At 64.1% G+C, this 108728-nt stretch carries 117 protein-coding genes, 2 tRNA genes and 2 pseudogenes (2 of these 121 cut by a window edge); 69 read left to right on the top strand and 52 right to left on the bottom strand.

Going from position 1 to position 108728, the window contains the following annotated elements; translation table 11 throughout:
• Both emhB and emhA read right to left on the bottom strand, forming a co-directional pair.
• Positions 1 to 1741, bottom strand: partial view of an efflux RND transporter permease subunit EmhB gene (gene emhB, locus CAG33_RS05590; RefSeq protein WP_085581717.1) — the 5' portion only. It extends 1424 nt beyond the left edge of the window; 1741 of the gene's 3165 nt are visible here — the first part of the coding sequence; it begins with the start codon at positions 1739 to 1741; the stop codon falls past the left edge of the window.
• A gap of 3 nt (positions 1742 to 1744) precedes the next feature.
• On the bottom strand, positions 1745 to 2902 hold the full coding sequence (emhA, locus tag CAG33_RS05585; protein ID WP_085581719.1) for an efflux RND transporter periplasmic adaptor subunit EmhA: 1158 nt from the start codon (positions 2900 to 2902) through the stop codon (positions 1745 to 1747).
• A gap of 267 nt (positions 2903 to 3169) precedes the next feature.
• Here emhA and CAG33_RS05580 point away from each other — a divergent pair, with 267 nt between their 5' ends.
• The gene (locus CAG33_RS05580; RefSeq protein ID WP_085581721.1) at positions 3170 to 3802 is read left to right on the top strand and encodes a TetR family transcriptional regulator; all 633 of its coding nucleotides are present in this window, start codon (positions 3170 to 3172) and stop codon (positions 3800 to 3802) included.
• 243 nt (positions 3803 to 4045) lie between these two features.
• On the opposite strand, the gene CAG33_RS05575 is transcribed toward CAG33_RS05580, so the two are convergent.
• The 3 genes from CAG33_RS05575 to CAG33_RS05565 are packed head-to-tail and all read right to left on the bottom strand — an operon-like array spanning position 4046 to position 6630.
• The gene (locus CAG33_RS05575) at positions 4046 to 5095 is read right to left on the bottom strand and encodes an alkene reductase (protein WP_085581723.1); all 1050 of its coding nucleotides are present in this window, start codon (positions 5093 to 5095) and stop codon (positions 4046 to 4048) included.
• A gap of 31 nt (positions 5096 to 5126) precedes the next feature.
• Complete coding sequence (locus CAG33_RS05570) at positions 5127 to 6293, bottom strand: MFS transporter (protein WP_085581725.1); 1167 nt, start codon at positions 6291 to 6293, stop codon at positions 5127 to 5129.
• Positions 6294 to 6327: 34 nt separating this feature from the next.
• Positions 6328 to 6630 carry a helix-turn-helix transcriptional regulator gene (locus CAG33_RS05565; RefSeq protein ID WP_085581727.1) on the bottom strand — a complete coding sequence of 101 codons (303 nt, stop codon included), beginning with the start codon at positions 6628 to 6630 and terminating at the stop codon, positions 6328 to 6330.
• Between the two features lie 169 nt (positions 6631 to 6799).
• Here CAG33_RS05565 and CAG33_RS05560 point away from each other — a divergent pair, with 169 nt between their 5' ends.
• A complete protein-coding gene (locus CAG33_RS05560; protein WP_085637286.1) occupies positions 6800 to 7378 on the top strand; it encodes an ACP phosphodiesterase in 579 nt (192 codons plus the stop codon).
• 108 nt (positions 7379 to 7486) lie between these two features.
• Here CAG33_RS05560 and CAG33_RS05555 read toward each other — a convergent pair whose 3' ends face one another.
• Together CAG33_RS05555 and olsB are read right to left on the bottom strand one after the other, a co-directional pair.
• Entirely contained in the window at positions 7487 to 8281 is a 795-nt protein-coding gene (locus CAG33_RS05555; protein ID WP_085637283.1) for a 1-acyl-sn-glycerol-3-phosphate acyltransferase, read from the bottom strand.
• Positions 8281 to 9036, bottom strand: a complete 756-nt coding sequence (gene olsB, locus CAG33_RS05550; RefSeq protein ID WP_085581733.1) for an L-ornithine N(alpha)-acyltransferase — start codon at positions 9034 to 9036, stop codon at positions 8281 to 8283. The genes CAG33_RS05555 and olsB overlap by 1 nt, the downstream gene beginning before the upstream one ends.
• Before the next feature lie 153 nt (positions 9037 to 9189).
• Here olsB and CAG33_RS05545 point away from each other — a divergent pair, with 153 nt between their 5' ends.
• The 5 genes from CAG33_RS05545 to CAG33_RS05525 all read left to right on the top strand — a co-directional run bounded on the left by CAG33_RS05545 (position 9190) and on the right by CAG33_RS05525 (position 13497).
• Entirely contained in the window at positions 9190 to 10068 is an 879-nt protein-coding gene (locus tag CAG33_RS05545) for an acyl-CoA dehydrogenase family protein (RefSeq protein WP_085637280.1), read from the top strand.
• A gap of 219 nt (positions 10069 to 10287) precedes the next feature.
• Positions 10288 to 11364 carry a serine hydrolase gene (locus tag CAG33_RS05540; RefSeq protein ID WP_085632196.1) on the top strand — a complete coding sequence of 359 codons (1077 nt, stop codon included), beginning with the start codon at positions 10288 to 10290 and terminating at the stop codon, positions 11362 to 11364.
• Positions 11361 to 11666, top strand: coding sequence for an amidase (locus tag CAG33_RS05535; protein WP_085637276.1), 306 nt, complete (start codon positions 11361 to 11363; stop codon positions 11664 to 11666). The genes CAG33_RS05540 and CAG33_RS05535 overlap by 4 nt, the downstream gene beginning before the upstream one ends.
• 84 nt (positions 11667 to 11750) lie before the next feature.
• Positions 11751 to 12338: a YceI family protein gene (locus tag CAG33_RS05530; protein ID WP_085581741.1), complete on the top strand. Its 588-nt coding sequence runs from the start codon at positions 11751 to 11753 to the stop codon at positions 12336 to 12338.
• Position 12339: 1 nt separating this feature from the next.
• A complete protein-coding gene (locus CAG33_RS05525) occupies positions 12340 to 13497 on the top strand; it encodes a phosphatidylserine/phosphatidylglycerophosphate/cardiolipin synthase family protein (protein WP_085581743.1) in 1158 nt (385 codons plus the stop codon).
• Between the two features lie 82 nt (positions 13498 to 13579).
• Here CAG33_RS05525 and bglX read toward each other — a convergent pair whose 3' ends face one another.
• Entirely contained in the window at positions 13580 to 15871 is a 2292-nt protein-coding gene (bglX, locus tag CAG33_RS05520; RefSeq protein ID WP_085581745.1) for a beta-glucosidase BglX, read from the bottom strand.
• Positions 15872 to 16132: 261 nt separating this feature from the next.
• Between bglX and CAG33_RS05515 the strand changes: the two genes are divergently transcribed.
• The 4 genes from CAG33_RS05515 to CAG33_RS05500 all read left to right on the top strand — a co-directional run bounded on the left by CAG33_RS05515 (position 16133) and on the right by CAG33_RS05500 (position 19465).
• A complete protein-coding gene (locus CAG33_RS05515) occupies positions 16133 to 16741 on the top strand; it encodes a LemA family protein (RefSeq protein ID WP_085581747.1) in 609 nt (202 codons plus the stop codon).
• A gap of 13 nt (positions 16742 to 16754) precedes the next feature.
• Complete coding sequence (locus tag CAG33_RS05510) at positions 16755 to 17507, top strand: YgcG family protein (RefSeq protein ID WP_085632202.1); 753 nt, start codon at positions 16755 to 16757, stop codon at positions 17505 to 17507.
• Positions 17508 to 17536: 29 nt separating this feature from the next.
• Positions 17537 to 18154, top strand: a complete 618-nt coding sequence (locus CAG33_RS05505) for a TPM domain-containing protein (protein WP_085585249.1) — start codon at positions 17537 to 17539, stop codon at positions 18152 to 18154.
• Positions 18155 to 18256: 102 nt separating this feature from the next.
• Positions 18257 to 19465 (top strand): SAM-dependent methyltransferase, encoded by a 1209-nt coding sequence (locus CAG33_RS05500; protein ID WP_085632204.1) that lies wholly within the window; start codon positions 18257 to 18259, stop codon positions 19463 to 19465.
• Positions 19466 to 19615: 150 nt separating this feature from the next.
• Here the strand turns inward: CAG33_RS05500 and CAG33_RS05495 are convergent, their stop codons facing one another.
• A complete protein-coding gene (locus CAG33_RS05495; RefSeq protein ID WP_085585245.1) occupies positions 19616 to 20506 on the bottom strand; it encodes a DMT family transporter in 891 nt (296 codons plus the stop codon).
• 183 nt (positions 20507 to 20689) lie between these two features.
• Here CAG33_RS05495 and CAG33_RS05490 point away from each other — a divergent pair, with 183 nt between their 5' ends.
• Positions 20690 to 21271 (top strand): DJ-1/PfpI family protein, encoded by a 582-nt coding sequence (locus tag CAG33_RS05490; protein ID WP_085632208.1) that lies wholly within the window; start codon positions 20690 to 20692, stop codon positions 21269 to 21271.
• A gap of 64 nt (positions 21272 to 21335) precedes the next feature.
• Here CAG33_RS05490 and CAG33_RS05485 read toward each other — a convergent pair whose 3' ends face one another.
• The 3 genes from CAG33_RS05485 to CAG33_RS05475 all read right to left on the bottom strand — a co-directional run bounded on the left by CAG33_RS05485 (position 21336) and on the right by CAG33_RS05475 (position 25509).
• Positions 21336 to 23894: a TonB-dependent receptor gene (locus CAG33_RS05485; protein WP_085637273.1), complete on the bottom strand. Its 2559-nt coding sequence runs from the start codon at positions 23892 to 23894 to the stop codon at positions 21336 to 21338.
• Positions 23895 to 24016: 122 nt separating this feature from the next.
• Positions 24017 to 24976, bottom strand: a complete 960-nt coding sequence (locus CAG33_RS05480; RefSeq protein ID WP_085637270.1) for a FecR domain-containing protein — start codon at positions 24974 to 24976, stop codon at positions 24017 to 24019.
• A complete protein-coding gene (locus CAG33_RS05475; protein WP_085585237.1) occupies positions 24973 to 25509 on the bottom strand; it encodes an RNA polymerase sigma factor in 537 nt (178 codons plus the stop codon). Before CAG33_RS05475 ends, CAG33_RS05480 begins: the two co-directional genes overlap by 4 nt.
• A 155-nt stretch (positions 25510 to 25664) precedes the next feature.
• Here CAG33_RS05475 and CAG33_RS05470 point away from each other — a divergent pair, with 155 nt between their 5' ends.
• Positions 25665 to 26009 carry a YegP family protein gene (locus CAG33_RS05470; protein WP_085585235.1) on the top strand — a complete coding sequence of 115 codons (345 nt, stop codon included), beginning with the start codon at positions 25665 to 25667 and terminating at the stop codon, positions 26007 to 26009.
• Positions 26010 to 26089: 80 nt separating this feature from the next.
• On the opposite strand, the gene CAG33_RS05465 is transcribed toward CAG33_RS05470, so the two are convergent.
• Together CAG33_RS05465 and CAG33_RS05460 are read right to left on the bottom strand one after the other, a co-directional pair.
• Complete coding sequence (locus CAG33_RS05465; protein WP_085585233.1) at positions 26090 to 26977, bottom strand: dihydrodipicolinate synthase family protein; 888 nt, start codon at positions 26975 to 26977, stop codon at positions 26090 to 26092.
• 25 nt (positions 26978 to 27002) lie between these two features.
• Entirely contained in the window at positions 27003 to 27785 is a 783-nt protein-coding gene (locus CAG33_RS05460; RefSeq protein WP_085585231.1) for an aldolase, read from the bottom strand.
• A 159-nt stretch (positions 27786 to 27944) separates the two neighbouring features.
• On the opposite strand from CAG33_RS05460, the gene CAG33_RS05455 reads away from it, so the two are divergent.
• Complete coding sequence (locus CAG33_RS05455) at positions 27945 to 28487, top strand: helix-turn-helix domain-containing protein (protein WP_085585229.1); 543 nt, start codon at positions 27945 to 27947, stop codon at positions 28485 to 28487.
• A 94-nt stretch (positions 28488 to 28581) separates the two neighbouring features.
• Here the strand turns inward: CAG33_RS05455 and CAG33_RS05450 are convergent, their stop codons facing one another.
• A complete protein-coding gene (locus CAG33_RS05450; RefSeq protein WP_085585227.1) occupies positions 28582 to 29601 on the bottom strand; it encodes a DUF4917 family protein in 1020 nt (339 codons plus the stop codon).
• Positions 29602 to 29756: 155 nt separating this feature from the next.
• Between CAG33_RS05450 and yiaY the strand changes: the two genes are divergently transcribed.
• The 5 genes from yiaY to CAG33_RS05425 all read left to right on the top strand — a co-directional run bounded on the left by yiaY (position 29757) and on the right by CAG33_RS05425 (position 35765).
• Complete coding sequence (gene yiaY / locus CAG33_RS05445) at positions 29757 to 30905, top strand: L-threonine dehydrogenase (protein WP_085632218.1); 1149 nt, start codon at positions 29757 to 29759, stop codon at positions 30903 to 30905.
• Positions 30906 to 30973: 68 nt separating this feature from the next.
• Complete coding sequence (locus CAG33_RS05440) at positions 30974 to 31882, top strand: LysR family transcriptional regulator (protein ID WP_085585223.1); 909 nt, start codon at positions 30974 to 30976, stop codon at positions 31880 to 31882.
• A gap of 202 nt (positions 31883 to 32084) precedes the next feature.
• Entirely contained in the window at positions 32085 to 33278 is a 1194-nt protein-coding gene (locus tag CAG33_RS05435; RefSeq protein ID WP_085585221.1) for a CaiB/BaiF CoA-transferase family protein, read from the top strand.
• On the top strand, positions 33275 to 34201 hold the full coding sequence (locus CAG33_RS05430) for a hydroxymethylglutaryl-CoA lyase (protein WP_085632222.1): 927 nt from the start codon (positions 33275 to 33277) through the stop codon (positions 34199 to 34201). Before CAG33_RS05435 ends, CAG33_RS05430 begins: the two co-directional genes overlap by 4 nt.
• Positions 34202 to 34433: 232 nt before the next feature.
• Positions 34434 to 35765, top strand: coding sequence for an MFS transporter (locus CAG33_RS05425; RefSeq protein WP_085585217.1), 1332 nt, complete (start codon positions 34434 to 34436; stop codon positions 35763 to 35765).
• Between the two features lie 91 nt (positions 35766 to 35856).
• Here CAG33_RS05425 and CAG33_RS05420 read toward each other — a convergent pair whose 3' ends face one another.
• Entirely contained in the window at positions 35857 to 36378 is a 522-nt protein-coding gene (locus tag CAG33_RS05420) for a DMT family transporter (protein WP_085637267.1), read from the bottom strand.
• A gap of 79 nt (positions 36379 to 36457) precedes the next feature.
• Between CAG33_RS05420 and CAG33_RS05415 the strand changes: the two genes are divergently transcribed.
• The 8 genes from CAG33_RS05415 (at position 36458) to CAG33_RS05380 (ending at position 42271) form a co-directional block, all read left to right on the top strand.
• The gene (locus tag CAG33_RS05415) at positions 36458 to 37369 is read left to right on the top strand and encodes a LysR family transcriptional regulator (protein ID WP_170929957.1); all 912 of its coding nucleotides are present in this window, start codon (positions 36458 to 36460) and stop codon (positions 37367 to 37369) included.
• A 20-nt stretch (positions 37370 to 37389) separates the two neighbouring features.
• Positions 37390 to 38124 carry a hypothetical protein gene (locus CAG33_RS05410; RefSeq protein ID WP_085585211.1) on the top strand — a complete coding sequence of 245 codons (735 nt, stop codon included), beginning with the start codon at positions 37390 to 37392 and terminating at the stop codon, positions 38122 to 38124.
• Between the two features lie 36 nt (positions 38125 to 38160).
• Positions 38161 to 38877, top strand: a complete 717-nt coding sequence (locus tag CAG33_RS05405) for a hypothetical protein (RefSeq protein ID WP_085637261.1) — start codon at positions 38161 to 38163, stop codon at positions 38875 to 38877.
• A gap of 4 nt (positions 38878 to 38881) precedes the next feature.
• Positions 38882 to 39298, top strand: a complete 417-nt coding sequence (gene fos / locus CAG33_RS05400; RefSeq protein WP_085585207.1) for a fosfomycin resistance glutathione transferase — start codon at positions 38882 to 38884, stop codon at positions 39296 to 39298.
• 61 nt (positions 39299 to 39359) lie between these two features.
• Positions 39360 to 39998 carry a LysE family translocator gene (locus CAG33_RS05395; protein WP_085585204.1) on the top strand — a complete coding sequence of 213 codons (639 nt, stop codon included), beginning with the start codon at positions 39360 to 39362 and terminating at the stop codon, positions 39996 to 39998.
• 79 nt (positions 39999 to 40077) lie between these two features.
• On the top strand, positions 40078 to 41427 hold the full coding sequence (locus CAG33_RS05390; protein WP_085585202.1) for a bifunctional diguanylate cyclase/phosphodiesterase: 1350 nt from the start codon (positions 40078 to 40080) through the stop codon (positions 41425 to 41427).
• 116 nt (positions 41428 to 41543) lie between these two features.
• Positions 41544 to 41702, top strand: coding sequence for a KGG domain-containing protein (locus tag CAG33_RS05385; RefSeq protein WP_085585200.1), 159 nt, complete (start codon positions 41544 to 41546; stop codon positions 41700 to 41702).
• A gap of 65 nt (positions 41703 to 41767) precedes the next feature.
• Entirely contained in the window at positions 41768 to 42271 is a 504-nt protein-coding gene (locus CAG33_RS05380) for a DUF4142 domain-containing protein (protein WP_085637258.1), read from the top strand.
• Positions 42272 to 42442: 171 nt separating this feature from the next.
• On the opposite strand, the gene CAG33_RS05375 is transcribed toward CAG33_RS05380, so the two are convergent.
• The gene (locus CAG33_RS05375; protein ID WP_085585196.1) at positions 42443 to 42853 is read right to left on the bottom strand and encodes a low affinity iron permease family protein; all 411 of its coding nucleotides are present in this window, start codon (positions 42851 to 42853) and stop codon (positions 42443 to 42445) included.
• Positions 42854 to 43073: 220 nt separating this feature from the next.
• Here CAG33_RS05375 and CAG33_RS05370 point away from each other — a divergent pair, with 220 nt between their 5' ends.
• The 3 genes from CAG33_RS05370 to CAG33_RS05360 all read left to right on the top strand — a co-directional run bounded on the left by CAG33_RS05370 (position 43074) and on the right by CAG33_RS05360 (position 45896).
• On the top strand, positions 43074 to 44159 hold the full coding sequence (locus CAG33_RS05370; RefSeq protein WP_085585194.1) for a type I restriction endonuclease: 1086 nt from the start codon (positions 43074 to 43076) through the stop codon (positions 44157 to 44159).
• 210 nt (positions 44160 to 44369) lie between these two features.
• Complete coding sequence (tam, locus tag CAG33_RS05365; protein ID WP_085637255.1) at positions 44370 to 45140, top strand: trans-aconitate 2-methyltransferase; 771 nt, start codon at positions 44370 to 44372, stop codon at positions 45138 to 45140.
• Between the two features lie 387 nt (positions 45141 to 45527).
• Positions 45528 to 45896, top strand: a complete 369-nt coding sequence (locus CAG33_RS05360; protein ID WP_085585190.1) for a DUF6124 family protein — start codon at positions 45528 to 45530, stop codon at positions 45894 to 45896.
• 53 nt (positions 45897 to 45949) lie between these two features.
• Here the strand turns inward: CAG33_RS05360 and CAG33_RS05355 are convergent, their stop codons facing one another.
• The 7 genes from CAG33_RS05355 to CAG33_RS05325 all read right to left on the bottom strand — a co-directional run bounded on the left by CAG33_RS05355 (position 45950) and on the right by CAG33_RS05325 (position 51327).
• Positions 45950 to 46363 (bottom strand): type II toxin-antitoxin system HicB family antitoxin, encoded by a 414-nt coding sequence (locus tag CAG33_RS05355; protein ID WP_085585188.1) that lies wholly within the window; start codon positions 46361 to 46363, stop codon positions 45950 to 45952.
• 34 nt (positions 46364 to 46397) lie between these two features.
• The gene (locus CAG33_RS05350; RefSeq protein ID WP_007957952.1) at positions 46398 to 46577 is read right to left on the bottom strand and encodes a type II toxin-antitoxin system HicA family toxin; all 180 of its coding nucleotides are present in this window, start codon (positions 46575 to 46577) and stop codon (positions 46398 to 46400) included.
• A gap of 262 nt (positions 46578 to 46839) precedes the next feature.
• Positions 46840 to 48099 carry a type II toxin-antitoxin system HipA family toxin gene (locus CAG33_RS05345; RefSeq protein WP_085637252.1) on the bottom strand — a complete coding sequence of 420 codons (1260 nt, stop codon included), beginning with the start codon at positions 48097 to 48099 and terminating at the stop codon, positions 46840 to 46842.
• Entirely contained in the window at positions 48092 to 48409 is a 318-nt protein-coding gene (locus tag CAG33_RS05340) for a helix-turn-helix domain-containing protein (protein WP_085585184.1), read from the bottom strand. The genes CAG33_RS05345 and CAG33_RS05340 overlap by 8 nt, the downstream gene beginning before the upstream one ends.
• Before the next feature lie 660 nt (positions 48410 to 49069).
• Entirely contained in the window at positions 49070 to 49744 is a 675-nt protein-coding gene (locus CAG33_RS05335; RefSeq protein WP_085637249.1) for an anti-sigma factor domain-containing protein, read from the bottom strand.
• Positions 49741 to 50376 (bottom strand): sigma-70 family RNA polymerase sigma factor, encoded by a 636-nt coding sequence (locus CAG33_RS05330; RefSeq protein ID WP_085637246.1) that lies wholly within the window; start codon positions 50374 to 50376, stop codon positions 49741 to 49743. Before CAG33_RS05330 ends, CAG33_RS05335 begins: the two co-directional genes overlap by 4 nt.
• A gap of 390 nt (positions 50377 to 50766) precedes the next feature.
• Positions 50767 to 51327 (bottom strand): fasciclin domain-containing protein, encoded by a 561-nt coding sequence (locus CAG33_RS05325; protein ID WP_085637243.1) that lies wholly within the window; start codon positions 51325 to 51327, stop codon positions 50767 to 50769.
• Positions 51328 to 51512: 185 nt separating this feature from the next.
• Here CAG33_RS05325 and CAG33_RS28990 point away from each other — a divergent pair.
• Positions 51513 to 51662 (top strand): annotated as a pseudogene (locus tag CAG33_RS28990) (IS5/IS1182 family transposase); the annotation flags it as partial.
• An 11-nt stretch (positions 51663 to 51673) separates the two neighbouring features.
• On the opposite strand, the gene CAG33_RS05320 reads toward CAG33_RS28990, so the two are convergent.
• Positions 51674 to 52318, bottom strand: a complete 645-nt coding sequence (locus tag CAG33_RS05320) for a TetR/AcrR family transcriptional regulator (protein ID WP_085637240.1) — start codon at positions 52316 to 52318, stop codon at positions 51674 to 51676.
• A 111-nt stretch (positions 52319 to 52429) separates the two neighbouring features.
• Here CAG33_RS05320 and CAG33_RS05315 point away from each other — a divergent pair, with 111 nt between their 5' ends.
• The 5 genes and pseudogenes from CAG33_RS05315 (at position 52430) to CAG33_RS05295 (ending at position 55823) form a co-directional block, all read left to right on the top strand.
• Entirely contained in the window at positions 52430 to 53323 is an 894-nt protein-coding gene (locus tag CAG33_RS05315; RefSeq protein ID WP_085637237.1) for an NAD(P)/FAD-dependent oxidoreductase, read from the top strand.
• A gap of 21 nt (positions 53324 to 53344) precedes the next feature.
• A pseudogene (locus tag CAG33_RS05310) lies at positions 53345 to 53801 on the top strand (isoprenylcysteine carboxylmethyltransferase family protein).
• A 333-nt stretch (positions 53802 to 54134) separates the two neighbouring features.
• The gene (locus CAG33_RS05305) at positions 54135 to 54680 is read left to right on the top strand and encodes a PAAR domain-containing protein (RefSeq protein WP_085637234.1); all 546 of its coding nucleotides are present in this window, start codon (positions 54135 to 54137) and stop codon (positions 54678 to 54680) included.
• A 10-nt stretch (positions 54681 to 54690) separates the two neighbouring features.
• Positions 54691 to 55473: a hypothetical protein gene (locus CAG33_RS05300; protein ID WP_085637231.1), complete on the top strand. Its 783-nt coding sequence runs from the start codon at positions 54691 to 54693 to the stop codon at positions 55471 to 55473.
• Positions 55458 to 55823 (top strand): hypothetical protein, encoded by a 366-nt coding sequence (locus CAG33_RS05295; protein WP_085585174.1) that lies wholly within the window; start codon positions 55458 to 55460, stop codon positions 55821 to 55823. The genes CAG33_RS05300 and CAG33_RS05295 overlap by 16 nt, the downstream gene beginning before the upstream one ends.
• Positions 55824 to 55935: 112 nt before the next feature.
• On the opposite strand, the gene CAG33_RS28150 is transcribed toward CAG33_RS05295, so the two are convergent.
• The 6 genes from CAG33_RS28150 to CAG33_RS05270 form a co-directional block, all read right to left on the bottom strand.
• Positions 55936 to 56046 (bottom strand): Arm DNA-binding domain-containing protein, encoded by a 111-nt coding sequence (locus CAG33_RS28150; protein ID WP_139832997.1) that lies wholly within the window; start codon positions 56044 to 56046, stop codon positions 55936 to 55938.
• Positions 56047 to 56284: 238 nt separating this feature from the next.
• Positions 56285 to 56358: transfer RNA gene (locus CAG33_RS05290), tRNA-Gly, on the bottom strand.
• A gap of 171 nt (positions 56359 to 56529) precedes the next feature.
• Positions 56530 to 57414: an alpha/beta fold hydrolase gene (locus tag CAG33_RS05285; RefSeq protein ID WP_085637229.1), complete on the bottom strand. Its 885-nt coding sequence runs from the start codon at positions 57412 to 57414 to the stop codon at positions 56530 to 56532.
• 308 nt (positions 57415 to 57722) lie between these two features.
• Entirely contained in the window at positions 57723 to 58415 is a 693-nt protein-coding gene (locus tag CAG33_RS05280; RefSeq protein ID WP_085637226.1) for a pseudouridine synthase, read from the bottom strand.
• Positions 58416 to 58448: 33 nt separating this feature from the next.
• A complete protein-coding gene (locus CAG33_RS05275) occupies positions 58449 to 58676 on the bottom strand; it encodes a cysteine-rich CWC family protein (RefSeq protein WP_085637222.1) in 228 nt (75 codons plus the stop codon).
• Complete coding sequence (locus CAG33_RS05270) at positions 58669 to 60156, bottom strand: sensor domain-containing diguanylate cyclase (RefSeq protein WP_085637219.1); 1488 nt, start codon at positions 60154 to 60156, stop codon at positions 58669 to 58671. Before CAG33_RS05270 ends, CAG33_RS05275 begins: the two co-directional genes overlap by 8 nt.
• A 242-nt stretch (positions 60157 to 60398) precedes the next feature.
• Here CAG33_RS05270 and CAG33_RS05265 point away from each other — a divergent pair, with 242 nt between their 5' ends.
• Together CAG33_RS05265 and CAG33_RS05260 are read left to right on the top strand one after the other, a co-directional pair.
• Positions 60399 to 60632, top strand: a complete 234-nt coding sequence (locus CAG33_RS05265) for a hypothetical protein (protein WP_085637216.1) — start codon at positions 60399 to 60401, stop codon at positions 60630 to 60632.
• A gap of 178 nt (positions 60633 to 60810) precedes the next feature.
• Positions 60811 to 61206 (top strand): hypothetical protein, encoded by a 396-nt coding sequence (locus CAG33_RS05260; protein ID WP_085633024.1) that lies wholly within the window; start codon positions 60811 to 60813, stop codon positions 61204 to 61206.
• A gap of 65 nt (positions 61207 to 61271) precedes the next feature.
• On the opposite strand, the gene CAG33_RS05255 is transcribed toward CAG33_RS05260, so the two are convergent.
• On the bottom strand, positions 61272 to 62384 hold the full coding sequence (locus tag CAG33_RS05255) for an enoyl-CoA hydratase/isomerase family protein (RefSeq protein ID WP_085637213.1): 1113 nt from the start codon (positions 62382 to 62384) through the stop codon (positions 61272 to 61274).
• Positions 62385 to 62516: 132 nt separating this feature from the next.
• Between CAG33_RS05255 and ung the strand changes: the two genes are divergently transcribed.
• On the top strand, positions 62517 to 63209 hold the full coding sequence (gene ung, locus CAG33_RS05250) for a uracil-DNA glycosylase (RefSeq protein ID WP_085633092.1): 693 nt from the start codon (positions 62517 to 62519) through the stop codon (positions 63207 to 63209).
• Positions 63210 to 63254: 45 nt separating this feature from the next.
• Here the strand turns inward: ung and CAG33_RS05245 are convergent, their stop codons facing one another.
• From CAG33_RS05245 to CAG33_RS05225, 5 genes are read right to left on the bottom strand one after another with little or no spacing between them, the layout of a single operon-like run.
• Entirely contained in the window at positions 63255 to 64289 is a 1035-nt protein-coding gene (locus CAG33_RS05245) for an AbrB family transcriptional regulator (RefSeq protein ID WP_085585154.1), read from the bottom strand.
• Complete coding sequence (locus CAG33_RS05240) at positions 64282 to 65796, bottom strand: tripartite tricarboxylate transporter permease (protein WP_085633026.1); 1515 nt, start codon at positions 65794 to 65796, stop codon at positions 64282 to 64284. The genes CAG33_RS05245 and CAG33_RS05240 overlap by 8 nt, the downstream gene beginning before the upstream one ends.
• 1 nt (position 65797) lies before the next feature.
• Positions 65798 to 66256, bottom strand: a complete 459-nt coding sequence (locus tag CAG33_RS05235) for a tripartite tricarboxylate transporter TctB family protein (RefSeq protein ID WP_085585149.1) — start codon at positions 66254 to 66256, stop codon at positions 65798 to 65800.
• A gap of 59 nt (positions 66257 to 66315) precedes the next feature.
• Entirely contained in the window at positions 66316 to 67293 is a 978-nt protein-coding gene (locus tag CAG33_RS05230) for a tripartite tricarboxylate transporter substrate binding protein (RefSeq protein WP_085585147.1), read from the bottom strand.
• Between the two features lie 39 nt (positions 67294 to 67332).
• Positions 67333 to 68625 carry an OprD family porin gene (locus tag CAG33_RS05225; protein ID WP_085585145.1) on the bottom strand — a complete coding sequence of 431 codons (1293 nt, stop codon included), beginning with the start codon at positions 68623 to 68625 and terminating at the stop codon, positions 67333 to 67335.
• A gap of 237 nt (positions 68626 to 68862) precedes the next feature.
• Here CAG33_RS05225 and CAG33_RS05220 point away from each other — a divergent pair, with 237 nt between their 5' ends.
• Together CAG33_RS05220 and CAG33_RS05215 are read left to right on the top strand one after the other, a co-directional pair.
• The gene (locus tag CAG33_RS05220; RefSeq protein ID WP_085585143.1) at positions 68863 to 69534 is read left to right on the top strand and encodes a response regulator; all 672 of its coding nucleotides are present in this window, start codon (positions 68863 to 68865) and stop codon (positions 69532 to 69534) included.
• Positions 69527 to 70912, top strand: coding sequence for a sensor histidine kinase (locus CAG33_RS05215; protein ID WP_085585141.1), 1386 nt, complete (start codon positions 69527 to 69529; stop codon positions 70910 to 70912). Before CAG33_RS05220 ends, CAG33_RS05215 begins: the two co-directional genes overlap by 8 nt.
• A 66-nt stretch (positions 70913 to 70978) precedes the next feature.
• Here the strand turns inward: CAG33_RS05215 and CAG33_RS05210 are convergent, their stop codons facing one another.
• Together CAG33_RS05210 and CAG33_RS05205 are read right to left on the bottom strand one after the other, a co-directional pair.
• A complete protein-coding gene (locus CAG33_RS05210) occupies positions 70979 to 71800 on the bottom strand; it encodes an HDOD domain-containing protein (RefSeq protein ID WP_085585139.1) in 822 nt (273 codons plus the stop codon).
• A gap of 34 nt (positions 71801 to 71834) precedes the next feature.
• A complete protein-coding gene (locus CAG33_RS05205) occupies positions 71835 to 72776 on the bottom strand; it encodes a folate-binding protein YgfZ (RefSeq protein WP_085633030.1) in 942 nt (313 codons plus the stop codon).
• A gap of 149 nt (positions 72777 to 72925) precedes the next feature.
• Here CAG33_RS05205 and CAG33_RS05200 point away from each other — a divergent pair, with 149 nt between their 5' ends.
• Both CAG33_RS05200 and CAG33_RS05195 read left to right on the top strand, forming a co-directional pair.
• Entirely contained in the window at positions 72926 to 73180 is a 255-nt protein-coding gene (locus CAG33_RS05200; protein WP_085585135.1) for a succinate dehydrogenase assembly factor 2, read from the top strand.
• A complete protein-coding gene (locus CAG33_RS05195) occupies positions 73164 to 73616 on the top strand; it encodes a protein YgfX (protein WP_085585133.1) in 453 nt (150 codons plus the stop codon). Before CAG33_RS05200 ends, CAG33_RS05195 begins: the two co-directional genes overlap by 17 nt.
• Here CAG33_RS05195 and nadB read toward each other — a convergent pair.
• Entirely contained in the window at positions 73585 to 75201 is a 1617-nt protein-coding gene (gene nadB, locus CAG33_RS05190) for an L-aspartate oxidase (protein WP_085637210.1), read from the bottom strand. The genes CAG33_RS05195 and nadB overlap by 32 nt on opposite strands.
• 559 nt (positions 75202 to 75760) lie before the next feature.
• Between nadB and rpoE the strand changes: the two genes are divergently transcribed.
• The 4 genes from rpoE to CAG33_RS05170 all read left to right on the top strand — a co-directional run bounded on the left by rpoE (position 75761) and on the right by CAG33_RS05170 (position 79575).
• Positions 75761 to 76342 (top strand): RNA polymerase sigma factor RpoE, encoded by a 582-nt coding sequence (gene rpoE, locus CAG33_RS05185; RefSeq protein ID WP_085585129.1) that lies wholly within the window; start codon positions 75761 to 75763, stop codon positions 76340 to 76342.
• Between the two features lie 31 nt (positions 76343 to 76373).
• The gene (locus CAG33_RS05180; RefSeq protein ID WP_085585127.1) at positions 76374 to 76961 is read left to right on the top strand and encodes a sigma-E factor negative regulatory protein; all 588 of its coding nucleotides are present in this window, start codon (positions 76374 to 76376) and stop codon (positions 76959 to 76961) included.
• Between the two features lie 8 nt (positions 76962 to 76969).
• Positions 76970 to 77932 (top strand): MucB/RseB C-terminal domain-containing protein, encoded by a 963-nt coding sequence (locus CAG33_RS05175; RefSeq protein WP_085585125.1) that lies wholly within the window; start codon positions 76970 to 76972, stop codon positions 77930 to 77932.
• Positions 77933 to 78144: 212 nt separating this feature from the next.
• Positions 78145 to 79575 carry a DegQ family serine endoprotease gene (locus CAG33_RS05170; RefSeq protein ID WP_085585123.1) on the top strand — a complete coding sequence of 477 codons (1431 nt, stop codon included), beginning with the start codon at positions 78145 to 78147 and terminating at the stop codon, positions 79573 to 79575.
• A 79-nt stretch (positions 79576 to 79654) separates the two neighbouring features.
• Here the strand turns inward: CAG33_RS05170 and CAG33_RS05165 are convergent, their stop codons facing one another.
• The gene (locus tag CAG33_RS05165) at positions 79655 to 81088 is read right to left on the bottom strand and encodes a M48 family metalloprotease (RefSeq protein WP_085637207.1); all 1434 of its coding nucleotides are present in this window, start codon (positions 81086 to 81088) and stop codon (positions 79655 to 79657) included.
• A gap of 98 nt (positions 81089 to 81186) precedes the next feature.
• Between CAG33_RS05165 and CAG33_RS05160 the strand changes: the two genes are divergently transcribed.
• Together CAG33_RS05160 and CAG33_RS05155 are read left to right on the top strand one after the other, a co-directional pair.
• A complete protein-coding gene (locus tag CAG33_RS05160) occupies positions 81187 to 81426 on the top strand; it encodes a sulfurtransferase TusA family protein (protein WP_085585119.1) in 240 nt (79 codons plus the stop codon).
• A 32-nt stretch (positions 81427 to 81458) separates the two neighbouring features.
• Positions 81459 to 82529 (top strand): AI-2E family transporter, encoded by a 1071-nt coding sequence (locus CAG33_RS05155; protein ID WP_085585117.1) that lies wholly within the window; start codon positions 81459 to 81461, stop codon positions 82527 to 82529.
• A gap of 40 nt (positions 82530 to 82569) precedes the next feature.
• Here the strand turns inward: CAG33_RS05155 and CAG33_RS05150 are convergent, their stop codons facing one another.
• Both CAG33_RS05150 and CAG33_RS05145 read right to left on the bottom strand, forming a co-directional pair.
• Positions 82570 to 83043, bottom strand: a complete 474-nt coding sequence (locus tag CAG33_RS05150; RefSeq protein WP_085637204.1) for a peroxiredoxin — start codon at positions 83041 to 83043, stop codon at positions 82570 to 82572.
• Between the two features lie 13 nt (positions 83044 to 83056).
• Entirely contained in the window at positions 83057 to 83617 is a 561-nt protein-coding gene (locus CAG33_RS05145; RefSeq protein WP_085585113.1) for a glycine cleavage system protein R, read from the bottom strand.
• Between the two features lie 329 nt (positions 83618 to 83946).
• On the opposite strand from CAG33_RS05145, the gene dapA reads away from it, so the two are divergent.
• From dapA to ppk2, 6 genes are all read left to right on the top strand, one after another.
• A complete protein-coding gene (gene dapA, locus CAG33_RS05135; protein WP_085585109.1) occupies positions 83947 to 84825 on the top strand; it encodes a 4-hydroxy-tetrahydrodipicolinate synthase in 879 nt (292 codons plus the stop codon).
• 17 nt (positions 84826 to 84842) lie between these two features.
• The gene (gene bamC / locus CAG33_RS05130; RefSeq protein ID WP_085637200.1) at positions 84843 to 85958 is read left to right on the top strand and encodes an outer membrane protein assembly factor BamC; all 1116 of its coding nucleotides are present in this window, start codon (positions 84843 to 84845) and stop codon (positions 85956 to 85958) included.
• A gap of 4 nt (positions 85959 to 85962) precedes the next feature.
• Positions 85963 to 86721 carry an MBL fold metallo-hydrolase gene (locus tag CAG33_RS05125; protein ID WP_085585105.1) on the top strand — a complete coding sequence of 253 codons (759 nt, stop codon included), beginning with the start codon at positions 85963 to 85965 and terminating at the stop codon, positions 86719 to 86721.
• A gap of 28 nt (positions 86722 to 86749) precedes the next feature.
• Positions 86750 to 87463 carry a phosphoribosylaminoimidazolesuccinocarboxamide synthase gene (purC, locus tag CAG33_RS05120; protein ID WP_085585103.1) on the top strand — a complete coding sequence of 238 codons (714 nt, stop codon included), beginning with the start codon at positions 86750 to 86752 and terminating at the stop codon, positions 87461 to 87463.
• Between the two features lie 84 nt (positions 87464 to 87547).
• A tRNA-Ser gene (locus CAG33_RS05115) sits at positions 87548 to 87637 on the top strand.
• 167 nt (positions 87638 to 87804) lie between these two features.
• The gene (gene ppk2 / locus CAG33_RS05110; protein ID WP_085637193.1) at positions 87805 to 88629 is read left to right on the top strand and encodes a polyphosphate kinase 2; all 825 of its coding nucleotides are present in this window, start codon (positions 87805 to 87807) and stop codon (positions 88627 to 88629) included.
• A 54-nt stretch (positions 88630 to 88683) separates the two neighbouring features.
• Here the strand turns inward: ppk2 and CAG33_RS05105 are convergent, their stop codons facing one another.
• Entirely contained in the window at positions 88684 to 88875 is a 192-nt protein-coding gene (locus tag CAG33_RS05105) for a DUF1508 domain-containing protein (protein WP_085585099.1), read from the bottom strand.
• A gap of 278 nt (positions 88876 to 89153) precedes the next feature.
• Between CAG33_RS05105 and CAG33_RS05100 the strand changes: the two genes are divergently transcribed.
• The 5 genes from CAG33_RS05100 (at position 89154) to CAG33_RS05080 (ending at position 92667) form a co-directional block, all read left to right on the top strand.
• On the top strand, positions 89154 to 90122 hold the full coding sequence (locus CAG33_RS05100; RefSeq protein ID WP_085585097.1) for a glycosyltransferase family 2 protein: 969 nt from the start codon (positions 89154 to 89156) through the stop codon (positions 90120 to 90122).
• Positions 90123 to 90125: 3 nt separating this feature from the next.
• Entirely contained in the window at positions 90126 to 90827 is a 702-nt protein-coding gene (locus CAG33_RS05095) for a bifunctional 2-polyprenyl-6-hydroxyphenol methylase/3-demethylubiquinol 3-O-methyltransferase UbiG (RefSeq protein WP_085637190.1), read from the top strand.
• A complete protein-coding gene (locus CAG33_RS05090; RefSeq protein WP_085585093.1) occupies positions 90824 to 91210 on the top strand; it encodes a GtrA family protein in 387 nt (128 codons plus the stop codon). The genes CAG33_RS05095 and CAG33_RS05090 overlap by 4 nt, the downstream gene beginning before the upstream one ends.
• An 86-nt stretch (positions 91211 to 91296) precedes the next feature.
• Entirely contained in the window at positions 91297 to 92211 is a 915-nt protein-coding gene (locus tag CAG33_RS05085) for a LysR family transcriptional regulator (RefSeq protein ID WP_085585091.1), read from the top strand.
• A 90-nt stretch (positions 92212 to 92301) separates the two neighbouring features.
• Complete coding sequence (locus CAG33_RS05080) at positions 92302 to 92667, top strand: 5-carboxymethyl-2-hydroxymuconate Delta-isomerase (RefSeq protein WP_085585089.1); 366 nt, start codon at positions 92302 to 92304, stop codon at positions 92665 to 92667.
• Between the two features lie 3 nt (positions 92668 to 92670).
• On the opposite strand, the gene CAG33_RS05075 is transcribed toward CAG33_RS05080, so the two are convergent.
• On the bottom strand, positions 92671 to 93606 hold the full coding sequence (locus CAG33_RS05075; RefSeq protein ID WP_085585087.1) for a LysR family transcriptional regulator: 936 nt from the start codon (positions 93604 to 93606) through the stop codon (positions 92671 to 92673).
• A gap of 201 nt (positions 93607 to 93807) precedes the next feature.
• Positions 93808 to 94995 (bottom strand): cyanate transporter, encoded by a 1188-nt coding sequence (locus CAG33_RS05070; protein ID WP_085585085.1) that lies wholly within the window; start codon positions 94993 to 94995, stop codon positions 93808 to 93810.
• A 421-nt stretch (positions 94996 to 95416) separates the two neighbouring features.
• On the opposite strand from CAG33_RS05070, the gene CAG33_RS05065 reads away from it, so the two are divergent.
• The 4 genes from CAG33_RS05065 (at position 95417) to CAG33_RS05050 (ending at position 99660) form a co-directional block, all read left to right on the top strand.
• Entirely contained in the window at positions 95417 to 97066 is a 1650-nt protein-coding gene (locus CAG33_RS05065) for a phosphoethanolamine transferase (RefSeq protein ID WP_085637187.1), read from the top strand.
• Between the two features lie 131 nt (positions 97067 to 97197).
• Positions 97198 to 98331, top strand: coding sequence for a ribonuclease D (gene rnd, locus CAG33_RS05060; RefSeq protein ID WP_085585081.1), 1134 nt, complete (start codon positions 97198 to 97200; stop codon positions 98329 to 98331).
• Positions 98328 to 98621: a YcgL domain-containing protein gene (locus CAG33_RS05055; protein WP_085585079.1), complete on the top strand. Its 294-nt coding sequence runs from the start codon at positions 98328 to 98330 to the stop codon at positions 98619 to 98621. The genes rnd and CAG33_RS05055 overlap by 4 nt, the downstream gene beginning before the upstream one ends.
• A 106-nt stretch (positions 98622 to 98727) precedes the next feature.
• On the top strand, positions 98728 to 99660 hold the full coding sequence (locus CAG33_RS05050) for a D-2-hydroxyacid dehydrogenase (RefSeq protein ID WP_085585077.1): 933 nt from the start codon (positions 98728 to 98730) through the stop codon (positions 99658 to 99660).
• 185 nt (positions 99661 to 99845) lie between these two features.
• On the opposite strand, the gene CAG33_RS05045 is transcribed toward CAG33_RS05050, so the two are convergent.
• Positions 99846 to 100439: a nitroreductase family protein gene (locus CAG33_RS05045; RefSeq protein ID WP_085585075.1), complete on the bottom strand. Its 594-nt coding sequence runs from the start codon at positions 100437 to 100439 to the stop codon at positions 99846 to 99848.
• Positions 100440 to 100719: 280 nt separating this feature from the next.
• On the opposite strand from CAG33_RS05045, the gene CAG33_RS05040 reads away from it, so the two are divergent.
• Positions 100720 to 101169, top strand: a complete 450-nt coding sequence (locus tag CAG33_RS05040) for a YcgN family cysteine cluster protein (protein WP_085585073.1) — start codon at positions 100720 to 100722, stop codon at positions 101167 to 101169.
• 28 nt (positions 101170 to 101197) lie between these two features.
• Positions 101198 to 102427 carry a hypothetical protein gene (locus CAG33_RS05035; RefSeq protein ID WP_085585071.1) on the top strand — a complete coding sequence of 410 codons (1230 nt, stop codon included), beginning with the start codon at positions 101198 to 101200 and terminating at the stop codon, positions 102425 to 102427.
• A 93-nt stretch (positions 102428 to 102520) separates the two neighbouring features.
• Here the strand turns inward: CAG33_RS05035 and CAG33_RS05030 are convergent, their stop codons facing one another.
• From CAG33_RS05030 to CAG33_RS05020, 3 genes are all read right to left on the bottom strand, one after another.
• Positions 102521 to 102898: a DUF2892 domain-containing protein gene (locus CAG33_RS05030; protein ID WP_085585069.1), complete on the bottom strand. Its 378-nt coding sequence runs from the start codon at positions 102896 to 102898 to the stop codon at positions 102521 to 102523.
• A gap of 80 nt (positions 102899 to 102978) precedes the next feature.
• A complete protein-coding gene (locus CAG33_RS05025) occupies positions 102979 to 103449 on the bottom strand; it encodes an RNA methyltransferase (RefSeq protein ID WP_085585067.1) in 471 nt (156 codons plus the stop codon).
• Between the two features lie 347 nt (positions 103450 to 103796).
• Positions 103797 to 104168, bottom strand: a complete 372-nt coding sequence (locus CAG33_RS05020) for a YajD family HNH nuclease (RefSeq protein ID WP_085585065.1) — start codon at positions 104166 to 104168, stop codon at positions 103797 to 103799.
• A 139-nt stretch (positions 104169 to 104307) separates the two neighbouring features.
• On the opposite strand from CAG33_RS05020, the gene CAG33_RS05015 reads away from it, so the two are divergent.
• A complete protein-coding gene (locus tag CAG33_RS05015) occupies positions 104308 to 104589 on the top strand; it encodes a hypothetical protein (protein WP_085637185.1) in 282 nt (93 codons plus the stop codon).
• Here the strand turns inward: CAG33_RS05015 and CAG33_RS05010 are convergent.
• Both CAG33_RS05010 and CAG33_RS05005 read right to left on the bottom strand, forming a co-directional pair.
• Entirely contained in the window at positions 104586 to 105059 is a 474-nt protein-coding gene (locus tag CAG33_RS05010) for a cyclic nucleotide-binding domain-containing protein (protein ID WP_085585257.1), read from the bottom strand. The two genes, CAG33_RS05015 and CAG33_RS05010, sit on opposite strands and share 4 nt — an antisense overlap.
• Before the next feature lie 142 nt (positions 105060 to 105201).
• Positions 105202 to 107256, bottom strand: a complete 2055-nt coding sequence (locus tag CAG33_RS05005) for a S9 family peptidase (protein WP_085585061.1) — start codon at positions 107254 to 107256, stop codon at positions 105202 to 105204.
• 204 nt (positions 107257 to 107460) lie between these two features.
• Here CAG33_RS05005 and CAG33_RS05000 point away from each other — a divergent pair, with 204 nt between their 5' ends.
• Positions 107461 to 107961: an MFS transporter gene (locus CAG33_RS05000; protein ID WP_085585255.1), complete on the top strand. Its 501-nt coding sequence runs from the start codon at positions 107461 to 107463 to the stop codon at positions 107959 to 107961.
• A gap of 16 nt (positions 107962 to 107977) precedes the next feature.
• Positions 107978 to 108728, top strand: partial view of a class II glutamine amidotransferase gene (locus CAG33_RS04995; RefSeq protein WP_085585059.1) — the 5' portion only. 26 nt of this gene lie beyond the right edge of the window; the window shows 751 of its 777 coding nt (coding positions 1-751); it begins with the start codon at positions 107978 to 107980; its stop codon lies beyond the right edge, outside the window.

The raw sequence follows: 108728 nt of genomic DNA, 5'->3' as shown, positions 1-108728 counted from the left end.
CGGCCGGGGTCTGCACCTGGGCGAACAGGACGCCCTGGTCTTCTTCCGGCAGGAACGCGGTCGGGATGCGCGAGAACAGCCAGATCATGCCGACCACGATCAGCAGGTACGCCAGCAGGTACGGCGCCTTGCGCTGCAGGATGTTGCCGACGCCGCGCTCGTAGCTGCGCACGCCGCGGTCGAAGTTGCGGTTGAACCAGCCGAAGAAGCCTTTCTTCGGCGCGCCGTGCTCGCCGTGCGGAATCGCCTTGAGCATGGTGGCGCAGAGCGCCGGGGTGAAGATCAGGGCGACCATCACCGACAGGGCCATGGCCGACACGATGGTGATCGAGAACTGCTTGTAGATCACACCGGTGGAGCCGCTGAAGAACGCCATCGGCAGCAGTACCGCCGACAGCACCAGGGCGATGCCGACCAGGGCGCCCTGGATCTGGCCCATGGACTTCTTGGTCGCTTCCTTCGGTGACAGGCCTTCTTCGCTCATCACCCGCTCGACGTTCTCCACCACGACGATGGCGTCGTCCACCAGCAAGCCGATGGCCAGCACCATGCCGAACATGGTCAGGGTGTTGATGCTGAAGCCGGCGGCGGCGAGGATGCCGAACGTGCCGAGCAGCACCACCGGCACGGTCATCGTGGTGATGACGGTGGCGCGGAAGTTCTGCAGGAACAGGAACATCACCAGGAACACCAGCACGATCGCCTCGACGAGGGTTTCAACCACACCCTTGATCGATTCGGTCACCACCGGGGTGGTGTCGTACGGGAACACCACTTCCATGCCTTGCGGGAAGAACGGCTTGAGGTCGTCGATCGTCTTGCGCAGCGCCTTGGCGGTGTCCAGGGCGTTGGCGCCGTTGGCCAGCTTGACCGCAAGGCCGGAGGCCGGGCTGCCGTTGAACTGGGCGCTGATCGAGTAGTTCTCGCCGCCCAGGCCGACGTCGGCGACGTCCTTGAGGCGAACCTGGGAGCCGTCCTTGTTGACCTTGAGCAGGATTTCCTTGAACTGCTCGGCGGTCTGCAGACGGGTCTTGCCGATGATCGTGGCGTTCAGTTGCTGGCCTTGCACGGCCGGCAGGCCGCCCAACTGACCGGACGACACCTGGACGTTCTGCGCCGCGATGGCGGTCTTCACGTCGACCGGGGTCAGGTTGAAGTTGTTCAGCTTGGCCGGGTCGAGCCAGATGCGCATCGCGTACTGGGCGCCGAAGACCTGGAAGTCACCTACGCCGGCGGTCCGCGAGATCGGATCCTGCATGTTCGACACGATGTAGTTGGACAGGTCGTCCTTGGTCATGCTGCCGTCGCGCGACACCACACCGATCACCAGCAGGAAGTTCTTCACGGCCTTGGTGACGCGGATGCCCTGTTGCTGCACTTCCTGCGGCAACAGCGGGGTGGCCAGGTTCAGCTTGTTCTGGACCTGCACCTGCGCGGTGTCGGAGTTGGTGCCTTGCTCGAAGGTCGCGGTGATGGTCATGCTGCCGTCGGAGTTACTTTCCGACGACACGTAACGCAGGTTGTCGATGCCGTTGAGCTGCTGCTCGATCACCTGCACCACGGTGTCCTGCACGGTCTGCGCGGACGCGCCCGGGTAGGTCACCTGGATCGCGATGGCGGGCGGCGCGATGCTCGGGTACTGGTTGATCGGCAGCTTGAGGATCGAAAGGGCGCCGACCAGCATGATCACCAGGGCGATCACCCAGGCGAAGATCGGGCGGTCGATAAAGAATCTTGACATGGATTACTCCCCTTTGCCGCCGGCGGCCTTGTCGGCTGCCTGAGCGGGGGCCGGGTTCTTCGCGCCGACGTTGGTCGCTTCGGTCGGGTTGACCACCGCGCCCGGACGCACGAACTGCAGGCCTTCGGTGATCAGGCGGTCGCCGGCCTTCAGGCCGTCTTCGACCAGCCACTGGCTGCCGACGGTGCGGCTGGCCTTGAGCTGGCGCAGCTCGACCTTGTTGTCGGCGCCGACGACCAGGGCGGTCGGGGTGCCCTTGAGGTCGCGGGTCACGCCTTGCTGCGGCGCGAGGATCGCGGCGCTGTTCACGCCGGCCTGCAACTGGGCGTGGACGAACATGCCTGGCAGCAGGGTGTGTTCCGGGTTCGGGAACACGGCGCGCAGGGTCACCGAACCGGTGGTCTGGTCCACCGACACTTCGGAGAATTCCAGCTTACCGTCGAGCTTGTACTGGCTGCCGTCTTCCAGGGTCAGCTTGACCGCGGCGGCGTTGTCGCCGGCCTTCTGCAGGCGACCGCTTTCCAGTTCGCGGCGCAGTTCCAGCAGTTCGACGGAAGACTGCGTCACATCGACGTAGATCGGATCCAACTGCTGGATCGTCGCCATCGCGTCGGCCTGGGCGTTGCTCACCAGCGCACCTTCGGTCACCGAAGAGCGGCCGATGCGGCCGGAGATCGGCGCGTAGACCTTGGTGTAGCGCACGTTGATCTGCGCGCTCTGCAGGGCGGCTTCCGATTGCAGGCGGTTGGCCACGGCGGTGTCGTATTCCTGGCGGCTGACGGCTTGCTCGTCGACCAGTTGCTTGTAGCGGTCGGAGATCGACTTGGTCGAACGCAGGTTGGCTTCGGCGCTTTTCAGGGTCGCCTCATAGACCGACGGATCGATCTGGTACAGCTGCTGGCCGGCCTTGACGTCGCCGCCTTCCTTGAACAGACGCTTGAGGATGATGCCGTTGACCTGCGGGCGGACCTCGGCGATGCGGAACGCACTGGTGCGCCCCGGCAGTTCCGAGGTCAGGGTGAAGGTCTGGGGTTGCAGGGTGACGACGCCGACCTGAGGAGGTGGGGCGGCGGGCGCCGCCTCTTCCTTTTTGCATCCGCTGAGCAGCGATGCCAGGGCGACGGCAGTGACCAGAGCGGTAACAGCTGGCTTGAATTGCATGAAGATCCTCGGGTCAGGCGCGCAAAAAGCGCACAAGAAAGGTGGAAGGGTAAAAAAGGGATGCCGGGTGGATAAGTAGCTTGCTAAGGAATATACTTACGTTCATGGTTGTTTGTAAACACCTTGACTGCGTACCCACCCTGTTACAAAAGTCGTCGCAAGGTTCGAAATTGTAGGCCGGGGCAGTCGATCCACGAGAGATCACCCCCTTTTTATTCAGCGGATATTCAGCCATCCCTGAAACATCCTGTTTGAGGTTTTACTGCCATGGTCCGTCGCACCAAAGAGGAAGCTCAAGAGACCCGGAGCCGGATACTCGAAGCGGCCGAGCACGCGTTCTACGAGCGTGGCGTGGCCCGCACGACGCTGGCCGACATCGCGACGCTGGCCGGTGTCACCCGCGGCGCCATCTACTGGCATTTCAGCAATAAGGCCGATCTGCTCCAGGCCATGCTCGACACGTTGCGCGAGCCGCTGGACGAACTGGCCCGGGCCAGCGAAAGCGAAGACGAAGTCGACCCGCTGGGCTGCATGCGCCAACTGCTGGTTCATTTGCTCCATCAGATCGCGCTGGATCCGAAGACCCGGCGCATCAACGAAATTCTTTTTCATAAGTGCGAGTTCACCGATGAAATGTGCGACCTGCGCCAGCAGCGTCGGGCGGCCAGCCTCGAATGCAACGTGGGCATCGGGCTGACCCTGAGCAATGCGGTCAAGCGCGGGCAGTTGCCGGCCGACCTCGACACCGTCCGGGCCGCCATCGCGATCCATGCCTACATCGACGGTCTGCTGTATCAGTGGCTGCTGGCGCCGGACAGCTTCGAGCTGCAGGCCGAAGCCGAACGCTGGGTCGATGCAGGGTTGGACATGCTGCGCTTGAGCCCCGCCCTGCGCAAATGAAACAAAATGCGTATTTGGATCAGCGTGTGTCAATCAAGGAGGCCGATGAAGATCCCTGTTCACAGGCCCCGCTGCCTAGGAGTGCTTTTATATACGCCTGCGGCAGGGGTTGATACATAGCGGGCTACGTATTTTGTAGGGATTTTGTTGCGCACCTGTGAAGGTGTGTGAGGCGCGTTGCGAACGCGCAAGAAAAAGCCCCGGCTCTGACGAGTCGGGGCTTTTGCGTTTCTGCGGTGCGGCTTACAGGGTCGGGTAGTCGAGGTAGCCGACCGCGCCCTTGCCGTAGAACAGTTCAGGACGCGGCTCGTTCAGCGGCGCGTCGGCCTTGAGGCGGGCCGGCAGGTCCGGGTTGGCGATGAACGGAACGCCGAAGGCCACCGCATCGGCCTTGCCGCTGGCCAGCCATTGGTTGGCGCTGTCCTTGGTGAAGCGCTCGTTGGCGATGTAGGCGCCGCCGAAGGCTTCCTTGAGCTGCGGGCCGAGGCTGTCGGCGCCTTCCTTCTCGCGGGAGCAGATGAACGCGATGCCGCGCTTGCCCAGTTCACGCGCCACGTAGGTGAAGGTTTCGGCGAGGTTGTCGTCGCCCATGTCGTGGGAGTCGGCGCGTGGCGCCAGGTGCACGCCGACGCGGCCGGCGCCCCAGACATCGATGGCGGCGTCGGTCACTTCCAGCAGCAGGCGGGCACGGTTTTCCAGGGAACCGCCGTACTGGTCGGTGCGCTGGTTGGTGCTGCTCTGCAGGAACTGGTCGAGCAGGTAGCCGTTGGCGCCGTGGATCTCCACGCCGTCGAAGCCGGCGGCCTTGGCGTTCTCGGCACCGGTGCGGTAGGCCTCGACGATCTCGGCGATCTCATCGGTTTCCAGGGCGCGCGGGGTGACGTAGTCGGACAGCGGACGCACCAGGCTGACGTGGCCTTTGGGCTGCAGGGCGCTCGGCGCGACCGGCGTCTCGCCGTTCAGGTACGACGGGTGGGAGATCCGGCCGACGTGCCACAGTTGCAGGACGATCTTGCCGCCGGCGGCGTGCACCGCCTTGGTCACGTTGGTCCAGCCGCGCACCTGGTCGTTGGACCAGATGCCGGGGGTGTCCGGGTAGCCGACGCCCATCGGGGTCACCGAGGTGGCTTCGCTGAGGATCAGGCCGGCGGAGGCGCGCTGTACGTAGTACTCGGCCATCAGCGCGTTGGGCACGCGGCCTTCGTCGGCGCGGCAGCGGGTCAGCGGCGCCATGATGATGCGGTTGGACAGTTCCAGGTCGCCCAGTTTGATCGGATCGAAAATCGTTGCCATGAGATACAACCCTCGTGAGGTGAAAAGTGAATCAGTTTGCAGCCGGTGCCAGTTCGGGATTGCCGTTCTGGCGGAAAGTGATCAGGGTCGCCAGCAAGGCGAGCACGGCCAGGACGGCGGCGGCCAGGGGAACGCTGGTCAGGCCGTAGCCGTGGGCGATGACGCTGCCGCCGACCCAGGCGCCCAGGGCGTTGCCGACGTTGAAGGCGCCGATGTTCAGGGTCGAGACCAGGTTCGGGGCCGCCTTGCCGAAGGTCACCACGTTGACCTGCAGTGCCGGCACGGCCGCGAAGCAGGCGGTGGCCCAGAGGAACAGGGTGATTTCGGTGGGGATCAGCGCGACGCTGGTCCAGGTCAGCACGGTGGAGACGACGGCCATGGCGATGAACACGCCGATCAGCGTGGCGGCCAGGCCCTTGTCGGCCAGCTTGCCGCCGATGATGTTGCCGACGGTCAGGCCCAGGCCGATGAGCATCAGCGTCCAGGTCACGCCGCGGGGCGAGACGCCGGTGACTTCGCCCAAAAGCGGCGCGACGTAGGTGAACAGGGTGAACACCGAGGCGGCGAACAGCGCGGTCATGCTCAGCGACAGCCAGATGCCGGCGCCCTTGAGGGCGGCGAGTTCGGCGCGCATGTCGAGCGTTTCCTCGTCGCGCTTGGCCGGCAGGAAGCGCACCAGGCCGAACAGGGCGACGACGCCGATCACGGTCACGGCCCAGAAGGTCGAGCGCCAGCCGGCTTCCTGACCGAGGGCGGTGCCCAGCGGCACGCCGAGGACGTTGGCCAGGGTCAGGCCGGTGAACATCAGGGCCACGGCCGAGGCGCGCTTGTTGGCCGGCACCAGGTTGGCCGCCACCACCGAGCCGATGCCGAAGAAGGCGCCGTGGCACAGGGCGGTGATGACCCGCGCCAGCATCAGCACGTTGTAGTCGCTGGCCACCGCACACAGCAGGTTGCCGACGATGAAGATGCCCATCAGTGCGATCAGCGCGGCCTTGCGCGGCAGGCGGGCGGTGGCCAGCGCCATGAACGGCGCACCGATGGCCACGCCCAGGGCGTAGCCGGTCACCAGCCAGCCGGCGCCGGGGATCGACACGCCCAGGTCGGCCGCCACATCGGGCAGCAGCCCCATGATGACGAACTCGGTGGTGCCGATGGCGAAGGCGCTCAAGGCGAGTATGAGAAGCGGGATGGGCATCGTTATTTCCTTTTGGGCCGGCTGACGTTAAGGGTCAGAGCTCTTTGCCGAGTGTTTCGAGGAACGCCTGGATCACGTCCTCGTTGCGTTTGAAGAAGTGCCACTGGCCGACCTTGCGGCTGCTGACCAGGCCGGCGCGCTGCAGGGTCGCCAAGTGGGCGGATACGGTCGACTGCGACAGGCCGCAGCGTTGGTCGATCTGCCCGGCGCAGACGCCGTGCTCGTTGCTGTGGGACTGGTCGGGAAATTCGACGGTCGGGTCTTTCAGCCAGTGCAGGATGTCTCTGCGTACCGGGTGCGCCAGGGCTTTTATGATTTCGTCGAGGTTGAGGTTCATGGTCGGGTGCTCGTGACGTGTAGCGTTATATCGCGATGAGGCGAACTTTAAATCGGTATTTCGCGATATACCAATATGATTTCGATCTGACGACCGCATAAATCGGTATATCGGGTTATAACGATATTGTGGTTGTGATCCAGCAAAGGAGCAGTGCTAAGCTGCGCCCATGAACTATCTCGCACATTTGCACCTCGGAGGCCAGCGCCCCGGACAATTGCTCGGCAGCCTGTACGGCGATTTCGTCAAAGGGCCGCTGCAAGGGCAGTACGCGCCGGAGATCGAGGCCGCCATCCGGCTGCACCGGCAAATCGACGTGTTCACCGACCGGCACCCGCTGGTGGGGACGGCGCTGGACCGCTTCGCCACCACCCGGCGGCGTTATGCGGGCATCGTCCTCGACGTGTTCTTCGACCATTGCCTGGCCCGAGACTGGACGCTGTACGCAGACCGGCCGCTGGAACACTTCACCTCCGATGTCTACCGCACGCTGTCCAGCGAACGGCAATTGCCGGAGCGCCTGGCGAAGATCGCGCCGTACATGGTGGCCGACGACTGGCTGGGCTCGTACCGGGAGTTCGAGGTGCTGGAACAGGTGCTGCGGGGGATTTCCCGGCGGCTGAGCCGGCCGGAGGAACTGGCGGGGTCGATGGACGAACTGCGGCGGCTGTACGAGCCGTTGAGCGAGGATTTCGCGCGGTTCTATCCCAGGCTTCAGGACTTCGCGCAGACCCCGCCGACATCTTGATTCCCTTGTAGGAGCCAGCCTGCTGGCGATGGCGGCCTGTCAGTCGATGTTGATGTGACTGATCCGGCCCTATCGCCAGCAGGCTGGCGCCTACAGGGTTGCGTGGCCTCAGGCGGCAATCAGGTCGCCGGCACGGCTCGGTTCGACCGGCTTGGCCACCTCGCCGAACAATGCCTTCTGCACCGCCTGCTGCGCCTCGAACGCCAGCGCGGCACGCTCGCGGCCCTGGCAGGCGATCGGCTTGAGCAGGTGGATCTCCACCTCGCCGCAGTCATGGCTGAACAGGCGCATCAGGTGCGACAGCAGGTCATCGTCACCGATGAACGGTGCCAGCGGGTCGATGTGGCCATTGCGCAGGTAACGGATCGCCACCGGTTGCAGCTTCACCTCGGAGTCGATGGCCGCCGACAGCAGACGCCCGTGGAAGGTGCGCAGCGAGCGGCCGTCGGTGGTGGTGCCTTCCGGGAACATCAGCAGCGGATGTTCCGATTGCAGGTGACGGGTCATCTGTTTGCGGATCAGCTGGCTGTCGCCCGAACCGCGGCGGATGAACAGGCTGCCGGCCTTGGCGGCCAGCCAGCCGGCCACAGGCCAGGTGCGCACTTCGGCCTTGGACAGGAACGACAGCGGCGTGAGCATGCCCAGCAGCGCAATGTCGGTCCAGGACACATGGTTGCTGACCCACAGCATCGGCTGCTTGGGCAACTCGCCCAGGACGGTCACGCGAAAGGGCAGGGCGTTGCTCAGGCGCGCCATGAAAAACCGCGACCAGCGCTGCCGGCGCACCATCGAATGGGCCAGGCCCAGCCGCTCGAACACCCCGAACACGCTGGCCATGCACAGGCCCAGCGCCACCACCAGCAGCACCCGCGCGATCCGCGCGTACACCCGCAGGCGGCCCATCACACGGCCGCCTTGAAGTGCTTGGCGTAGCGCGGGCAGAGCTCGTCGCGCTTGAGCAGGATGAACACGTCGGCCACCTGGAAGTCTTCGTCCCAGCAGGGCTCGCCGCAGATCTTCGCGCCCAGGCGCATGTAGGCCTTGAGCAGCGGCGGCATTTCGGCGATCACGTTGGACGGGATGTCCAGCGACGGCAGCGGATTCTTCGGTTCGGCGCGCAGGTGTTCGGTGCACAGGTAGCGTTCGCGCAGGCGCTGCATGATCGCGTGGGCCTGCACGCCGCCGTCCTGCATCGGGATGCTGGCGCAGCCCATCAGGTAGCTGTAGCCGCCCTGGTTCAGCACTTCGGCCAGTTCGCCCCAGAGCACGGCGATGGTGCCGCCGTTGCGGTAGGCCGGATCGACGCAGGTGCGGCCGATCTCCAGGATCGGGCCCTGCAGGCCGGCGAGGCCGTGCAGGCTGAATTCCTCTTCGCTGTAGAAGCGGCCCAGGCTGCTGGCGGCAGTGTGGTCGAGCAGGCGGGTGGTCGCCACCAGGCGACCGGTGTTCAGGTCACGCACGCCGATGTGGCTGCAGTGGACATCATAGTCATCCATGTCCAGACCCAGCTCCGCGCCCTTCAGCTTGGCGTTGAACTCGCCGCTGAACACGTTGAAGCGCAAGGCCTGGGCTTGCTGCAGAGCCTCGGCGCCGATCAGGCGTTCGGCTTGCAGGCGGCGTTCATTGCCGGTGTCGCTGATGCGGGCGATCTGAGTCATGTGAATCTCCGTACGGGCCGTTCACCCGTCAAGGGTTGCAGCCGATCGACTTTCTTTATGCCGCCGTGTTGGGCAAAGTCAGGCTATGTAGCCCCGGTGTCATCGCCATGAATGTTTGGTGATGCTTGTATGACAGCCCTCAAGGAGCCTCCTATGCCCTGGCCGACCCTGCTCGAATGCCGTGAACGAATGCCCGCCGTCCCTGACCTGAGGGAAGGTTTCGCGATGCTGCTGCATCAGTTGGGCACCGTGACCCCGTTCGAACTGGCGGTGGCCGGCGGGCGGCGGATGGCCACGCCGGGGCTGGCGTTCCTGGTGGGCTACCAGGCGGCCCTGCGCATGCTTTGGCCGAGTGCGCCGCAAAGCCTGGGCGCCCTGTGTGCGACCGAACAGCGCAGCCTGCGCCCGGCGGACATGCAGACCCGTCTCACGGACCTGCGCCTGGACGGGCGCAAGGATTTCGTCACCGCCGGCGACGCCGCCGACTGGCTGCTGGTCGCCGCGCGCAGCGAGGCGCCGGGAGAGGCGCCGAGCCTGAGCCTGGCGGTGGTCTATCCGGACGAGCCCGGTGTGCGGGTGGAAACGCTGCCGGCCCTGCCGCTGATGCCGGACATCAGCCACGGTCGCCTGCACCTGGAGAACGCGGGCTGCGAATTGCTTGCCGGGGATGGCTGGGACGCCTACGTGAAACCGTTCCGCACCCTGGAGGACATCTACGTGCTGAGCGCGATGACCGCGTGGCTGTACGGCGTCGGCCAGGACAGCGGCTGGCCGCAGGCGCTGCAACTGCGCTGGGTGGCGCTGCTGGCCGGGTGCGCGGAAGCCAGCCGGCTACCGCCGGACAGCCCGGCGGCGCATGTGGTGCTGGGCGGATTGTTCGCGCAGTTCGACGCGCTCAAGCCTGAGTTGGATCAGGCGCTTGCCCAAGGGGCGCCCGAGTGGGCGGCGATGTGGGCACGGGACCAGTCCGTCATGCAGTTGGCGGCGGGGGCACGGGCCAAGCGGCTGGCCAAGGCCTTGGCGGCGGGCTGACCGCAAGCCCTGCATTCAGCCGAACACCCTGTGGGAGCCAGCCTGCTGGTGATAGCGGTCTGTCTGACACCTCAATGCCGGATGTGCTGCCGTCATCGCCAGCAGGCTGGCTCCTACCGTGTTCTGGGGTGACCGCAGACTCTGCATCAGGCCCCGTCCATCGCCAATCTGTCATCAATGCCGGCTACCCTCGTCGGGTTCATCCCCAGAGCCCCCGCCATGTTCAAAGGCCTGTCCCTGTGTCTGCTGCTGATCAGCCTTGCGGTGCGCGCCGAGGAATGGCCGGTTCCCCCGCAAGCGACCGGCCCGGCCATCGAGGCCCTGGAGGCCTACGCCTTCCCGCCCCGCGACGACGTCACCCGCCAGGGCATCCGCACCGACGCCTTGCTGGTGATCCGCGACGGCCGATTGGTCTACGAGCGCTACGCCGGGCCGACCACCGCCGACACCCCGCACCTGACCTGGTCGATCAGCAAGAGCCTGATGGCCACGGTGCTGGGGGTGGCCTACGGCGAAGGGCGGTTGCGCCTCGAAGAACCGGCGTCGAAGTATTACCCGGCGCTGGAGCGGCACCCGACCCTCACCCTGGGCGACCTGCTGCACTGGGCGTCCGGCCTGGACTGGCAGGAAGACTACGAATACGCGCCGCTCAAGTCCTCGGTGGTGGCCATGCTCTACACCCGCGGCCATCGCGACATGGCCGCGTTCGCCGCGGGCCATGAGGCTTATGCCGCACCGGGCAAGGCCTTCCGTTATTCCAGCGGCGACAGCAACCTGCTGGCGGCGGCGCTAAAGGGCATCGTCGGTCCGCAGCGCTATGCGGACTATCCCTGGACCGCCCTGTTCGAACCGCTGGGCATCCGCCGTGCCGTGTGGGAGACCGATGCCGCCGGCACCTTCGTCGCTTCGTCCTATGTCTACCTGACCGCCCGCGATCTGGCGCGGATCGGCCTGCTGATGGCCCGGGACGGGCGCTGGGGCGAACGGCAATTGCTGCCCGCCGAGTGGATCGCCTTCAACCGCACCCCGTTCGCCGGCTACAAGGCCGGCCAGGACGAGGCCGTGCCCGGCGGCCACTGGTGGCTCAACCTTGCGGTGGACGGCGCGCCGTCGCCCTGGCCTGACGCGCCGCCCGACACGTTCGCCGCCCTCGGCCATTGGGGGCAGGCCTTGTATGTGATCCCGAGCGCGAACCTGGTGATCGTGCGCTACGGCGACGACCGTGACGGCCGCTACCGGCACAACGAACTGCTCAAGCGGGCCCTCGCGGCATTCGCCGGGACGGTGCGGCCATGAAATTGCTGGGGCGTGTGTTGCTGCTGGCGTTCGTCGCGCTGCTGGGCTGGGGCTGGCTGGAGCGCCAAGCGCTGTGGGCGTTCCCGGACATCATCAGCGCCTACACCGCCAAGGAATACTGCTCGTGCCGGTACGTGATGAACAATGACGCCGCGTACTGTCGCGGGTATGTGAAGCAATGGCTGGCCACCAGCGCCTTTGCCGACGAGCCTTTGAGCAAGACCGTCACCGTCAGTGGCCTGGGCCGCAGCAACAGCGCCCGGTGGATCGGAGAGCGCCAGGGCTGTCGCCTGGCGCCCTGATGCTGTGACTTGCGGCGGGGGCTTTGCCGGAACGGCCCGGGCCGGTTAAGGTTCGTGCAGGTTTTTCTGCCCCACGGGTCTTCAATGCTCAACCGTTCTCTCTGCACCGCCGCCGGCCTGCTGCTGGCCGCGGCCGCCCTGCCGGCCCAGGCCAACTGGTACCTGGACGGCGAATCCTCGCGGCTGTCGTTCGTCAGCACGAAAAACGCCAACGTCTCCGAAGTGCAGCGCTTTTTGGTACTGCACGGCAAGGTCGACCCGGACGGCCGGGCCGAGGTCGAGGTCGAGCTGGAGTCGATCAACAGCGGCATCCCGCTGCGCGACGAGCGCATGCGCAAGGAGCTGTTCCAGATCGATCAGTTCCCCGACGCCACCATCTCCACCCAGATCGACCTGCGTCCGATCAACGACCTGGCGCCCGGCGCGCAACTGGAACTGCGCCTGCCGCTGACCGTCAGCCTGCACGGCAAACAGCGCGAATACCCCGCCGAACTGCTCGCCACCCGTCTCGACGACCGGCGCTTTCAGGTAGTGACCCTGGAGCCGCTGGTGATCAACGCCGCGGACTTCGACCTGGCGCCGGGTCTGGAAACCCTGCGCAGCCTGGCCGGCCTGTCGGCCATCAGCCTGTCGGTGCCGGTGGGTGCGGTGCTGATTTTCGCGGCGCGCTGACATGCGCGGCGCGGTGTTCCCCTGGCGCGACGGCAACCGCTTCGAACTGTTGATCGACGGGCCGCAGTTCTTCCCGCGCATGCTCGACGCCATCGCCGGCGCCCGCGAGCAGATCGAGCTGGAACTGTACCTGGTGGAGGCCGGCGCCTGCGCCGAAACCGTGGTGCAGGCGCTGGTGCTGGCGGCGGAGCGGGGCGTGCGGGTGCGTTGCCTGTTCGACGATTACGGCAGCCTGGCCTTCACCCTCAACCTGCGTCAACGGCTGACCGGCGCCGGGGTCGAACTGCGTTTCTACAACCGCCTGAACTGGCGGCGCTGGGTCGGCAATTTCTATCGCGACCACCGCAAGCTGCTGCTGGTGGATCAATGCCTGGCGGTGGTCGGCGGCACCGGGGTCACCGACGAGTTCTGGACGCCGGGCCACGACACCAGCGAATGGCACGAGGTGATGGTGCAGATCACAGGCCCTCTGGTGCTCGACTGGCAACTGCTGTTCGACCGCCAGTGGATCGCCAACCGCCATCGCCGCGCGTGGCGGCCCACGGCGCATTTCGGCCTGCCGCGCCTGCCCCGGGTGCCGGACGCGGGGGAGGGCATGGGCCGGGTGGCCTATGCCGACGCCCGTCAGCACCGGGACATCCTGCAGTCGCTGTTCCGCGCGCTGAACAGCGGCCAGCGCCGCATCTGGCTGGCCACGCCGTATTTCCTGCCGACCTGGAAGATCCGCCGCTCCCTGCGCAAGGCCGCCGCCCGGGGCCTCGACGTGCGCCTGCTGCTGACCGGGCCGCGCACCGATCACCCTTCCGTGCGCTATGCCGGGCACCGCTACTACCCGCGCCTGCTCAAGGCCGGGGTGAAGATCTTCGAGTACCAGCCGTGTTTCCTGCACCTGAAGATGGTGCTGGTGGACGACTGGGTGAGCATTGGTTCGTGCAACTTCGACCACTGGAATTTGCGCTTCAATCTTGAGGCGAACCTGGAGGCGCTGGATCCGCCGTTGACGGCGGCGGTGGTGGCGAGTTTCGAGAAGGACTTCGGCCTGAGTCAGCAGGTGAGCCTGGAGGAATGGCGGCGGCGGCCGTTGTGGCGGCGCATCAAGCAGCGGCTGTGGGGGTGGGTGGACCGGTTGGTGGTCAATCTGCTGGATCGGCGCGGATAGTCGCTACACAGAAAACTTTGTGGGAGCTGCGGCGCGACGACTCGACTTGCCGCCGCTCCCACAGGTATTGCGTTGCTTTGCCTTACAGCAGTTCGAAGCTCTGCTGCGTCACGTCCTGGGAGTCCAGGCCGATCTGCACGTTGAACTTGCCGGGCTCGGCGGCGTACTTGAGCTGGGCGTTGTAGAACTTCAGGTCGTCTTCGGTGATGGTGAAGTGCACGACCTTCTGTTCGCCGGCCTTGAGCAGGATCTTCTGGAAGTTCTTCAGCTCCTTCACCGGACGGATCATCGAGCCGGTGACGTCCTGGATGTACAGCTGCACCACGGTTTCGCCGTCACGCTGGCCGGTGTTCTTCACCACGACGCTGGCGTCGAGCTTGCCGGTGGCGTTCAGGGTGGTGGAGGACAGCGCCATGTCGCTCAGGCTGAAGTCGGTGTAGCTCAGGCCGTAGCCGAACGGGAACAGGGGGCCGGTGGTGTCATCGAAGTACTGCGAGGTGTAGTTGCCCGGCTTGCCCGGCGTGAACGGCCGGCCGATGCTCAGGTGGTTGTAGTAGGTCGGGATCTGGCCCACGGAGCGCGGGAAGGTCACCGGCAGCTTGCCCGACGGGTTGTAGTCGCCGAACAGCACGTCGGCGATGGCGTTGCCGCCCTCGGTGCCGCTGAACCAGGTCTCCAGGATCGCGTCGGCCTGTTCCTTCTCTTCCAGGATCGTCAGCGGACGGCCGTTCATCAGCACCAGCACCAGCGGCTTGCCGGTGGCCTTGAGGGCGCGGATCAGTTCGCGCTGGTTTTCCGGGATGTTCAGGTCGGTGCGGCTGGAGGACTCGTGGGACATGCCGCGGGATTCGCCCACGGCGGCCACGACCACGTCGGCGTCCTTGGCGGCCTTGACCGCTTCATCGATCAGCACGTTGGCCGGACGCGGGTCATCGACCACTTCCGGCGCATCGAAGTTGAGGAAGTTGAGGTAGTCGAGCACCTTCTTGTCGCTGGTGATGTTGGCGCCGCGGGCGTAGGTCAGGTTCGACTTGTCGCCGATGACCGCGCTCATGCCGTCGAACAGGGTGACCGACTGGGCCGGACGGCCGGCGGCGGCCCAACTGCCCATCATGTCGATCGGCGCCTTGGCCAGCGGACCGACCAGGGCGACCTTGGCGGACTTCTTCAACGGCAGGGTCTGGTTGCGGTTGGTCAGCAGCACCAGGCTGCGGCGGGCCACGTCGCGGGCCTCGCTGCGGTGCAGGCGGCTGTCGGCGTAGGTGTCGGCCGGATCGTCCTCGGCCTTGCCGATGCGCAGGTACGGATCCTTGAACAGGCCCATGTCGTACTTGGCCGCGAGCACTTCGCGCACGGCGTTGTCGATGTCCTTCTGCTCGATCTCGCCGGACTTGAGCAGCCCCGGCAGCTCCTTGCCGTAGAGGGTGTCGTTCATGCTCATGTCGATGCCGGCCTTGATCGCCAGCTTCGCCGCCTCGCGGCCGTCACGGGCCACGCCGTGCTTGATCAGCTCGAAGATCGCGCCGTGGTCGCTGACCGCCAGGCCCTTGAAGCCCCAGTCCTTGCGCAGCAGGTCGTTCATCAGCCAGGTGTTGGCGGTGGCCGGGATGCCGTTGACCGAGTTCAGCGCCACCATCACGCCGCCGGCGCCGGCGTCGATGGCCGCGCGGTACGGCGGCAGGTAGTCCTGGTACATCTTCACCGGGCTCATGTCCACGGTGTTGTAGTCGCGGCCGCCCTCGACCGCGCCGTACAGGGCGAAGTGCTTGACGCTGGCCATGATGCTGTCCGCCGCGCTCGGCGAGTCGCCCTGGTAGGCCTTGACCATCACCTTGGCGATGCGCGAGGTCAGGTAGGTGTCTTCGCCGAAGCCTTCGGAGCTGCGGCCCCAGCGCGGGTCGCGGGAGATGTCGACCATCGGCGCGAAGGTGATGTCGAGGCTGTCGGCCGCCGCCTCGTTGGCCGCCACGCGGCCGGAGCGGCCGATGGCGTCCATGTCCCAGCTGGAGGCCAGGGCCAGGGGAATCGGGAAAATCGTACGGTGGCCGTGGATCACGTCGTACGCGAAAAACATCGGGATCTTCAGTCGGCTGCGCATCGCGGCGTCCTGCATCGGACGGTTTTCCGGACGGGTGATCGAGTTGAAGGTGCCGCCGATGTTGCCGGCGGCGATCTCCTTGCGGATCAGCTCACGGGGCATTTCCGGACCGATGCTGATCAGGCGCAGCTGGCCGATCTTCTCGTCGAGGGTCATTTGCTTCATCAGGTTGCTGATGAACGCGTCCTTGTTTTCCAGAGGGATCTGGGTCGTGGCGGCCAATGCCTGATGACTGGCCAGGCTGACGAACAGGCCCAGCAAACACAGCTTCTTCATGAATGGTTTTCTCAAGGGCCTAAACGGCAATGCGATGCCGGCCAGCCAAAATTTAGGGAGCGACTATTGTTGTTCGGGTGCTGATTGAAAAAACGACAGCCGAAAAAACGTCGCCGGTGTTCGGCGACGCGATCGCGCAGGGCCTCTTTGTAGCCCATCGGCCTGCGGCAATCCAGTGGTGCGGGCGATTATGCCCCAAGAGCCCGCCGAGAATGTTTCGCGATCGCCTTTTAATGGAATGCGCCAGGGAGCACCCGTGCGATGAATGTCAGTCCCGCCCACCGTTCGCGTTTGCAGGTCGCCACCTTGCTGGTGCTGGCCACGCTGTTGACCGCCTGCGGCATCAACAACATCCCGACCCTCGACGAACAGGCCAAGGCCGCCTGGGGCCAGGTGCAGAACCAGTACCAGCGGCGCGCCGACCTGATCCCCAACCTGGTGGAGACAGTGAAGGGCTACGCCAAGCATGAGGAAGCGACCCTGACCGCCGTGGTCGAGGCGCGGGCCAAGGCCACCTCGATCCAGGTCGACGCCAACACCCTTGACGATCCGCAGAAGCTCAAGCAGTTCCAGCAGGCCCAGGATCAGCTCAGCGGGGCCTTGAGCCGGCTGATGGTGGTGTCCGAACGCTACCCGGACCTTAAGGCCAACCAGAATTTCCTCGCCTTGCAGTCCCAGCTCGAAGGCACGGAGAACCGCATCAGCGTGGCCCGGCGCGACTTCATCCTGGCGGTGCAGAAGTACAACACCGAGATCCGCACCTTCCCCGGCCTGCTCTGGCACAAGGTGATGTACAGCGACCTGCCGGTGCGCGAGACCTTCGAGGCCACCAGCCCCGGCGCGGACAAGGCGCCGGAAGTGAAGTTCTGATCCGGGGCCGGCCATGCGCATGCTGAAGGCGGGTCTGGCGCTGACGCTGTGGCTGTTGGCCGGCAGCGCGTTGGCCGAACTTTCGTTCCCGGCCCTGACTGGGCGGGTGGTGGATCAGGCGCAGATGATCGAGCCGTCGGTGCGCGCCCAGTTGAGCCAGCAGCTGCAGGCCCACGAGCAGGCCACCGGCGAGCAGGTGGTCGTGGTCACGCTGCCGGACCTGCAGGGCGACACCATCGAAGACTTCGGCGTCCAGCTCGGCCGGCACTGGGGCATCGGCCAGAAAGACAAGAACAACGGCGCGCTGCTGATCGTCGCCCGCGCCGAGCGCAAGTTGCGCATCGAGGTCGGCTACGGGCTGGAGGATCGGCTGACCGACGCCCAGGGTTCGGTGATCATCCATCAGGTCATCACGCCGGCCTTCAAGGCCGGCAACTTCAGCAAGGGCATCAGCGACGGCGTGGCGGCGATGCTGGTGGTGCTGGGCGGCAATCCGCTGGACGAACCGTCGACGGTGTACGAACCGGCCGGGGATCCGGCGGACGATTTCGTCTCCCGCCATCCGACCCTGTTCGTGTTTCTCGTCATGTTGTTCATCCTGACTGTCTTTGTCTGCCAGATGCTCGGTATCCTTCCCGCCGGCCGGGGCGGTTCCGGGGGATCGGGCGGCGGTTTCGGCGGTGGCGGCTTCGGTGGCGGCGGGGGCGGAGGCTTCAGCGGCGGCGGGGGCAGTTTCGGCGGCGGCGGATCGTCCGGCGGCTGGTGACACAACAATAAGACTGGGCATTTCACGACATGGCACTACTGACCGAACACGAACAACGCAAGGTCGCCGAGGCGATCGCCCGGGTCGAGCGCGAGACCGACGCCGAACTGGTGACGGTGCTGGCCGCCCGCGCCGACGACTACGCCTACGTCCCGCTGCTGTGGGCCAGCCTGCTGGCGCTGGTGCTGCCGGGCGTCGTGCATTACTTCACCGGCTGGCTGACCCTGCGCAGCCTGCTTGTGGTGCAGTGGGGCGTGTTCATCGTGCTGTGCCTGGTGTTCCGCCTGCCCAAGGTCACCACCCACCTGGTGCCGCGCCGGGTACGCCACTGGCGGGCGTCGAACCTGGCGCGCCGGCAGTTCCTGGAGCAGAACCTGCACCACACGGTGGGCGGCACCGGGATGCTGATCTTCGTCTGCGAGGCCGAGCGCTATGTGGAGATCCTGGTGGACGAAGGCATCTCTCGCCGGCTGGACAACCGCAGTTGGGATGCGATCGTCGCAGCGTTCACCGAGCAGGTGCGCCAGGGGCAGACATTGCAGGGATTCGTCGCGTGCATCGAGGCCTGCGGCGAATTGCTCAAGGTGCATGTGCCGGTGACCCAGGTGCGCAACGAGTTGCCGAACCGCCTGGTGGTGCTGGGGTAGGCCAAAAGAACGCCGTTGGGCAAATAACTGCGTGTCCCCGGCGCCCATCCCCCCTAAACTGTGCGCCATTTCCGATTTGCCCCGTCCGAGGCCGTTTTCCGCATGTCCGTCACCGCCGCTTCCGCCCCCGATCAGCACGCCAGGTTCATCGGCCTGCTGCAAACCAGCCTCGATCAGAACGGTTTCATCAAACTGGTGCTGGCCCGGTACGTCGGCGACGAGGCGGACCTGCAGCGGGTCATCGTCAAGCCGGTGACGGTCAAGGGCCAGCCGAGCCTGTCCTTCGTCTACCGCTACAAGACCCGCGACATCACCAAGAACCTGGCCCTGGCCGACGGCGTGGCGGCGGTCGCCGGTCTGCTGCCCGAGGCGTTCAGGAACGCGCACCTGCTGACGCTGACCGACGAGGCCCAGCTCGAATACAGCAAGAAGGGCAAGCCTTCGCTGTTCATGAGCAAGCCCCAGCAACTGCGCGAAGTTCCGACCGCCGGCCACAACCGCGAGAAGCACCGCTTCCTCGAACTGAACCGGCCGTTCCTCAAGGACCTGGGCGTGACCAACGCCCAGGGCGAGCTGATCCCGGCGATGTCGCGCAAGTGGAAGCAGATCAACAAGTTCATCGAAGTGTTCAGCCATGCGCTGACCTCGTCGCCGCTGGCGCTGGACAAACCGGTACGGGTGGCGGACTTCGGTTCGGGCAAGGGCTACCTGACCTTCGCCATCCATGACTACCTGCGCAACACCCTCAAGGCCGAGGGCGAGGTCACCGGCGTCGAGCTGCGCCAAGAGATGGTCGACCTGTGCAACGCCGCCGCGCAGAAGCTGGAGCACCCGGGGCTGGCGTTCAAGTGCGGCGACGTGCGCAGCGTGGCGCCGAGCGAGCTGGACGTGATGATCGCCCTGCATGCCTGCGACATCGCCACCGATTACGCGATCCACACCGGCATCCGCTCCGGGGCGTCGATCATCCTGTGCTCGCCGTGCTGCCACAAGCAGATCCGCCTGCAGATCCAGAGCCCGGCGCTGCTCAAGCCGATGCTGCAATACGGCCTGCACCTGGGACAGCAGGCGGAAATGGTCACCGACAGCCTGCGCGCGCTGTTCCTGGAGGCCTGCGGCTACGAGACCAAGGTGTTCGAATTCATTTCGCTGGAGCACACCAACAAGAACAAGATGATCCTGGCGGTCAAGCGCGCCGAACCGGCGGACCCGGCCCGGCTGCTGGAGAAGATCCAGGAACTGAAGGCGTTCTACCACATCAGCGAACACTGCCTGGAAACCCTGCTGCGCGCCGACGGCTACCTGGCCTGACCTGAGTTTTGGGGGCCTGGGCTGACGTCATCGCCAGCAGGCTGGCTCCCACAGGGTTCTCGGTTGAATGCCGAAACGGCGGCCACTGCAAAACAATGTGGGAGCCAGCCTGCTGGCGATGGGGTCAGTCAAATCACCGCCGGCCAAAACCTAGGCAGTGGCCCCCACCTTCGATTGCACCGCCGTCTTGCGCCCGAGCATCACCGTCGCGATCACCCCGCAGGCGAACACCCAGGTGACCGGTTCCACGTGCTCGCCGAAGAACAGCGCCGAAAACGCGATGGTGAAGAAGATCTGCAGCAGTTGGATCTGGCTGACCCGGGCGATGCCGCCCATGGCCAGGCCGGCGTACCAGGCGAAGAAGCCGATGAACTGCGAGAACAGCGCGACGTAGCCGAACGCCCACCAGGTCTTGGCCGACACCGCGCCCTGATGCTGCAGCGCCAGGTACAGCACCGGGCCGACCAGCAGCGGCGTCGACAGCACCAGCGCCCAGCAGATCACCTGCCAGCCGCCCATCTCCTTGGCCAACCGGCCGCCCTCGGCGTAGCCCAGTCCGCCCACCGCGATGGCGGCGAGCATCAGCAGGTCGCCGGCCTGAATGCTGCCGGCGCCGCTGAGCAGCGCGTAGCCGAGCACCAGCGCACTGCCCAGGGCCGCGCAGGCCCAGAAGGCCTTCGACGGCCGCTCGTGGGACAGCCACGCGGCGTACAGCGCCACGCACAGCGGCTGCAGGCCGTTGACCAGCGCGCCATGGGACGCCGGCAAGGTCTGCATGGCCCAGGCCGACAGCACCGGAAAGCCCAGGATCACGCCGGCGATCACCAGGCTCAGGCCTTTGACCTGACGCCAGGTCGGCCACTTTTCCCGTCGCCACAACAGCAGCAACGCCGCCGGGGCCGCCGCGAACAAGGCGCGGCCCAGGCCGTTGAGCAGCGGGTGCAGTTCCTGCACCACGATCCGGGTGAAGGGCAGGGTGAGGCTGAAGATCACAACCCCGAGCAGGCCCAGGGCCATGCCGGTGTTTTCGCGGGAGGACATGTTGGCGACCGGTTAGGAAGGTGGCAGGGAGGTGGGTTCATCTAGCCACAAACCGCCGGGTTTGGCGCTTACAGCTGGCGGCAGAATGGTCGGTACAGTTCGGCTGCAGGCCACATATCCGCAGAGGCGGCGGATCCGGTCTACCTTGTAGGTTCCTGTGCATTTACCTGAGGAGTCCGGGCCATGGCCGCAAAGAAAATCCTGATGCTGGTCGGCGACTACGTCGAAGACTATGAAGTGATGGTGCCGTTCCAGGCCCTGCAGATGGTCGGTCACACCGTGCATGCCGTGTGTCCGGACAAGGCGGCGGGCAAGACGGTGCGCACGGCGATCCATGATTTCGAAGGCGACCAGACCTACAGCGAGAAACCCGGTCACCTGTTCGCCCTGAACTTCGATTTCGCCAAGGTCCAGGCCAAGGACTACGACGCCTTGCTGATCCCCGGCGGCCGTGCGCCGGAATACCTGCGGCTGAACGAGAAGGTGCTGGAACTGGTGCGCGCCTTCGACCAGGCCGGCAAGCCGATCGCGGCGGTGTGCCACGGGGCGCAGCTGCTGGCGGCGGCGGGCGTTCTGGAGGGGCGCGAGTGCAGCGCCTACCCGGCCTGTGCGCCGGAGGTGCGTCTGGCCGGCGGCACCTACATCGACATCCCGGTGACCGAGGGCCATGTCCAGGGCAACCTGGCCACCGCCCCGGCCTGGCCGGCGCATCCGCACTGGCTGGCCGGTTTCCTCGGGTTGCTGGGCACCCGGATCACCCTGTAGCCGACGGGCCTCGTCCTTGCGGTAGCCAGCAGGCCGGCGCCCGCAAGGGCGCCGCCGGAGCGGGTCAGAAGAACCGCGTCACGCTCACCTTGGCGTTGCGCCCCTGGCTGTAGGCGCGGTCACCGCTGAGGGCCGGGCGATAGTCTTCGTTGAACAGGTTGTCGACCGTCAGGTTCACCTCGGTGCCCTTGAGGTAAGGCTGCTGCGGTTTCCAGTTGGCGAACAGGCCCTGCACGTTGTAGCGGTCGTTGTCGTACTGGTCGTAGAACACATCGCCCACGGTGTTCTTGCCGGAGCCGTACTTGTCGCTCGGCAGGCGGTCGGTCTGGCGCACGAACTCGCCCTGCCAGCCGACCTGGGCGTCCCAGGACGGGATCTTCACGCCGAGCACCGCCACCCACTTGGCCGGCGGAATGTCCCGGGCCCAGACGTCCGGCCCCCACGGGTTGGTGTAGGCCCCCTCGTGCTTGCCGGTCATCCACGAATAGGACAGCGAGCCGAACAGGTACGTCGAGTCATAGAAGCTCTCGACCTCGAAGCCCTTGATGGTCACCCCGCCGATGTTGCGGTAGTTGCCCATCGGGCCCATGCCTTTGCAGTCGGTGGAGATGCTGCCGCCCTTGATCGCCTGGTTCTCGCAGCCGATGCCGGTGGCCTTGAAGATCTCGTCGTCGATCTTGTTGCGGAACAGGGTGGTGCGCACCTGCACGTTGTCGTGGTCGGTGAACACGCCGGCGAAATGGCTGATGTTGCCGGCGCGCCAGCCGGTGATGCGTTCCGGGTCGAGGTCGACGCTGGTGGCGGTGCGGCTGCCCAGGCCCTGGACTTCGTACTGTTCGTCGATCACCGGCGCGCGCCAGGTCTTGCTGTAGTCGACGAAGAAGCCGACGTCCGGGGTCATCCGCCAGAAGGCCGACAGGCGCGGCGACCAGCCGGTGTAGGTGCGGTCGCTGTAGTCATGGCCGAAGGCCGGATCCGGGTTGTTGTAGTACGGCGCTTCGTTGGCTTCGCCGCGGTTGCGCACATGGTCGTAGCGCAGGGACGGGGTCAGGGTGAAGTCGCCCAGGGTGATGGCGTCCTGGAAGTAGACGCTGTTGGTGTCGACCTTGCCCTGTGGCATGAAGCTGGGCTGGAAGCGGCCGCCGTTGTACTTGGGCACCTCGTAGGCCTTGCCCGGCATCCACATTTCGGTGTCGCGGCTGTGGCGGCGCAGTTGCACGCCGGTGGTGAACGCATGGGCCAGCGGGCCGGTCTCGAACAGGCTGACGTTGCTGGCCTCGACGATGCGGTCCTTGTAGGCGGTGTCCATCTTGCGTCCGCCGGTGGAGGTCTGGAAGAACGCCGTGGCGTCGCGTTCATCGGTCTGGTCGGTGTTGGACTCCGAGTAGCTGAGCTTGAAGTCGATCAGGCGGTTGTCCAGCGGCTGGTACTGGTACTTGGCCGACCAGGTGGTGTCGACGGTTTCGCGGTTGGCCAGGAAGCGCTTGAGCGCCTTGTCGTAGCCGTACTGCTTGATGTTGGACCAGGTCGGCGGCGTCGGGTAGCTGGCGGACGAGAACGGAGTCCAGCGCTCGCTTTGCGAACGCGAGTAGGACAGCCCCACGCTGTGCTCGTCGTCCAGGTGCAGGTTGAACTTGAGCAGTTGGCCGTCCAGGTCCTGGGCGCTGTTGGGCAGGCGCTTGGGGTTGATCGGGTACTGGTTGTCCGGGTCGGGCGGGGTGCCGGCCAGCTTCATGTCGCCGCCGTCGCGCCGGGTCAGGTACACCAGCGCGTCGGCGCGGCCGTCCTCGGTGCGGCCGAACGCGGCGCCGCTGTAGGTCTGCTGATGGTCGTTGCTGGCGTAGCCGTACTTGACCATCGCGCCGCTGTTGCGACCTTCCTGCAGCAGGTCTGGCGCGTCCTTGGTTTCCATGTGGACGGTGCCGCCGAAGCCGCCGTTGCCGGTGAGCACCGAGTGCGGGCCCTTTTCCACCTCGATGCGTTTGATCAGTTCCGGCTCGATGAAAATCGTGCCCTGCTGATAGCGCTCGAAGCCGCTCTTGGTGGCGCCGTCGACGGTCAGCGGCACGTCCTCGGCGTCGCCCAGGCCCCAGATGTTGATGGTCTGGCCGCCGGGTTTCATCGACCCGCCCATGCTCACGCCCGGCAGGGTGGCGAGCAGGCTGGGGATGTTGGCGGGCTGGCGGCGGTCGATGTCGGCCTGGGTCAGGGTCGAGCGGCCAACCGTGCCGGAATCGACCTCGGTGCCGCTGCCGATCACGCTCAGGGCATCGAGCTGGATCCCGTCGCCGCTGCTGGCCACGGGTTCTTGAGGGCGCACCACATAGGTCTGGTTGACCTTGATCAGGCCGAACGGGCTGTTTTCCAGCAATTGCCGGATGGCGGCTTCCGCGCTGTATTCGCCGTCGAGGGCCGGGGCCTTGAGGTCGCGCAGCTGCGCTTCATCGAACAGCAACTGGATCCCGGCCTGCTGCGCGATCTGGCTCAGCGAGGCGGCCAGCGGCTGCGCCGGCAGATGCAGGCTGAGGTTGTTGGCATGGGCCTGAACGCTGAACGCCAGGCAGGCGGCGAGCAGGGTCGGTCGAAGGCAGGTGAGCGGGTACGGCGAAAGCACGCGAAACATGGAATCCCCCAAAGCGGCAAAAGGGCCGGAAAGGCCTGCGTTCGGAACGCAGACCGGAGGAAGACGGGACAGGCGAAAAAAACCTCACATGCGAATGCAAAATATTCTCATGTGAGATGCCGTCAGCGGTTTTCCAGGCGGATGCGGCCGTCGGTCAGTGGCACGGCCTTCACCGGAATCAAGGCGGGCAGGGCGTTGACCAGGGCGTCCGGATCCTGGGTGTCGAGATGGCCGGAGACCTTGATCTGCCCCAGTCTGGCGTTGGCCAGCAGCACAGGGTGCGGGCGGTAGAGGTTCAGCTCGTCCACCAGGCTGGCGAGCTCGCGGTTGCGGAACGACAGATGCCCGGTGCGCCAGTCGGCCACCTGGCCGTCGGCCAGGGTCTGCTGGCGCACGGCGCCGTCGGCCAGATCGACCGCGGCTTGCTGCTGCGCACCGAGCAGCAGCGGCGCCCGGTTGGCCGGCGCGAAAGCCACCTGACCGTGGGCGACGCTCACCACTACTTGCGCATCGCTGCGCCGCACATCGAAGCCGGTGCCGACCACCCGCACGGTCGCGTCGCCGGCCTGCACCCACAGCGGCCGTTCCTTGTCCGGCGCCACGTCCACATAGAACTGGCCGCGGTCGAGGATGAGCCGGCGCTGCTGGCTGTCGAACTCGATGCGCAGCTGCGTGTTGGCGTTGACCGACAACGTGCTGCCGTCCGGCAGTTCGAGGGTGCGCCTGTCCTTGGACTGCGTGGCGATCTGTTGATGAAGCACCGTGTGGGACGTGCCCAACGGCAAGGCCTGCACGGCACAGAGCAACGCCGCCGCCGTCGCCAGCGCCGGACGCCATCGGCTGGCGGGCTTTCGCGGCGCCAGGGTTGCCGGGCGGTGCAGAGGGCGCACCCCTTCCAGGTCGGCCCACAGCGCTTCGAATGCCTGATAGGCCTTGGCGTGTTCGGGCTCGCGCAGCCACCACTCGAATGCCCGGCGCGTGGCGGGGCCCGGTTGCCGGCGGTTGCGCGTGAACCAAGCGGCGGCTTGCGCGTCGACGCTCTCGCCCGCCGGGCCGACGGTCAAATCGTGAGGGAGGTTCATTGAGGCTGCTCCGTGCCGTTGTCGTGATCCAGGCGTTGCTTGCAGTGCAACAGCGCACAGGCGATGTGTTTCTCCACCATGCTCAGCGAGATGCCCATGCGCTCGGCGATCTGCGCCTGGCTCAGGCCTTCGAAGCGGTGCAGCATCAGTGCCTCGCGCCGGCGCGGCGACAGTTCGCCCAACACCGCCTTGAGCTGTTCCAGGCGCTGCTGGCGTTGCGCGGCGGCCATCGGATCCTGGCGTTCGTCGGCCACAGGCTCCGGGTCGGCCTCGTGAGCGGGCTGGATGATATGTCGCACTTTCTGCCGCCGCCAGTGGTCGCGCAGCAGATTGCGCGCCATCTGGAACAGGAACGCCCGCGGCTGCTCGACCTGGGCCCGGTCGCGGTAGTCGAGCCACTGGGTGAAGACGTCCTGGGTCATGTCCGCCGCGTCGCTGGGGTTGTCCGTGCGTTTGTGCAGGTAATGCAGGATGTCCCTGTAGAACCGGCGAAATGAATCCACCGGCAGAGGATCGGGCGTTGGGCGGGACATGGATATCCTTCTCGACGGAGCGGGGGCGCAGAAAGGCGCGAATGATATCGAGAACGATTGCTATTTGTCATGTTGGCAAACGACACCGGCCGTCCACTGGCTGAACCGCGCAAAGGGTCTTTACTGTCGGAAGTCCAATCGACGGGAGCAGGAACATGTCCGGATGGTACGAATTGAGCAAAAGCAGCAATGGTCAGTTCAGGTTCGTCCTGAAGGCCGCCAACGCCGAGATCATTTTGACCAGCGAGCTCTACACCACGCACGCGGCGGCCCAGGCCGGCATCGCGGCGGTGCAGGCGAACAGTCCGCTGGATGAGCGCTACGAGCGAAAATCGACGAAGGACGGCCACCCGTACTTCAACCTCAAGGCCGCCAATCACCAGGTCATCGGCAGCAGCGAGGCCTATTCCTCCAATGCCGCGTGCGACAAGGGCATCGCCAGCGTCAAGGCCAACGGGCCTTCGAAGACGGTCAAGGACAAGGCGCGGCCGGTTCTCTGAACCGCTGATGCGGGCTTGCCCGCGATGGCGGCCTTGAAGGTGCCGTCGCGAGCAGGCTCGCTCCTGCAGGAGCGGCGGGATCAGCGCAGGTGCTTGAGCAGCGCCTTGAGTTGCGTGCGTCCGGCCTCGCTCAGCGGGAACACCGGCAGGCGCGGATCACCGGCCTCCAGCCCGGTCTCGCGCAGGCCGGCCTTGATCGTCGCCGGCAGGCCGCCCTTGAGGATGAAGTCCAGCAGCGGCAACTGGCGGTAGAACAGCTCCCGCGCCTTGGCCAGGTCGCCCGCCAGGGTGGCGTCGTACAGGTCCAGGTTGAGCTGCGCGATCAGGTTCGGCGCCGCCGTGCACCAGCCTCGGGCCCCGGCGGCGAACGCTTCCAGGGCCAGCGGGTTGCAGCCGTTGTAGAACGGCACCCGGCCTTCGCCGAGCAGTTGCAGCTTGTGCATGCGCTGGATGTCGCCGGTGCTCTCCTTGACCATGGTCACGTTCTCCACGCCGTCGACGATGCGCAGGATCAGCTCCACCGACATGTCGGTGCCGCTGGTGGCCGGGTTGTTGTAGAGCATGATCGGCACGCCGATGCTGTCGCCGATGGCGCGGTAGTGGGCGAGGATCTCCGCTTCGCTGAGCTTCCAGTAGGAGGCCGGCAGCACCATCACCACGTCGGCGCCGTGGGCTTCGGCGAAGCGGGCGCGGCGGATGGCCTTGGCGGTGGTCAGGTCGGACACGCTGACGATGGTCGGCACCCGCTTGGCCACGTGGCGGAGGCTGAACTCGGCGACCTGGTCCCACTCGGCGTCGCTCAGGTAGGCGCCTTCGCCGGTGCTGCCCAGCGGGGCGATGGCGTGGACGCCGCTGTCGATCATCCGGTCGATGGAGCGGCCGAGGGCCGGCAGGTCGAGGCCTTCGCCGTGGGCGCCGAACGGGGTGACGGTGTAGCCGATGATGCCGTGAATGTCGGTCTTGGACATGGGGGTGACTCCGTGAAAAGGGGCTTCAGTTCAGGCAATCGGCGTGCTGGCGCAGATTCTGCCGGGCGTAGTAGTTGAAGGCGGCGGCATGGCGCTTGGGCTTGGACACCCAGTCATGGGCTTCGCGGCCCAGCGCCGGGATGATCGGCTTGACGGTGCCGGCCGCCATCGCCAGCAGTTGCAGTTTGGCGGCGCGCTCGATCAGTTGCGCGATCACGCAGGCTTCCTCGATGGTGGCGCCGGTGGACAACTGGCCGTGGTGCGACAGCAGGATCGCCCGCTTGTCGCCGAGGGCGCCGGCGATCAGCTCGCCTTCTTCGTTGCCCACCGGCACGCCCGGCCAGCCTTCGAGGAAGGCGCAGTCGTCGTACAGCGGGCACAGATCCATGTGGGAAATCTCCAGCGGCACTTCCAGCATCGACAGGGCGGCGATGTGCGTCGGGTGCGTGTGGATGATGCAGTTCACGTCCGGCCGGGCGCGGTACACCCAACTGTGGAAACGGTTGGCCGGGTTGGCCATGCCGTGGCCTTCGAGCACTTCCAGGTCTTCGTTGACCAGCAGCAGGTTGCCTGCGGTGATCTCGTCGAAACCCAGGCCCAGTTGCTGGGTCCAGTAAGTGCCGGGCTGCGGCCCGCGGGCGGTGATCTGCCCGGCGAGGCCGGCATCGTGGCCGTTCTCGAACAGGATGCGGCAGGTCAGGGCCAGCTTTTGCCGGTCTGTCCACGTATTATCCGCCAGGGTGTTCTGCATCTGCGTCAGCGCCTGCTTGACCAGCTGCTCTTTGGGTAGTGCTAATGTCTTGGCCATATCGGTGTCCTTCGGGTGGTTCAACGGACGTCGGGTTTGCTGTCGCTCCGCTGCTCGCAAGGTCGTGGGTGACTGCAAATGACACTAAAGAGGCTATATGACACTTTGTGTCATTGGCAAGGAATAATCGCCGTTTCCTTGATGGATTAATCGCTTCGCATGTCTATCCGTTTGAAATTATTGAGAAAAAAACTTGGCGTGACGTTGGAGGCCTTGGCCGAGAAGTCCGGCATGACCAAGAGTTATCTGTCGAAGGTCGAGCGCGGGCTCAACACGCCGTCGATCGCCGCCGCGCTGAAACTGGCCAAGGCGCTGAACGTGAAGGTCGAGGAACTGTTCTCCGAGGACAACGTCAGCCTCGACAGCTACAGCCTGGTGCGCAGCCACGAGCGCCAGTCGCTGGCCGCCAACGACCACAGCCACGGCTACGCGGTGCTGGCCCATCAGGTGAGCGAGCGCAGCCTGCTGCCGTTCATCATCTACCCGCCCGCCGAGTTCACCGACAAAACCTTCAAGGAACACTTGGGCGAGGAATTCCTGTTCGTCCACGAAGGCCGGGTGGAAGTGGATTTCATGACCGAACGGGTGCTGCTGGAGAAGGGCGACGCGCTGCACTTCAACGCGCAGAAGCCGCACCGGATCCGCTCGGTGGGCGAGGAGCAGGCGCAGTTGCTGGTGGTGGTGCACAGCGCCGAAGAGTGACCGGCCGGTTTGGCTGACGCCTGCATGGGCAGGCGTGCAGCACCGGTCTCCTGTGGGAGCTGGCCTGCCAGCGATGGCGTCCGATGGTCCGCCGCTAAACCTCGACCGGCACCGACAGCTTCGGATTCCCCAACGCATGGCTCTTGGCGTCGAAGAAGCGCAGTTCGGTCGCGGTTCCCTCGAACAGCCTGGCGTAATGGCGCTTCTGGTGCTGGATGAACGCGCTGCTGCGCGGGTAGACCGAGATCGCCAGAACCTTGGGCTGGGCCAGGCGCAGGGCGCGGACGATGTGCGCGTCCTGCTCGCCCAGGGCATGGCCGAACAGGCACAGGTTGTCGCTGTGCCGCTGCAACTGGTCCAGGCAGAACGACAGGTAGTCCGAACTGCGGATGGTCTTGAGCTTGTCCGCCACCGGCCCTTCGTTGACGATCAGCGGCACGTCGTCGAGGGTCTTGATCGTGTTGTTGATCGCGAACTGGCCCAGCAGCGTGCCTTCGGTCGAGGCCAGCCGGCGCGCCGTGCCGTCCTGGTTGCGCACCAGGTGCAGGCCGCCGTGCAGGTACAGCAGGCGTGGCTTGTGCGTGGCGTTCGCGCACAGGTCGAACCCGGCGTCGGGGCCGTTGAACAGGTCGTCGACGGCCTCGCCGCCGTGCTGGACCGCCCAGTGGCCGAGCAGGTCGTAGTTGGTGGTGAACACCGTGCGGTAGCGGGCCAGTTCCTCGCCCAGCGCCGCCAGGGTCGAGGCCTCGACCAGGCGCCAGGGGATGTGCACCGCGTGCACCGTGTTGATCAGCGCTTCCTTGATCGCGTAGTAGCGGTTGCGCGGCGCCGCCGAGCTGACCGCCAGGGCCTTGTTCACCCGGCTGGTGGTCTTCAGCGCGCCCAGCACCTGCTCGAAGCTGCGCGTCTGCAGGGCGTCGAAGACCGCCAGCTCGGACGCACCCAGCGGTTTCTCTTCCACCGTGCGGGCGTTCTCGAACAGCGAGTCGTAGCCGAAGTCGTCCCACACCGCGCGGCTGGCGCCGTTGCCCGTGAGCAGGCCGCCGAAGGCCACAGTGTCGCGCAGGGCGTTCCAGTCTTCGAGGCGGTCGTCGACATCCAGAAAATCGGTCATTGCAGGGCAGGTCTCAAACAAAGGGGCAGATGGGCGGCGACTTTATCACGAGCGGGCATTGAGCCAGATCAACAACGGCCGTGACCGTTCGGTCGATCCTGTGCGCATCCGCCGGATCGGAGCAACCGGTTCGCCCCCTGTCAGGAGACCCGTTCATGAGCAGCACGTTCTTCATTCCCGCCGTCAACATCATGGGCAGCGGCTGCCTGGACGACGCCATGGGCGCGATCCGCAACTACGGCCTGCGCAAGGCGCTGATCGTCACCGACGCCGGCCTGGCCAAGGCCGGCGTGGCGCAGATGATCGCCGAGAAACTGGCGATGCAGGACATCGACTCGGTGACCTTCGACGGCGCCAAGCCCAACCCGAGCATTGCCAACGTCGAGGCGGGGCTGGAGATGCTCAAGGCCGGCCGCTGCGATTTCGTGGTGTCCCTGGGCGGCGGCTCGCCCCACGACTGCGCCAAGGGCATCGCCCTGTGCGCGACCAACGGCGGGCACATCAGCGACTACGAAGGCGTCGACCGCTCCGCCAAGCCGCAGCTGCCGCTGATCGCGATCAACACCACCGCCGGCACCGCCAGCGAGATGACCCGCTTCTGCATCATCACCGACGAATCGCGCCACGTGAAAATGGCCATCGTCGACCGCAACGTCACACCGCTGCTGTCGGTCAACGACCCGGCGCTGATGGTGGCGATGCCCAAGGGCCTGACCGCCGCCACCGGCATGGACGCGCTGACCCACGCCATCGAAGCCTATGTGTCCACCGCCGCCAACCCGATCACCGACGCCTGCGCGCTCAAGGCCATGACCCTGATCAGCAACAACCTGCGCCTGGCGGTGCGCGACGGCAGCGACCTGGCGGCGCGGGAGAACATGGCCTACGCGCAGTTCCTGGCCGGCATGGCGTTCAACAATGCGTCGCTGGGCTACGTGCACGCGATGGCGCACCAGTTGGGCGGCTTCTACGATCTGCCCCACGGCGTCTGCAACGCCGTGCTGCTGCCCCATGTGCAGACGTTCAACGCGCTGGTGTGCGCCGACCGCCTCACCGACGTGGCCCACGCCATGGGCGCGGACATCCGCGGCTTCAGCCCGGAGGAGGGCGCTCAAGCGGCCATCGCCGCGATCCGCTGCCTGGCCAAGGACGTCGAGATCCCCGGTGGCCTGCGCGACCTGGGCGCCAAATGCACCGACATCCCGGTGCTCGCCGCCAACGCCCTGAAAGACGCGTGCGGCTTCACCAATCCGCGGGCGGCGGATCAGCGGCAGATCGAGGAGATTTTCCGCAACGCATTCTGAGGCGGGCACGGCGCGGGCGAACGGCGTTATGCTGCGGACTCGCCCGCGCCGTCACCGCCGAGTCTTGCATGCTGCAAAAGAGCCTGATCCGCCGCCTCGACCTGATCACCCTGCACCTGTTCGTCGCTGTCCACGAAGAGGGCACCCTGACCCGCGCCGCCGCCCGCGAGGCGATCGCCGTGTCGGCGGCGAGCAAGCGTCTGATGGAGCTGGAAGAGGCGCTGGGCATCAGCCTGTTCGTGCGCCAGGCCAAGGGCATGACCCTGACGCCGGCCGGCGAGACCTTGCTGCACCACGCCCGGCAGATGCTGTTCAACGTCGAGAAGATGGGCCTGGAGCTGGGCGAGCACAGCCATGGCGTGCGCGGCTATGTGCGGATGCTCGCCAACCTGTCGGCGATCATCCAGTTCCTGCCCGAAGACCTGCGCGACTTCTCCGGATCGCACCCGCAGATCAAGACCGACCTGGAGGAGAGGCCCAGCGCGGGCGTGATCCAGGGAGTGCTCGACGGCGTCGCGGACCTGGGCATCTGTTCCTGCGACAGCGACATCAAGGGGCTGCAGAGCGTGCTGTACCGCCGCGACCGCCTGGTGGTGGTGACGCTGCCAGAACATCCGCTGACCGCCCGCGAATCCGTCGCGTTCGCCGACACCCTGGACAACGATTACGTCGGCCTGCACGCCGCCAGCTCGATCAACATGCGCACCCACGCCGCCGCGCGCCAGGCCGGCAAAGTGCTGCGCATCCGCATTCATGTGCCGGGGTTCGACGCGGTGTGCCGGATGGTGCAGGCCAACATGGGCATCGGCATCCTGCCGCAGCGCGCCTACGAACTGTTCGGCCGGGCGTTGGGATTGCGGGCTGTGCCGTTGAGCGATGAGTGGTCGGACCGGGCACTGATCCTCGTGGCGCGGGACGAGGCGGCGCTGTCGCCGGTGAGCCGGATGCTGTTCGAGCATCTGCGCGGGCAGGGCTGAGGTTTCCATCCGGGCAAGCCGATGCAGCGGGCAATACCGCGGGAACTCGCCTGCTGGCGATGACGGGCAGAGCTGTACCGTCGTTCCCACATTCACCGAGCGTTCGCATTTGGCGAACGCCCCTTGCCGAGTGAAGGTTGGATTCATCCTTCGGCATTCCTCTAGCCTTGGCCGCAATTCCAAGAACAAGAGGTAACCTGCGATGACCGCCCCCTTGAGTGCAATCAAAGTGATCGAGATCGGCACGCTGATCGCTGCGCCTTTTGCCGCGCGGATGCTCGCCGAGTTCGGCGCCGAGGTGATCAAGATCGAAGCCATGGGACAGGGCGATCCGCTGCGCAAATGGCGCAAGCTGCACGAAGGCACGTCGCTGTGGTGGTACCTGCAATCGCGCAACAAGAAATCCCTGGCGCTGAACCTCAAGTCCACCGAGGGCATCGACCTGGTCAAGCGGTTGGCGCAGGACGCCGACGTGATCATCGAAAACCTGCGCCCCGGCGCCCTGGAGAAACTCGGGCTGGGCTGGGACGTGCTCCAGGCGCTGAACCCCAATCTCACCCTCGTGCGCATCTCCGGCTACGGCCAGACCGGCCCCTACCGTGACCGCCCGGGCTTCGGCGCCATCGGCGAGGCCATGGGCGGCATTCGCTATACCACCGGCAGCCCCGGTTCGCCGCCGGCGCGGGTCGGGGTCAGCCTGGGCGATTCGCTGGCTTCGCTGCACGCGGTGATCGGCGCGCTGATGTCGCTGCTGCGGGTCAAGACCGGGCAGGGCGGCGGTCAGGTCGTCGATGTGTCGTTGGCCGAGAGCGTATTCAACGTGATGGAAAGCCTGGTGCCGGAGTACGACATGCTCGGCCATGTCCGCGAACGCAGCGGCGGCGCCTTGCCGGGCATCGCACCGTCCAACACCTACCTCACCGGCGACGGCGCCTATGTGGTGATCGCCGGCAACAGCGACCCGATCTACCGGCGCCTGATGCAGGTGATCGGCCGTGCGGACCTGGCCGATGCCCCCGAGTTCGCCCACAACGACGGGCGGGCGGCGAAAAGCGGCGTGCTGGACGCGGCCATCACCCATTGGACCAGCAGTTTGCCGATCGACGATGTGCTGAGCGTGCTGGAGGCCGCCGAAGTGCCCGCCGGACGCATCTATTCGGTGGCCGACATCGTCGCCGACCCGCATTACCGGGCGCGGGACATGCTGCTCGACGCCGAACTGCCCGGCGGCGCTACGGTGAAGATGCCGGGCATCGTGCCCAAGCTCTCGCAGACCCCCGGCGCGGTGAACTGGTCCGGCCCGGCGCTCGGTCAGCACACTGACGCCATCCTCGCCGGGCTCGGCCTGGCGCCATCGGACATCGAACGCCTCAAAGCCCAGAAGGTGGTGCAATGATCACGGACTTTTCGCAACGCCTCATCGTCCAGGAAGTCTCGCCCCGGGACGGGCTGCAGATCGAGCCGACCTGGGTCGAGACCCAAGACAAGATCGCGCTGATCGATCAACTGTCCCTGGCCGGTTTCAGCCGCATCGAGGCCGGCTCCTTCGTCTCGCCCAACGCCGTTCCGGCCCTGCGCGACGGCGAGCAGGTGTTCAAGGGCATCCTTCGCCGGCCCGGCGTGACCTACGTTGCGCTGATTCCCAACCTCAAAGGCGCACAGCGTGCCCTGGCGGCCGGGGCGGACGAGCTGAACCTGGTGATGTCCGCCAGCCAGACCCACAACCTGGCGAACATGCGCATGAGCTGCGAAGCCTCGCTGGCGGCGTTCGCCGAGACCGTGGCGTTCGCCAGCGGCTCCGGTACGGGCCTCAACGGCAGTATCGCCACCGCGTTCGGTTGCCCGTTCGAAGGCCGGACAGACGAGGACCGGGTGCTGCGGATCGTCGACGCCTATCAGGAACTCGGCATCCGCGGCATCACCCTGGCCGACACCACCGGCATGGCCAACCCCCGGCAGGTGGACGGCTTGGTGCGGCGGGTGCTGCAACGGGTGCCGGCGGCCGACCTCACCTTGCATTTCCACAACACCCGCGGCCTGGGCCTGTGCAACGTGCTGGCGGCCTACGAGGCCGGGGCCCGGCGCTTCGATGCGGCGCTCGGCGGGCTGGGCGGCTGTCCGTTCGCGCCGGGCGCGTCGGGCAACATCTGCACCGAGGATCTGGTGAACCTCTGCGACGAGGTCGGCATTGCGACGGGCATCGACTTGCCGCTGCTGCTGAAACTGTCCCGAGGTTTGCCGGCGCTGCTGGGCCACGACATTCCCGGCCAACTGGCCAAGGCCGGGCGCAATTGCGACCTGCATCCGGTTCCCTCGTGACAGGCGCCTTGCCCTGTGTGAGCGACCCCGACTGACGCTTTCGCCAGCAGGCCGGCTCCCACAGGTTCTGCGTCCGCCCCCGGCACGGTCGGAGCCAGCCTGCTGGCGATGACGTCAGACCGGGCGCCGCAGGAGGGGGCCAAGACAGTGGCCCCTCCGTTTCAAAAAGCATTTCAACCGCCAGACAACAAAAACAATCGGACGCCCCCGGCAGTCCGCCTGGAGAATACTTATGAGCCTCAACGTCATGGAGGCGGGCGCGAGCCCGTCCGTCAATCACGATGCCGAAAAAGCCCTGGTCAGCAAGGTCGCCTGGCGCCTGATGCCGCTGATCATGGTCTGTTACCTGTTCGCCTTTTTCGACCGCATCAACATCAGCTTCGCCAAGTTCCAGCTGCAGGCCGACCTGAGCCTGAGCGACACCGCCTACGGGTTCGGCGCCGGGCTGTTCGTGGTCGGTTACGTGCTGTTCGAAGTGCCGAGCAACATGATGCTGTACAAGGTCGGCGCACGGCGCTGGATCGCCCGGATCATGATGTCCTGGGGCATTGCCACCGCGTTGATGGTGTTCGTCACCAGCGAATGGCAGTTCTACGCGCTGCGGTTTCTCATCGGTGCGATGGAGGCCGGTTTCGCCCCCGGCGTGCTGTATTACCTGACGCTGTGGTTCCCGCAGCATTTTCGCGGGCGCATCACCTCGATGCTGTTCCTGGCCTCGGCGTTCGCCGGGCTGGTGGGCGCGCCGTTTTCCGGCCTGGTGCTGGAGCACCTCGACGGCGTGCTGCAGATGCGCGGCTGGCACTGGCTGTTCCTGCTCGGTGGCGTGCCGTGCGTGGGCCTCGGCTTCCTGGTGCTGACATTGCTCAAGGACCGCATCGAGGACGCGCCCTGGCTGACGGCGGACGAAAAGAGCCTGCTCGCCAGCCGCATCGCCCAGCATGAACCACACAAGAGCGGCGGGTCGTTGCTGGCGGCGCTGAAGATCCCGGGTTTCCTGACACTGGGCCTGATCTACTTCCTGATCCAGGTCGCGTCCTACGGCCTGAACTTCTGGGCGCCGCAACTGATCCGCAGCGCCGGCACCGAAAGCCCGGTGATGATCGGCCTGCTGACTGCGGTTCCCTACATCTGCGGGGCCATCAGCATGGTGGTGATCGGCCGGCTGTCGGACGCCACCGGCGAGCGGCGCAAGTTCGTCGCCGGGCTGGTGACCGTCGGCGCCATCGGGTTCTTCAGCGCGGGGATCTTCGCCAGCCATACCACGTTCCTGATCGTCGCCCTGGGCCTGCTCGGCGCCGGCATCATCGCCTCCATCCCGAGCTTCTGGACGTTGCCGCCCAAGTTGCTGGCAGGTGCCGGCGCCGGGGCGGCGGGCGGGATCGCGGTGATCAACACGCTGGGGCAGTTCGGCGGCATCGTCAGCCCGGTGATGGTCGGACGGATCAGGGACCTGACCGGCAGCACCACCCCGGCGCTGTATGTCATCGGTGTGGCGGCACTGATCGCGGCGGCATTGCTGCTGTGGGGGTTGCCGCAGAAGCTGCGCACGCTCGATAAGGGTTGAGTCGGTGCCGTTGCCGCTGGATGGCGGCAACGGCGATGCTCACTTCGGTTGCAGCACTTCAAACGTGCGGACAAGGGCCCAGTCGGAAACATTATTGCCCTCGCGTTGTTTGGCCGAAATCGTCCCGAGGCGCATCGTTGAGGCTTTTCGCCGGAGCGGCGCTGAACTGCATCAGCGCCACGCCGGCGATCAGCAGCAGGGCGGCCACCGCTCGTGCCGGCGTCACCTGCCGTTGGACGAGACCGAACAGCCCGAAGTGATCGAGCATCATCGACGAAACCACCTGCCCGGCCAGCGCCAGGGCCACAAAACCCGAGGCGCCGAGCCTGGGCAGCAGCACCACCGCCAGCCCGACGAAACACACCCCGAACGCCCCGCCGGTCCACATCCACAGCGGCGGCATTCCCGTCTGCGTCAGCGACGGCAGCGGCAGGCGCAGCGCGACGATCACCGGCAACAACACCAGCACGCTCACCACCAGCGACACCATCGTCGCCCACAGCGGGTGCCCCAGGCCCCGCGCCAGGTTGAAGTTCAACGCACTCTGAAACGGCACCACGGCGCCGGCGAGCGCCGCCAACAGCAACAGTCCAGCCCACTGCAAGGTTCCCATGGGTCTTTCTCCGGCAAGGTTTCGCTGGACTGTAGGGTATTCGTCGCGCAGATTTAAATTCCGTTTTGCTATTCGGAGCATGCATCGAATGAATGATCTGCGCCGCGTCGACCTCAACCTGCTGGTGATCCTCGACGCCTTGCTCATCGAGTGCCACGTGACCCGTGCCGCCGAGCGCCTGCACCTGAGCCAGCCGGCGGTCAGCCATGCGCTGGCCCGTCTGCGCGACCTCCTCGGCGATCCGCTGCTGGTGCGGGCCGGCGCCGGCCTGGCGCCCACGGCCAGGGCCCTTGAACTGGCGGCGCCGCTGGCCGAGACCCTGGCGCAGGTGCAGGCGCTGCTGGCGCCGAATGCCTTCGACCCTGCCAGCGCCCGGCGCACCTTCCGTGTCGCCATGTCCGACTACGGCGCGGCGATCATCCTGCCGGACCTGATCCGCACCCTGCGCCACGAAGCGCCGGGCATCGACCTGCAGATCTGCCACGCCAGCCGCGAAGGCATGCTCGAAGGCGTGCTCAACGGTGACATCGACGTCGCCGCCGGCGTCTTCCCCGACCTGCCCGGCGAACTGCGCTGCACGCCGTTGTTCGAAGAGCGCTACGCCTGCCTGCTCGACCGCCGAAGCCTGCCCGCCGACGGCGTGCTCGACCTGCCGACCTACCTGTCCCGTCCCCACGTCCTGCTGGAAATGCGCGGCAGCGGCACCCCGGAAATCGAACGCACCCTGACGGCCCTGCGCGAACGCCGCCGCGTCGCCGTCAGCCTGCCGCACTGGAGCGTCGCCCCGCAGTTGATCGCCGGCACCGACTTGATCCTGACTGTGGCTTCACGGGCGCTGGGCGGGATCGACCGCACATCGCTGGCCGTCGTGCCGCCGCCGTTCGAGATCGCGCCGTTCACCTTTGTGCTGGCGTGGCATGGGCGGCGGGGTGGGGATCAGGCGTTGAACTGGTTGAATCGGCGGATCGGGGAGGGGATAGTGCGCGGCTGATATTCATCAAGGAGCGGGACGTGACAGTGAAGTTGGGTTGGATCGGCTGCGTGGCGCTTAGCGGTGGGCTGATGGCAGGGACAGTGTTCGCGGACTGCGCGCCTGAACCGGTAACGGGATCGCTGGATTTTTCCGTTTGCAAGGCGTGGCCGGCCTACCCCGGTCTGACGCTCTCTGCCGTTTCAACGTTTGAGCCGGATCCGGTGTACGGCAAAAACGATCGGGTCGGAAGCTACGATTTGAGCTTGGCCGTGCTATCGACCGGTCGTTCTGAGCCGATTGCCACTTACCGTCAACCCGCTGCGTTCATGTCTGACGCCTTTGCGTTGAGTGCCGTTGATCTCGATACCGCCAGGTACAGGCTTACCCCTGAACTTCGCGCGTTTGGTGTCAGGGCCAGCTTCAAGGGCTCCTCCCGCGTCAATCCGATGGAAGAAACCTGGTTGACCCTGTATGTAAAGGAGGGTGACAAGTTGCGCCCGGTGCTGGATCGTCTCGTCGTCTCCGACTTCGGCGGTGAGTGGGACGGCAACTGTGCAGGTGAGCGTGCGGGTACGGTTCGCACCCTTGAAATCGGTCAGACCCGTTCTCACGGTTACGCCGACCTAATCGTGAAATCGGTCACCACAGGGCTTGTCGGTGAGGGCGAGCCGCAGACGTGCGAGTTGAAAACCACGACGGGCAAACCCGTCCTCACCACGCTTCGGTACGACGGGAAGTCCTATGTGCTGCCCGCAGGTTTCAAAGGCGTCTGACGGATGCCTGATACACGACTTTTTCAAGGAAGACCCATGCTGACTCCAACCCGACTTTTCATCGCCCTCGGCCTTTTGGCCATCACCGCCCAAGCCCAGGCCGCCTGCGAAACCAAGCCCTTCAACGGCCACTCCCTGTCCCGCTGCAAGATCTGGCCGGCGTTCGCGAATCAGGCGATTTCCGCCAAGTCCTCGTTCGTGCCGGATGCGGACGGCAGCCAGGACGGCGTGTTCGACCTGGAACTGTCAGTCGTCAACGCCTCCAGCCTCAAGCCGTTGGTCACCTACGTCAAACCCGGCGCCTTCAACTCCGATGCCATCAGTTTCGACGACCTCAAGATCGATACCGCCCGTTACCGCTTGGCGACGGATGTGCGGGCGTTCGGGCTGCGTTCCAGTTTCGGCCACAGCTCCCGGGCCAACCCCTACGAGAAAACCGATCTGGCGCTGTATGTCCGCGAGGGCGACAAGCTGCGGCCGGTGCTTGAGGGGCTGGTGGTCTACAAGAACAGCGGCGAGTGGATGGCCAATTGCGAAGGCGAGGGCAAGACGCTGCGCCGCACCCTTGAGGTCGGGCCGCAGACCCACCACGGGTTCTCCGACCTGATCGTGACCACCAAAGGCACGCAACTGAAGACCGTCAAGTCGGGCCAGGCGTGCGTGTCCAGCACCACGGAACTGGGCGCCACCCAAATCACCCTGAGCTACGACGGCCGGCAGTACACCGTCCCCGAAGACCTGCGAGGTTACTGAACCGATGCTCACCGGGCTCAATCATCTGACCCTTGCGGTCACCGACCTTGAGCGCAGCCTGGCGTTCTACCGTGATGTGCTGGGCCTGCGCGCCGAAGCCACCTGGGACGCCGGGGCCTACCTGTCGCTGCCGGGCCTGTGGTTGTGCCTGTCGCTGGATCCTGAGCGCAATCCCGAGCCCGCCGCCGACTACACCCATTACGCCTTCGGCCTCGACGAGGCCGATTTCCTGCCGTTCGTGCAAAGGCTCCGTGCCGCGAACGTGCGGGAATGGCGGGACAACCGCAGCGAAGGTGCGTCGTTCTACTTTCTCGACCCGGACGGCCACAAGCTCGAAGCCCATGTCGGCGACCTGGCTTCGCGGTTGGCCGCATGTCGGCAAAAGCCCTACGCGGGCATGCGTTTTTTCAACGAACCGTGAATATTCGCCGAACGCTGGGATAGACTGGCGGCCACGTTTTCCGGCGCTTGCAGGTTTTTCCATGACTTCATCGTTGCTGATGGCCGTGCTGGCCTCGGGATTCATCTACGGCATCACGCCTGGGCCTGGCGTGCTCGCGGTGTTCGGCATCGGCGCGGCCCGCGGGCGGCGGGCCGGGGCAGGGTTTCTGTGCGGGCACCTGCTGGGCGATGTGGTGTGGTGCAGCACCGCGCTGATCGCCATCGTCGGCGCCCGGGAAATCGGCAGCACGGCGTTCGACGTGCTCGGCGTGCTCAGCGGCCTGTACCTGTTCTGGCTCGGCTGGCGTGCGGTGCGGGCCCGGCGCAGCAACGGCGATCAGCCCCAGGGCGCGGCGCGCCAGCCGTTCTGGCACGGCATCCTGTTCGGCCTGACCAACCCCAAGGCCTACCCGGTGGCGGTGGCGACCTTCACCGCGCTGCTGTCGAGCCGCGCCGAGCTGCTCAACTGGTCGATGCTGCCGATGCTCATCGCCTTGAGTTTCCTGGGCGGCCTGCTGGCCTACGCTATCCTCATCGGCATCGTCGGCGCCCGTCAGGTGCGCACGCTGTATCAACGCCATGAGCTGGCGATCACCCGGCTGTGCGGGGTGATGTTCATCGGCTTCGCCGTCAACGCGCTGGTGCATGCGTTGCCGGGGCTGATGCCGAACAAGGCTTGAAACCGAACGCAAGGATGCGCAGTAGCCAGGTCAGGGACGGTTGATCAGTGCTGTATTGTCCGGACACCTACGCCGAACCATGGAAAGCCGAAACTCCGCGCCGCTGGCGAGCTACATCGATCTGTTGCTGGACGCCGTCTGCGCGGTGGATAAACAGGGCCGTTTCGTTTTTGTCAGCGCCGCCTGCGAGCAGATCCTGGGCTATCTGCCAGACGAACTGATCGGCCAGGCGATGATCGACTTCGTCCACCCGGCCGACCGCGAGCGCACCTTGGCGGCGGCCCGCGAGATCATGGGCGGCGAGCCCAAGCACAACTTCGAGAACCGCTACGTGCGCAAGGACGGCAGCGTGGTGCACATCCTGTGGTCGGCGCGCTGGTCGGAGGTCGACCAACTGCGCATCGCCGTGGCGCGGGACATCACCGAGCGCAAGCAGGCCGAGTCCCGGCAGGCGGCGCTCTATGCGATCTCCGAAGCGGCCCACGCGGCCGAAGATTTGCTGGCGCTGTTCAAGCGCATTCACCTGATCATCGGCGAGTGGCTGCCGGCGCTGAATTTTTCCGTGGCGCTGTATGACGAGCACTGCGCGCAGCTGAACTTTCCCTATCACGTCGTCGACGATGAACGTCAACCGGAGCAGCCCGGCACCGTGACCGGGCGCCTGTGCGCAGAGGTGATCCGCACCGGGCAGCCGATTCTGTTGACGCCCGACAGCGCCGACACGCCTGCGGGGTTCGAGGAACTGGTGGCCGGGCAACATGGCCCGTGCTGGCTGGGCGTGCCGCTGAACTCGAAGAACGGCACCATCGGCGCGCTGATCGTCAAGAGCTTACCCGGCGGCGAGCGCTACACCGAGCGGGACAAGGAACTGCTGCAATACGTCTGCGCGCAGATCGCCACGGCCATCGAGCGCCAGCAACTGCACGCCCGCCTGCGGCACATGGCGCAGTACGATCAGCTCACCCAACTGCCCAACCGAGAACTGCTGCGCGAGCGGCTCAAGGCCGCCCTGGCCTGTGCCCGGGAGCAGTCGGGGTACATGGCGCTGTTGTATGTCGATCTGGATCGCTTCAAACAGGTCAACGACTCGCTGGGCCATGCCGTCGGCGACATGCTCCTGCAGACCGTGGCCAACCGGCTCAAGGGCTGCGTGCGCGAGACCGACACGGTGGCGCGGATCGGCGGCGACGAGTTCATCGTGCTGCTGCACAGCGTCCACGCCGCCGACGATGCCGACGGCGTGGCGGAAAAGATCCGACACGTGCTGGTGCAACCCATGCGCCTGGACGGCCACAACCTGCACATCCAGCCGAGCATCGGCGTCGCCCGCTATCCCGAACACGGCAGCGAAGAACAGCAACTGTTCCGCCACGCCGACCAGGCCATGTACGCCGCCAAACGCTTGAACCACCGCGCCCTGGACAGTTGAACCGTGCTCGCCGTTCGTCGCGGCGCCGGCAACTTTTCTAAACCTTTGGCGGTCAGGAAATTCTCAACCTAGGCGGGCACCTGCTCGCCACGATCAACGCCAAGAGGTAGAGAATCATGCCTAATTCAAGAAACTCGAACTCGGGAAACTTCGCCAACGACCGGACCAAGGCGTCCGAGGCCGGCCGCAAAGGTGGGAAAACCACCACCACGACCGTCGACAAGGATCCGGGCAAGGCCGAAATGGGCCGCAAGCCGGCGCAGAAGTCGAAGTAGCCGTTTGATTGAGAGGCGGGGGCGCAAGCTCCCGCTTGAATGCTTCAGAGAAGGAGGGCACGACCATGAGCCGCAAGGCCAGCCGAGTCCGCGACATCAGTTTCTTCACCCTGCTGGCGCTGGGCGCCGGCAGCGCGTTCGCCCAGTCGCCCGCCGACTTCATCAACGATGCCTCGGCCAAGGGCATGGCCGACATCGAAGCCAGCCGCGTGGCGCACCAGAAGTCCGAATCCAAAGAGGTCAAGGACTACACCATCGTGGTCATCAACGACCGCACCACCGCCAACCAACACCTGGCGAAGATCGCCAAGAAACTCGACTTGCCGGTGGCGTCCCACGACGACATGGCCGACAAGGCCAAGACGCTGATGCCCGAAGCCCTGGAGGGCGAGACCTTCGACCAGGCCTACGCCGCCAGTCAGGTCAAGGCGACGGAGGAGGCCATCCAGCAGATCGAGCAGGAAGCGCAGACCACTGACGTGCCTGAGATCAAGGCCTTCGCCGCCGAGACCCTGCCCAAACTGCAGAACCACCTGGAAATGGCCAGGGCCCTGCAGGCCAGCCGCTGACGGCCACCACGCAATCCCCACGCAATCCCACTGTGGCGAGGGAGCTTGCTCCCGCGGGCCTGCGCAGCAGGCCCAAACAGTCCAGACGCCAGCTCCCTGTGGCGAGGGAGTTCGCTCCCGTTGGCCTGCGCAGCAGGCCCCTCCGTCACTCGCGCAGCAAACACCGCCACCTCAACAATCGTTCAGATCCTGCTTCGGCTTGCTCTTGTCCCCCAACCCCTCCAGGTTGAACACCTCGTTCTCACCCAGCGACCGGTAATGCTTGCGCAACGCCTCCAACTGCTTCAGGTCCAGCGACTCCAACCCGAGCATCGCGTTCTGCGCCTCCTTCGTGACCCGCAGCAACTCGTCCAGCTTCAGGTGCAGGATGTCTGTGTCGCGGTTCTGGGTGTTTTGGATCAGGAACACCATCAGGAACGTGATGATGGTGGTCGAGGTGTTGATGATCAGTTGCCAGGTGTCGTTGTAACCGAACAACGGCCCGCTCAACCCCCACAGCCCGATCAGGATCAATGCGCCCATGAACGTCTTGGGGCTGCCCGCCCACAGGGCGAGGGTCTGGGAAATCTTGGCGAATTTCATGGCGGTGATCCTATCGCGGGGGGATTGAAATTCAGACATCGGTGGTGAGATGAAAATTCTCTTGGGCCGCGTCTGTGCCCGCCCGGAAGGATTTCTGTATCGGCTGACAAACGCCGTTTGTGGAGGACACTTTCCTTGTGTCGGTTTGCGGCTAGGCTCAAGGGGTAGTCAATTTGCCAGTACGCAAATGCACGGATAGAAACCTAGCTAGGGGACACACATGGAATTCTTCGAAAAATTAGTCAGCCTTGCCGCAAAGGTTCGGTTGCAAAGCGCAGCCATCCAGACAGAGGAGGCTACGAAAAACGCGTTTGTCATGCCCTTCATCAGCACCGTGCTGGGCTACGACGTGTTCGATCCGACAGAAGTGATGCCAGAGTTTGTCTGCGACATTGGTACGAAGAAGGGAGAGAAAATCGACTACGCCATCATGAAAGAAGGTGAGGTTCAGATTCTCATCGAATGCAAGAAAATAGGAGAGCCACTGCATATCAATCATGCTTCCCAATTGTTTCGATATTTTCATGTCACCAGTGCCCGTATTTCCATTCTTACCAATGGTCAGATCTACAAGTTCTTCACGGATCTTGATGCACCCAACAAGATGGATGAGAAGCCATTCCTCGAGTTGGATTTGCTGGATATCGATGAGTATTCGGTTCCGGAACTGATCAAGCTTACCAAGTCTGCTTTCGACGTCGACTCGATCATCAATGCAGCCGGTGAACTGAAGTATGTCAGTCAGATCAAGAAGGTTATTGCTTCACAAGTCAGTCAGCCGGATGACGATTTTGTAAAAGTTTTCGCATCCCGTGTTTACGATGGTGTGATTACACAAAAAGTGCGGGATCAGTTCTTCGAACTGACGAAAAAGGCAGTGGGGCAGTTTCTCAACGATCAAATCAACGATCGACTCAAATCTGCCATGAGCGGTGCTCTTCAACCGACATTGGCATCCATCCCGACGGCATCAAACGGCGCGGATCCTGCTGAACCTAGGGAGGATTCGGATGACAAAATTCTGACCACATTAGAGGAACTGGAGGGGTACCACATTGTTCGTGCGGTCGTACGTTCAGTCGTCGATGCCAAACGTATTGTCCAGCGTGATACTCAGAGTTATTTCGGGATCCTGTTGGACGACAACAACCGTAAGCCGATCTGTCGCCTGCATTTCAATCGTTCACAGAAATACATTGGGATCTTTGACGAAGAGAAAAATGAAACACGTCACCCCATAAACTCGGTGGACGATATTTACGAGTATTCGGATCATCTCAAAAAAACGGTGGGCTACTACAAGTGATTCAGTTCACAAGAAGACCGGCCTACATGGCCGGTTCTTTGTGGGAGTCAATCAGCTGGATATCACCCTGTGGTCGATTGCTGGCGTTCAATGCGGCGAGAGCAGGCTGGCATTCCCCAGACACGGATTGCAACGTGTCGCTCTGGAGCTGAGCGCAAGGGAGGCGGTATCGTAGCGAACCGCTGCAATGCCCACCGACAGGAGTACGCAATGAGTTGGTCCGCCAAGCAATACGTCGCTTTTGAAGATGAACGCACCCGTCCGGCCCGTGACCTGCTGGCGGCGATCCCCACGCCGGAGGCGCGCACGGTGGTCGACATCGGTTGCGGCCCCGGCAATTCCACCGAGCTGCTGGTGCCGCGCTTCCCGGGGGCGCAGGTGCGCGGGCTGGACAGTTCGCCGGACATGATCGAGGCCGCGCGCAAGCGCCTGCCGCAGTTGCGGTTCGATGTGTCGGACATCGATGCGTGGGCCGATGAGGACCCGTTCGATGTGATCTTCGCCAACGCGGTGTTGCAGTGGGTGCCCGACCACGCGACGCTGCTGCCGGCGCTGGCGGGCAAGCTTGCGCCCGGCGGCAGCCTGGCGATCCAGATGCCGGACAACCTCAACGAACCCTCCCACCGGCTGATGCGCGAAGTCGCCGCCAACGGGCCGTGGGCCGGCAAACTGGCGGGCGCCGCCGGGCAGCGCACCGAAATGGCGGATGCCAGCGGTTACTTCTCGATGCTGCGGCCGCACTGTTCACGGGTCGATGTGTGGCGTACCACCTATCACCATCCGTTGCCGGGCGGGGCGGCGGGGGTGGTGGAGTGGTTCAAGGGCAGCGGCCTGATTCCGTTCCTCAACCCCCTCACGGAAGCGGAGCGGGCGCAGTACCTGGAGCAGTATCTGGCGGCCGTGGCCCAGGCTTATCCGGCGTTGCCTGACGGTTCGGTGCTGCTGCCGTTCCCGCGGCTGTTCATCGTCGCGACGCGCTGAGCAAGCGGTGGTGGGCGCCCTCGGGCGCCGGGCGGGAGCTCTCTGCAGGCGATGGTTTGATCCGGGATGTTTAATCCCTGTTCATGATTTGCTGAACCTTCCCACATGGTTTTCAGGTTGTCCGTCGGAAGTCGGCTCTTTAGCCTGAGTGGGTCGCTGACGAATCAGCGGCCGGGATTGGAACCCCGAGGATAATTGGAAGAAAAAGCACCTTTCGTGACGTATGCTTGCGCACCTTTTGTGTGAGCACTCCGTTATGGCGGCTGTGCGCGGGAGACCTTCGGGTCTGCCGGGTTTTCCGTTTCCCCGGGTTCCAACCTGCGCACAGCTGCCACCCTTCGCGTGGAACCGAATGGTCAGCTATCACGTAATAAACGGGATAACACCATGAAAAAACCAACACCGAACCCGCCCGAAATCCCCACCGATCCAACTTCCCCCTACACCTCGATCGACTCGCGAAAACTTCACGAAGCCGCAGAACGCGCGCTCGACCATTACCTGAATCCGGCCGCCGGGATCATGGCCACGTCCCTTGACGCCGAACCCATGTACCTCCCCAACCCCGTCTACGACACCGAATCCCTGCTGGCCAACGCTAGCGAGAACCTCGGCTCTGCCTCGGAAATGCTCAACAACTTCGCCGCCGTGCTGGACGCCGGCCACCGCCGCACCGCGCTGGGCATTGCGCAACTGGTGGCGCTGGGGGAAGCGGCGGTGAACCAGGCGTTGGATAACGTCGAACCGAAGGGGTGACGGCCCGTTGGGCAGGCACAAAAAAACCGGTCATCGCGACCGGTTTTTCTCTTTCAGTTGCCGCTCTGCTGCAGCACCTTCAGCGCCGCCGACGCCAGAAACCCCGAGCGGCTCTTCTCCTCGGGATGATGCAGCACGTACTCATCGATCCGGTTGAGCAGGTACCCCGGCAGCGTGATGTTGAGTTTCTGGGCCTTGCCCAGGTACTTGGTCACATCGATGTCCACGACCGCCCAGGTGCAGCCCGCGTACTTGGGATTGGCGGCGTGCAGCGTGACCTTGTTGGCCGGCGGGATGGGCGAACCGTCCTCCGCCAGAATTTCGAAATGGCCTTCAATGGCTTCACGGGCCATGGCCATCGCATCGTCCAGGTCGTCGCCGGCGGAGAAGCACCCCGGAATGTCCGGCACTTCCACGCCCCAAGCCTGTTCGTCATCGCCCACCGAAATCGCGATCGGGTAAAGCATGTTCGTTGTCCTCCATGGCGACTGGCCTTGCGGGTCAAAGCAGCGCCTGTTGCAGAATGCTGATGGCCGTCTTCTTGAGCAGATCCTTCTTCGGATGCGGCACCGTCACCAGCCCGGGTTTGGTCGGGTGCTTGAAGTGATGATGGCTGCCGCGGACCCGCACCAGATACCAACCGTCCGCGACGAGTTGGCCGATTAGAAAACGGCTGTTCACAACACCTCCTTGTGGTGTGCTTGGTGGTTACTATACCTACGGGTTTTTTATGATCAACACCATAACCACCAGGCGGTGGCTCGCTCAGTGACAAACGGTGGCGTCGATCAGTCTAGGCAGCGGTGAAACCGAGGCGAGAGGAGTGTGTTGCATGCCGTTGCGATCGGATGCCCGCCCACGAAACAGAGAATTCCAGACACAAAAAACCGGCCTTATAGGCCGGTTTTTTTACATCCCCGTTCGCTTGCTGGCGACGCTGGCCTCAGCGAAGCAGGGCAATGTTTTCGTCGATCCGATCCTGAATGACCTGCAGCGTGTCCCGGGTGATCACACCGGGGTATCCATGCTCGGCCATGGCCGCGAACTGGCTGGCCACGTTGCACATCCGGTCAATGATGTCGCCTGCCGCGCCTGCCGGGATCTCGGCTTCCTCAGCGAGCCTGAGCAGGGATTTCCGGTCGATCTCCAGTGCCTCGCCCATCACATCCATTTGATGGTATCCGCCGGGGCCTTCGCAGAAGGTCACGTCGTAGGCCGGTGCCAATGTCCATTGACCCGAAGGTGACATCAGGTAGGCAAAGTTCTTGGGGTGATCGTCCCGGTTGTTGAACACAACGTTGAAGGCTGCACGTTCGAACGCCAGCGCCTTTTCCCGAATGTCATTGGTGCAGCGATGGGTCGCCCGCAGGAAACTGACGTAATCCAGCGTGCCTGCGGTCTGGAAATCGGCTCCGGTGAAGGCCGCAAGACTTTGCATGGGCACACGGAGCTCGCCTTGTCGGTCAAAGCGCCGGGTGGCGAAGGCTGCCAGTCCGTTCGGCAGGCTGAAGTACTGGGTGTCGGGTGTGCGGATGCCGCATTTGCGCAAGCATTCGGCGTAGACCATTTCGATGGCACAGACTTCGGGGTGTTCTTGCCTGGCCGGAAACTTGACCAACCAAGCCTCGAAGCCCGGCGTGGCAATCGTCGTAAAGGCTAGTGTCAGAGGATCGCGATAGACCAAGGCCTTCGGCCTGGCGCCTTGGGGAGAGCCGCCGACCAGCAGCAGCCTCTCCAGGAATTCGCCGCCTTCGCCGTTGAGCACGTCCTGTACCTCGGCCGCGAGCAGGTCGAGTGGAATGTGTTCTTGCGGCTCCAGCCCTTCGGGCGCCACGGGCTTGAAGGACATCGCGCCCATGGCGTTGTTGCCGATGTAGGCCAGCCGCTCCAGCGGCCTGATGCGAGCCGGGTTCAGACGGCGGCGCTTGAAGAGACGATCCATCAGCAGCATGCCCCATCCGTCGGGCAATGAATCGTAGACCGGGCCTGGAAGCCCCAACTGATGGCGCGGGAAGTCGCGGCTTAGCTTGGGGCCTTCCAAGGGAAGCTTGAGGGAGGACAGCTCCAGCCCTTTGCGCTTCGCTTCGTCGCTGTACTCGAACACGATCAACGGGCGCCCCGTGAGGGCCGTCGTGGAAACCAGCGTGCCCCACTGCCAGTGCTCGCCCCAGCCGTCGTAGTAGACATCGACTTGCTCAAGCATCGCCGGACTTCCTCCTGACACGATGACGCGTGGAGCTGTTTTCGTAGCGAAGGATATCGTCCAGGCTGTCCAGCTTCGGCATGAACAGGTTTTCGAGCTCGTGGGCGCGCCCGAGCACCATGGCCACGCGAATCACGTTTTCAAACCCGACATTGCGCCCGGATTCCAGATTGGACACGGTGTTGGTGCCGATGCCGGCGCGCGCCGCCACTTCGGCCTGCGTCATTTGCCGGGCCAACCGTTCGGTGCGAAGACGTTCGCAGAGCCGTTTGACGATTTCACTGGGGGTGCTGAGGCTTAATTCCAGCATGATGGGCCTAAGGCGGGACTGAGTGCGTGGGTGCTCAAAAGTATAGAGTTGGCCTTGGCTTTGTCAAAGCACACAATTCCAATATTTTGCTGATTAACTATCGGTTTTCGGCTTAAGACGTTGTTTTATGGATTTATCATTCAGGTGAGCTGATGCTTTGCATGAATGGGATGCCAGATTCCAGACACAAAAAAAACGGCCCTATAGGCCGGTTTTTTTCATCCCCGTCAAACGACGCAGGACTGAAATCTGATTGGAGCGGGTCAAGGGATGATCAGTGGGCATCCAACGAACTGGTTATCAATGGATTAACTGGCCACCGGGACGGTGGCTGTGCCGCAGTGTGTACCAGGATGGGAAGTGGATCAAGTGCCGTTGACTCGCTTGGCGTGCACATGAGATCTCCCGCGTTGAGCGTGCGTGGAGGTGAGGGCTCTGTTCGCGGGCTAGAACTGTACTGATCTACCCCATGACCCGGATGTCGCCGGAGGTTGATTATTCGCTGAGACCGTCAAAGGTTTCTTACTCGTGAAGGGCAGCTAACGGCCAGAAGCTGCCGTTTTTGTTCATCAGTTCGTTGTGCTGACTTCGGATTCTGAATTACCGACAAGTTAGGCGCTTTATTCACGAAAAAAAGACGAAAGACTGCCGCCCTCAGAGTTACAGTGCCGTGAGCACGCCCTGATACAGCACCGGACCAGTCGGGCGCCCTGTCGGCGATCCGCCCTCGGGTTCGAGACTGATGGCCAAAGTAATGGACTCACCAATAAGCGCTTTCTGCGCACTGCCCAACTTGATCTCTCCGTCTCCGCCTGGGGGCACTACTCCGAGCGAAACAGGCTTACCATCTGAAGGAATAACCCACATTTCCAAGCTGCGATTCTTTTCAATCTTTGCCAAAGCCAGTGTTTTGATTTTTAGATAATTCTCGTGCGCTTCAATGCTCATCCACGACTGTGCATCGGCACTCCGCAACGTGGCGCCGTAGCGCACCTCGTCATGGTTATAGATAACGCCCAGCGCTATTGCTGCTACCAGCGAACATGCTGCAATCGTCACCCGCAGCCAGCTCCTGAATGGTCGAGTCACAGGGAGCTGCGGTGTTTGCGGATCTATGCGCGCCTTGATTTCGCGCCATACACGATCTGGTACAGGTTGTTCAGTCAGAGGTTCGGTAAGACTCATGAGGCTGTCCTGCCATTGCGCAAGTTCCGCGCGAAGTTCCGAGTCTTCGAGCAACAGCTGCTCAAAGCGCCGGCACGCGGTTGGTGGCATTAAACCGATCGCATAGTCGGCAGCAAGCGCACGACGCAGACTTGGAGTTTGGTAGTTCATGATTCAAGGCACCTGCGTAAACGCTCCATGCCTCGGCGGATCCAAGACTTTACCGACCCAAGCGGTGCCGACAGTTGCTCGGCCAACTCTGAACAGGAAAGTCCCTCAAAATAAGCAATGGTGATTGATTGGCGTTGCATACCTTCGAGCCTATCTAGGCACCGATTCAATGAAGCAGTCTCACGGAAGCTGTTCAACTGATCATGTGCCGAGGGGCTTTCGTCGATCAGCATCTGCACGTCGAGATCGTTCAGCGGACGTTCGCGATGCTTTCGCAATTGGTCGATGGCCTGGTTTCGCGTGATGTTGATCATCCAGGTCATCGGCGCCGACAGGTGCGATTGGTAGCGTGAAGCATTGTTCCAGATACGCACAAAACTTTCCTGCAGCACCTCTTCAGCCAGATCAGAGCGTCCCATGAACCGCAGAGCGACGCCATGCAGACGCGGACTCACGCTACGATACAGCGCTTCAAAAGCATATCGGTCTCCCAAGGAACACTGGGCGAGAAGGTGTTTGAGTTGATCAGTGTCGGCGATGGGAATAGCCTTTCTCCAAACGATTGAGTCGTGAGGTGCTAAACGTCGATTGCAGCCAGAGGTTAGTCTACGGCCCGCGGTTGTTCCATTCACGGGTGTGCTTCCTAGGAGAACTCGCCAGTCCTGCTGAGATCGACCGGGGACGTCGTTTCACTTTTCGGCATCAGCACCTTTTCTATGATCTCGAGCTTCTGATACTGGCGTAACGCTGATTAAAGAAAGTTACTGCTGTGAATACGACTCCCACAGCAAATGAGCAGATTCCGTAGTATCCGTCAAACTTGAGCCCCCACATGATCAACAGACCCAGTGCGCAGAAGATGCACAGTATCTGGGTGTTGTAGACGATTTCGGCAGTTGAAATAACCCGGATAACCTTCCCTCCGGAGACACCTGATCCTGCTCACTGTTGGATAGCTGAGCAAGATCAGTGTCCTTCACCAGAAATCGAACCGCTCTCTATGGGCCGCGAGCTCACATCATCTACTTCGGCATCAAAACTGTATCGACTACGTGTATCACACCATTAGCCTGCATGACGTCCGCAATGGTGACGGCTGCTTTACCGCCCTTGGCATCCTCCACCCACAATTTGCCATCGTGCATCCAGACCGTGAGAGCCTCACCTTGAACAGTCGTCAGCATGACCTTGCCACCATGCATTTTGGCGTCATCCATCAGTTGTTTGGCAGTATGAGTACCGGCCACCACATGGTAAGTGAGAACCTTAGTCAGATCGGCTTTGTGCTCAGGTTTGACCAGCGTGTCGACTGTTCCAGCGGGTAACTTGGCGAACGCTTCGTTGGTTGGGGCAAAGACGGTAAACGGTCCTTTGCTGTTTAGTGTGTCGACCAAGCCGGCGGCTTTGACCGCTGCAACAAGCGTCGTATGATCTTTAGAGTTTACTGCGTTCTCTACGATGGTCTTATTTGGATACATGGCAGCGCCGCCAACCATCACTGTATCCGCAGCAAAGCTAAATCCGGTGTTGAAGCACAGAAGGGTAAAGCAGGCAATCGCAAACCGTTTGATGAGCGTGTGCATGATGCGTCTCCTGGATTATTTGACCCTTCGTATGAGGGGTGACAGATTTACGAAGGAGACTCCGAACTGGATGCACTCTTATGGAAATAAATTTTTAGTCGCTTCGAATGGAGTCTGGTTTGATAGGCACCAGTGAGCGACAGCTTCTAGCCGCCAGCGGTTGCTCCACAGCGTCCGCTTTTGGCCGAAAGCGGTCTGCCTGGTACAGCAGCTTTCGGCCAATGGGCTACGATGCTGAGCACTTGCGCCAGTACTGCGACGGTTATCAGACGCAGCCCGTGTTCCCGCTGCGACCCCTAGTGCGCAAACCCAAGACTAGGCCAAGCTGCCCCCGGAGCGATTAAGACTATCCCCTCGCATGGTCGCTGCGACCATGCGCGGCGATGAACATTGCGACGGCCGACTGGCAATAGGATTCGATTTCGTCCTCTGCTCTCGTCAAATCGAAGCGGGCAATCATCAGTAGATCGGATCCTTTGAAGAGCGCAGCAAACAAGCGCGCGGCTTGGTGGGGATCGGGCACGTTGAGAAGCGCCTTCGCGTGGAGTTGGCGCAACAGGGCCTCGATGTCGGCGATGACATGGGCGGCGCCGGCTTCGTAGTGGCGCTTGCTCAAAGCATTTTGGCTCGTTTTATCGGCCATAACCATGGCTTCAATACTGCTGACGTCTGGTCTCAACAGCGTGCGCAGTAGTGATGCTCCCACCGCCATAAGTTGGTCTTCGACCGAGCCTTCAGCACCTTCCAGCAGGGCCTGTGGTGCAAACGACCGCTGGCAGCCGGCCGCGATGGCTGCGCTGAACAGCGCTTCCTTGTTCTCGAAGCGGCTGTAGATGCTGAGCTTGGATATCTTCGCCCGCTGGGCGACCTTGTCCAACGTCGTCGCTTGAAAACCCAATTCCACAAAAAGCTCGCTCGCGGCGTCGAGTATCGTTTGGGCCAGCGCCTCGTTGGTGGGTCGGCCGCGCCGGCCCTGAATGGTTTCAGTCATAGTATTAGTACTTTTCAGTATCTTAATTTAAGGTATACGATACCATTCAGTATCTTAAACTTGCAATCCAAAGGCTAGGTTACAACCGGCCCTTCAGCGGAGCCCATCACCATGAATGACGTCATCATCATCGGCGGAAGTTTTGCCGGTCTCGCCGCCGCTTTGCAGCTCGGCCGTGCCCGTCGCAAGGTCATCGTTCTCGATACCAGCCGGCCGCGTAACCGCTTTGCCGGCCATTCGCATGGTCTGCTCGGTCACGATCACACGCCGCCGCTGGACATATTAGCTGCGGCGAGACAGCAGCTGGCGCGCTATCCAACGGTCAGGTTGGTTATTGCCCGGGCGGAGAGAATTTCTGGTGTAATCGACGATTTCTGCGTTGTCACTGACGATCACGAAAGCCTAAGGGCCCGGCGCGTGATCCTGAGTTATGGCGTCGCCGACCAGATGCCTGATGTTCCAGGCTATGCCGAGAGTTGGGGCACATCCATCGTTCCCTGCCCCTATTGCGACGGCTTTGAAGCCGCCGGCCAGCATTGGGGCCTCGTGTGGTCCGGCCCGCAATCGCACAACCAGGTCAAGCTGTTTCTCGATTGGACCGACAGGTTGACTGTCTTTGCCAATGGTCATGACATTGCGCCTGATATCCAGTCCGATCTGGCGCACCGCAACATACCTGTCGTCGAGGGGCGGATCGTCGAGATCGCCCATCACCAGGGGCATATCGCCACGGTCAATCTCGACACCGGCTCCACTGTCGCGGTCGACATCCTGTTTGCTCATCCGCGCAACAAGCCGTCCGCAAACCTGCATGAATCGCTGGGCCTTGCCACGATGGATACGCCCACCGGCATCGTGCTCAAGGTCGACGAGCGTCGCCAAACCAGCACGCCCGGCATCTACGCCGCCGGCGATCTCACCACGCCCATATTGCCTTCGGTCACCCAGGCATCATCGCAGGGCGCGATGGCGGGCATTTTCGCCCAGCAGTCGATGCTGGTTTGAGCGCATAGAGAGGAGATGAACATGGCCGTCGAACCGGACAGCGCGGGTGTGCGCTTCCCTCCGCCCTTCATCTATCTGGGAGCGCTACTGTTGGGGCTGGCGGCAGAGCGATTCGTCGCCCTGCGTTTTTTCGGCATCGACCGGTGGTGGCTGGTCGTGACGGGCGCGCTGCTATTCGCTGCCGGCGCGGCGACAATGCTTGCGGCGGCGGGACTCCGGCGCCTGGGCACCCATGTTCCGCCGTCGCGACCAACGTCCCGGTCCTTATCGGTGGACCCGCAATCCGATGTATCTCGGCATGGCGCTTGTCTATGCCGGCATCGCGGTCGGCTTCGAGGGAGCGATCGCCCTGGCTTTGCTTCCGTTGGTGCTGATCGTGATCCAGAGGCACGTGATTGCTCGCGAGGAGCGCTATCTCGAAGCGAAGTTCGGCGACGAATACCGACGCTACAAGGCCGAGGTTCGCCGCTGGCTCTGACTATCCGCAGCTGCCGCCTGCGGGATTTTCTGACAAACAACACCGTTTTTACTGCCGCGGCTACTGAATGGGCCCTGATTTCGTAAGTAACCAAGGGCCGCTTCTGGCCGGAACCAGTCGTTCCTGAACGTCTGCTTTTGGCCGAAAGCAGACGCTGGTTCGATCCGAAGATGGTTTGTGCCCTGCCTAGCCTTTGCCGATTTTTGAAGGACAAATATAGAAGTATCTAAGCAATTGTTCGTCCATCGCTGAGTCTAGCTGCATAGGTGCAGGCCACCGTCAACGCGAGTCTGGTACAGTCGGCTCCGGAAAGTCTTTGACAGGGAGTCAAGCATGGCTAAGCCAGCGGCACGTATTACTGATCCAACCAGTTGTCCCATGCCTGGGCACGGTTCTAAAGCAATCTCCTCGGGTTCTCCTGATGTGTTCTTCGACGGTCTTGCGGCCGCTCGCAAAGGGGACGCGTGCACCTGTGGTAGTGCGTTAGCCTCAGACGTGTCCAGCACCGTGTTTATCAACGGCCAAAATGCCGCACTGGTCGGCACTGTCGGCACCCATGGCGACGTCGTGACCGGTGGTTCGAGTACGGTCATCATCGGAAGCACCCATACCCCCGCTCCCTTTACTCCACTTACGCCCATGGTCATCCACGGTAACTGGATTGGCTTTAAAATTTCCGCAGAAGAAAGCTACGAAGGATTTGCCTGCACGGCACACTTTGATGATGGGTCGTCCATGCCCGGCGTCTTTGACGCAAACAACTCGGTCAAATTTTCCAACCCCACCGGAAAGACATGCCATACCCTGGCATTTAGCCAACACGAGAATACCTGCACCACCTCAGGTATTGACGGGTTGCTGAACGACATTTTGGGATAAGGATTTTCTCGTGACGGAACCGAACCTGGTAACCGGAAGTTATGTTGTCAAAAGCGAACATACTCTCGACCGTTCTCCCCTAGAAATGGCGGTTGCAGGCATGGAGGGGGCAGCCAGCCGTTTTTCCATCGATGCCATCAAGGACGAGCGCGTCCGTGCTAGTTACGAGGGCAATATTCGACGAATGTCACAACAGATCTTCGCTGAAGTCAGAGCCGGCAAAATCAGCGTTGAGGACGCGACAAAGTTCAGCAACGAGATGCGCAACAAAATCATGTACGAACACCGCAAACTGACGTCTGCACACGGCCTTGCCATCGTGCAAAAAAAGAAGAGTACTGGAAAAACATACAGAGAAATACTGGATGGAAAATCTCAAGCCCAGTTCAACAAAAATTACGAACAACTTTCTAAGGCTCAACAGAAAGAGGTCTTGTACAAAGCTCTAGAGCGGTCTGGTAGTGCCAATGCCAAATTCACTTCTGGCACAAAAATCATGTCCGTCATGGGGAAGGTCGGCATCATCATGACAGCGGTGCTTGCCTCTTACCAAATACTGAACGCAGACGACAAAGCCAAAGAAACGGCCCGTCAGGCCACCATCCTCGGTGGTGGTGCGGCAGGTGGTTTCCTGGCGGGCTTGGGTGTATCCGCTCTTTGTGGACCTGGCGCGCCGGCCTGCGCCATAGCCGTTGTTCTCATTGGTAGCATTGCCGGCGGCATTGCTGGAGGGGTTGCGGCTGATACTTTCGACGCAGAGCTAGAGGAGCTGGCCCATTGGGACATATTCTGACTTCCGCGGAAAAAGCGAACATCCAGATTGCGCTGGCAGAGGCGTTTGTAGATAGTTTTGTCGACTACGCCTCTATCGCAGAACGAATCCGCGGCTATGACCCAGAGGTCGTTGAAGACATCTTGTATTCAGAGGTAGCGCCCGTGTGTTTCAGCAACCTCGAAACGCCTGTCCCACCTGTTTGGACCGGCTTTCAGGATGAATGGTTACTGGATGAAATAGCGAAAGAACTCAAAGCACGAGAAAGCAGTTGGGTAAGACGTAACTTCGACCGGTTAAAGGTTTGTTGGCTACGCTACAGCTACGGTTACATCTGGAAAGAACTGATGAAATTTGATCAATTCCAATAACCCTTCAAGAATATTTACAAGCGCAATTATCGAGCCCCTGAGATGAAGGTTCGAACCCCTCCCTGCGTCGTGAGAAACGGTTTCGCTTGCCGAGCCGTGTATAGCGAAAGTGCTAAAGCTTGGAGCCGCTTGCCGAGACAAACAGATAGAGCCCGTCGCAATCGCTGAGCGTGTAGTTTTTGTCAGTGGATTTGGCTTGGCGGATTTTCAAATCGGTGAGCATGTGCCCAACTCCTCAGATGAGAGTTGGATGCGATGGTCATGCCTCGGGGGTCGCTCCTCCAGCAACAATGCGATACCGGGGCGGCCGCAAAGATGTACCACTTCATGTGCCGGAAAAGGCCGGCTGTCAGTGGATTTCGCTGGATGTCACTGGAATCAAGCTGGGAGGAAAAACCGTATCAGCTCAGTGACTTGCATGCGTTCCGTGGATTTGTATAAACATCCATGGAAAGGTGATGTGGAGCGGGTGAAGGGAATCGAACCCTCGTTATCAGCTTGGGAAGCTGGAGTAATGCCATTATACGACACCCGCTCGGAACGGCTGACTTTGTACCAGACTCGGGCGCGGATTTGAAGTTTTCTTTGCGTTGGATGGCCTGAAAAGCTTGAAGCAGACGTGTGTTCGGTCAGTCGCGGGCAAGCGCTGCGGGTGTGAAGTTGGTAAAGGCTTCAGTGGCGCAGGCTTGCTCGCGGTGACGCTTTTTCAGATGGCCAATGCATGGTAGTCCTGGGCGAACGCGTTGCGCGCGCGGCTGCTGTACTGCGCAGGTTTCAGGAAACCCAGCAATGCCTTGCGGCTGCCTTCGCAGGCGGCCTTGTGTTCCATGTCGAGGAAGTGGCCGGTGGCCTGCAGCGTGCTGAAGGTGCTCAGCTGCACATGGTTGCCGAACAGCTTGGCGTCCACGGCCGAGGTGTACTCGTCCCATTCGCCGTTCATGAACAGCACCGGCACGTCGATTTGCTTGGCGGCGCGCAGGTAGCAGTCGCGGTCGTTGTTCAGCACTTCGTTGATGTGAAAGTGCATCTGCCCGTATTCGTGCTCGGCCAGGCTGCTGACGTGGCGGTAGTTGAAGCGCTTGAACAGCGACGGCAGGTGCTTGCCGATGGTGTTGTTCACCAGATGGCCGACGCGGTCGCGGTCCAGGTTGCCGAGGTGTTCGACGCCGCGTTCGAGGTAGTCGCGCATCGGTTCGTTGATTACCGGGGAGAACGAGCTGATCACGGCCCGTTCGATGCGCCGGGGACGATGCGCCAAGGCCATCATGGTGGCGGCGCCGCCCCAGGAGAACGACAGCACATGCTCGGCGGCGAAGTGGTCGATCAGCTCCAGCAGGATCTGGGCCTCGACTTCCTTGGTCAGCATCCTGTCGTGGCGGTTGTGCGCTTTGGAGCGGCCAGCGTAGGGCTGGTCGTAGCAGACCACGTTGAATTGCGGGTGCAGGTTCTTGACGGTTTGCGCAAACGACGCAGTCGTGGCCATCGAGCCGTTGACCAAGATGATGGTCTTCTCTGCGGCGTCTGCGCGATAGAACTCCGTGTAAACCCGATACTGACCCTGTATATCCAGCACAGCGATTTCTGGCCTCATGTCATAAGACTCCTGGCAAGCGGGTATGCGCGCAAAAGATTGCACGAGCTTTGTGACAGGTAGGCATACGCCTGGAATTTTGCGGGCCCATGTCGATCCGTTACGGCAGGTCGACGGGTGTTGTTATTGGCGGGCGATTTGCCGGGGGAGGCGGAGCCTTGGGCTCTCTGCCGGCAAAAGGTTTCTTAGAAGTATGTTGTGACTCATCGGTCACATTTTGGCCGACGTCCTGATTCAAGCAGGGGGATCAGGATCGCGCAAGTGCCGTCGGTAATTTGTTCGACAACTTCTGCTGAGCGGTCGCAGGCTTAGAACAAATGGATCTCTTCGGTGCGCAAAGCGCGGTACTCGCCCGGTTTTAGCGCATCGTCCAGGTGCAGCGGGCCCATGGATTCGCGGTGCAGGCGCAGCACTTTGTTGTTGAAGTGACCGAACATGCGCTTCACCTGATGGTAGCGGCCCTCGACGATGCTCAACCGCGCCGTTTTCGGACCGATCACGTCCAGCACCGCCGGCTGCGTGGTCAGGTCTTCGAAGGCGAAGTAGATCCCCTGGGCGAATGTGCTCGCATATTCCGGGCCGATTTCCTGTTCGGTCTCCACGTAGTAGACCTTCGGCAGTTTGGTCTGCGGCTGGGTGAGGCGCCGCGACCAGGCGCCGTCGTTGGTGATCAGCATCAGCCCGGTGGTGTTGAAGTCCAGCCGGCCGGCGATGTGCAGGTCGTCCTTGTCCGCTTCCAGGATCAGATCCAGCACGGTCGGGTGCTGCGGATCGCGGGTGGCGCTGACGCACCCAGGCGGCTTGTGCAGCATGAAGTAGCGCGCCGGTTTGCCGGCCTGCAGCACTTCGCCGTCCACCTCGACGCGGCTGAATTCCAGCACGTCGCTGTGCGGGTCGCTGACGACTTTTCCGTCGATGCGCACACGCTTTTCCACCAGCAGCAGGCGAACTTGCTGACGGTTGTAGCGGGGCAGGTTGCTGAGGAAACGGTCGACGCGCATGGTCAGGAATCGGTGGGCACAGGGGCGCGCATCTTACGGGATCGGCGGCCCGGACGCTTGCAGTTGCGCTTCGAACTGCGCGCAACGCGGGCACAGGCAGGCGCGGTCGCGCAGTTCGGGCGGCAGGGCCTGGAGCACCGCCGCATCGATGGTCACGCCGTAGCACCAGCAGGCGCGGTCGGCGGTGCGCGGGTCGGCCAGGGTGCAGTCGTTGCGGGCACCGCAGGCCGGGCAGAGGTCGGGACGAGGAAGGTCAGGCATAGGTCGAGAGGGGCATTTCCATGCAGGTGCGGTTGCGGCCGGTTTGCTTGGCCCGGTACATCGCATGATCGGCCCGGGACAGCAGACTGTGCAAGGTATCGTCCCGTTGCAGGGTGGTGGCGCCGATGCTGACGGTCAGGTTCAGGGCATGGCCGTTGTAGGCATATTCGTGCTGCTCGACATGCCGACGGATTTTCTCGGCAATTTTCTGACCGGTGGCGCCGTCGGTGTCCTTCAGCAAAACGATGAATTCCTCACCGCCCCAGCGGCAAACGATGTCGGAATGGCGCAGGCAACTTTGCAGGTCGCGGGCGAAGCCGATCAGCACCTGGTCGCCGGCCATGTGGCCGTAGGTGTCGTTCAGCGCCTTGAAGTGATCCAGGTCCAGCAGCAGCGCGGTCAGCGGTTTCGGTTCTCGCTGCGCCTCGTGCAGGGCCTGCACGGCAAGCAGGTCGAAGCCGCGCCGGTTCGGCAGTTCGGTGAGGCTGTCGAGGGTGGCCTGGGCGTGGATCTTTTCCTGGAAGCGGCGGATCACCCGGTTGAGCAGGGCCAGCACGATCAGCGTCACCAGCAGGCAGATCAGCAGGTTGAGGTACAGCGACTGGCGGATTTCGCTAAGGGCGCCGTCTTCGCGCTTGTCGACGAACAGGTACCAGTTGAGCTCCGGGATGAACCGCACGTTGAGGAAATGTCCCAGACCGTGGGCGGAATATTCGTAGCTGCCGCTGTGGGGTTTGGGCAACTGGCTGACCAGGTTCTTCATGCTGTCCAGGTCGTTCAGGCTTTTGCCGGCGCGGGCGCCTTCCGGGCCGCCTTCGGCGCCGGTGAGCACCAGCCGGCCGAAGGTGTCGACGAAGTACACACTGCGCTGGTAGCGCTGCTGGTACTTGTCGATCAGCTTGATCACCGCGTCCACCGTCAGCCCCACCCCGGCCGCGCCGATGAAGCGGCCGTGGTAGTCGTAGACCTTGTAGTTGATGAAGAAGGTCATGTTGTCTTTGTTGGCCAGGTCCGGGTCGACGTTTATCTCGTACGGATCCTTCATGTCGCGCACGCGGAAGTACCAGGCATCGCGCGGCTCATCGATTCGCACCTGCTTGAGCACGCCTTTGGCGTGGTAGTAGATGTGGGTGCTGTTGGAGACGAAGAACGCGGTGTAGGCGCCGTAATGGGTCATGACCTCGTCGAGGTAACGGGTCATCTGGTCGGTGTCCTTTTCACCGTTCACCACCCAGTCACGCATGAAGGTGTCGCGGGACATCATCGACGAAATCAGGATCGGTCTGACGAGGTCTTTCTGGATTTCCGAGTAGACGGTGTCGGACGTCAGCGGCAGTTCGGTGTTGACGATGTTGTCGCGGATCGAGGTGCGCGAGGCGTAATAGCTGAGCAGCGAAGTGGCCAGGAAACCGGCGCCGAGCAGGATGACCACGGTCATCACCAGCGAGCGTTGGGAGTACAGCGCGGATCTGAGCGGCATGGGCGATTCCCTTGGCGGTGACCTGATGGCAGGCATTCTAGTGGCACGGCGGGAGAAATAGCTGCCTCTGTGCGAACCGAATCCGATTCGCAGGAAACTTCGTCCGTTTTGGCCTCTCGTGCAGACGTCTGCGCCACTGATCCGAACCTACGGCGGCATCGGCACTTGAGGGGCGCCAACCAGTCAAAAGAGTGTCGGCCGGATTCCTTCGTCGTCGGTCGCAGGTCTTTCAGGAGGCCATCATGTTTCGTCGAATCCTGCTGGGTCTGGTGCTCGGTCTTGGTTTGTCGGGATGCTATTACTACGCCGGCACCTACGATGCCTATTCCGCCCCTTACTACTATCCCGGCTACTACTCGCCTTACTCTTACGGCGGCTACTACGGCCCGCGCTACTACGGCGGCGCCCGCTACTACTATTACGGCGGCCACGGCCCCGGTTATTACCGTGGCGGATACCACCGCTGGCACCGTTAATCACCCCGTGAATCGGGCCGTAGAAGATGAACAACCTTTCATCGGCTACGTGTTTCAAGTTGTTACCGAAGCGCACCAGATTCCGAAAACGCTGTCAGATCATTCGTCAGTCACCGAATAAACGACTGACGCCTGCCAGCGTCGCTGGCGTGGCCCACCCGCGGTCCAGGAGGCCGCCATGTATCGCCGAATTCTTCTGCTTGCCGTGATGCTGTTTTCCATTGGCGGATGCGTCCCATATTCCTACGGAGATGGCTACTACAGTTCGGAGGTCTACACGTCCCAGTCGCCGTCGTACTACACCAGTGGTGGCACTTACTACAGCGGGGGCAGTACCTATTACTCTGCTCCGCGCTACTACCAGCCGGCTCCCCGCTATTACTCGGCGCCGCGCTATTACCAACCGGCCCCGCGCTACTATTCGGCGCCGCGCTACTACGAGAGCCGGCGCTGGCACGACAATGACCGCGGACGCTGGGACGGCCATCGCGGTGGCTGGGATAACCACCGGGGACGGGGCGACCATGACCGTCACGGCGACCGGGGTGACCACAACGGTCGCGGTCGCTGGTAATTCACCGCAGCAAAAAGCGGCGCATTGAGCGCCGCTTTTTTTGTGTCCGCGATTGACCCCGGGCCTCAGTAAGCCGACAGATCCGCCAGCGGGTGCCGCCCCTCCCAGACCTTGTGAAAATGCGCCTCCACCACCGCCTCCGGCACGCGACTGACATCCGGCCAATGCCAGTGCGGCTTCTGATCCTTGTCGATCAGCCGCGCCCGCACCCCTTCGCTGAACTCCGGGTGGCGGCAGCAATTGAGGCTCAAGGTGTATTCCATCTGAAAGACTTCCGCCAATGACAAGTGGCGGGCGCGGACGATCTGTTCCCAGACCAGGTGCGCCGTCAGCGGCGCGCCTTCGCTCAGGGTCTTCGCCGCACGGGCGATCAGCAGGTCGCCGCTGTCGCGTTGCAGGGTGATGGCTTTCCAGGCACAGGCCACATCGCTGACGTCCAGCAGTTCGTCGATCTGCCGGCGCCTCGGCAGCCACTGCGCGTCGGGCATCTGCGCTGCCGCCTCCTGCTGCAGGGCCTTGAGCAGGCTGTTGAGCTGCATGGCGGTCTGTTCCTGCCAGTTGAGCTGCAGCAGGCGCTCGATCAGTTCCGGCTGCTGTTCGTCGAGCAGGAAACGGTCGGCCAGGTCCAGGTCCAGTGCATCGCGGCCGTTCATCTGTGCGCCAGTGAGGCCGAGGAACAGGCCAAGCTTGCCCGGCAACCGCGACAGGAACCAACTGGCGCCGACATCCGGGTACAGGCCGATGCTGATCTCCGGCATGGCCAGGCGGCTGCTCGGCGTGACGATGCGGGTGCTGGCGCCCTGCAGCAGGCCCATGCCGCCGCCGAGCACGTAGCCGTGGCCCCAGCAGATCAGCGGCTTGGGGTAGGTGTGCAGGCTGTAGTCGAGGCGGTATTCGGCGTTGAAGAACTGCGCGGCCAAGGGCGGCACTTCACCGGGGTGGGCGCGGCAGGCCTCCACCAGGCTGCGCACTTCGCCGCCGGCGCAGAACGCCTTGGCGCCGTTGCCGCGCAACAGCACGCAGACGATTTGCGGATCCTTGGCCCAGGCGCTCAGTTTGTCGCTCAGGGCGTGGATCATCGGCAGGGACAGCGCGTTGAGCGACTTTTCGGCATCCAGGGTGGCGATGCCCAGGCGGGCGCCGTCGGTGCCGGTGCGTTCTTCGAAGTGCAGGTTCATCGTGACCTCGATCGGGAAATTGAGCGTTCAGTATGATCGCTGTACGGGAAAGTGCCGGTTCCGTGTCAGATCAATTGACAAGCGTTGTCGGCTTTCCTAGGGTTCGCCCCATTGTTTTTGCCGGGTATGACCATGACTGCTGACGACCGTATCAAACTCGAACCGAGCTGGAAGGAGGCACTGCGTGCCGAGTTCGACCAGCCCTACATGGCGGAGTTGCGCACTTTCCTGCAGCAGGAGCGGGCGGCCGGCAAGGAGATCTATCCGCCGGGGCCGCTGATCTTCAACGCGCTGAACTCGACGCCGCTGGACAAGGTGAAAGTGGTCATCCTCGGCCAGGACCCGTACCACGGCCCGGGCCAGGCCCACGGTCTGTGCTTCTCGGTGCAGCCGGGCGTGCCGGCGCCGCCGTCGCTGGTCAACATCTACAAAGAGCTCAAGCGCGACCTGAACATCGACATCCCCAACCACGGCTACCTGCAGAGCTGGGCCGATCAGGGCGTGCTGATGCTCAACACCACCATGACCGTCGAGCGCGCCAACGCCAATGCGCACAAGGACAAGGGCTGGCAGTTCTTCACCGACCGGATCATCGAGGTAGTCAGCCAGCGGCAGCCGCACCTGGTGTTCATGCTGTGGGGCTCCCACGCCCAGAGCAAACAGAAGCTGATCGACGCGACCAAGCACCTGGTGCTGACCTCGGTGCACCCGTCGCCGCTGTCGGCCTACCGGGGCTTTCTCGGTTGCGGGCACTTCAGCCGTACAAACAAGTTCCTTGAGCAGAACGGCGAGACGCCGATCCGGTGGCAATTGCCGCCGCTCTGAAATGTGTGTGGCGGGAGCAGGCTCCCTCAACACACGAGGTCGGTCTCATTCGGGGCTGCGGTTCCAGTACCGGAACAACGGCTCCGCGAGAAACAGCACGAACAGCAAGCGCATCACCTGCATCGCCGTCACCAGCGGCACCGACAGCTGCAGGGTTTCCGCCGTCAGGCTCATTTCGGCGATGCCGCCGGGCATCATCCCCAGGGTCAGCGAGCGCAGGTCCAGGTGGGTCAGCGCACTCAATCCCAGCGCCGCCAGTGTGGCGATCAGCATGGTCAGCGCCGTGCCGATCAAGGTACGGCCCATGAACGACGGCGCGCGGCGGAAGAACTGCCGGTTGAAGTGACAGCCCAGGCCGCTGCCGATCAGCCACTGGCCGATCTGGCTGCCGCCGTTGGGCAGGCCGATGTGCAGATCCCAGCCGATGCTGACCGCCGCGCTCACCAGCAACGGCCCGAACAGCCATGGGTTGGGCTGGCGCAGGCGCTGCCAGAGCCAGGCGAGCAGGGCGCCCGCCGGAAACAGCAACGCCAGCCAGCGCCAATCGACGCTGCCGGCGTGGGCAATCGGCGTGCCGTCGCCGAGCAGGTACTTGAACGCCGCCGGCACGCACAGCACCACCACCAGCACCCGCAGGCTCTGCCCCGCCGCCACATGGCTGAGCATCGCGCCGTTGCGGGCGCCGAGGTTGACCATCTCGCCCGAGCCGCCGGGCATGCTGGAGAAGAACGCGGTGGCACGGTCCTCGCCGGTGCGCCGCATCAGCCACACGCCGACCACCGCCGACAGGCTGGTGACCAGCGCCCCGAAGAAGATCAGGCCGAAGTGGCTCAGCACCTGTTCCATCACCAGTGGGGTGAAGTGCAGGCCGATGCCGATGCCGACGATCCATTGGCCGCATTTACGGCCGCCGGGGATTTCAGCCAGTTGCCACGGCGTCAGGCAGCGCACGAGGATGATCGCCAGGAGCGAGCCGACCATCCACGGCAGCGGCCAGCCGATCTGGCTGGCGACGTAGCCGCCCAGCAGACCGACCAGCGGTGTTCCCCACCAGCCTTTGAGCGATGTCCGGTCAGACATCGGCGATGGTGCGCTGCGCGGCCGAACGTTTGCGCCAGATGCGCAGAAGCGGCACGGCCAGCATGACGGCGGTCAGCACCCAGACGCCGAAGGTGATCGGGCTCGACCAGAGGATGTCCAGCGCGCCGTTGGAGATCGACAGGGCGCGGCGCAGGTTCTGTTCCATCAGGCCGCCGAGGATGAAGCCCAGCAGCAACGGCGACAGCGGAAAATCCAGCTTGCGCAGGATGTAGCCAAAGATGCCGATGCCGATCATCAGGAACAGGTCGAAGGTGGTGGCGTGCACGGCGTAGACGCCGATCCCGGTGATGATGGCGATCACCGGCACCAGTGCCCAGTTCGGCACGGCGAGGATGCGGGTGAAGACACGGATCATCGGGATGTTGAGGATCACCAGCATCACGTTGGCGATGAACAGCGACGCGATCAGGCCCCAGACGATGTCCGGCTGATCCTGGAACAGCAGCGGGCCTGGCGTAATGTTGTACAGCGACAGGGCGCCGATCATCACCGCGGTGGTGCCCGAGCCCGGAACGCCGAGGGTCAGCATCGGCACCAGCGCACCGCAGGCGGCGCCGCCGATGGCGGTTTCCGGGGCGGCGAGGCCGCGCTTGTCGCCTTGGCCGAACGTGCCGCCGGTGCCGGCGATGCGTTTTTCCGTCATGTAGGCCACGGCGCTGGCCAGGGTCGCCCCGGCACCCGGCAGGACGCCCATGATGAAGCCCAGCACGCCGCAGCGGATGTTCACCACGAACACCGAAGCCGCTTCCTTGAAGTTGAACAGCATGCGGCCGGTGGCTTTCACCGCTTCCTGGCCGTGATGGGTCTTCTCCAGCAACAGCAGGATTTCGCTGATGGAGAACAGGCCCAGCACCAGCACCACGAACTGGATGCCGTCCGTCAGGTGGATGTTGTCGCCGGTGAAGCGGTATACGCCGCTGTTGGCGTCGATGCCGACCGTGGACAGGAACAGGCCGATCAGCGCCGCGATGAAGGTCTTCAACGGCCGGTCGCCGGCCATGCCGCCCAGGCAGACGATCGCGAAAACCATCAGCACGAAGTATTCGGCCGGCCCGAACGCGATCGCCCACTTCGCCAGCAGCGGTGCGAACAGCACCATGCCGCAGGTGGCGATGAATGCGCCGATGAACGAACTCCACGCCGACAGCGACAGCGCCACCCCGGCCAGGCCCTGGCGGGCCATCGGGTAGCCGTCCAGGGTGGTCATCACGGTGGAGGCTTCGCCGGGGATGTTCAGCAGGATCGAGCTGATCCGTCCGCCGTATTCGCAGCCCAGGTACACCGCCGCCAGCAGGATCAGCGCCGACTCCGGCGGCAGGCCGAGGGCGAACGCGATCGGGATGAGCAACGCGACGCCGTTGATCGGGCCGAGGCCCGGCAACAGGCCGACCACGGTGCCGATGAGGGTGCCGCACAGGGCGGTCGCCAGGTTGTAGGGGCTCAGCGCGACGCCGAAGCCCTGACCCAAGTAGCCGAGGGTATCCATATCAGTTCTCCAGTACGTCGAGCAGGCCCAAGGGCAGGGGAACGTCCATCAGACGGTCGAACAACAGGTAAAGACCGATGGCCATCAGGCTGATGATCACGGCGCTGGGCAGCCAGCGCCCGCCGTAGAGCCGGGCCATCGGCACACCGGTGACGATGCTGGCCAGGATGAAGCCCAACGGTTCGAAAGTGCCGGCGAACACCAGCAGCAACAAGGTGCAGAGGCCGATCTTGGTCAGCGTTTCGCGGTCCAGCGGCGGTTCGTCCTCGCTGTGCTTGATCGGCGCGGGGCGGAACAGCATGTACAGCAAGGCTGACCCCATCAGGCCGAGCATCAACAACGGAAACGCCCGAGGGCCCACGGGTTCGTAGGAAAACGCCGCCTGGTACGGCCAGGCCATCAGCGCCAGGCCGGCACAGGCCAGCAACAGCACCGACGCGAAGATGCGTTGAATGAGCATGGAGACACTCCTGTGCCATGACCCCGCCGGGCAGGGCCATGGTCGCTAGACAGAGACGATCACTGGATCAGGCCGAACTCTTTGGCCAGCACTTTGTAGTCCGCGACTTGCTTCTTCACGTAGGTGTCCAGCTCCGGGCCGGTCATGGCGAAGGGGAACAGCTCGCGCTGATCGCGCAGCTTGGCGAACTCGTCGGAGGCCAGCAGCTTGTCGAAGGAGGCTTTCCACCAGGCGTAGTCTTCGTCGCTGACCTTCGGGCCCAGGTAGAAGCCGCGCACCACCGGCCAGACGATGTCGTAGCCTTGCTCGCGGGCGGTCGGGATGTCTTTCATTTCCGGCTCGTCGAGGCGGTTCTCGGCGAACACCGCCAGCAGGCGCATGTCGCCGCTGAGGATGTGCGGCATGGAGTCGGAGATGTCGGTGCTGCCCACCTGGATGTGCCCGCCGAGCAGGGCGGTGGCGATCTCGCCGCCGCCTTCGAGGGCGACGTAGCGCAGGTCGCGCGGGTTGATCCCGGCGGCCTTGGCGATCAGGGCGGTCTGCATCCAGTCCTGGCTGCCGACGGTGCCGCCGGAGCCGATCACCACGGCGCTCGGGTCTTTCTTCAGTGCCTTGACCAGGTCGTCGAGGGTCTTGTAGGGCGAATCGCTTTTCACCGCGATGGCGCCGTAGCTGGTGCCGACCGCCGCCAGCCATCGCACGTTGGTCTCATCGAAACGGCCGAACTTGCCCTGGGCCAGGTTCAGCAGCGAACCGCTCGACCACGCCACCAGCGTGCCCGCATCGGCCGGACGCTGGGCGACCACCGCGTTGTAGGCCACCGCGCCGACGCCGCCGGGCATGTAGGTCACGCGCATCGGTTTGGTCAGCAGCTTTTCGTTCACCAGCGCGCTCTGCGCCAGTTTGCAGGTCAGGTCGAAGCCGCCGCCGGGGGAGGCCGGCGCGATGCATTCCGGGCGTTTGGGCTCGGCCATCAGCTGGCCGGCGAACACCATGAGGCCGGCGGCCAGAGCGACTTTACGCAGTGATAAGTTCATCTATGTCTCCTTGGGAGTTGTTGTTATGGACGTACTGAATTACCAAAGGGCAACGCTGTAGCTCACCAGCAGACGCACTTCATCGGCATCGCGGGCGGAGTAGTTGGAACGGTAGGTGGCATTGCGCAGGCGCACGGCGACGTCCTTGAGGGCGCCGCTTTGTACTACATATTTGATCTCGGTGTTGCGCTCCCACTCCTTGCCTTCGTCGCCGTTCTTGAGCTGGATGTTGTCGCCGCTCAGGTAACGGGTCATGAAGCTCAGGCCGGGGATGCCGAGCCTGGCGAAGTCGAAGTCGTAGCGGGCTTGCCAGGAGCGTTCTTCGGCGCCGGCGAAGTCGTTGATCTGCACGAAGTTGACCAGGTACGGGTCGCTGCCGTCGACATACGGGAAGGCGCTGTCGCCGGACATGTGCTGGTAGCCGGCGGTGAACTTGTGGCCGCTCAGGGCATAGCTGACCAGGCCGTTGAGCGAGCGGTTGTCGATCTTGCCGCCGCGGGCCGCGCCCTGGTCGTCGCTGAGGGCGAACCGCAGGTCGGTGGCGAAGGTGCCGGGGCCCATCGGCTGCGAGGCGACCAGGCCGAGGAAGTGCTGGTTGTAGACTTCGGCGAGCTGGGCGAAGTGGTAGCTGCCGGTGATCTTGTCGGTGAACTTGTAGTCCAGGCCGCCGAAATCGAAGTGCTTGCCGGCGACGGTGCCGGCGAAACGGCTGTTCTTGTTGTTGAGGGCGATGTCCTCGAAATCGGTGCTGTCGCGGTCCTTGGCCTTCTCCAGGCGCCCGCCGGTGAAGGTCAGGTTCTTGATCTCCTTGGAGGTCAGCAGGCCGCCTTCGAAGGTCTGCGGCAGGATGCGTCCGTCGTTGGGCTTGAGGATCGGCAGTTCCGGGATCAGGCTGCCGATCTTCAGTTCGGTGGCGGAGATCTTGACCTTGCCGGTCAGGCCGAGCTTGGAGTACTCGTCCGCCGCGCGTCCGTCATCGTGGGTCGGCAGCAGGCCGGTGCCGGTGCGGTCCGGGCTCGAATCGAGCTTGACACCCAGCATGCCCAGCGCATCGACACCGAACCCCACGGTGCCGTCGGTGTAGCCCGACTGCAGATTGAGCATGAAGCCTTGGGCCCATTCGTCCCGCTTGGATTGCTGGGCGCTGGTGCCGTCGCGGAAGTCTCGGTTGAAGTACATGTTGCGGGTTTCGAAGGTGGCGCTGCTGTCTTCGATGAAGTCGGCATGGCTCAGCGGGGAAAAGCCGGCAAGGGCGGCGGCGCTGGCGAGGGCGGTGCGGCTGAAGCGGGAAGGGCGGACAGGCGCGAAGGCCCGGCTCTGCAAGGACTGCATGGATGCTGTACTCCGTTTATTGTTCTTATTGGTCGAAAACGCTTCGTGGCGTTTTTCGCAGCGCTGTGTGCGGCAGCGACGGAAGTCGAAACATTCCGTTACCCGACTCTAGCGGCCTAACCTTTCGCTAACCTTTCAGTTGACTTTCACGGTTTTCGGGCTTCACAGCGGCGGTGGCGGCGGTAAACTCCGCGCCAAAGAGTGGCGTCGGCCACCCCCTGAATGAGGTGAGGATCCATGCGTGTTCTGCTCGTCGAAGACCATTTGCCGCTCGCCGAAAGCGTGGCGCAGGCGCTCAAGGGCACCGGTCTGACCGTGGATGTGCTGCATGACGGCGTGGCCGCCGACCTGGCGCTGGGCAGCGAGGAATACGCCATGGCGATCCTCGACGTGGGCCTGCCGCGCATGGACGGTTTCGAAGTACTGGCGCGCCTGCGCGCACGCGGCAAGAACCTGCCGGTGCTGATGCTCACGGCCCGCAGCGACGTCAAGGACCGGGTGCACGGCCTCAACCTCGGCGCCGACGATTACCTGGCCAAGCCGTTCGAGCTCACCGAACTGGAAGCGCGGGTCAAGGCCCTGCTGCGCCGCAGCGTGCTCGGCGGCGAACGCCAGCAGCGCTGCGGCGTGCTGGCCTACGATCTCGACACACGGCGCTTCACCCTCGGCGAAGAACTGCTCACCCTGACCTCCCGCGAACAGGCCGTGCTCGAAGCGCTGATCGCGCGGCCGGGGCGGGTGATGAGCAAGGAGCAACTGGCGGCGCAGGTGTTCGGCCTGGACGAGGAGGCGAGCCCCGACGCCATCGAGATCTACGTGCACCGCCTGCGCAAGAAGCTCGACGGGCACGCGGTGGCCATCGTGACCTTCCGTGGCCTGGGTTACCTCCTGGAAAGCCGCGATGCATAAGCCCGGCAGTCTGCGCTGGCGGTTGCTGTGGAACCTGGCGCTGCTGCTGGTGGTGCTGATGCTCGCCAGCGGCCTGAGCGCCTACTGGAACGGGCGCGAAGCTGCCGACACCGCCTACGACCGCACGCTGCTGGCGTCGGCCCGCACCATCGCCGCCGGCCTTTCGCAGCGTGACGGCAGCCTCAGCGCCGACGTGCCCTACGTGGCCCTCGACACCTTCGCCTACGACAGCGCCGGGCGCATCTACTACCAGGTCAACGACATCCACCAGAAGCTGATCTCCGGCTACGAGAACCTTCCCGGCCCGCCGCCCGGCACGCCGCGCACCGACAGCTACCCGGCCCTGGCGCGGTTCTACGACGCCACCTACCGCGGGCAGAACGTGCGGGTGGTGAGCCTGCTCAAGGCCGTCAGCGAACCGAACATGAACGGCATGGCGGAAATCCGCGTCGCCGAGACCGACGAAGCGCGGGTCAGCATGGCCCAGAGCCTGGCGGCCGACACGCTGCTGCGCCTGGGCATGCTGGCCGGCGGCGCGTTGCTGCTGGTGTGGTTCGCGGTGAGCGCCGCGCTGCGGCCGCTGGAGCGTTTGCGCACGGCGGTGGAGGAGCGTCAGCCCGACGACCTGCGGCCCTTGCCGCTGGTGCAGGTGCAGCGTGAGCTGTGGCCGCTGGTGCGGGCGCTCAACCATTTCACCGAGCGCTTGCGCGGGCAGTTCGAGCGTCAGGCGCAGTTCATCGCCGACGCGGCGCACGAGTTGCGCACGCCGCTGGCGGCGCTCAAGGCGCGGCTTGAGTTGGGCCTGCGCTCGAACGAGCCGCAGGTCTGGCACGACACCTTGCAGTCCTCGGCGCAAAGCACCGACCGGTTGACCCACCTGGCCAACCAGTTGCTGTCGCTGGCACGGGTGGAAAACGGCGCCCGGGCCATCGCTGAGGGCGGCGCGGAGTTGCTCGATTTGAGCCAGTTGGCCCGGGAGCTGGGCATGGCCATGGCGCCGTTGGCCCACGCCAGGGGCGTCGCGCTGGCGCTGGAGGCGGATCAGCCGGTGTGGCTGCGCGGCGAGCCGACGCTGCTCAACGAATTGCTGAGCAACCTGGTGGACAACGCGCTGGCGCACACGCCGCCGGGCGGCAATGTGATCCTGCGGGTCACGGCGCCGGCGGTGCTGGAAGTCGAGGATGACGGTCCGGGGATTCCGCTGCACGAGCGCGACCGGGTGTTCGAACGCTTCTACCGGCGCAACCAGCAGGTGGCGGGATCGGGCTTGGGGCTGGCGATCGTCGGCGAGATCTGCCGGGCGCACCTGGCGCAGATCACGCTGCATGACGGGGAGCAGGCGGGGTTGAAGGTCAGGGTCAGCTTCATCGCCGGATGAGGCTTTTGAGGATTGACTCTGGAAGGCGGCGCCGCCCGGCGGGAGCGAGCGCCCTCGCCACAGGGGTCAGTAGAACATCGACCGTGATTCTTCCAGGTCTGCGCACATTTCCTTGTTCTCCGTGTCGATCCCCAGCTTGCGGAACGCCGGAACGCTGAACGGGTCGATGCGCGCGAACGGATGCTCGGTGTCCTTGTGGCAGTACAGGCTGGCCACCTGCACCAGATCGACGTAATCGATCTCGGCCGACTCCCGCTTGAAGTCTTGGTACAGCCCCGGCAGTTCGACCAAGCGTTCCGGAAACTCCCAGACACGCAACAGCTTGTCGCCGAGCAGCGGGTGAATGTGGTCGATCACGTGGTTGAGGCTGACAGGATCCGACAGCAGTTCGTAGTGGTCTTCGGCGTAGGTCAGGATCGGCAGGACGCCGATCTGGTGCACCAGTCCGCCGAGGGCGGCCTGGTCGGGCTTGAGCTGGGTGTGGCGGCGGCACAGCGCGTAGCTGACCCCGGCGATCTCCAGGCTCTTGCGCCAGACTTCGCGCATCTTCTGTTCCACCACGTCGGAGCGGGCGTGGAAGATCTGCTCCATCACCAGGCCGATCGCCAGGTTGCTGCTGTAGTTGACGCCCAACCGGGTGATGGCCGTGTGCAGGTCGGTGACTTCCTGCGTCGCGCGCAGCAGCGGGCTGTTGACCACCTTGATCAGGCGCGCCGACAGCGCCGTGTCCCGGCCGATCACCTTGCTCAGGTCGCTGACGCTGATCTCCGGGTCTTCGGCGGCCTTGCGGATCTGCAGGGCCACTTCCGGCAAGGTGGGCAGAACCAGATCATCGTTGTCGATGGCCTCAACCAAATCCTGTTGGACCTTATCCGCCAGCTCGCTCATGTCGTTTCTCTAGGTCTTGCACCAAAGGCCGCGTTCAGCGCTGGATCTCGCGGTCGCGATCCAGTTCGTAAGGCAGGTCGAGCAATTGCAGCGCCGGGCCCTCGAGCGTGCCCAGGTGCACATCGCCCTCGTCGGCGGCTTCGGCTTGCAGCACCGCGAGCAGTTCGATGTTGTGTTCGGCGCGGGCGGCCAGCACCACTTCGCCGATGGAACTGCCGTGGCTCGGCGCAAACAGCGGGGTGCCGGGTTCCGGCAGTTCGCCGGCCTCCAGGCTGACGCGGTACAGACGACGCTTGAGCTTGCCCAGGTACTGCATGCGGGCGACGATTTCCTGGCCGGTGTAGCAGCCTTTCTTGAAGCTCACGCCACCGACGGCCTGCAGGTTGAGCATCTGCGGAATGAACAGCTCGCGGGTGCTCGGCATGACCTGGCCGATGCCGGCGCGGATCTGGCCCAGCAGCCAGCCGTTCAGGTCGCCTTCGGCCAATGCGGCGGACAGACGGGCCTTGATGGCGTCCGCCTGATCGGCGGGCACCCAGAGCTCGGCGCGATCCGGCGAGACGCGAACCGCGATCAGGCCTTCGTGGCGCGCCACGCTGTCGGTCTCGGCCGGCAGGGCCAGGCCGAGACCGTTCAGGGCCGCGTCCCCGTTAACCAGGCCAAAGCGCACCCAGGCTGCGCTTTCGTCGGTCAGTTTGGATTTGGAGAACACAGCGTACTTTTTCAGGTCCGCCAGTTGCGGCTCCAGCAGTTCGCCGGCCATCGCCATCAGCACGCCGTCGCCTTCGAGCAGGATGCGGAAACTGGACTGCATCCGGCCCTTTTGCGTGCAGCGGGCACCGAGGCTGGATTGGCTGTCGCTCAGGTAGTTGATGTTGCAGGTCAGTTGGCCTTGCAGGAACTTGCCGGCATCCGCGCCGCGGACCGCGAGAACGCCTTCATGTGACAGGGTGCAGAAAAAAGCAGAATCGGCCATGGGTCATCGCAGGGTAAAGAGACTGGGGCACATCATAAGGGGGGCTCGTTGAAATGGATAGTTCATAAAGGATCGGTGGTGGCCGACCAAAGCCGACTGTTCGGCACGCGCCCGGCCTGTATACTTGCGGCCTATTTGAGGAGCGCTCCATGGTCGAACAAGTTGAACTGAACCGCCTCTTTTGGCACAGCCGCCGCGGCATGCTCGAGCTGGACGTGCTGCTGGTGCCGTTCGTGAAAGAGGTCTACGCGAACCTGAACGACGTGGATCGCGCGCTGTATGTCCGCCTGCTCGAATGCGAGGACCAGGACATGTTCGGCTGGTTCATGGAACGCAGCGAGTCCGATGATCCGGAACTGCAGCGCATGGTCCGCATGATCCTGGACCGTGTCCAGCCCAAGTGAAACCTTCGAATGCCGCTGGCAGGCCTCAGGGCAACTGCTGGCGGCGTATCTGCTGACCCAGGCGTTCGCCCTGGGAGCCGTCTTTTGTCTGTCCGTGCCGCTCTGGGCCAGTTTGCTGGGGGCTTTGGCCTGTCTGGGCCATGCCGCTTGGGTGTTGCCGCGTCAGATTCTTCTCAGCCATTCCAAGGCCTTCAGCGGTCTGCGCCGCGACGCGCAGGGTTGGCAGTTGTGGAACCGCGCCGATGGCTGGCAGCCGGTGCAGTTGCGGCCGGACAGCCTGGCGCTGCCGCTGATCGTGGTGCTGCGTTTTCGTCTGCGGGGCGAGCGGCGCACACGGTCGGTCTGCGTGCCCCGGGACGCGCAGGCGGCGGATGTGCACCGTCGCCTGCGGGTACGCCTCAAGTTCAGCCGGCGTAGGTGGGCGGCACCAGAATAGTGTCCAGCGCTTCGGGCAGCAGGTCCGGGTAGTCGAGGGTGAAATGCAGCCCGCGGCTTTCCTTGCGTTCCATGGCTGAGCGGATCATCAGCTGCGCCACCTGCGCCAGGTTGCGCAGTTCGATCAGGTCGCGGCTGACCTTGTAGTTGCTGTAGAACTCGTCGATCTCGTCCAGCAGCAGGCGCACGCGGTGCTGGGCCCGCTGCAGGCGCTTGTTGGTGCGCACGATGCCGACGTAGTCCCACATGAACCGCCGTAGTTCGTCCCAGTTGTGCGCGATGATCACGTCTTCGTCCGAATCGGTCACCTGGCTGGCGTCCCAGGCGGGCAGGGCGCTGGGCACGCTGACGTCGGCCAGTTGGCCGAGGATGTCGGCCGCCGCCGAGCGGGCGTAGACGAAACACTCCAGCAGCGAGTTGCTGGCCATGCGGTTGGCGCCGTGCAGGCCGGTGAAGCTGGTTTCGCCGATGGCATAGAGGCCCGGCACGTCGGTGCGGCCCTGCTGGTCGACCATCACGCCGCCGCAGGTGTAGTGCGCCGCCGGGACGACCGGGATCGGTTGTCGGGTGATGTCGATGCCGAATCCGAGGCAGCGCTCGTAGACGGTCGGGAAGTGGCTTTTGATGAACGCTTCGGGCTTGTGGCTGATGTCCAGGAAAACGCAGTCCACGCCCAGCCGCTTCATTTCATGGTCGATGGCCCGGGCCACGATGTCCCGGGGCGCCAGTTCGGCGCGCGGGTCGAAGCGCTGCATGAAGCGCTCGCCGTTCGGCAGCTTCAGGTGGGCGCCTTCGCCGCGCAGGGCCTCGGTGATCAGGAAACTCTTGGCTTGCGGGTGATACAGGCAGGTGGGGTGGAACTGGTTGAACTCCAGGTTCGCCACCCGGCAACCCGCCCGCCAGGCCATGGCGATGCCGTCGCCGCAGGCGCCGTCGGGGTTGCTGGTGTAGAGGTAGACCTTGGCCGCGCCGCCGGAGGCCAGGATCACGAACCTGGCGCCGTAAGTGTCGACTTCGCCGCTGCGGCGGTTGAGCACGTAGGCGCCGAGGCAGCGGTCGCCGTCCAGGCCCAGTCGGCGTTCGGTGATCAGATCGACGGCGACCCGCTGCTCCAGCAGTTCGATGTTCGGGCGTTCCTTGGCCTGGGCCAGCAGCGTCGTGAAAATGGCCGCGCCGGTGGCGTCGGCGGCGTGGATGATGCGCCGGTGGCTGTGGCCGCCCTCGCGGGTCAGGTGGAATTCGAAGCCGCCGTCCTCGCCGCTGGCGTGTTCGTCGCGGGTGAAGGGCACGCCTTGATCGATCAGCCACTGGATCGCTTCGCGGCTGTGCTCGACCGTGAAGCGCACCGCGTCCTCATGGCACAGGCCGCCGCCGGCGTTCAGGGTGTCGTCGACGTGGGATTCGACGGTGTCGGTGTCGTCCAGCACGGCCGCAACGCCGCCCTGGGCCCAATAGGTGGAGCCGTTGGCCAGATCGCCCTTGCTCAGCACGGCGATGCGCAAATGGCCCGGCAGGGTCAGCGCAAGACTCAAACCGGCAGCGCCGCTGCCAATGACCAGAACATCGTGTTGGAACTGTTGGCTCATTTCAGGATTCCGCTCAAAGCGACCCGGGTCGGGGGTGGCGCAAGACAGCTGGATCGGCACGTCGGGACCGCCACACAGCCCACTAGTATATAGAGGGGGGGATCGGCACAATAGCCGGGCCGATATGGCATTGTGAAACTACCGTGACGGGAAAATCCGAACGTTTCGTCGGATGCCTTTTTGGCAGACTTCGCAAAAAGACGGCTGTATCGGGGATGAAACACACTTTTTCCGCTCATGGTCGCCCAATGTCGGTATGGCGCGGCTATAAATATTTGGAACTTTTGCCAAGGGCCCAAGATCAATAGACAGGTGCCTGAGACAAGGGACAGTGTCGGCTTCGAAGCGGAACCTGAGGTCGGGTTCCTGCCGGCGAACCGATGACAAGATTATTCGCGCAGCCGGTTCATTCCGCGCTGCGTTTTTCGTGCGTGCCTAATCAGAGCCCCGCAGGAAACTTGCTTGGAGGGGGAGAACTTTTGCGAAAAGCCCGAGTCTATGTTTGCAAGTCCGGTCGTTTGGTTATGCAAGCCTCCTCCGAGCTCATCGAGGAGTGTTCATGCTAACCCAGGAAGAGGATCAGCAGCTGGTCGAGCGCGTTCAGCGTGGCGACAAGCGGGCGTTCGATCTGCTGGTGCTGAAGTATCAGCACAAAATTCTCGGGTTGATCGTGCGTTTCGTGCACGACACCCATGAGGCCCAGGACGTTGCGCAAGAAGCCTTCATCAAGGCGTTCCGAGCGCTTGGCAACTTTCGCGGAGACAGCGCGTTCTATACGTGGCTTTACCGCATCGCCATCAACACGGCGAAGAACTATCTGGTTTCACGCGGCCGCAGGCCGCCGGATAGCGATGTCAGTTCCGAAGACGCAGAGTTCTACGACGGCGATCATGGCCTCAAGGATCTCGAATCGCCAGAACGCGCATTGCTGCGGGATGAGATCGAAGGCACCGTCCATCGAACCATTCAGCAATTGCCGGAAGATTTGCGCACGGCGTTGACGCTGCGCGAGTTCGACGGTCTGAGTTATGAAGACATTGCGAGCGTCATGCAATGTCCGGTGGGTACCGTGCGCTCCCGGATCTTCCGCGCCCGGGAGGCCATCGACAAAGCCCTGCAGCCGTTGTTGCAGGAAAACTAAAGACAGCGGCGACAGCCAAGAGAGGAACGCCATGAGTCGGGAAGCCCTGCAGGAATCGCTGTCCGCAGTGATGGATAACGAAGCGGACGAATTGGAATTGCGTCGGGTGCTCAATGCACTGGACGATGTTGAAACCCGTGAAACCTGGGCTCGCTACCAGATCGCTCGGGCAGCCATGCACAAGGATCTGCTGCTTCCGCGTCTGGATCTCGCTGCGGCGGTCTCTGCTGCGCTGGAAGACGAAGCCGCTCCGGCCAAGGTTTCCCGCGGCCCGTGGCGCAATCTCGGTCGCCTGGCTGTTGCGGCGTCGGTGACTGTGGCCGTGCTGGCCGGCGTGCGCCTGTACAACCACGACGAAATCGCTGGCGTGGAACTGGCTCAGCAGTCCAACCAGCCGACGTTGGCCGTGCCTCAAGTCAAGGGCCCGGCGGTTTTGGCAGGCTACAATGAGAGTTCGGAAGCCACAGGTCCCATGGCCAACGGCGTTCTGCAAGGCCAGCCAGGCTGGCACGATCAGCGTCTGCCAGGCTATCTGCGCCAGCATGCCCAGCAGGCCGCACTCAAGGGAACTGAAAGCGCACTGCCTTACGCGCGTGCAGCCAGCCTGGAAAACCGTTAAGGAGGATCATGCGCGCCATACCGCTACTCTCGCTTCTGCTTGGCGGCTGGTTCATCGTTCCAGCCCATGCCGACGACGCCCAGGACTGGTTGACCCGTCTGGGCCAGGCCGAACAGCAGCAGAGCTTTCACGGCACTTTCGTCTACGAGCGTAACGGCAGTTTCTCTACCCATACCATCTGGCATCGCGTCCAGAACGGCCAGGTTCGCGAGCGTCTGCTTCAGCTCGACGGATCGGCGCAGGAAGTGGTGCGGGTGGATGGACGGACGCAATGTGTCAGTGGCGCACTGATTGCGGGGCTGGGGGATTCTCCGAATTCCGCCGCCCGCCCCCTCGATCCTCAAAAACTCAAGAATTGGTACGAACTTGCCGTCATTGGCAAGTCGCGCGTGGCCGGACGTGAAGCGGTGATCGTATCGCTGACGCCCCGCGACCAGCACCGCTACGGTTTCGAACTGCATCTGGACAAACAGACGGGCCTGCCCCTCAAGTCGCTTCTGCTCAACGACAAAGGCCAGTTGCTCGAGCGTTTTCAGTTCACCCGCCTCGATACCTCTGAAATCCCTTCCGACAGCGACCTGCAGGCAGGATCCGACTGCCGCGCCGTCGCCCTGGACAGCGACAAGGCATCCGCCGTCAAGGCTGCCCAGGTCTGGCATTCGGACTGGCTGCCGCCGGGCTTCGAGCTGACCAGCAGTACCTCGCGCAAGGATCCGGAGACCAAGACCCAGGTCAGCAGTCTGATGTATGACGATGGCCTGGCGCGCTTCTCGGTGTTCCTGGAGCCGCTCAACGGCGCCACGGTCACGGATACTCGGACTCAGCTCGGCCCGACCGTTGCGGTGTCCCGTCGCCTGACCACGCCCGAGGGCGAAATGATGGTGACCGTGGTCGGTGAGATCCCGATCGGCACCGCCGAACGAATTGCCTTGTCGATGCGCAATGATGGCGCCGCAACCAGCAAGCAGTAAGCCGATTCCGGCCAGGCTGTTTGCGCTGCTTCGTCGACATGCAGAAATGTTTGCTGAGCATTTTCATTTGCAAAACACCCGATTTTTTTCTATAGGTCAGAGCCTCTCGGCTCTGGCCTTGTCTGTCGTTCCCGGAACAAAAATGCCGGCCCGCAGTTTCCGGCGTTCCTTGCTCCATATCGCTTAACCCTGCTCGTCGTAACGGGAGCTGTATGTCGATACCTAGCTTGAAGTCCTATCTCTCCATTCTCGCCACCGTGCTGGTGCTCGGTCAGGCCGTGCCCGCCGTTCAGGCGGCCGAGCTGCCTGATTTCACCCAGTTGGTCGAGCAGGCCTCGCCTGCGGTGGTGAACATCAGCACCACGCAGAAGCTGCCCGACCGCAAGGTGAACCAGCAGATGCCGGACCTGGAAGGCTTGCCGCCGATGCTGCGCGAGTTCTTCGAGCGCGGCATGCCGCCGCAGCAGCGTTCGCCCCGCGGCGACCGTCAGCGTGAAGCCCAGTCGCTGGGTTCGGGCTTCATCATCTCGTCCGACGGCTACATCCTGACCAACAACCATGTGATCGCTGACGCCGACGAGATCCTCGTCCGCCTCGCCGACCGCAGCGAAATGAAAGCCAAGCTGATCGGCACCGACCCGCGCTCCGACGTGGCCCTGCTGAAGATCGACGGCAAGGACCTGCCGGTGCTCAAGCTCGGCAAGTCCCAGGATCTGAAGGCCGGCCAGTGGGTGGTGGCGATCGGTTCGCCGTTCGGCTTCGACCACACCGTGACCCAAGGCATCGTCAGCGCCGTCGGCCGCAGCCTGCCGAACGAAAACTACGTGCCGTTCATCCAGACCGACGTGCCGATCAATCCGGGCAACTCCGGCGGTCCGCTGTTCAACCTGAACGGTGAAGTGGTCGGCATCAACTCGCAGATCTACACCCGCTCCGGCGGCTTCATGGGCGTGTCGTTCGCCATCCCGATCGACGTGGCGATGGACGTCTCCAATCAGCTCAAGAGCGGTGGCAAGGTGAGCCGCGGCTGGCTGGGCGTGGTCATTCAGGAAGTGAACAAGGATCTGGCCGAATCGTTCGGCCTGGAGAAACCGGCCGGTGCGCTGGTGGCCCAGATCCAGGATGACGGCCCTGCCGCCAAGGGTGGCCTGCAAGTGGGCGACGTGATCCTGAGCATGAACGGTCAGCCGATCGTCATGTCCGCCGACCTGCCGCATCTGGTCGGTGCGCTGAAGGCGGGCGCCAAGGCCAACCTGGAAGTGATCCGCGACGGCAAGCGCAAGAACATCGAGCTGACCGTCGGTGCGATTCCCGATGAGGACAAGGACACGGACGTGCTGCCGAAGTCCGGTGTCGAGAGCACCAGCAACCGTCTGGGCGTGTCGGTCGGCGAGCTGAGCGCCGAGCAGAAGAAAACCTACGACCTCAAGGGCGGCGTGGTCATCAAGGAAGTCCAGGACGGCCCTGCGGCGCTGATCGGCCTGCAGCCGGGCGACATCATCACTCACCTGAACAACCAGGCCATCGGTTCCGCCAAGGAGTTCGCCGAGATCGCCAAAGCGCTTCCGAAGAACCGCTCGGTGTCGATGCGGGTGCTGCGTCAGGGACGCGCCAGCTTCATCACCTTCAAGCTGGCCGAGTGATCAGGTCGTCAATCCAATAAAAAACCGCCTCGAAAGAGGCGGTTTTTTTATGCCCGCAGTTTAATGCCAGCGGGCAGGCTCAGCCCATCATGTCCTTGATCATGCGCTCCTGTTCCATCAGTTCGCGCTGACGGGCATCGATGCGTGACGACAGCGGGAAATTGTTGCCGGCCTTGCGCTTGGCGAAATCCAGTTGCTGGATCGCCTGCCGGTAATCGCCCACCAGGGCGAAATACTCAGCGCGGGCCTGGTGCAGGCCGATGATGTTGCCGGACAGGCCGCGGGTCTCGGCCACCTGATACCACACGTCCGGATCGTCCGGGCGCGACTTGAGCAGGCTGTCCAGGGCCTTTTCCGCATCGGCGGCGCGGTTCTGCTTGAGCAGCAGGTCGACCCGCACCTGGTTCAGCGGGTAGTTGCCGGGAAACTGCGTGAGCAGCCGGTCGACCCGCGACTGGGCGTCGGGCAGGCGGTTGTTGGTGATGTCCAGGTCGACCTGGGCCAGGTTGTAGATCAGTTCGTTCGGGGACTTGGCCAGCAACTGCTTGAGGTTTTCCCGGGCGTCATTCAACTGGCCGCCCTTGATCTGGGCAATGGCCAGGCCGTAGCGGGCGACGTCGTTTTTCGGGTTCTCGTCCAGCTGCGCACGGAAGCGCTTGGCGCCCAGCCCTGGGGTCTCTTCGTAGATCAGCTGCACGCGGGCGCGGATCAACTGATAGCGCAGGCTGTCTTCGATGCCGCCGGGCTTGGTCTGTTCGGCGCGGTTGCGGGTGTCGGCGATCCGCGATTCGGTGACCGGGTGAGTCAGCAGGAATTCCGGCGGTTTGGCGTCGAAGCGGTACTGGCGCATCAGGCGCTCGAACATGGTCGGCATCGAGCGCGGGTCGTAGCCGGCCTTTTCCAGGTTGAGGATGCCGATGCGGTCGGCTTCCTGCTCGTTCTGACGCGAGAAGGTGCGTTGCGACTGGATCGCCGCCGCCTGGGTGCCGGCGATGGTTGCGATGCCCGCATCTCCGCCGCCGGCGGCCGCGATGACGATCCCGGCCAGCAGGGCGGCCATCATCGGCACCTGCATCCGCTGGGAGGCTTCGACGCCCCGGGCGAAGTGGCGTTGGGACAAGTGCGCCAGTTCGTGGGCCAGCACCGAGGCGTATTCGCCTTCGGTCTGGGCGTTGAGGAACAGACCGCCGTTGACCCCGACCACGCCGCCGGGCGCGGCGAAGGCGTTGAGCTGCGGGCTGTTGATCAGGATGAACTCCAGGCGCCGGTCGCTGACCTGGCTGGTCTCCACCAGCTTGTAGACGCTGGACTCGACGTAGTCCTTGAGCTGCGGATCGTTCAGTTGGGAAACCTGGCTGCGCAGCAGCGCCAGCCAGGCACGGCCCAGCTGGTATTCCTGTTGCGGCGAGACAATGGCAGAGCTGGCATCACCGAGTGACGGCAGATCGTCGGCGAAGCCCGGAGAGGCGAGCAGGCAAGCGAGCGTCAGCAGGGTAGGGCGCAGAAAAGTCATGCACAAAGCCTTAGTCGACAAAGACCTTACTGTAGCCGGACACCGGGCCTGCGACCAGATATTCTAGGGGGCCTGACCCACCTGATCCGGAGTGACGCATGAACGACGCTGTAGCCCATGACCGCGAACTGGACGCCAGCGGCCTGAATTGTCCGTTGCCGTTGCTCAAGGCCAAGATGGAGCTCAACAAGCTGCCCAGCGGCGCGGTGCTCAAGGTGATCGCCACGGATGCGGGTTCCCAGCGCGATTTCCGCACCTTTGCCAAATTGGCCGGTCATACGCTGCTGCGCGAAGAAGACGAGGCGGGCGTCTACCGTTACTGGTTGAAAAAAGCCTGAAACCGACAGCGTTCAAGACCTAAGGAATATTGATGTTCAAAGTGTTACGCGACTGGGTTCAGCGCTACTTCTCCGATGAAGAGGCGGTGGTGCTGGCGGTGCTGCTGTTTCTCGCCTTCACGGCGGTGCTCACCTTGGGCGGCATGCTCGCGCCGGTGCTGGCGGGGATGGTGCTGGCTTACCTGATGCAGGGGCTGGTGGTCACCCTCGAACGGCTGCGCATGCCCGGCGGTGCGGCGGTGGGGCTGGTGTTCGCGCTGTTCATGGGCGTGCTGATGGTGTTCATCGTGGTGGTGCTGCCACTGCTCTGGCATCAGTTGATCACGCTGTTCAACGAATTGCCGGGCATGCTCGCCAAATGGCAGTCGCTGCTGTTGCTGCTGCCGGAGCGTTATCCGCACCTGGTCTCCGACGAGCAGGTGCTGCAGGCCATCGAGGCGGCGCGGGGCGAGATCGGCAAGTTCGGCCAGTGGGCGCTGACGTTCTCGCTGTCAAGTCTGCCGCTGCTGGTGAACGTGATGATCTACCTGGTGCTGGTGCCGATCCTGGTGTTCTTCTTCCTCAAGGATCGGGCGATGATCGGCGAATGGGTGCGCGGCTATTTGCCGCGGGAGCGGGCGCTGATCACCCGGGTCGCCCAGGAAATGAACCGACAGATCGCCAACTACATCCGCGGCAAGGTCATAGAGATCGTGATCTGCGGCGGGGTGACGTACATCGCCTTCGTTGCGCTGGGCCTCAACTATGCCGCGCTGCTGGCCTTGCTGGTGGGCGTGTCGGTGGTGGTGCCGTATGTCGGGGCGGTGGTGGTGACCGTGCCGGTGCTGCTGATCGCGCTGTTCCAGTGGGGCTGGAGCGACCAGTTCATCTACCTGATGGCGGTGTACGGGATCATTCAGACCCTGGACGGCAACGTGCTGGTGCCGTTGCTGTTTTCCGAAGCGGTCAACCTGCACCCGGTGGCGATCATCTGCGCGGTGCTGTTGTTCGGCGGGTTGTGGGGGTTCTGGGGCGTGTTCTTCGCGATTCCCCTGGCGACGCTGTTCAAGGCTGTGCTGGATGCCTGGCCGCGCAAGGAGCCGGTGGTGGCCCCGCTGCTGTAGGGCGTGTTGCGGTGGCGCCCGAGAGGGCGCCACAAAGGCATCAAGCCTTGTTCAGGGCCTGCGCCGCCGCCAGAACCTCGTCCACATGCCCCGGCACCTTCACGCCACGCCATTCCTGACGCAGCACGCCGTTCTTGTCGATGAGGAACGTGCTGCGATCCACGCCCATGTATTCCTTGCCGTACAGCTTCTTCAGCTTGATCACGTCGAACAGCTGGCAGATGGCCTCGTCCTTGTCGCTGATCAGCTCGAACGGGAACTCCTGCTTGCACTTGAAGTTCTCGTGGGACTTCAGGCCGTCGCGGGAAACCCCGAAGATTTCCGTGTCGGCGGCCTGGAACGCGGCGTACTGGTCGCGAAAGCCCTGGCCTTCGGTGGTGCAGCCGGGGGTGCTGTCCTTCGGATAGAAGTAGATCACCACCTGCTTGCCCTTGAGGCCCGCGAGGCTGACGGTTTTCCCGCTGGTGGCGGGGGCTTCGAAATCGGCAACCGGTCGGTCGATCACAACGGCCATGAAAGCTTCCTTCTTACATTGGGTTCTGTGGGCGCCACGGTTCGATCAGCGCGTCCAGGTTCATCGCGTCGGCGAAGTCCAGGAACTGGTCGCGCAGCCAGCTGATCTGGGTGCCGGCCGGCAGGGTCACGGTGAACGTGGCGTTGAGCATGGTGCCGCCGGTCTGCGGGGCCTGGTAGGTGTCGCAGGTCAGGTTCTCCAGGTCGATGTTGTGGTCGGCGAAGAACTGGCACAGCTCGCTGATGATGTCGGAGCGGTAGGCCGAGCTGACGTAGGCCACGTAGGGCAAGGCCTGCGGGCGGTTTTCCAGGGCCGCGCTGCGCACCACGTTGACGGTGAAGGCATGGCGCTTGGCCAGGACCGGCAGGCTGCTCTCGAGGCGGGCCAGGCCGTCCCAGCTGCCCGAGATCTCGAGCACCAGCGCGCTGCACTCGCCGTGGCGGGTCAGGCGCGAGGTGACCACGGCGCAGCGGTTTTCATGGCTGGCGCGGCACAGCACGTTGGTCAGCTCCATGGGGTTGGCGCCGAGGGCACTGATGACAAGGAATTGTTCGCGAACTGTGGGGGTGGACATGCAGCGTTCCTAAAGCGATGAGCGGTCGGTAGTCATTAGAGGGCATCGCCTGTCGGGAAGTGCCTGAACAGGCCTGTGCGCAAGGCCCCGGCAACGTGCTTCGTCGGCGTCCGCCGTGGCGGGAGCGTCCGGCGGCGACGCTGGAACGGGGCCCGGAGGGCCGATTCGGGAGGCTGGAACCCGGCATGCGAGCCGATCTGTACCGATCAAAGCCTGAAGGGTAGCGAAAAGCGGCGCCAAGGGGAATGGCGGCAGCGCAGTACTTCGCTTGTGCAAGCATGTTGGCGCCAGTACCATTACCGCTCTCTTTTTCCGGCAGGAGCGGTTTCATGATTGCGGGCAGTATGGTGGCATTGGTCACACCCATGGATGCACAAGGGCGTCTAGACTGGGACAGCCTCAGCAAACTCGTGGACTTCCACCTCAAGAACGGCACCCATGCCATCGTCGCGGTCGGCACCACCGGCGAGTCGGCGACCCTTGACGTCGAAGAACACATTGCCGTCATCAAAGCCGTGGTCAAACAGGTCGCCGGCCGCATTCCGGTCATCGCCGGCACCGGCGCCAACTCGACCCGTGAAGCCGTCGAACTGACCCGCAACGCCAAAGAGGCCGGCGCCGACGCCTGCCTGCTGGTGGTGCCGTACTACAACAAGCCGACCCAGGAAGGCCTGTACCAGCACTTCAAGCACATCGCCGAAGCGGTCGACATCCCGCAGATTCTCTACAACGTCCCCGGCCGCACCTCCTGCGACATGCAGGCCGAGACCGTGATCCGCCTCTCCACCGTGCCGAACATCATCGGCATCAAGGAAGCCACCGGCGACCTCAAGCGCGCCAAGGCGATCCTCGATGGCGTGAGCAAGGACTTCATCGTGCTGTCCGGCGATGATCCGACCGCCGTCGAACTGATCCTGATGGGCGGCAAGGGCAACATCTCCGTCACCGCCAACGTCGCCCCGCGCGAAATGGCCGACCTGTGCGAGGCCGCGCTGGAAGGCAACGCCGAGAAGGCGCGGGCCATCAACGAAAAACTGATGCCGCTGCACAAGGACCTGTTCATCGAAGCCAACCCGATCCCGGTGAAGTGGGCTTTGGCTGAAATGGGCCTGATGCACGAAGGCATCCGCCTGCCGCTGACCTGGCTGAGCGCTCCTTGTCATGAAACGCTGCGCTCGGCCCTGCGCCAGTGCGGCGTCCTGGTTTAATTGAGGAAGTACAACGCATGAAGCGAATGGCCGGACTTTCCGCACTTGCCTTGATTATCTCCAGCACCAGCGGCTGTGGATGGATCTGGGGCCCGGAAGGTTATTTCCGTGACCGTGGCAGCGACTACCTGCAGGCGCAACAGACCGCGCCGATGCAACTGCCGTCGGGTGTCAGCACCTCCAAGCGTCTGGATCCGCTGTTGCCGATCCCGCGCAACGTGGCTGACGACACCGCAAAAGGCGAGTACGTGGTTCCTCGTCCGCAACCGCTGTCGGCCATCGCCGACGCCGGTGACTACTCGCTGCAGAAGAGCGGCGATTCGCGCTGGGTGATGGCCCAGCATCCGCCGGCCGAAGTCTGGCCGGTCGCCGTGCAGTTCTTCCAGGACAACGGCTTCCGTCTGGACGAGCAGCGTCCGCAGACCGGCGAGTTCACCACCACCTGGCAGCATTCCGATGAGCTGTCCGCCTCCATGGCCAAGCGCCTGAGCGCGGCCGGCGTCGGCGCCGACAGCGAAACCCGCGTGCGGGTGCGCATCGAGCCTGGCGTGCAGCGCAACACCAGTGAAGTCTATGTGGTCAGCGCCGAGCGTCCTGCCGGCAGCACCGCCGACGTGGCGTTCACCAACCGTTCGGTCAACACCGGCCTGGACGCGGCGCTGGTCGACGACATGCTGGCGAGCATGAGCCGCACCTCCGAGAAGGGCGGTTCGGTGTCGATGCTGGCCTCCCGCGATTTCGACGCGCCGAGCCGCGTCAGCCTCAGCGAAGACGGCAGCGGCAACCCGGTGCTCAACGTCGGCAGCGACCTCGACCGTGCCTGGTCGAGCGTCGGCCGTGCGCTGGAGCAAGGCGAATGGCGCGTGGAAGACATCAACCGCAGCCTGGGCCTGTACTACATCAACCTGGCCGAGAAGGCCGAGAAGAAAGACGACAAGCCCGGTTTCTTCAGCAGCCTGTTCGGCAGCAAGCCTGACAAGGAAGAAGTCGAAGCCCGTGCCGAGCGCTATCAGGTTCGCCTGAGCAAGGTGGGCGAGAACGTCCAGGTGACCGTCGAGAAGAACATCAACACCGTGGCGCCGGCCGAAGTGGCCCGCAAGGTGTTGAGCGTGATTCAGGACAACCTGGGCTGATCCGATGCGTTTCGCCGTTCTCGGCAGCGGTAGCCAAGGGAACGGCACGCTGGTCGCCAGCGCCGATACGGTAGTGCTGGTGGATTGTGGCTTCTCCCTGCGGGAAACCGAAAAACGCCTGTTGCGCCTGGGTGTGAACCCGGCGCAACTGAGCGCGATACTCGTGACCCACGAACATGCCGACCACGTGCATGGCGTGGGTTTGCTGTCTCGGCGCTACAATCTGCCTGTCTATCTGAGCCGCGGCACGTTGCGCGGGATGCGCAAGCCGATTGACGCCACCGGTTTCGTCGCCGGCGGCGAGCGGTTGCAGATCGGCGCCTTGAGCATCCAGGCCATTGCCGTGGCCCATGATGCGCAGGAGCCGACCCAGTATGTGTTCAGCGACGGCGAGCGGCGTTTCGGCCTGCTGACCGACCTGGGCTCTTACTGCGAACAGGTGCTGGACGGCTACCGGGATCTCGATGCGTTGATGATCGAGGCCAACCATTGCCGCGATTTGCTGGCCCGCGGTCACTACCCGTACTTTCTCAAGCAACGGGTGGGCGGCGAGCGGGGACATCTGAACAACCATCAGGCGGCATTCCTGGTGGCCGAGTTGGGTTGGCAAGGCCTGCAACACCTGGTCCTGGCCCATCTCAGCAGCAAGAACAACCTGCCGCAGCTGGCCCGGCAATGTTTCGTCGACACCCTCGGGTGCGACCCGGACTGGCTGCAACTGGCCGATCAAGATTCAGGGCTCGACTGGCGCCACATCGCCTAGCCCACCTATTTAGCAAGCGGAGCCCATCATGGAAAAACGTGAAGAACTCTACCGCGGCAAAGCCAAATCGGTTTACAAGACCGACGACGCCGACCGCCTGATCCTGCTGTTTCGCAACGACACCTCGGCGTTCGACGGCAAGCGCATCGAACAGCTCGACCGCAAGGGCATGGTGAACAACAAGTTCAACGCCTTTATCATGCAGAAGCTCGAAGCGGCCGGCATCCCGACCCAATTCGACAAGCTGCTGGGCGACAACGAGTGCCTGGTCAAGAAGCTCGACATGATCCCGGTCGAGTGCGTGGTGCGTAACTATGCCGCCGGCAGCCTGGTCAAGCGCCTGGGCGTCGAAGAGGGCATGAAGCTCAACCCCTACACCTTCGAGCTGTTCCTGAAGGACGACGCCAAGGGCGATCCGTTCATCAACGAATCCCACGTCGTGGCGTTCGGCTGGGGCACCGCCGAGCAGCTGGTGCGCATGAAGGAACTGTCCCTGAAGGTCAACGACGTCCTGAGCAAACTGTTCGACGACGCCGGCCTGCTGTTGGTGGACTTCAAGCTGGAATTCGGTGTGTTCAGCGACGGCTCCATCGTCCTGGGCGACGAATTCAGCCCGGACGGCTGCCGTCTGTGGGACAAGGACACCAAGAAGAAAATGGACAAGGACCGCTTCCGCCAAGGCCTCGGTGACGTCATCGAAGCCTACGAAGAAGTGGCCCACCGTCTGGGCGTACCGCTTTAATCGACGCAAGCATCTGATAGCACGGAAAAAATTTGCGTCAGGGGGTTCGCTTCCGGCAAAAGTGTTGTTATGATGCGCGCCGTTGGAGAGATGCCAGAGTGGCCGAATGGGACGGATTCGAAATCCGTTGTACCTTCGCGGGTACCTAGGGTTCGAATCCCTATCTCTCCGCCATTATTTGAAAAGCCCCGTAGCTGAGAAGCTACGGGGCTTTTTGTTTGCGCCGAAGAAAGCCGTCCGAACGCGGGCTTGCCTTTCGCGATAACTGACTAAACTTTCCGGTTCAGGGTCATGGGCCGCCGGTCTCTTCCGGCAGCCATTTCAATCCGTGAGGTTTGGCCATGGCAAAAGGCAAGAAGAAGGACGGCGAAAAAGGCAAGGCGACCGAAAAGACCAAGCTGTCGAGCAAGGACTACCTGGCCGAGCTGCGCCGTCTGCATGTCGAGCTGGTGAAGATGCAGGAGTGGGTGACGGCCAACGGCATCAAGGTCTGCATCATTTTCGAGGGGCGTGACGGGGCGGGGAAGGGCGGGACGATCAAGGCGATCACCGACCGGGTGAGCCCGCGGGTGTTCCGCGTGATCGCGCTGCCGGCGCCGACCGACCGCGAAAAGAGCCAGATGTACATCCAGCGCTATCTGCCGCATCTGCCGGCCGGCGGCGAGGTGGTGATCTTCGACCGCAGTTGGTACAACCGCGCCGGGGTCGAGCGGGTGATGGGCTTCTGCACCGACAAGCAGGTGGAGAAGTTTCTGCAGACCGTGCCGCTGGTGGAACGGGCCATCGTCGATTCGGGGGTGATCTTGCTCAAGTACTGGCTGAACGTCAGCCAGGAGGAGCAGACCCGCCGGCTCGAAGAGCGCATCACCGACGGGCGCAAGATCTGGAAGCTTTCGCCCATGGACCTCAAGTCTTACAGCCGCTGGTACGACTACTCCAGGGCCCGCGATGAGATGATCGAAGCCACCGACACCGGCTACGCGCCATGGCTGGTGGCCGACTCGAACGACAAGCGACGGGCGCGCCTGAACATCATTTCCGACCTGCTCAGCCGCATACCGTACAAAGAGGTGCCCAGGGAAAAGGTCGTCTTGCCCAAGCGGCAGAAGTCGGGTGGCTATCGGGAGACGAATTACCCCTTCAAGCACGTTGTGGAGCGCTTCTGACCCATGGGCCGCCGAAACCGCCGGGTATGGCAGATGCGGCGGCCTTTGCCGGCGTCAGATCTCCTTGACCGGCGTCTCTGCGTGCACGCCTTTGATCAATTCGATCACGTGCAGGCAGTCCGCCTTGTTCACGTAGGACTCCCCGCTGGCGACGGTTTCGTGGTTCCCGGCCCTCAGCCGCCAGCGCCATTGGCCCTTGCCGGTGCTCAGGGTGCCTTTGGATTGTCTGTAGATCTCGAAATACATTCAGTTCGCTCCATGCGATTGGGATATTGCGACACGCTGTGACGCACCGACGCAAGCCTAGCGGAGCTGGCTTTTTTGGCTATCGGGCATTTGTTTCCAATCGTTGGGAGATGTGTGAGCAAGGCCCGGGGCAGGGCGCACGAACCGGCTCCGGACGAGGTGCGATGCCGTCGCCTCATTCTTGCGCCGCCTCTGGCGGTGCTGCTTAATGAGGTACGGCTCAAGGTATTCGATCCCGGTTCGGCAACCGGTCAACACGCCAAGAGAAGAGCAGGCCCGTGAACCATCCGCTCGGGACGCATGTTGCGGGGCCGGTGACGTTGTCGCTGGTGATCCCCGTGTTCAACGAGGAGGACAGCCTCGACGGCTTTCTTGTGCGCATCGGGCAGGTCTTCGCGCGCGAGGCGCAGATCGGGCTTGAGCTGGTGTTCGTCAATGACGGCAGCACCGATGCGACGCTGGAGCGGTTGTTGCGGCATCAGAGGGATGACCCGCGGATCCGCGTCGTCGACCTGAGCCGCAACTTCGGCAAGGAAGCGGCGCTGTCGGCCGGCCTGCAGACCGCCACAGGGCAGATCGTGGTGCCGATCGACGTCGACCTGCAGGATCCGCCCGAAGTCATCCTGCAGATGGTCGCCCGCTGGCGGGAAGGCTATGAGATGGTGCTGGGCCACCGCATCAGCCGCCGCAACGACTCCTGGGCCAAGCAGACCTCCGCCAATTGGTTCTACCGCCTGCACAACAGGATCGCCGACCAGCCCCTGCCGGAGAACGTCGGCGACTTTCGCTTGATGGACCGCTGCGTGGTGGACGCGCTGCTGACCCTGCCGGAGTCGAGGCGCTTCATGAAAGGGCTGTTCGCCTGGGTCGGTTTCCGCACCACCCATGTCGATTACGAGCGGCCGCAGCGCGCGGCGGGCAAGAGCAAGTTCAACGGCTGGCGGCTGTGGAATTTCGCGCTGGAGGGCATCACCAGTTTCAGCACCGAGCCGCTGCGGATTTGGACCTACCTGGGGGCGGCGGTGTCGCTGGTGTCCTTTGGCATCGCGATATTCATTGTGGCGCGGACGCTGATCTACGGCGTCGACTTGCCCGGCTATGCCTCGCTGATGGTGGCCGTGACGTTTCTCGGCGGCCTGCAGCTGATCGGCATCGGGGTGCTCGGCGAATACCTGGGCCGCACCTACATCGAAGCGAAGCACCGGCCGGTTTTCCTGGTGCGCCGCATCTACGAACCCAAGGACTGAGGCATGGACCTCAAGGAAGCCGACATCCTGGGCGAGCGCATCGGTGAGCATTGGTACTACGGCGCCAAGGCCGCGGCGATCCGCCGGATGCTGGGGGACGTGCCGGTCAGGCGGATTCTCGATGTCGGCGCCGGTTCAGGGTTCTTTTCCCGCCATCTGCTGGCCTGCACCGCCGCGTGCGAAGCCTGGTGCGTGGACACCGGCTACCCCGCCGACTCCAGTGGGGAGAGCGACGGAAAACCGGTGCACTACCGCCGCGCGATGGGAACCGTGGACGCCGACCTGGTCTTGCTGATGGATGTGCTGGAGCACGTCGATGACGACCTCGGCCTGCTTCGGGCCTGCATTGGCCAAGTCCCGTCCGGCAGCCGCTTTCTGATGACGGTGCCGGCCTTTGCGTTCATGTGGAGCGGGCACGACGATTTTCTCGGGCACAAGCGCCGCTACACCCTGGGACGGTTCGAGGCCCTGGCCGCCGCTGCGGGCCTGCAAGTGGAGCGGGGCGCCTACGGTTTCGGTGCGGTGTTTCCGTTCGCGCTGGCGTCGCGTCTGCTGGCCGCAGGCTCGGCGCCGCGCTCTCAGCTCAAGCGTCACTCGGCTTTCGTCAATGCGCTGCTCAAGGCACTGTGCAGGCTCGAATTGCCCCTGATGGGCATCAATCGCCTGGCCGGCCTGAGCGTGTTCGTGCTGGCGCGCAAACCGTGACGGTCGCCGACCGGTCCGCCCTGATCCGCCGCGGCCTGCGTTTCGCCGTGACCGGGCTGTTCGTCACGGCGCTGCATGCGTTGGTGGCGGTGCTGTTCATCCGCTTCGTCAGCCCGCGTCCGCCGGTGGCCAACGGCGTGGCCTTCGCTCTGGCGACGGTGGTGTCGTATGCGCTCAACACGGCCTGGAGCTTCTCCGCGCGGTTGCACGGCAAGACCCTGCTGCGCTTCATGTCGGTGTCGGCGGGCGGTTTTCTGTTGGCGGTGTTCGTGGCGTGGTCGGCGCAGCTTGCCGGCCTGCATTATCTGCTGGGCGTCGCTGCAGTGGCTCTGACGGTGCCTGCCTTCACGTTCGTGCTGCACAACGTCTGGACGTACCGATGACGGACGCCGCAGCTGCCGCGCCGTTTCGATGGACGGCGCCCCCCCTGCCTTTCTACACTGCCGCCATCTGGGGATGGGGGTGAAGGATGAACCGAAATGAACTGCGCAAGGCTGACATCAACCTGATGGTGGTGTTCGAGACGCTGATGCTCGAACGCAACGTGACGCGGGCCGCCGAAAAGCTGTTCCTCGGCCAGCCGACCATCAGTTCGGCGCTCAACCGCTTGCGCACGATGCTCAACGATCCGCTGTTCATCCGCGTCGGTCACCGCATGGAGCCGACGGCCCGGGCCGAAGACATCTTCCGCCACCTCAAGCCGGCGCTGGACTCCCTCTCGGTGGCCCTGAGCCTGACCCGAGATTTCGATCCCGCCGTCAGCACCATGACCTTTCGCATCGGCCTGTCCGACGACGTCGAGTTCGGCCTGCTGCCGCCGGCGCTGCGCACCCTGCGCCAGGAGGCGCCGAACGTGGTGTTCGTGGTGCAGCATGTCGACTACTGGCGGATCCCCGACCTGCTGGCCTCGGGCGACATCACCGTCGGCATCAGCCAGACCCGCGGCCTGCCGGCCAACGCCAAGCGCAAGCTGCTGCGGCACATCCAGCCGAGCATCCTGCGGGCGGACGCCTCCGCCACGCCGCTGACCCTCGATGAGTACTGCGCCCGCCCGCACGTGCTGGTGTCCCACACCGCCAACGTCAGCGGCTACGCCGACGAGTGGCTGGCGGACATCGGCCGCACCCGCCAGGTGGTACTGTCGGTGCCGCAGTACAGTGCGTTGCCGGCGCTGCTGGCCGGCACCGACCTGATCGCCAGCCTGCCGGACTACACGGCCGAGGCGATGGCCGCCTCGGGGCTGCTGTTCAAGGAGCCGTTCCCGTTCAAGACGCCGACCCTGGACCTGTCGATGGTCTGGCTCAGCCATGTGGACAGCGACCCGGCCGAGCGCTGGCTGCGCTCGCGGCTTGAAGCGCTGATGAGCGAACGCCCCGCGACCTGACCGACACCGCAGCACCTGTAGGCGCGAGCCCGCGCCACAGAAATTAGTGATATATGTACGGCCTTTGCGCCCAATGACTGGAGTTCCCCCATGCCGCACCTGCACCTGGAATACACCGCCAACCTGCCGCAGCTGAACGCCGACCTCGCGCTGATCCGGCTCAACAACACCTTGGTGGCTTCCGGTCAGTTCGCCGCGGAGTACGACATCAAGAGCCGTGCGGTGAAGGTCGAGACGTTCAGGGTCGGCACCGCGCCTGGCGAGCGGGCTTTCGTCCATGTGAAGCTGGCGCTGCTCAGCGGGCGTTCGCCGCAGATCAAGCGGCAGTTGTCGGAAAGCCTGCTGGCGGCGCTGCAGGACCTGTGCGAGTGGCCGGCCGGGGTCGACGTGCAGCTGTGCGTGGAGCTGCTGGACATCGACCGCGAGTCCTACACCAAGACCGCCATCGGCGTGTGAGGCTCAGGCGGCTTCCAGCTCCGAGCAGGTCTTGATGACCTGCTCGCGCAGCCAGAGGTTGGCGCTGTCCTGGTCGGCGTTGCGGCTCCACTGCATGTCGAGGGTGAAGCCGGGCAGGCCGTTGGGCGCCTCGCAGTGGTTGAACACCGCGTCGTTGGTCAGCAGGCGCTGGATGCGCCGGGGCAGGGTGAGGATGAAGTCGGTGCCGGTGATCATCTTCAGCGCCGCGCTGTAGCTGTTGGAGCGGGCGACGATCTGGCGCTTCTGCGCCTGGCGCGCCAGCCAGCCGTCGACCATGTTGGTGGTGGACATCCACGGCGTGGGGAACACGTGCCGGCGTTCGGTGAAGGCCTTGAGGCTCAGGCGTGGCTCCAGCGGTGTGGCGCGCTTGTCGAAGACGCAGACCAGATCGTCCTCCAGCAGCATGCGCGATTTCAGGTCGGCATGCTGGCGGTGAAAGTGCGGGCCGAAGCAGATCACCAGGTCGAGGCTGCCGTCGCGCAGCTCGTCGGCGGGCACGTCGGTCTCGAACTTGTGCATGTTGACCATCACCGGCAGATCGTCGAAATCGAAGCGCTTGAGCATCCGCGGCAGGATCAGTTGCTCAAAGTACTCCGGCGCGCAGATGTTGAAGGTGACCGCCTGGGCCGTCGGATCGAACACCGGGGGGCCGGCGTGGCACAGGTTGATGCTTTCGAGGATCTTCTGCACATGGCTGTACATGCCGTCGGCCTTGTAGGTCGGCCGCATGCCCGTGCGAGTGTTGATGAAGAGTTCGTCTTCGAAGCTGGTGCGCAGTTTCTTCAGGCAGTAACTGACGGTGGACTGGCTGACGAACAGCGCCTCCGACACGTCGGTGACACTGCTTTGCTCGTACACGGCGACGAACACCATGAGATCCTGCATGTCGAGCTTTCTAAGCAAGTTACTGTTCAGCATCCGTTCCGTCCTGCAGTGCTCCTTGCGCCGATCCGCGCAAACGTGTGCGGACGATCCTAACGGAACGATGGTGCCAGGAAAAACCCCTGTAGGACATTTTACGGTCAGTTGTGGGACAGAAAGTTCCAGCAACACGACGTGCCGAAGTAAACCCGTAAAAGATGGCCAGAAGCCTCCCCCGCAGGCGGGCTCAAGTCACGCTCAACGGATGTGGCGGGCGTAATGTTTGGGGTCGAAGCGCAGCACCATCAGCAGCATCAGCGCCATCACGGCGGTCAGTGACCACCAGGCGCCCTCGAAGCTGCCCGAGCGGTCGCGGATGAACCCGGCCAGCAACGGCGACAGGCCGGCGATCAGGTAGCCGATCCCTTGCACGAACGCGGTCAGGGCGCCGGCCCGTTGCGGCTCGTCGAGGTGGTCCAGGGACACAATCAGGCTCATGGGAAACAGGCCGCCGATGCCCAGGCCCAGCAGGCAGGGCCACAGCAGGCCCAAGTGGTGCGGGCTGAGGATCAGGCCGCAGAAGCCTGCGATGATCAGCACGAGCAGCCCGCCGAGCACCGCCCGCCGGTCACGGCTGCGGTTGGCGATGGCGGGCACCGTCAGGCCGGCGATCACTTCCATGGCGGTGAGGAAGCCCAGCACCAGGCCGGCGTGCTGTTCACTGAAGCCTTGCTCCACGTAGTACGGCGCGAGCCAGGCCAGCACGCAGGTGTAGGACGCTGTGCCCAGGCCGAAGAAGAGCGCCAGCCACCAGGCGCGGGCGTTGGAGAAAAAGGATTCCCTCGCGGCCTTCACCGCCGCGACGGGTGAAGCCCCCGAACCTTGCGTCCGCCACGCCAGCGCGGCGCACAGCGCCAAGGCCGACCAGAGCGCCAGCCCTCCGCGCCAGCTGCCGCCGTGCAGCAGCACCAGCGGCGCGAGCGAGGCGGCCAGCGCGGCGCCGCCCATTATCGAGGTGACGTACAGCCCCATGCACAGCGCGACGTGGTCGGGAAAGCGCGATTTGATCAGCGCCGGCATCAGGGCCTGAATCAGCGCGATGCCGATCCCGGCGAGCACCGCACTGGCGATCAGCGGCGGCGCCGAGTCGAGGAACAGCCGCGACAGGCTTGCCAGCCCGATCACCAGCAACGACAGCAGCACCGTACGCCGTTCGCCCAGGCGTCGGCTGATGCCCAGGCCGAAAAACATCGCCAGCCCCATCGCCGTCACCGGCAGCATGGTCAACAGGGAGGCGAGGCTGAAGCTCAACGGGATGTCGCCGCGGATGGCCGACAGCAACGGGCCGACCGCTGCCATCGACGGCCGCAGGTTGAGGGCGACCAGCACGATGCCGAGCATCAGCCAGGCGGCGGGACGGGTGGTCGTGGTGCGTACGCTTTCCATTGACGGGCCTTGGGACGGGAGGCGGTCGATTAGGCGCGCGGGGCCTGTGGGCGGGCAAATCAGAAAGTCTGCGGTGGTATTTAAAAAGTCGATATCACGGCGTGGCAGTCACCCCAGGTGTCGGTTGTGCTGGCCTCATCGCTGGCAAGCCAGGCTCCCACAGGGTTTTGTGGTGTACAGGGAATTTGCGGCCCAGCGAGATCCCCTGTGGGCGCCAGCCTGCTGGCGATGGCGTCAGTGATCGCGCCACCCAGTCTGGGCAAAACCTGTGAACGAACTATTCTCAAATACATCGGGCCAACTATTCGTTGGCTTCTTTTTCACAAAAAATTGATGGTTGCCTGCTTAAAGTTTGTCCCGCCTTGATCAATGAAATTTTCACAATTGGTCACAGCGCTTCTTTCAGGAAATGCCCCTCTTTATGCTGAAGTTAAAAGCCGTGCGCCCGGAATGGGTGACGTTGTTGGCCAGTGCCTTTCTTTTGCTCGGATTCAATGGCGTGCTCTGGCAGCACCTGTCCGACATCACGTCGGCGGACGGCAAAGGCATCGCCATGCGCATCGCGTTCGGCGTCATGATTTTCGCGGCCTACAACATCGTGCTGACGCTGCTGGCGTTCCGGCCGGTGTTGAAGCCGCTGCTGAGCCTGATGTTTCTGGTCAGCGCCGGCGTGGCCTACTTCATGAGCCAATATGGCGTATTGATTGATGCGGGCATGTTTCGCAACTTCGCCGAAACCAATGCCACGGAAGTTCGCGACCTGCTGTCCTTGAAGTTGTTTGTTTATATTCTCCTGCTCGGTGTCTTGCCGACCTGGCTGTTGTGGAAAGTTCCGGTCAACTACCGCAAGTGGCACCGGGAACTGTTGAGCAAAGTTATCGTGGGCGTCGCGTCGGCGGCGGTCATCGGCGGGGTGGCGCTGGCCAACTACCAGGGCCTGTCTTCGTTGTTCCGCAATCACCATGAACTGCGCCTGATGCTGGTGCCGAGCAACTACATCGGCGCCTCGGCCGGCTACCTGCGCGAGCAGGTCGCCTCGGTGCAGCAGCCGTTCGTCAAGATCGGCGAAGACGCCCAACGCAATCCGGCCGTGCAGAACCGTCCGCGCAAATCCCTGACCGTGCTGGTGGTGGGAGAGAGCGCCCGGGCGGAGAACTTCGGCATTCTGGGCTACGACCGGGACACCACGCCGAAGCTGGACAAGGAAGCCGGCCTGATCGCCTTCACCGACGTGCACTCGTGCGGCACCGAAACCGCCGTGTCCGTGCCGTGCATGTTTTCCGACATGGGCCGCCAGGACTACGACGCCAGCAAGGCGAAGAACCAGGAAGGGTTGCTGGACGTGCTCAAGCGCGCCGGCCTCGAAGTGATCTGGCGCGACAACCAGTCCGGCTGCAAGGGCACCTGCGACCGGGTCACCGTGCAGGACGTCAGTAACCTGAAAGACCCGGCCCTGTGCGCGAACAGCGAGTGCCGCGACGAGATCCTCCTGCAAGGCCTGCAGGGCTTTATCGACCGCCTGGACAAGGACACCGTGCTGGTGCTGCACCAGATGGGCAGCCACGGCCCGGAATACTTCAAACGCTACCCCAAGGAATACGAGCATTTCACCCCGGTGTGCGAAAGCAACGCCCTGAACAACTGCAGCCGCGAAAGCATCGTCAATGGCTACGACAACACGCTGGTCTACACCGACCACGTGCTGTCGAGCCTGATCGATGTGCTGCGCAGCAACCAGGACAAGGTCGACACCGCGATGCTGTACCTGTCCGACCACGGCGAGTCCCTGGGCGAGTACAACCTGTTCCTGCACGGCACGCCGTACATGCTGGCGCCGGAACAGCAAAAGCACGTGGCGATGCTGGCCTGGTTCTCCGACAGCTACCAGAAGGCTTACTCGGTCGACACCCATTGCCTGCAACTGAGCCGCGACAAGCCCCTGAGCCAGGACAACCTGTTCCACTCGATGCTCGGCCTGCTGGAGGTGCAGAGCAACGTTTACCGGCATGACCTGGACCTGTTCGCCGGATGCCGCGGCGCGGTGATCGACGGGGTGCTGGCCAAGGACTGAGACTTCAGACACGTCCTGTCAGACTATTCTTGCTCTCAAGCAGGAGATTTCATCAATCCACCTGCCCTGCAGAGGCGCGGAAAGCGCCGGCGGCGATATATACTGCGCGCCATTCTTCAAGGGAGAGCCGTGTGGCCATCGATATTCACTGGATTCGCGACAACGATAGCCTGGCGCGCCTGTGCGCCGAGTGGCAGCAGTTGCCCTTCGTGGCCCTCGACACCGAATTCATGCGGGTCGATACCTTTTACCCGATCGCCGGCCTGCTGCAGGTCGGCGACGGCCAGCGCGCCTACCTGATCGACCCGCTGACCATCGACGCCTGGCAACCGCTGGCCGCGCTGCTGGAGAACACGGCGGTGGTCAAGGTGCTGCACGCGTGCAGCGAAGACCTCGAGGTGCTCCTGCGCCTGACCGGCAGCCTGCCGGCGCCGCTGTTCGACACCCAACTGGCCGCCGCCTACCTGAACCTGGGGTTCTCCATGGGCTATTCGCGGCTGGTGCAGGAAGTGCTCGGCATCGAACTGCCCAAGGGCGAGACCCGGTCCGACTGGTTGCAGCGGCCGTTGTCCGACACCCAGGTCAGCTACGCTGCCGAAGACGCCGTGCACCTGGCCGAAGTGTTCGTGAAGCTGCGCCCGAAACTGTCGGACGAACGTTGCGCCTGGGTGCTGGAGGACGGTGCGGAACTGGTCGCCAACCTGCGCCGCGAAACCGACCCTTACGAGGTGTACCGCGAAGCCAAGCTGGCGTGGAAACTGTCCCGCGCCCAATTGGCCGTGCTGCGCGAGCTGTGCGCCTGGCGCGAACGCGAGGCCCGGGCCCGCAACCTGCCGCGCAACCGCATCGTGCGCGAGCAGTCGCTGTGGCCGCTGGCCCGCACGCAGCCGGACAACCTCGGCGCGTTGGCCAAGATCGAAGACATGCACCCGCGCACCGTGCGTCAGGACGGCGAGTTTCTGCTTGATCTGATCAAACGCTCTGGCAGTGTGTCCCCTGACCAGTGGCCGCCGGCGATCCCCGAGCCGCTGCCGATCGAGGCCGCTGCGCTGATCAAGCGGCTGCGCGCCATCGGCCAGGCCGAGGCGGAGCGTCTGGGGATCGCGCCGGAACTGATGCTGCGCAAGAAAACCCTCGAAGCGCTGGTCAAGAGCGGCTTCCCCGAGGGGCCTTACCAACTGCCAGATTCGCTGCGTGGCTGGCGCCGCGAACTGATGGGCCAGCAGCTGCTCGACAGCCTGGCCTCCGCCGGAGAACAGCCTTGAAACAGATTTGCTCGATCTACCGCAGCCCGAAGAAAAACGAAATGTACCTGTACGTGCTCAAGAGCGATGCGCTGGAGCGGGTGCCGGAGCCGCTGCTGGCCGCGTTCGGCAAGCCGCAGCACGCCTTTGACCTGGTGCTGACCCCCGAGCGCAAACTGGCGCGCGAGGACATCGCCGTGGTGCTGGAAAACCTCGACAAGCAGGGCTATCACCTGCAGATGCCGCCGGCCGAGGACGAATACATCGAACACCTGCCCGAAGAGTTGCTGCGACGCAACGACCCGGTCTGATCCGCGGGGCCCTGTCCTGGGCCCCGGATTTCCCTGGAACTGATTTTCACGGCGATGGCTGCCACGAAGCGGGCGGCCGTCTGCACGGTTTGCGAAAGGTTTGAACATGCGCGTTCTGATTGCCGAACACGACCACGCGGTATATGCCCGACTGTTGCGTCAGGCGGCGCCCGGACTTGAGGTGCTGACCAGCGGCGACTCCGCCGAACTGGCCCGCCAGGCCGTCGAATGCCCGGTCTGGCTGGGCCAGCCGGACCTGCTGGCGACCCTGCTGCGCCAGGGCCACCGGCCGCAGTGGCTGCAATCGACCTGGGCCGGCATCACGCCGCTGCTGGCCGACGGCCTGTACCGCGATTACCGCCTGACCCGGGCCGTGGGCATCTTCGGCCAGGTGATGGCCGAGTACGTGCTGACCTACATGCTCGGCCACGAGCGCGAAGTGCTGGCGCGGCTGGTGAGCCAGGTCGAGCGCAAGTGGGACAACCGCACCGGCCAGAGCCTGGTGGGGCGCAAGGTGCTGATCGTCGGCACCGGCGACATCGGCCAGAGCGTGGCGCAGTTCCTGCGGCCGTTCGGGGTCGAGCTGTACGGCATCGCCAGCAGCGCCCGGGAGCAGGCGCCGTTCGTCGAGGTCGGTTCGATGGCCGATCTGCCGCGCCTGGTCGGGGAGGTGGATTACGTGGTCAACCTGCTGCCGAATACCCCGCAGACCCACGACATCTACAACGCGGCGCTGTTCCGGCAGTTCAAGCCGACGGGGCTGTTCATCAACGCCGGACGCGGTGTGGCGGTGGTCGATGCGGACCTGGTGGAGGCCTTGAAGGAAGGGCATCTGGCCGGCGCGGTGATCGACGTCTGCCGCCAGGAGCCGTTGCCGCAGCGGCATCCGTTCTGGACTGCCTGGGGCCTGCTGCTGACCGGGCACAGCTCGGCGCCGACCTCGCCGCCGATGATGGTGCAGCTGTTCCTGGAGAACCTGAAGGCCTATGAGGCCGGTGAGCCGCTGCGCGGAGAAGTGGACTTCGCCCGGGGCTACTGATGCCCGATGGACGATAGGCGCTGCGGGGGCTGACCTGCCCGCGACAGCGGCGTGTGTCAGTCACCGCTGGGTGTCCGGCGGAGCGCAATCGCGAGCAGGCTCGCTCCTGCATGGGATCTGCGTCGTGCACCTGTCCCTGTGGGAGCCAGCCTGCTGGCGATGGCGTCAGTGAGGCAACAAAGGCCTCAGAGGGTGAAGTCACCCTCGGCAGCCAGCTCGCTCAGCGGACGACGCGGGCTCGGCACTTCGCGGGCCTGCAGGTACTCGGCCAGGGTGGCCTTGTCGCCCAGCTTGCCGACGGCAACGGCCGCGTGCAGCGCGTAGCCTTCCGGAATGTTCAGCTCCTTGCGGGTCAGCTCCTGGTCGAAGCCGGCCATGCCGTGGGTGTGCCAGCCGCTCAGGCTCGCTTGCAGCGCCAGGTGGCCCCAGGCCGAACCGGTGTCGAAGGTGTGCCACAGCGCCGGGGTCTCTTCGGCGGCGCCCGGTGCGGTGAAGGTGGTCTTGGAGATCACGATCACCAGGGCCGAGGCGTGCTGTGCCCAGGCACGGTTGAATTCGTTGAGCAGGCCCAGGTAACGCTCCCAGTTCGGCGTGTCGCGACGGGCGTAGAGAAAGCGCCATGGCTGCGAGTTGTAGGCCGACGGCGCCCAGCGTGCGGCTTCGAAGAAGCTCAGCAGGGTTTCCTCCGGGATCGCTTCGCCGGTGAAGGCGCGGGGCGACCAGCGGTCGGTGAACTGCGGGTGAATGGCGTAATCGGCAACGCGAGGGTTGGCACTCATCAAGAGATTCCTTGCTACGTTTGAGTAAGAGAGTCGAACCGGAACCTGGCGGGGTCAGGCGGACTGACCGATGGGGTTCCGTTGAGCCGTGCGGTTCGCCGGACGGCAACGCGGTCGAGCGTTGATGGCACCCGGGCGGGGCTTGTTGCGACAGGCAAAGCTACTTGGCCCCGGGAAAACTGACAAGCCCGGCGCAACCGGCAGTCGCCGACGCTTGGTCCGCCGGGCCTTGGGCACTAGACTGGCGGCCTTTTCACCACCTGATGTTGATGCTTGAGCCATGGCCGCCAAAGTCGAACCGTTCTGGATACGCAAAACCCTCGATCAGCTCGATCCGCAGGAATGGGAATCGCTGTGCGACGGCTGTGGGCTGTGCTGTCTGCAGAAGCTTGAGGACGAAGAGGACAACAGCGTCTATTACACGCGCATCGCCTGCAAGCTGCTGGACCTCAAGACCTGCCAGTGCAGCGACTACCCCAACCGCCGCGAATTCGTGCCGGACTGCATCCAGCTCACGCCGGGCAAGGCCGACGAGTTCAAGTGGCTGCCGCCGACCTGCGGCTACCGCCTGGTCAGCGAAGGCAAGGACCTGCCGTTGTGGCACCACCTGGTGTGCGGCGACCGTGACGCGGTGCACCACGAACGCATTTCCCAGTCCGGGCGCATGCTCGCCGAAGGCAGCGTGCCGGAAGAGGACTGGGAAGATCACCTGATTTTCCGCGCCGGATAAACCTTCACAGACTCACAAGGGAGTGGGCATGGCTTCGGGATTGCGTCGGGTGCTGGCCGCAGGCCTGCTGGTGTTGAGCGCGCCGGTGTGGGCGGCGAACAAAGTCGATCTGGACTACCGCGTGCGCCTGTTGCCGCAGAGCGATCAGGCCGAAGTGCGCCTGACCCTCGCCAAGGGCGAAGCGGTGCGCCGCCTGGATTTCGACCTGGGCGACGGCAGCCGCTACAGCGATTTCAAGGCCGACGGCCAATGGCAGCTGAGCCCGGGTAAGCAGGCCCGCGGCGTATGGCGTCCGGCGGCGGACAGCGCCAGCCTGACCTATCGCGTGCGCATTAGCCACGGTCGCAAGAGCGGCAGCTTCGACACCCGCATGACCCCGGCCTGGGCGCTGCTGCGCGGCGATGAGCTGGTGCCGCCGGCCCGGCTCGACCAGCAGGACGGCACCGAGCTGGTCGCGCGTCTGCAGTTCGACTTGCCCGAGGGCTGGAACAGCATCGAAACCGCCTGGCCGCGCATCGGCCGGAACAAATTCCGCATCGACAACCCGTCGCGCCTGTTCGACCGTCCTACCGGCTGGATGCTCGCCGGTCACCTGGGCAGCCGCCGCGCACGGCTGGGGGAAACCGAAGTCACCGTGGCCTCGCCCAAGGGCCAGGGCATGCGGCGCATGGATGTGCTGACGCTGCTGACGTTCGTCTGGCCGCAGGTGCAGGCGCTGTATCCCCAGCATCCCGGCAAGCTGCTGATCGTCGGGGCCAACGACCCGATGTGGCGCGGCGGCCTGGGCGCCCATGGTTCCGTTTACCTGAACACCCGTTTGCCGCTGGTCAGCGAAAGCGGCGCCAGCGCCCTGCTGCGCGAGTTGACCCAAGTGCTGGGCCGGATCAACGACGGGCAGCGCAACGACTGGATCAGCGAAGGCTTGGCCGAGTACTACGCCGTTGAACTGCTGCGCCGCGCCGGCGGCATGAGCGACGACCGGTATCAGGCCTGGCAGGCGAAGCTGACCACGGACAGCCATGGCGTCACCACGTTGCGCGGCGTCCAGGCCAGTCCGGCGCAGGTGGCCAAGGCCGTGCTGCTGTTGCAGGAACTGGACCGCGAGATCCGCCTCAAGACCCGCAACAAGCGCTCGCTGGACGATGTGCTGCGCGGGGCGATGCAGTCGGGGCGAGTGGATGCCCCGGCGTTCGTGCAACTGGCCGAGGGCGTGATCGGCGAGTCGTCCAGGGTGCTCGACAGCGCATTGCTCAAGTAGCGCCGCTATCGCCAGCAGGCTGTTTCCCACCCTTTCCCCTGTGGGAGCCAGCCTGCTGGCGACAGGGCCCTTCAGCTCAACCCAGATCCAGGGTCAGACCCCGGCCTTCGGGGACTTGACCGACTCGTTGCCGGTCACCGTCGCCGTGCGGGTCGCGGCCTCGGCGTTGGCCTTCAAGGTGCGCAACTCTTCGCCGGCCCGCTCGATCTTCGCTCGCACGTTGTTCATGTCCTGACGGCTCTTTTCCAGCAGGCTCTTCACGGAGCTGTGCCCTGTGAGGCCGCGGGCCATGGCCACGCCGCCGATGGCCACCTGGATCAGGCCGAACACGCCGCCCCGGCGCAGGCCCTTGCCGACCATCAGCACACCGCCGGCCAGCGAGCCGATGCGTTCCCAGCCCTGCACGTTCTGGTCGGAACGGCTCTGGAAAGGGGTGGATTCGATGCGTTCGACGCGTTTGAGTTCGCTCATGATCTGTCTCCGGGCAATGAGTGGGGATACTCAAGCTGACTGCGCAGGCCGTCGGCTTGTTCCATCGCAATGGCGACGCTTCAGCGGAATTTCGGCCCGGAGCGGGTGTTCAGGCCCTTGGCCATGCGGTCGTAGAGCACGACGTTGACCGTGGCGGCCAGGTTCATGCAGCCGGTGGTGGGGATGTACACCACGTCTTCGCACCAGTCGCGGATCTCCTTGTCCAGCGATCCGTCCTCGGGGCCGAAGATGTACAGTGCGCGGTCCGGGTGGGTGTACTCCGGCAGGGCGCGGGCACCGTCCACCAGCTCCACGGCGACCGGCACGCAGCCCAGGGGCAGGATCTTCTTCAGGTCGTCGATGCCGATCAGCGGGATGTCGTAGTGCACGCGCTTGGTGTCGGTGACGAAATCGGCGGCGCGCTCATAGCGCTTGCCGGTGTAGAACACCGACGCCACGCCGTAGCAGCCGGCGGCGCGCATCACCGAGCCGACGTTCTCCGGTGATTTGGGGTTGAACAAACCAATGCAGCTGTACCGTTTGTCTGCCACGAGCGGGGTGCCTTCGGAAAAAAGAGGGCGATTATACGGGGATTGGGGAGGAGGGGGGCAGGTTCGGGATCTGCGGCGACTGTTCCGGCCCCATCGTCGGATCGCCGCCCGGGGTAGGCCCGCTCCCACAGGGGGCGGTAGTGCACATGACACTGTGGGAGCAACTGTCTTGCTTCTGTCCTACGGCGCCTTGAATGACGCCTTCGCTGGCAAGTCGAGTCGTCGCACCGCAGCTCCCACAGGGATCTTGGTGGATGCAAAAATTGTGACCACTGCAAAACCCTGTGGGAGCGGGCTTGCCCCGGGCGGCGATCCGACGATGAGGCCCGGATGGCCGACAAAGAACCTCAGTCGTCCTTCTTCATCATCCCGGCCAACGCGGCAAACGGGTTGTGGGTGGCCTTGGCGATCTTCGGCGTGCTCAGCGAGCCTTCGCCGAAGTACTGCTGGTCGGTGTAGCGCGAATGTTCGTTGTCGTGGCAGTACAGGCACAGCAGCTCCCAGTTGGAGCCGTCCTGCGGGTTGTTGTCGTGGTTGTGGTCGCGGTGGTGCACGGTCAGTTCGCTCAGGCGCTTGCCGGAGAACTCCCGGGCGCAGCGCCCGCAGACGTGCGGGTACATTTTCAGGGCCTTGTCGCGGTAGCCCATTTCCTTGTCGCGCTGGTTGTCGGCGAGGATGCGGTCCAGTTTCGAGGTGTTGGTCGGGGTCGACGAACTCATGGGTTCACCTTGGTAATAGACTAATGACGGTTACAGCAGAGTTTAGCCCAGGGCCCGCAGGATCCTGCAAGAAAGGACAGGCAGCCGGATCCGGTTGGGAGTAGCCTGTGCACAGACTCAGGCCAATACGGAGCCCTGAATGAAGCGCACCATTCTAGCGGTCATTGCGATGGCCGCAATCTCGATCCCGCAGGTCCGGGCCCAGCAGTCGGTTCCGGTGGCGCCGGCCGGCCAGCCCGGCTCGCCCGGCACGGCGACGCCGACCCCGTACCCGCAGATCAGCCCCGTGCCGATCCCCAAGACCGGAGCCGGCAGTGGCGGCCCGCCGCTGGTGCCGATCGAAATGCCCAGCCCGCCGGCCAAGGACCAGCCGGTGCCGGGAATCGAACCTGCGGCCAAGAGCAAATCCCCCGGCGGCTAGATCTGCTGCGCCGCCAACTGGCCGTCGGCCATGCGCAGGCGCTTGGAGAGCGAGACGGCGAGGGCGCGGATGATCTTGGCGGCGATCTTCGGCGCGTCGTTGAGCATCTTTTCCAGGGAGTCCTTGCCCAGGTTGAGCAACTGGCAGTCGCTCGCCGCCACGCAGGTGGCCGAGCGGCGTTCGCCGTCGAGCACGGCCATCTCGCCGAACGCACGGCCGCTGCGCAGGGTGGCCATGGTCACGGTCTGGCCGTCGCCGTTGGTCTTCTGCACCGCTACCTGGCCGCTGTGGATGATGCACATGAAGCTGCCGGCATCGCCTTCGCGAAAGATCGCCTGGCCCTCGGCCACGGTGCTGATGCTGAAGTAACCCGAGGCGGCGGCGAAGTCCGCCGGCAGCAGTTGGTCGAACAGGCCGCAGTCCATCAGCCAGTCGCGGATTTCGTTGTTGAGCAGAGTCGGTTCTGACATGTCGTCGCGGTCTTTTTTGTTTTCACGGTTTCCAGGCTTCACACAGACCCCCTGCGGGGCGAATAGGCTCGCTCCCACAGGGCTGTACGAACTATCGGCCTGCGGTGTCGGGAGTTAAGACCCGACTGACCGGCGGAGTTCCTCAGGCGATCCCCAGAACCTTGAAGACAAATGCATATTCGAGCGCTGCGTCACGCAATCCCTGATAGCGCCCGCTCATGCCGCCATGGCCGGCGCCCAGTTCGGTCTTGAGCAGCAGCGGGTTGTCGTCGGTCTTGGTGGCGCGCAGCTTGGCCACCCATTTGGCCGCTTCCCAGTACTGCACACGGCTGTCGTTGTAGCCGGCGATCACCAGCGTGGCGGGGTAGGCCTGGGCGGTGACGTTCTCGTACGGCGCGTAGGCCTTGATCCGCGTGTACACGTCCGGCTCCCCGGGGTTGCCCCACTCGTCGTATTCGGTGACGGTCAGCGGCAGCTCGGGGTCGAGCATGGTGTTGAGCACGTCGACGAACGGCACTTCGGCGATCGCCGCGCCGAACAGGTCAGGGCGTTGGTTGAGCACCGCGCCGATCAGCAAGCCGCCGGCGCTGCCGCCGCTGATCGCCAGTTGCGGAGAGGTGGTGAAACCCTCGGCGATCAGGTGCTCGGCGCAGGCGATGAAGTCGCTGAAGGTGTTGTGCTTGTGTTCCTGCTTGCCGGCGCGGTACCAGGCCTCGCCCAGTTCGCCGCCGCCGCGCACGTGGGCGATGGCGAAGGCCATGCCGCGTTCAAGCAGGCTCAGGCGGGCGTGGGAGAACCACGGGTCGAGGCTCGAACCGTAAGCGCCGTAGCCGTACAGGTACAGCGGCACCGGCCGGCCGAGCATTTCCCGTTTGACCACCAGGCTGATCGGCACCAGGGTGCCGTCCGGCGCCGTGGCCCACAAGCGCTGGCTGACGTAGGCGTCGGCATCGAATGGGCCGAGCACCGGGGTCTGCTTGAGCACGGCCTGTTCACCGCTGGCCAGGATCAGCTGACGCACCTGGGCCGGCCGGTTGAGGGCCTCGTAGCGCAGGCGGATGCGGTCGCTGTCGAACTCCAGGCTGTTCTGCACGTAGAGGCTGTAGGCCGCGTCCGGCAACTGCACGCGGTAGGGCGCCAGGCCCTGGGGGCGGACTTCGATGACCGGCAGGCCGCCTTCGCGCAGGCTCAGGGTCAGGGCGCCGACGTTCAGGCTCAGGCCGTCGAGCATCACCGTGTCGCTGTGGGGAATCAGGTTCTGCCAATCGGCCTCGGTCGGGGCGTGGCCGGTGTCGGGGGCGTGATACAGCGCGAAGTTGATGCCGTCGCGGTTGGTGCGGATGAACCATGTCCACTGGCCGTCGAGCTTGCCGTGATCGACGTCGTATTCGTGATCCTCGACCCGTGGCGCCAGGCAAGTGAAGGCCTCCTGCGGCCGGTTGGCGTCCAGCGCCCAGACTTCGCTGGTGGTCTTGCTGCCCAACGACAGCAGCAATTGCTGTTCGGAACTCGAACGGTAGCAATGCAGGAAGAAGCGCCCGTCCGGCTCGTGGAACACCTCTTCGGCGGCGGTGCCGTCCAGCCGGTAGCGCATTAGCATGTGCGGGCGGTGGGTGTCGTCGAGCACGCCGAAGAACAGGGTCAGGCTGTCGTTGGCCCAGGTCATGCTGCCGTCGCAGTCCTCGAACGCCAGTTCGCTGACCTTGCCGTTGGACAGCTCCTTGACGAACAGGGTGTAGATCTCATCCCCCGAGGCATCGACGCTGTAGGCCAGGCGCTGATGGTCCGGGCTGACGCTGAACGCGCCGAGGGAGAAGAACCCGCCGTTGGCCAGGGCGTTGGGGTCGAGCAGCAGCTGCTCGCGGCTTTCGTCCAGGGTCAGGCTGCCGTCGGTCGGCCGCGGGCAGCGGTAGTGGCGGGCGTATTCGTCGCCGGCGGTGGTGCGGGTGTAGTACAGGTACGGGCCCCAAGGGGAGGGCAGCGACAGGTCGGTTTCCAGGATGCGGCCCTTGATCTCCTCGAACAGGGATTCGCGCAGGCCTTCCTGATCGGCGGTCTGCGCCTGCTGGTAGGCGTTTTCGGCCTTGAGGTAGTCGAGCACCGCGTCGGTGTCGCGCTCCTGCAGCCAGGCGTACGGGTCGGCTCCGGGGGCTCTGCGGGCGATCGGGGCGCTGAGGGCGTTGACGGATGCGGGCATGGAGGGCTCCAGGACAAGATTCGGAAAGAGGGTGTTCGCAGGCCGGGACGGCATGGCCGATCCTGTGGGGCCAGCCAGACAGCATCGACGCCGAATGCGCCGGCCTCGTCGCCGGCAGGCCGGCTCCCGCAGGCTGCATGTCTTTTGGGGCAAGCCGGCCGTGCGAAAAGCCGTTACTATAAGCGCCTCTTTGCCTGCCTTGCCATGGACACCATGACCGAGAACGACTATCTGATCGCCTGGGGCCTCTACGCCTTCGCCGCCTTGGGCTGCCTGTTGGTGTGGATGCGCATGACCCGCTGGATGTGGCGCTGGCTGCGCGAGCCGCTGCGGCTGCTGGTGGCGGTGCTGCTGTTCGCGCCGACCATCATCGACCCGGTGAAGGAAAAATACGCCCCGGCGGTGGCCATCACGGCGCTGGACCTGCTGTTCAAGGTCGGCAACAACGCCTTTCGCGCGATCTCCGAGCTGCTGATGTACGCCATGATCGCCTTCGGCATCTACCTGATCTTCGTGCTGATCCGCTTCCCGATCGAACGGGCCTCAAACGCGCGCAAGGAACAGGCCGAAGCCGCCCGTGCCGCGGCCCGCGCCGAAGACGAGCGGGACGCCGGCCAAGCCTTCGGCGGCGCCGGCGACGACCGCTACGGCCGTCCGCCGTTGCCGGGCAACCCGCAGCGCATGCGGGTCGAGCCGCGTCTGTAGCCACGGGAACCTGCACATGTGTGAACTATTGGGCATGAGCGCCAACGTGCCGACCGACATCGTGTTCAGCTTCACCGGGCTGATGCAGCGCGGCGGCCGCACCGGCCCGCACCGCGACGGCTGGGGCATCGCGTTCTACGAAGGGCGCGGGCTGCGGCTGTTCCAGGATCCGGCGGCCAGCTGCGAATCGGAAGTCGCCAACCTGGTGCAGCGCTACCCGATCAAGAGCGAAGTGGTCATCGGCCACATCCGCCAGGCCAACGTCGGCAAGGTCTGCCTGTCCAACACCCACCCGTTCGTCCGCGAGCTGTGGGGGCGCAACTGGTGCTTCGCGCACAACGGCCAGTTGGCGGACTTTGCGCCGGCGCAGAGCTTCTACCGCCCGGTCGGCGACACCGACAGCGAGGCGGCGTTCTGCGACCTGCTCAACCGCGTGCGTGCCGCGTTCCCGGAGCCGGTCGACATCGAAGTGCTGCTGCCGGACCTGGTCGCCGCCTGCGCCGAGTACCGCGGCAAAGGCGTGTTCAACTGTCTGCTCAGCGACGGCGACTGGCTGTTCTGCTATTGCTCGACCAAACTGGCGCAGATCACCCGGCGCGCGCCGTTCGGCCCGGCGCGGCTGAAGGACGTCGACGTGATCGTCGATTTTCAGGCCGAAACCACGCCCAACGACGTGGTCACGGTGATCGCCACCGAACCCTTGACCGAAAACGAAACCTGGACCCGCTACGAACCGGGCCAGTGGAGCCTGTGGCGGCGCGGCGAAT

This window comes from Pseudomonas sp. B3(2017) (assembly GCF_002113595.1).
In the GTDB taxonomy this organism is placed as follows: domain Bacteria; phylum Pseudomonadota; class Gammaproteobacteria; order Pseudomonadales; family Pseudomonadaceae; genus Aquipseudomonas; species Aquipseudomonas ekonensis.
This window is presented reverse-complemented; position numbering and strand designations above follow the sequence as displayed.

Excerpts from the sequence above, each read along its gene's own strand:
- emhA (WP_085581719.1), bottom strand. The coding sequence starts at position 2,902 with ATGCAATTCAAGCCAGCTGTTACCGCTCTGGTCACTGCCGTCGCCCTG.
- CAG33_RS05580 (WP_085581721.1), top strand. The coding sequence starts at position 3,170 with ATGGTCCGTCGCACCAAAGAGGAAGCTCAAGAGACCCGGAGCCGGATA.
- CAG33_RS05575 (WP_085581723.1), bottom strand. The coding sequence starts at position 5,095 with ATGGCAACGATTTTCGATCCGATCAAACTGGGCGACCTGGAACTGTCC.
- CAG33_RS05570 (WP_085581725.1), bottom strand. The coding sequence starts at position 6,293 with ATGCCCATCCCGCTTCTCATACTCGCCTTGAGCGCCTTCGCCATCGGC.
- CAG33_RS05565 (WP_085581727.1), bottom strand. The coding sequence starts at position 6,630 with ATGAACCTCAACCTCGACGAAATCATAAAAGCCCTGGCGCACCCGGTA.
- CAG33_RS05560 (WP_085637286.1), top strand. The coding sequence starts at position 6,800 with ATGAACTATCTCGCACATTTGCACCTCGGAGGCCAGCGCCCCGGACAA.
- CAG33_RS05555 (WP_085637283.1), bottom strand. The coding sequence starts at position 8,281 with ATGGGCCGCCTGCGGGTGTACGCGCGGATCGCGCGGGTGCTGCTGGTG.
- olsB (WP_085581733.1), bottom strand. The coding sequence starts at position 9,036 with ATGACTCAGATCGCCCGCATCAGCGACACCGGCAATGAACGCCGCCTG.
- CAG33_RS05545 (WP_085637280.1), top strand. The coding sequence starts at position 9,190 with ATGCCCTGGCCGACCCTGCTCGAATGCCGTGAACGAATGCCCGCCGTC.
- CAG33_RS05540 (WP_085632196.1), top strand. The coding sequence starts at position 10,288 with ATGTTCAAAGGCCTGTCCCTGTGTCTGCTGCTGATCAGCCTTGCGGTG.
- CAG33_RS05535 (WP_085637276.1), top strand. The coding sequence starts at position 11,361 with ATGAAATTGCTGGGGCGTGTGTTGCTGCTGGCGTTCGTCGCGCTGCTG.
- CAG33_RS05530 (WP_085581741.1), top strand. The coding sequence starts at position 11,751 with ATGCTCAACCGTTCTCTCTGCACCGCCGCCGGCCTGCTGCTGGCCGCG.
- CAG33_RS05525 (WP_085581743.1), top strand. The coding sequence starts at position 12,340 with ATGCGCGGCGCGGTGTTCCCCTGGCGCGACGGCAACCGCTTCGAACTG.
- bglX (WP_085581745.1), bottom strand. The coding sequence starts at position 15,871 with ATGAAGAAGCTGTGTTTGCTGGGCCTGTTCGTCAGCCTGGCCAGTCAT.
- CAG33_RS05515 (WP_085581747.1), top strand. The coding sequence starts at position 16,133 with ATGAATGTCAGTCCCGCCCACCGTTCGCGTTTGCAGGTCGCCACCTTG.
- CAG33_RS05510 (WP_085632202.1), top strand. The coding sequence starts at position 16,755 with ATGCGCATGCTGAAGGCGGGTCTGGCGCTGACGCTGTGGCTGTTGGCC.
- CAG33_RS05505 (WP_085585249.1), top strand. The coding sequence starts at position 17,537 with ATGGCACTACTGACCGAACACGAACAACGCAAGGTCGCCGAGGCGATC.
- CAG33_RS05500 (WP_085632204.1), top strand. The coding sequence starts at position 18,257 with ATGTCCGTCACCGCCGCTTCCGCCCCCGATCAGCACGCCAGGTTCATC.
- CAG33_RS05495 (WP_085585245.1), bottom strand. The coding sequence starts at position 20,506 with ATGTCCTCCCGCGAAAACACCGGCATGGCCCTGGGCCTGCTCGGGGTT.
- CAG33_RS05490 (WP_085632208.1), top strand. The coding sequence starts at position 20,690 with ATGGCCGCAAAGAAAATCCTGATGCTGGTCGGCGACTACGTCGAAGAC.
- CAG33_RS05485 (WP_085637273.1), bottom strand. The coding sequence starts at position 23,894 with ATGTTTCGCGTGCTTTCGCCGTACCCGCTCACCTGCCTTCGACCGACC.
- CAG33_RS05480 (WP_085637270.1), bottom strand. The coding sequence starts at position 24,976 with ATGAACCTCCCTCACGATTTGACCGTCGGCCCGGCGGGCGAGAGCGTC.
- CAG33_RS05475 (WP_085585237.1), bottom strand. The coding sequence starts at position 25,509 with ATGTCCCGCCCAACGCCCGATCCTCTGCCGGTGGATTCATTTCGCCGG.
- CAG33_RS05470 (WP_085585235.1), top strand. The coding sequence starts at position 25,665 with ATGTCCGGATGGTACGAATTGAGCAAAAGCAGCAATGGTCAGTTCAGG.
- CAG33_RS05465 (WP_085585233.1), bottom strand. The coding sequence starts at position 26,977 with ATGTCCAAGACCGACATTCACGGCATCATCGGCTACACCGTCACCCCG.
- CAG33_RS05460 (WP_085585231.1), bottom strand. The coding sequence starts at position 27,785 with ATGGCCAAGACATTAGCACTACCCAAAGAGCAGCTGGTCAAGCAGGCG.
- CAG33_RS05455 (WP_085585229.1), top strand. The coding sequence starts at position 27,945 with ATGTCTATCCGTTTGAAATTATTGAGAAAAAAACTTGGCGTGACGTTG.
- CAG33_RS05450 (WP_085585227.1), bottom strand. The coding sequence starts at position 29,601 with ATGACCGATTTTCTGGATGTCGACGACCGCCTCGAAGACTGGAACGCC.
- yiaY (WP_085632218.1), top strand. The coding sequence starts at position 29,757 with ATGAGCAGCACGTTCTTCATTCCCGCCGTCAACATCATGGGCAGCGGC.
- CAG33_RS05440 (WP_085585223.1), top strand. The coding sequence starts at position 30,974 with ATGCTGCAAAAGAGCCTGATCCGCCGCCTCGACCTGATCACCCTGCAC.
- CAG33_RS05435 (WP_085585221.1), top strand. The coding sequence starts at position 32,085 with ATGACCGCCCCCTTGAGTGCAATCAAAGTGATCGAGATCGGCACGCTG.
- CAG33_RS05430 (WP_085632222.1), top strand. The coding sequence starts at position 33,275 with ATGATCACGGACTTTTCGCAACGCCTCATCGTCCAGGAAGTCTCGCCC.
- CAG33_RS05425 (WP_085585217.1), top strand. The coding sequence starts at position 34,434 with ATGAGCCTCAACGTCATGGAGGCGGGCGCGAGCCCGTCCGTCAATCAC.
- CAG33_RS05420 (WP_085637267.1), bottom strand. The coding sequence starts at position 36,378 with ATGGGAACCTTGCAGTGGGCTGGACTGTTGCTGTTGGCGGCGCTCGCC.
- CAG33_RS05415 (WP_170929957.1), top strand. The coding sequence starts at position 36,458 with ATGCATCGAATGAATGATCTGCGCCGCGTCGACCTCAACCTGCTGGTG.
- CAG33_RS05405 (WP_085637261.1), top strand. The coding sequence starts at position 38,161 with ATGCTGACTCCAACCCGACTTTTCATCGCCCTCGGCCTTTTGGCCATC.
- fos (WP_085585207.1), top strand. The coding sequence starts at position 38,882 with ATGCTCACCGGGCTCAATCATCTGACCCTTGCGGTCACCGACCTTGAG.
- CAG33_RS05395 (WP_085585204.1), top strand. The coding sequence starts at position 39,360 with ATGACTTCATCGTTGCTGATGGCCGTGCTGGCCTCGGGATTCATCTAC.
- CAG33_RS05390 (WP_085585202.1), top strand. The coding sequence starts at position 40,078 with ATGGAAAGCCGAAACTCCGCGCCGCTGGCGAGCTACATCGATCTGTTG.
- CAG33_RS05385 (WP_085585200.1), top strand. The coding sequence starts at position 41,544 with ATGCCTAATTCAAGAAACTCGAACTCGGGAAACTTCGCCAACGACCGG.
- CAG33_RS05380 (WP_085637258.1), top strand. The coding sequence starts at position 41,768 with ATGAGCCGCAAGGCCAGCCGAGTCCGCGACATCAGTTTCTTCACCCTG.
- CAG33_RS05375 (WP_085585196.1), bottom strand. The coding sequence starts at position 42,853 with ATGAAATTCGCCAAGATTTCCCAGACCCTCGCCCTGTGGGCGGGCAGC.
- CAG33_RS05370 (WP_085585194.1), top strand. The coding sequence starts at position 43,074 with ATGGAATTCTTCGAAAAATTAGTCAGCCTTGCCGCAAAGGTTCGGTTG.
- tam (WP_085637255.1), top strand. The coding sequence starts at position 44,370 with ATGAGTTGGTCCGCCAAGCAATACGTCGCTTTTGAAGATGAACGCACC.
- CAG33_RS05360 (WP_085585190.1), top strand. The coding sequence starts at position 45,528 with ATGAAAAAACCAACACCGAACCCGCCCGAAATCCCCACCGATCCAACT.
- CAG33_RS05355 (WP_085585188.1), bottom strand. The coding sequence starts at position 46,363 with ATGCTTTACCCGATCGCGATTTCGGTGGGCGATGACGAACAGGCTTGG.
- CAG33_RS05345 (WP_085637252.1), bottom strand. The coding sequence starts at position 48,099 with ATGCTTGAGCAAGTCGATGTCTACTACGACGGCTGGGGCGAGCACTGG.
- CAG33_RS05340 (WP_085585184.1), bottom strand. The coding sequence starts at position 48,409 with ATGCTGGAATTAAGCCTCAGCACCCCCAGTGAAATCGTCAAACGGCTC.
- CAG33_RS05335 (WP_085637249.1), bottom strand. The coding sequence starts at position 49,744 with ATGAACTACCAAACTCCAAGTCTGCGTCGTGCGCTTGCTGCCGACTAT.
- CAG33_RS05325 (WP_085637243.1), bottom strand. The coding sequence starts at position 51,327 with ATGCACACGCTCATCAAACGGTTTGCGATTGCCTGCTTTACCCTTCTG.
- CAG33_RS05320 (WP_085637240.1), bottom strand. The coding sequence starts at position 52,318 with ATGACTGAAACCATTCAGGGCCGGCGCGGCCGACCCACCAACGAGGCG.
- CAG33_RS05315 (WP_085637237.1), top strand. The coding sequence starts at position 52,430 with ATGAATGACGTCATCATCATCGGCGGAAGTTTTGCCGGTCTCGCCGCC.
- CAG33_RS05305 (WP_085637234.1), top strand. The coding sequence starts at position 54,135 with ATGGCTAAGCCAGCGGCACGTATTACTGATCCAACCAGTTGTCCCATG.
- CAG33_RS28150 (WP_139832997.1), bottom strand. The coding sequence starts at position 56,046 with ATGCTCACCGATTTGAAAATCCGCCAAGCCAAATCCACTGACAAAAAC.
- CAG33_RS05285 (WP_085637229.1), bottom strand. The coding sequence starts at position 57,414 with ATGAGGCCAGAAATCGCTGTGCTGGATATACAGGGTCAGTATCGGGTT.
- CAG33_RS05280 (WP_085637226.1), bottom strand. The coding sequence starts at position 58,415 with ATGCGCGTCGACCGTTTCCTCAGCAACCTGCCCCGCTACAACCGTCAG.
- CAG33_RS05275 (WP_085637222.1), bottom strand. The coding sequence starts at position 58,676 with ATGCCTGACCTTCCTCGTCCCGACCTCTGCCCGGCCTGCGGTGCCCGC.
- CAG33_RS05270 (WP_085637219.1), bottom strand. The coding sequence starts at position 60,156 with ATGCCGCTCAGATCCGCGCTGTACTCCCAACGCTCGCTGGTGATGACC.
- CAG33_RS05265 (WP_085637216.1), top strand. The coding sequence starts at position 60,399 with ATGTTTCGTCGAATCCTGCTGGGTCTGGTGCTCGGTCTTGGTTTGTCG.
- CAG33_RS05260 (WP_085633024.1), top strand. The coding sequence starts at position 60,811 with ATGTATCGCCGAATTCTTCTGCTTGCCGTGATGCTGTTTTCCATTGGC.
- CAG33_RS05255 (WP_085637213.1), bottom strand. The coding sequence starts at position 62,384 with ATGAACCTGCACTTCGAAGAACGCACCGGCACCGACGGCGCCCGCCTG.
- ung (WP_085633092.1), top strand. The coding sequence starts at position 62,517 with ATGACTGCTGACGACCGTATCAAACTCGAACCGAGCTGGAAGGAGGCA.
- CAG33_RS05245 (WP_085585154.1), bottom strand. The coding sequence starts at position 64,289 with ATGTCTGACCGGACATCGCTCAAAGGCTGGTGGGGAACACCGCTGGTC.
- CAG33_RS05240 (WP_085633026.1), bottom strand. The coding sequence starts at position 65,796 with ATGGATACCCTCGGCTACTTGGGTCAGGGCTTCGGCGTCGCGCTGAGC.
- CAG33_RS05235 (WP_085585149.1), bottom strand. The coding sequence starts at position 66,256 with ATGCTCATTCAACGCATCTTCGCGTCGGTGCTGTTGCTGGCCTGTGCC.
- CAG33_RS05230 (WP_085585147.1), bottom strand. The coding sequence starts at position 67,293 with ATGAACTTATCACTGCGTAAAGTCGCTCTGGCCGCCGGCCTCATGGTG.
- CAG33_RS05225 (WP_085585145.1), bottom strand. The coding sequence starts at position 68,625 with ATGCAGTCCTTGCAGAGCCGGGCCTTCGCGCCTGTCCGCCCTTCCCGC.
- CAG33_RS05220 (WP_085585143.1), top strand. The coding sequence starts at position 68,863 with ATGCGTGTTCTGCTCGTCGAAGACCATTTGCCGCTCGCCGAAAGCGTG.
- CAG33_RS05215 (WP_085585141.1), top strand. The coding sequence starts at position 69,527 with ATGCATAAGCCCGGCAGTCTGCGCTGGCGGTTGCTGTGGAACCTGGCG.
- CAG33_RS05210 (WP_085585139.1), bottom strand. The coding sequence starts at position 71,800 with ATGAGCGAGCTGGCGGATAAGGTCCAACAGGATTTGGTTGAGGCCATC.
- CAG33_RS05205 (WP_085633030.1), bottom strand. The coding sequence starts at position 72,776 with ATGGCCGATTCTGCTTTTTTCTGCACCCTGTCACATGAAGGCGTTCTC.
- CAG33_RS05200 (WP_085585135.1), top strand. The coding sequence starts at position 72,926 with ATGGTCGAACAAGTTGAACTGAACCGCCTCTTTTGGCACAGCCGCCGC.
- nadB (WP_085637210.1), bottom strand. The coding sequence starts at position 75,201 with ATGAGCCAACAGTTCCAACACGATGTTCTGGTCATTGGCAGCGGCGCT.
- rpoE (WP_085585129.1), top strand. The coding sequence starts at position 75,761 with ATGCTAACCCAGGAAGAGGATCAGCAGCTGGTCGAGCGCGTTCAGCGT.
- CAG33_RS05180 (WP_085585127.1), top strand. The coding sequence starts at position 76,374 with ATGAGTCGGGAAGCCCTGCAGGAATCGCTGTCCGCAGTGATGGATAAC.
- CAG33_RS05175 (WP_085585125.1), top strand. The coding sequence starts at position 76,970 with ATGCGCGCCATACCGCTACTCTCGCTTCTGCTTGGCGGCTGGTTCATC.
- CAG33_RS05170 (WP_085585123.1), top strand. The coding sequence starts at position 78,145 with ATGTCGATACCTAGCTTGAAGTCCTATCTCTCCATTCTCGCCACCGTG.
- CAG33_RS05165 (WP_085637207.1), bottom strand. The coding sequence starts at position 81,088 with ATGACTTTTCTGCGCCCTACCCTGCTGACGCTCGCTTGCCTGCTCGCC.
- CAG33_RS05160 (WP_085585119.1), top strand. The coding sequence starts at position 81,187 with ATGAACGACGCTGTAGCCCATGACCGCGAACTGGACGCCAGCGGCCTG.
- CAG33_RS05155 (WP_085585117.1), top strand. The coding sequence starts at position 81,459 with ATGTTCAAAGTGTTACGCGACTGGGTTCAGCGCTACTTCTCCGATGAA.
- CAG33_RS05150 (WP_085637204.1), bottom strand. The coding sequence starts at position 83,043 with ATGGCCGTTGTGATCGACCGACCGGTTGCCGATTTCGAAGCCCCCGCC.
- CAG33_RS05145 (WP_085585113.1), bottom strand. The coding sequence starts at position 83,617 with ATGTCCACCCCCACAGTTCGCGAACAATTCCTTGTCATCAGTGCCCTC.
- dapA (WP_085585109.1), top strand. The coding sequence starts at position 83,947 with ATGATTGCGGGCAGTATGGTGGCATTGGTCACACCCATGGATGCACAA.
- bamC (WP_085637200.1), top strand. The coding sequence starts at position 84,843 with ATGAAGCGAATGGCCGGACTTTCCGCACTTGCCTTGATTATCTCCAGC.
- CAG33_RS05125 (WP_085585105.1), top strand. The coding sequence starts at position 85,963 with ATGCGTTTCGCCGTTCTCGGCAGCGGTAGCCAAGGGAACGGCACGCTG.
- purC (WP_085585103.1), top strand. The coding sequence starts at position 86,750 with ATGGAAAAACGTGAAGAACTCTACCGCGGCAAAGCCAAATCGGTTTAC.
- ppk2 (WP_085637193.1), top strand. The coding sequence starts at position 87,805 with ATGGCAAAAGGCAAGAAGAAGGACGGCGAAAAAGGCAAGGCGACCGAA.
- CAG33_RS05105 (WP_085585099.1), bottom strand. The coding sequence starts at position 88,875 with ATGTATTTCGAGATCTACAGACAATCCAAAGGCACCCTGAGCACCGGC.
- CAG33_RS05095 (WP_085637190.1), top strand. The coding sequence starts at position 90,126 with ATGGACCTCAAGGAAGCCGACATCCTGGGCGAGCGCATCGGTGAGCAT.
- CAG33_RS05085 (WP_085585091.1), top strand. The coding sequence starts at position 91,297 with ATGAACCGAAATGAACTGCGCAAGGCTGACATCAACCTGATGGTGGTG.
- CAG33_RS05080 (WP_085585089.1), top strand. The coding sequence starts at position 92,302 with ATGCCGCACCTGCACCTGGAATACACCGCCAACCTGCCGCAGCTGAAC.
- CAG33_RS05075 (WP_085585087.1), bottom strand. The coding sequence starts at position 93,606 with ATGCTGAACAGTAACTTGCTTAGAAAGCTCGACATGCAGGATCTCATG.
- CAG33_RS05070 (WP_085585085.1), bottom strand. The coding sequence starts at position 94,995 with ATGGAAAGCGTACGCACCACGACCACCCGTCCCGCCGCCTGGCTGATG.
- CAG33_RS05065 (WP_085637187.1), top strand. The coding sequence starts at position 95,417 with ATGCTGAAGTTAAAAGCCGTGCGCCCGGAATGGGTGACGTTGTTGGCC.
- CAG33_RS05050 (WP_085585077.1), top strand. The coding sequence starts at position 98,728 with ATGCGCGTTCTGATTGCCGAACACGACCACGCGGTATATGCCCGACTG.
- CAG33_RS05045 (WP_085585075.1), bottom strand. The coding sequence starts at position 100,439 with ATGAGTGCCAACCCTCGCGTTGCCGATTACGCCATTCACCCGCAGTTC.
- CAG33_RS05040 (WP_085585073.1), top strand. The coding sequence starts at position 100,720 with ATGGCCGCCAAAGTCGAACCGTTCTGGATACGCAAAACCCTCGATCAG.
- CAG33_RS05035 (WP_085585071.1), top strand. The coding sequence starts at position 101,198 with ATGGCTTCGGGATTGCGTCGGGTGCTGGCCGCAGGCCTGCTGGTGTTG.
- CAG33_RS05030 (WP_085585069.1), bottom strand. The coding sequence starts at position 102,898 with ATGAGCGAACTCAAACGCGTCGAACGCATCGAATCCACCCCTTTCCAG.
- CAG33_RS05020 (WP_085585065.1), bottom strand. The coding sequence starts at position 104,168 with ATGAGTTCGTCGACCCCGACCAACACCTCGAAACTGGACCGCATCCTC.
- CAG33_RS05015 (WP_085637185.1), top strand. The coding sequence starts at position 104,308 with ATGAAGCGCACCATTCTAGCGGTCATTGCGATGGCCGCAATCTCGATC.
- CAG33_RS05010 (WP_085585257.1), bottom strand. The coding sequence starts at position 105,059 with ATGTCAGAACCGACTCTGCTCAACAACGAAATCCGCGACTGGCTGATG.
- CAG33_RS05005 (WP_085585061.1), bottom strand. The coding sequence starts at position 107,256 with ATGCCCGCATCCGTCAACGCCCTCAGCGCCCCGATCGCCCGCAGAGCC.
- CAG33_RS05000 (WP_085585255.1), top strand. The coding sequence starts at position 107,461 with ATGGACACCATGACCGAGAACGACTATCTGATCGCCTGGGGCCTCTAC.